A 115,343-nucleotide genomic window follows, 5' to 3' on the forward strand; every position below is an offset into this window, starting at 1 on the left:
GCTCACCGTCACATTCATGGTCTTGCCACGCAGGCGCCGCGTGTCGCGGAACTTCACCCAGCCGATCTTGGGAAGGCGCGCGGCGGACCACTTGCCGTTCAGGCGCTTGACCTCGATCTCCCGCCCCTGAAAGCGGAAGGCGCCGTTCACGCCCTTCTTGCGGGGCGCGAGGGATATCCTGCGCGCCCCGCGAAGAAGTTGGCATACGCCTTATCCAGATCGCGCAGGGCCTGCTGCTGGGGCGTCACATGCACGGCGGCAATCCAGTCGAACGCGGCCCGCAGTGCGGTCAATTCCCGCGCCTGGGCGATGGAGTTCAAGCGGTTCCCGGTCTGCCGCCGGTAATGCCGCCACCAGTCCCTGCGCTGCTCCAGCGCCAGATTATAGACCAGCCGCACAACACCCGCGAACTGCCGCAACAGGACTTCCTGTTCGCCGGTCGGAGCGCGCTTGTAGCGGAAAGCGCGGTGGATCATGTTACGATTCTATCAATTGCTCCAAGGAGCGCAACCGTGGATCGCACCGGCAGGCATGTCGTCTACATGCTCCATGGTCATTTGGTCTTTGTCACGAAATACCGCCATGACGTTCTGTCAGAACCGGCAATCCGAACCTGCGGCGCATCTTCGCCAAGCTGTGTCGCGACTTCGAGGCCGAATTGATCGAATGCGACGGCGAGGACGATCATGTTCACCTGCTGGTGCATTACCCTCCGAAGATCGCCCTGTCGAAGCTGGTCAACAGCCTCAAAGGCGTATCCAGCCGACGTCTGCGCGAGAGCCGCCCGGAAATCACCGGGCGCTACCACAACGGCGTTTTGTGGTCGCCGTCCTCCTTTGCGGCAAGCTGTGGCGGCGCACCGCTCTCGGTGATCGCCGAATATGTCAAATCCCAGCGGGAAGCGGCCCAAGGCCGCTCTCGCGTTCCTCCCCGGCCTGAACGCCGGGGGATCCCGCGAGGTTCACGATGAAATCATCGCTGCCGTTAGGCGTGGGCACCAAGCGTTAGATTCCATCCCTAGCGCCAGTCGTCGAGCACGAAGAGGCCGGCGCGACTGTAACCCGGCTCATTGGGCCTGTGCATCGTGACCCCTTGGATTTCGGTTCGAAAGCCACGCCCGACCAAGTGCCGGTACGCCTCGTGGCGGGCCATGTTCACCCCGGCCAGCAGCTTGGGCATCCCCTCCGCTACGGCAAGCGCCTCGCAGGCATGCAGCAAGCTGTCGAAGGTCTCCCCAGCCGCCGATCCTGGACGCACGGTCCCGAACTTGATGAAGCAAGCACCGTCGCCTGCTTCGCTGCGCGGCCCATGGTGGCACACGGCAAAACCGTCCAAGCCCGCACCCGCCATATCGCCGAGCAGGACCGTCTCCCCAAGCTCCTGCGCCTCTACGGCCTGGATTTCCGGCCCCAGGTCGAGCCCGTCGTAAAGGGCGCCGGTCAGGTCACGGCAGGACTTCAGGCATTCCACTCTCTGCTCCTCTGTCAGATCGGAATACCGCGACCAGCGCACCGGCTCGGTCTGGTTGTGACGGACCGGCGCCGACATGATGGCCGTGAGGAAACGAGCCCAGTAGCCGTACTTCTGGTACAGGCCCACGTGCTTGGCGCTCTGGGCGAAGGTGAACAGGCCTGCATGCCGCGTGCCCCATTCATCGAAGCTCGCCGTGACGGCCTCGACGAGCCGCGCGCCGATGCCCCGGTCCCAAAGGTCGGGGCGGATCGTCAACGGTCCGAAGAAGCCGACGCTGCCCCAGCGGGTTGCGAAGTTGGAGCCCACCAGTTCACCGCCCACCTCCGCGGCGAAGGCGGCGACGTAGGGCGCCTGCCAGCGGCCGCGTACATAGTCGCGGTCGGACCAGAACGTCTCTGGTTCGGGTGCTCCCAAGAAGGTGCCAAAGGCCAGCCGGAAAATTCTTTCGGCTTCCGGCAGATCGGTCTCGGCCAGCGCGCGGATGGCTACGCTCGGTGCAGCCGTTCCCATATAGCCCTCCCTGGTTCGCTAAGGTATGCAGCGCCCGATGCGCTGCCCAAGAGCGCTGCGGTCGGGCTGTAGTCTACTCTTCTCCAGAGGAATGGTCACGTCGCATGGGAGATGTCGGCCACCGGATCGGTCCTCTGGCGTTTGGTACCATCCGTCAGCTTCTGCCACTAGTCTTTCGCGATGAAGCCGGACGAGCTGGTGGAGATGGTTCGACGTTCGAGCAGATGCGCACCATGCGCTATGGCCATACCGGATGCCGACGCCAGACGGGGCGAACGCCGCTCACGCGCGCTGTTGACTTGGTATTGCGTTGCCATGAAAAGGCTGGCTTCGGATGTGAGAACATTTCCCGCATCAATTTTCAGGACTGGGCCTCTATTCGAAGAGACTTGGGAGAGCAGTGCCAATGTCGTCTTTCCTCCGCTCCATTGCGCGCTAATTGCTTCAAAACAACCAGCCGGTAAGAAATGGCAAGCACCGCAGACACCTCAAAACAAACCGGCAGCTCAAATCAGACTGGTGATCGCACCGCCGCCGAATCTGCGCAGCTGCCGCAGAGCGAAAGATTTCCAGCTGAAGGCGCTGAAGGAGAAACCGGGGCTCACGAGGGAGCATCCGGATCTTCATCACCGCTGGAACAATCCAAAGAGGCTGTGAACCCTTCCTCGCCTTTTGCTCAAAGCGCACGAGCCGTTCGTGACCTGATGGCCGCCCTCCGTCATGATCTCCGTGCGGTTTTGCGAAGCAGCCCGTTCTGGATGAGAAAGGGCATCGCAACCATCAAGAAAAGACAACAGACGTCTGGCACTCGAACGCCAAATGAGAAGTTTCGGCGGGTATCTGCTGCTTTTGCATCGCTTTCTTCCAAAGCGCGCTCCCGCACGGCAGCCATTCGAGCCGGACTGACCGGCATAAAGCAGGCCCGTCCACTGAAACTGCGGTCATGGAAAGGGCTCGTCGCGCTCGCTCCTTTGCTCGGCTTGCTGATCGTGGCCGGCGTTCTGACTTGGGCGTTGAAGGATGTGCCGTGGCAAGAGATTGCCGATGGTTCCATGAAGCCCGTCATTGTATTGGAAACGGCGGACGGCGAACCTCTTGTCCGGCAGGGGCCCTATCAGGGACCCTATGCAGGGTACGAACAATTCCCCCCTCACCTCGTGGATGCAGTGCTTTCAATCGAGGACCGCCGGTTTATGGATCACCACGGCATCGACCTGAAAGGCATTGCGCGCGCGCTAGTACGGAACTTTGAGGCAGGCTCGGTCGTCCAGGGGGGAAGCACGATCACGCAGCAGTTGATCAAACTGCAGTATCTCGAAAGCGACCGAACGCTGAAGCGAAAGATCCAGGAACTGGTGATCGCGTTCTGGCTGGAATGGAAGCTCGGCAAGCAGGAGATCCTGACGCGGTACCTGAATTCGGTCTACCTCGGTTCCGGCGCTACGGGAATGCCGGCAGCGGCACGGATCTATTTCAACAAGGATATCGGTGCGCTCGATATTCCAGAATCGGCGATGCTGGCAGGTCTGCTGAAGGCTCCGAGCCAGTTGAACCCGATCGACAATTTCGAGGGTGCACGCCAACGCACGGCAACAGTGCTCGACGCGATGGCCGCCAACGGCAAGCTTACCCCGCAAGAAGCCGACGCCGCCAAGAATGAATTCGCCGAACTGCACCCGACGACACCGACGCCGCGCTCCGGCAGCTGGTTCGCCGATTGGGTTTCGCCACAAGCGAGCGAGATCGCGGGTTCCTCTCCCGGCTCGACGACAGTGCGCACGACGTTGGTACCGCGCCTGCAGGAAATCGCCGAACGGGTGGTGAGACAGGCACTCGATGAAGAGGGAAAGGCTCGCGGCGCATCGCAGGCGGCGCTGGTCGCCATGACGCCCGATGGCGCGGTTGTCGCAATGGTCGGCGGACACGACTACAAGACCAGCCAGTTCAACCGTGCCGTCACGGCGATGCGTCAGCCAGGCTCCACATTCAAGTTGTTCGTGTACTATGCTGCGTTGAAAAAGGGGCTTTCTCTATCGGATCAGGTCCTCGACGGCCCTATCGAGATAAACGGATGGTCGCCCCAAAATTCCGGGGGTGGTTACCGCGGTTGGGTTACGCTGGCGGAGGCTTTTGCTCGCTCGTTGAATGCCGCCACCGCAGCCCTTGCCCAGGAGGTGGGACTGGACAGTGTCGCCGCGGCAGCCAAGGAGCTCGGCATAAACGCGGCCCTGACGACGGCGCCTGCCTTGTCGCTTGGTGCTTCGGAGGTGAGTTTGCTCGATTTGACCGGCGCCTACGCATCGGTTCGCCTTGGAAAGGCGCCCGTCGAGCCGTGGGGTATTATCGAATTTCAGGCATCTGGCCAACCCAGAGGCTTCCGCGTGGGTGCGCAAGTGCCTGCGGCTATTGATCTCTCTCCGTATCAGCCGGACCTTCTTGCGTTACTGCAGTTGGTCGTTGAGCGTGGGACTGGCCGCGACGCCGATCCCGGCATGTTTGCGGCCGGCAAGACAGGTACCAGTCAGGACAACCGTGACGCCTGGTTCGTCGGCTTCACGGACGCCTTGGTCGCCGGAGTCTGGGTCGGGAACGACGATGACGCGCCGATGAAGGGTGTCACCGGAGGCGCACTTCCGGCTCGCATCTGGCGGGAATTCATGCACGCGGCGATGGCTGAGCCTGCTCCGCAGATCGATCCGGATACAGGAATGATGACAAGCGAAGAGAACGCCGCACCGTCCTGCAACATCACGGCCTGCTCCCGCAGTTATCGTTCGTTCCGCGCTTCCGACTGTACCTACCAACCCTATTATGGCGCTCGGCGTCTTTGCGAGAAATAGCCCAACCCGCTTGTTGCTCGCCGCGACGAAGATGGGAAACCGCAGAGACCCGGCAGCGCGAAGCACAAATGCAGGAACGAGGGATCTGGCAACAATATTTCCCGCCTTCGAGGCTTTCCTCTTTGCCACCGCATCGCGCCTTCAAGCGGCGGTTACGGGCACTGGCGGGCGGCCACCGCCCGAAGGGTCATCTCGGCGATCTTGGTGCTTGGTCTATTCGCATGCCTCGTTCGACCGGCGGCGGCGCGCATGATCGCCCTTGCCGTCCAGGTCTTCGCGCTTTTCGGAGCATTTGGAGCCTTCACCATCGCCATCGGATTTCGACCACAAACAACTGGCAACTAGGTGTTTCACCTGATCTTGCTGGTGGCGGGGCGTGTTGTCGCTTTCAGATCGAACAGGCCGTGACGAACAATGGCTGGGCTTCATCGCGAAGGCCGTCGCTGCTGCTGGCTGGCCAAATGCCTCCGCTCGCACCGATCTCAAGGATCGGCGATCTTGCCATCCATGAGATGAATGCGCCGCCCCATACGGGCCGCCATATCGAGATCATGGGTGACGGCGATAACCGTCTTGCCGCGTTCGCGCACGAGCCCTTCGAGGATCAAAAAGACCTGCTCGGAATTTTGACTGTCGAGGCTTCCCGTCGGCTCGTCCGCAAGCAGGATGGGTGGATCATTCGCAAGCGAACGTGCGACAGCGACCCGCTGGCGTTGACCGCCGGAAAGCTGATCTGGCCTCTTATCGATATGGCCGGCAAGGCCGAGCGATGCCAAGAGTTCTTCAGCCCGCGCCTGCATGGCCGACCGGCTCAAACGACCAAGCTTACGCATCGGGATCTCGACGTTCTGCCGCGCCGTGAATTCTGGCAGGAGAAAATGGAACTGGAAGACGAAGCCCAGCATAGAGAGGCGGGTTTCGGCGCGTTCCCTTTGGTCCATCGGATCGGTATCTCTGCCGCCAATCGAAAGCCTGCCGCTCGTCGGCTCGTCGAGCAGCCCCAACAGATAGAGCAGCGAAGACTTGCCGGAACCGGAAGGTCCAGTGATTGCAACGAATTCCCGCTCACCGATCGTCAAAGACACATCCTCGACCAGCGTTACGGGGACGGTTTCCCTCAGGATGCGTGTGAGGTTCTTCGCTTCAATCAAGGCGCTCATGTCGCACCCCTTATGATATCCACGGGATTAAGGCGTGCAGCACGCCTAGCCGGGAGATAGCCGGCAAAAGCCGCCGAACTGAGCGCGAAACCAGAGGCGATCACGTAATGCAGAATGCTCCAGGCAATCGGCAGGCGTGTCATTTCCTGCCCCGTCGCGGCAAGCTCGAAGCGCACCAGGGACAAGGCATAGACGAGCGCGAAGCCAAGCAGCCAACCGAGCGCCGATCCGCCGGCCCCGATGGCGACACCTTCGAGCAGAAACAGGCGCCGCATGTCCGCCTCGGCAAAACCGAGCGACTTCATGATGGCGATATCGCGCGCCTTTTCGTGAGTAATCGTCGAGATAATATTATAGATGCCAAAACCAGCGACCAGCATGATTGCTGCGACAACGGTGTACATGATGACATTGCGGATCACGAGCGCTTCGAGGAGCGATTCATTGGCCTCCTGCCAAGCCTCGGCCCTGTAGCCGAGTTCGGCCTCGATCCGGCGCGCCACCACTGGTGCGTCATCGGGATTGGCAAGCTTGATGCGGATCTCATTGATGGCGTTGGTGCGCGCGCTCAAGATCTGCGCGTTCTTCAGCAGTACATAAGCTTCGCCCTCATCCCGGGCGGTCGTGCCGGTATGAAAGAGGCCGACGATCTTGAAATTGCGCGTGAGTCCCTCGGACGAAACCGCGGCAACTGTATCGTTCAGTCCGGCGCCGAGGCGTTTTGCCATCGTATCGCCGATGACGATATTGTTCCCGCCTGCCGCAAGGGCTCCGAAACTTCCCTCCACGAAATCGCCGATGATAGGTGAAACGCTGCGCTCGGCGACCGGTTCGATGCCGATCACCGATGCTCCGACCTCGCGGCTGGAGTAACGAATGACACCTCGCAACTTCAGGTCTGGTGCGAGCCGGCCGGGTATCCATGCCTCGAGCCAGGAGCGCGCGGCAGTCGGATTGATGATGCCGCGGCGGTCCTCCCGCGGCCTCAGTCCGAAGATCTCCGTCGTACGGAATACGGTTTCGGCAGGCTGCCGTCGCGCCGTTCGCTGCTCGTCGGTGATCTCGACATGCGGCATGGTATTGATCAACTGTTCCACAAAATCGTCCTGGCCGCCCTGCATGAGTGCCGCCATGGCGATGGAAAAGCCGACACCGACGGCAACGCCGAACACGGCAACAAGTGTCTGCCGGCCGCGGCCGGCAATATGGGTGACGGCGATCTCGAAAATCAGCCGCATCGTAACCTCACTTCGCAGCACCGGTTATCTTGACCCGGGCCCCATCCTTCAGATCTTGCGGAAACGGTGAAATCACCCGCGCCTTTTCATCCAGACCGGACCTAATCTCGATGCCACTCGGGCCGCGGATACCGGTTTTGATCTCACGTAGCCGGGCAGAGTTTCCTTCGACGGTGAAGACCTTCTCAGTCTGCATCGCAACGGTGGGGACGAGCAGTGCGTTTTCCGAGACGCGGACGATGACGTTCACATCGCTCGACATACCGATCATCAGCGGCGTGTCGTGGGGAAGACGCAGCTTCACGCGATAAGTCTTCGTCACCGGATCGCCCTTCGGCGTTATGCTGCTGACGGTTGCATCGAGGGTCTGATCCTTGAAGGCATCCGATTTGAGCAGGGCCTTCTGCCCCAGCCGGAGCCGCGGAATATCCTCCTCGTTGACATCGGCGACCACGAGCAGCGGTTTTTGTTCCCCGACCCAGAAGAGCGCCGTTCCGAGATCGGCGACCTCGCCCACCTCGCCGTCCTGGCGAAGCACGACACCATCGATCGGAGCGCGAATGATATAGCTGTCAAGGCGCGCCCTTTGGCCGGCGGCCAGCGCCTTGAGCTGCTCCACCTCACTGCTTGCCCGGTCGACTGACTGCTGGGCTGCGGTGTTTTTCTCCAGCATCAAATTGTAGCGCCGAAATTCCTGCTCCGCCAGCGCGAGCCGCGCCTCGAGTTCGGCAAGGGCCGCCCTCGCCTCGCTATCATCGAGGCGAGCAAGTATGTCGCCCTTTTTTACGGCTGCACCTTCGCAGTTGCATTGCTCGACGATCCGTTCGCGCACCAGCGGCGTGACTTTTGCCCAAGTGAGAGGTTCGACAACGCCACTGGCATAGACGATTTCGGCAGCACTACCACGCGCGGGGACGACGACCGATACGGGGATGGGGCGCCAGACGTACCAAGCAGCCAAACCGCCTGCCACGGAGAGGGCGACGACAACGGAAAGCAAGCGGAACGGTTTCACGCCATCTGCCTTGAACTGCTGCTGTTGCCGACCCTATAGCATAGACCGACCGTCGGTCTATGAATACAGCTGAAGAATTCGGCCGCAGCATCGAATTCCGCTCCGCTAGTCAGGGGAACATACGAAAGAAACGAGCGCCGCTATGCGTGTCAAAAAACACCCAGAAATCCGCTCGGGCGAATTGTTGGATTGCGCTCAGCGGCTCTTCTTCGCTCATGGCTACAATCATACCACGATTAACGACATCATTCGCGAAGCAGGCGTGTCGAAGGGTGCCTTCTATCACTATTTTCCTTCCAAGGAGGCGCTGCTTGAAGCATTCGCTGCCCGCCTTGCCCGCGAAAGCCTTGAAGAGATTCGACCGCTCCTCGACGATCCTACGCTCGACGCCGTGGGACGGCTGAACACCTTGTTCGCCGGATCGCGGCGCCTCAAGGTCGAGCTTGCCCCGCAACTGCGAACAGTATTCGATGTCATTTTCCGCCCGGAAAACATCGTGCTGTTCCACCGCATCGATCAGGCTGTGACCCGCATCGTGGTCCCGCTTTTGGCCGATGTTCTCCGAGAGGGAACAGAGGAGGGTCTCTTCGATGCGCCAGACCCCGAAGCGTTCGCAGAGATGCTTCTTCTCTTTCGGCTTTCCCTCAGCAGCGTGATGCACGAGGCCCTGATAAGGAGCCGCGAGGGCAATATCGAGCAGGCCGTGAAGATGCTCGACGATCGCCTCAGGCTCTATGGTACTGCCATCGATCGCATCCTGAAGTTGCCCGAGGGAACGATCGAAGTAACTGAAACGAGCTTTGTCCGAGCTTTGCTTGATGACTCTCAATAAAATAGGAAGCGTTGCGCAAAACTCTGCCGGATGAGATTTAAGCGACCGACCGGATGGTTGGAATATCCGCAGCGCGATTCTGTTCTCCTGTCGAAGGAGGATGCGGACCCATTACCGATATAAGGAAGGCCAGGCCGTCGCCGGTTCGATCGTCATTAAGTTCTATCGCTCCGGCGATCAAATCCGAGGGTCCATCAGAAAAGTTGCGGAGCCGGGCTAGCATGACACCGTATTTTCAAGCGGAGAACTACAGGTCAATGATGCGTCTTTGATTGCGCAGAACAAGCATCGGGAAGCTCCTGGCACACCCATCTTCGTTGAACTCTCAGAAGGCGTCCGCTGGAATCCGGCTTGGGGCCGGCTGAACTAGCAAACGGCATGTGACCGATCCCCAGCGAATAGCGTTCCATTCGCATTCGAACGGTGTTTCGAAGCCGGATTTGGCGCGCTGCGAAACGTCGCTTGCAATGTTTTCCCGCCGAGTCATAATAATTTTGCACACGTGCTCAATTTTGTCACGCGGTCGTTACGCAGATCCCCTAGAGCGGAAACCGTTCGCGCTTTTCATGGGATCTCCGGGCCGGCCGTCAGCAATGGTGATGGCCCGCCAAGAGGCTCGCACCAATCTCTGGGGAGATGAAGAGATGACTATTCTGCCGACACTGAAGTGCATGACCGTCGCGGCCGCCATCCTAGCCTCGACGACCGCCCTGTCCTTTGCCAAGGATCTGACCGTTACGGTCTGGGCCGGCGGCACAGGCCCAAACGACGTCTATCGCCTCGACGCAATCGATATTGCAGCCGAGCAGCTTCAGCGGGAAGCCGCTATCAAGGGCGAAGACCTCAAGATCAAGGTCGAGAAAAAGGCCTATAGCGGCTGGGAGGACTTCAAGCAGGCGATGACGCTTGCCGCCGAGGCGAAAACCGCTCCGAACATCGTCGTCACCGGCCACGAGGACATTGGCCCCTGGGCACAGTCCGGCTTGATCGTGCCGATTGAGGACTATGTCGACCTCGATTCCTGGCCGCTTAACAACATCTATGAAAACCTAATGGATATTGCCTCCTTCAGCGGCACGGTCTACGGCATCCCGCAGGACGCCGAGTCCCGCCCGATGTTCTTCTGGAAGCCTCACATGAAGGCGATCGGCTATAACGATGCTGATCTCGACGCTCTGCCGCAGAAGGTCCAGGACGGCAGCTACACGATGAAGAACCTGCTGGAAGACGCCAAGAAGATGCAGGACAAGGGCCTCGTGCAGCCAGGCTATGGCTTCTACCCGCGCTACACCAACGGTCCGGATTTCTGGCAGTTTTACACGAGCTTCGGCGGGACGATGGAAGAAGACGGCAAGCTAGTCTTCGACAAAGCTGCGATGCAGCGCGCGTACCAATTCTTCGCCGACGCTGTAAAAGACGGCGTCACCAAGAAGAACCATATCGGGATGCCGGCCGACCAGTGGTGGAAGGAAGTGGCTTCCGGCAAGGCCGGGATCTGGCACGGCGGCACCTGGCATTATGCCCGCTACGTCAACCAGGAAGGCTTGAAGGACTTTTTCGGCAACGTCATCTTCACGCTGATCCCGGCCGGCGAAGGCGGCAAAGCCAACACGCTGACGCATCCGCTCGTCTATCTTCTGACCTCGGGCCACGACAAGGACGACACCGAGATTGCCGCCCAGTTGATCAAGATCGCCTCCGAGCCGCGCATCAATGTGCTGCATGCGGTCAAGTCCGCTCATCTCGGCATTTCGAAGTCGGAAACCGAGATCGAGCTCTACTCCTCCGACCGCTGGACGCGCGAAGCCACCGAGCGGCTTCTGCCCTACGCCAACGCGATGCCCAACAATGCCGATTTCGGCACCTACTGGAACATCATGTGGAAGGGCCTCGAGGCCTCCTGGACAGGCGCCAAGAGCGTCGATGCTGCCGTCAACGACGTAGAAGGCGAGCTGAAAAACACGCTCGGCGACAAAATCATCATCCGCTAAGCGCAGGCAAGCCTCCGGGCGGCCTCATCCGCCCGGACATTTTGCGGAGGCTTTCATGAGATCGTCCAGAACGCTCGGGCTCATAATGATCGCGCCGGCCGCGATCATGATTGTGCTGTTCTTCTTGATGCCGGTAGTGCTAACCGCCGTCTTTTCCTTCACGAACATGACGACCGCCACGGGCATTTCGGGCGGCGCCTACCAGATCGCCCCAAATTCGCTCATCGCGCTCAAGGACGAGATGCCGGAGGTCGTGCAGCAGCTTACCGAGCCGCGCTACGCGATCGACGAGGAGGGTATCAAAGGCGTCGAGGGCCTTGCGCTTGGGCCTGGCATCGCCACGGAGCTGCGCGAAAAACATCTCGGTGAGGTCTTCTCCTCGCGCCGCGAAGCCGAGCGCATGATTAAGGATCTTAACGACCGGCCGTCGACCCGGGACGTCAAGCAAATCTCAGAGCAGTTCAACCGCTCCGTTGCCAATCTGCGTTTCTCGAGCAAGGAGGACCTTTTCGCCTCGCTCGACAAGTTCGGCTTCAAGATGACGTCGGAACAGAAGGAAGGCCTCGCCAGCGCGACCTATACCGGCTGGAGCTGGACGACGGAGAACTTCTCGCGCATCGCCTCGTCACCGGACATGGCGCAGATCCTTTTCAACACATTGCTCTACGTCGCCCTTGTGCTCGTGCTCTTCAACACGAGCTACGCCATGCTCCTGGCGATCTGGACTCACTACATGCCGAGTGCGCAGGCAACGATTTTTCGCTCCGTCTGGCTCCTGCCGCGCATCACGCCCGTCGTTATCTATGTCCTGATGTGGAAATGGCTCGCCTGGGATACCGGCTTCATCTCCACCTTCATGGGCAAGTTCGGCTACTCGCCGAAGAACTATCTTCTCGACAACGCTTATAACGCTTGGCTCTTCGTGGTGCTGATCAACGGCTTCATCGGCGCCTCGATGGGCATGCTGGTCTTTTCCTCGGCGCTGAAGGCGATCCCGAAGAGCCAGTTCTTCGCAAGCGAGGTGGATGGCGCCAGCCGCTGGCAGCAGATCCGCTACATCATCCTGCCGCAGATGCGCTGGCCGATCCTGTTCGTCACCTGCTACCAGACGCTGTCGCTGCTTGCCTCCTTCAACGAAATCCTCCTTTCGACCCGCGGCGGGCCGGGCAAGGCGACCGAAGTCTGGTCGCTTGCCGCCTATCACACGGCGCTCAATAACTATGCCGGCAATCTGGAATATGGCCTTGGCGCCGCTATGGCGCTCGTCCTCGTGATTATCGGCATCATCCTGTCGCTCGCCTATCTGCGCGTCTTCAATTACGCCACGCTGGTTGCGCGGCCGCTCATCGAGGATTGATCATGGCGGAGAAATCGCAGCCCTCGGCGAACTACCGCACCTGGCCGGTCGTTCTGGCGCTCGCCATCGTCAGCCTGCCGCTGGTGCTGATGTATGCCTATCTCTTCATCGATACGATCACTGACAAGCAACCGGCGGCGCTGATGCCGGATACGCTTACCCTGCGGCACTGGACATTCCTTTGGCAGACGCCGCCTGGAAGGCCGAACATCTGGCTGGTGACGCTGAACACGCTGATCTTCACGGCGAGTACGACGGCCGTCGTACTCCTTGTCTCTTCCATGGCGGGCTATGTGCTGTCGCGGTTGAACGTGCCTGCCCGCGGCTTCTTCCTTGCCGGCGTCATGGTGCTGCACGCCTTCCCGTCGGTGACACTCATCATCGCGATCTTCATCGTACTGCAGATGGTCGGCCTCTATAATTCACTGATCGGCGTCATCCTTGTGAAGGCCGCGATCGACCTGCCACTCGGCATATGGCTGATGAAAGGCTTCTACGACAGCGTGCCCTGGGAGATAGAAATGGCCGGTGTCGTCGACGGCGCCTCGCGCTTCCGGGTCTGGCGCAGTCTCGTGCTGCCGCAGGTGCGTCCGGCGATCATGGCGCTGGCGCTCTTCTCCTTCCTTTCGGGCTGGGGAGAATTCATCCTGCCGCAGGTATTGGCCCCAGGCGGTCAGGTACAGGTGCTCTCGGTCTACCTTTCGGGGCTGATCGCCGATGACAACAATTTCGACTTCGGCACCTTCAAGGCGGTAGGCGTGTTCTACGTGATCCCGGTGCTGCTGCTTTACGGATTCTTCCACAAATATCTCATGAATATCTATGGCGGCGGGAGCAAAGGCTGATGCGTATCCTCCTCGACAATTTCTCGAAGAGCTTCGGCGCCACCAAGGTCATCGAGAACATGAACCTGGAAGTGGCTCACGGCGAGATGCTAGCCCTGCTCGGTCCGTCAGGCTGCGGCAAGTCGACGACGCTCTTTGCCGTCTGCGGCATCCATCGCCCGACCGGGGGCCGCATCCTCTTCGGCGACCGCGATGTTACCGATCTTCCGAGCCAGGTGCGCAATGTCGGCGTCGTGTTTCAGTCCTACGCGCTCTATCCGCACATGACGGTTGCCGAAAACATCGGCTTTCCGCTGAGGGTCAAGGCAATGCCCTCAGCCGACATCCGCAAGGAGGTCGACCGCATCGCCGCTCTCGTGCAGATCGGCAACCTGATGGGCCGCCGCCCCTCTGAGCTTTCCGGCGGGCAGCAGCAGCGCGTGGCGCTCGCCCGCGCGCTGATCCGCAAACCGGACGTCCTGCTTCTCGACGAGCCGCTCGCCAATCTCGACGCAAAGCTCCGGCTGGAGATGCGCTCGGAAATCCGTCGCATCCAGCGCGAGACGGGCATCACCGCGATCCTGGTCACCCACGACCAGGTGGAAGCCATGAGCATGTGCGACCGCATCGCCATCATGAAGGAAGGTGAGATCATACAGATCGCAACACCGGCAGAGATGTATAACGACCCGCGCACCGCCTTCGTTGCCGGCTTCCTGGGAAACCCGCCGATCACCTTCCTGCACGGCGTGGCGGCAAAGGGTGTCTTCTCCATTCCAGGCAGCGAGATCAAAGTTCCACTCCCCGCTTGCGTGGACGCCTCGGATGGCGCCAAGCTGATACTCGGCGTGCGGCCGGAGCACTTCAATCCAACCGGCGACGTGCCGGTCACAGGCGTCGTGAACTTCGCCGAAACGCAGGGCCGTGAAAATCTTTATGACGTGCGGCTTGCCGGGGGACCACTGCTGCGCTCCATCCAGCCGGTCCGCCACGACATCAAGATCGGCGACGAGGTCACCTGGGCAATCGACAGCCGCAACGTGTTCATTTTCGACGAAGACGGACGGAGGCTCTGATGCAACGCGATTTCTCAGCCTTCTTCGAGCGCTATGGCTGGCCCGCCGGCAAGGGCCGGCTGCCTCTCTGCATCGGCCATCGTGGCGCAAGCGGGCATGCCCGCGAAAATACGCTCGCCGCCTTCCGTCTGGCGGCGGACCTCGGGGCAGAAATGTGGGAGCTCGACACGCAGTTGACCAGGGACGGCGTCGTCGTCGTTTCCCATGACGACCATCTCGAGCGCGTCTTCGGCGTGGACAAGCGTATTTCGGAGATGATCGCAACCGAGCTTGCCGCGCTGGACGGCGTCGACGTCCCGACCTTCGAGGCGGTCGCCGCCCTTGGCCGCGAGACCGGAACCGGGCTCTATATTGAGCTGAAAGCACCGGGAAGCGGCCTCCGCTGCTGGCAGCAACTGCTCGAAAAGGGCCAGCGCTTCGCCTGCCTCGGCTCCTTCGACATCGCACAGGTCCGCGAGCTTCGCGAGGCCGGTTGCGACTATCCGCTGTCTGTGCTTGTGCGCGTCGGCGATAATCCGCACGTGATCGGCGACGAGGCGGATGCCGATATCTTGCATCTTTGCTGGGAGCGCGCCGGCGAGCGGCCGCAGGATCTGGTCACCCCGGCACTGATGGAGCGCGCCTTCGCAACAGGCCGCGAGATCGTTTTGTGGCATGAGGAAAGACGGCCGATCCTCGATGAGATCATGAAGCTGCCGGTGCTGGGTATCTGCACGGATCTGCCGGATATGATGCGCACCGTGCCGGGTGGGGAAAGAACGTTTGGCAGACAAGGATAAAGGACCGCGCAGAGTAACGTCCTTCGACGTGGCGCGTGTTGCGGGCGTCTCGCGCGCGGCCGTATCGCGCGCATTCACGCCGGATGCGAGCGTTTCGGCGAAGACCCGCGAAAAGGTCTATCAAGCGGCCAAGGAGCTCGGCTACCGCGTCAACTACCTCGCGCGGAGCCTGACGAACAAGCGCTCCGATCTCGTCGGCGTCGTCGCCGCCGGGCTTGACAACCCATTCCGCACGCTTCAGATCGAGCATCTGGCGCGCACGCTCATTTTCCGCAATTTCCGTCCGATTCTGTTGCCGACCTCCAAGGAGGCGGATACCTCGACCGTCATCGGCCAGCTTCTGCATTATGCCGTCTCCGGCGTAATCGTGACATCGGACGCGCCGCCGACGGAAATCTGCGAGCAGTGCGCCGCCGAGGGCGTGCCGATCGTGCTGATCAACAAGGGCGACGAGATTCCCTTTGTCGACCGCATCATTTCCGATGACCACACCGCCGGAAATCTGGCCGCCGATCACCTGGTCGATAAAGGCGCCAGGCGTCTCGCCGCAATTGCCGCGTCCTCCGTCTCCTACACGGCACGCCGCCGCAGCGAGGCCTTCCTTGCCCGCTGCCGCCAGCGCGGCCTCGAGGCGCAGCTCTTCACCGTCGCCCTAAACGACTATCGAAGCGGCTTCGACGCGGCATCCGGGCTCATCTCCTTGGGAATCGACGGCGCCTTCTGCGCCAACGACTACATGGCCTGCGGCGTGATCGACCGTCTGATGTCGGGCCGCAGCCGCCAAGACGTACCCGCCATGCGCGTGATCGGCCATGACGATATTCCCCAGGCAAGCTGGTCTGCCTATGAGCTCACAACCATCCGCCAGCCGTGCGACCTTCAGGCCGACCAGGCGATCGGCCTGCTGATGAGCCGGATGGCTAAGCCGGATATGACGGCGCGCGTAGAATTCACGCCCGTTTCGTTGATCAAGAGAAGGACTGCCTGATGAGTTCCGCATTCGATCTCTCCGCCCTTGAGGCCCGCGCTGCGGCTGCGATAGAGATCGCACGTCATGTCGGCCGCGAGGCGGCCCGCTTCCGCGCGGAAATGGGTTCGGGATTGAAGGTCGAAAACAAGGGCCTGCAGGATTTCGTGACCGTCGCCGACCGCAATGCCGAGCGGGCCATTCGCGACGGGCTGCTTGGGCTGTTCCCGCAAGACACCTTTGTGGGTGAGGAAACCGGCGGCGGAGCCGGCCGCGCTGGAACCTGGGTAGTCGATCCGATCGACGGTACAACGAACTACATTAGAGGCTTCCGCCACTGGGGCGTATCGATCGCATTTTGCGCCGAAGGCCGCCTGGAGATCGGCGTCGTTTACGATGCCGCCAAGGATTCTGTCGTCTCGGCAATCCGTGGCAGCGGCGCGTTTCGCGAGGGGACACCCATTCGTGCTGCAGCGACGAGCGATCCGGCCAATGCCATCTGCATCCTCGGCCATTCGCGCAAAACGAGCTTCGACGAGCACCTTGCCATCTCCCGGCGCCTACATGAGCGCGGCATGGACTACCGCCGCATGGGCGCGGCCGCGATCGACCTCCTACGTGTCGCCGAGGGTGCGGCCGATCTCTATTACGAGCGGCATCTGAACGCATGGGATATGCTCGCAGGCGCACTGATCGCTTGCGAAGCGGGCGCGAAAGTCGCCATGCCCGCGTTACCGGCTCTTCTGTTCGAAGGCGGCCCGGTCGTCGCCTATTCGCCGGGGCTTGCCCGGGAATTCGAATTCATCATGGAGATCGAGGGTTTGGCGCCGATGACGGACTAACCAGACTGCCATGCGCAACGCCCAGGCGGGGCGGGCTGCGCTTGTCGTCACGAGCAACCGCGTAAGAGGAGATTGCCAATGAAAACCGTCTTTGTTCTCTTCGATTCCCTCAATCGCCACATGCTCGGCTGCTACGGCGGATCTCGAATACCAACGCCGAACTTTGACCGCCTTGCCGGGCGCTCGATGGTCTATGACAAGCATTATGTGGGCTCGCTGCCCTGCATGCCGGCACGACGGGATCTCCTGACAGGACGTCTGACTTTTCTGCATCGAAGTTGGGGCCCCCTCGAACCATTTGACAATGCCTTTCCAGAGCTTCTCAAGCAGAAGGGCGTGCATAGCCACCTGATCACCGATCACTACCATTATTGGGAAGACGGCGGCGCGACCTATCACAATCGGTATTCGACCTTCGAGTTCGTGCGAGGTCAGGAGTCGGATCCGTGGAAGGCAATGGTGCAGCCTCATTGGGAGCGTCTTCGGGAAAAATATCACCAAGCACAGACCGGCAGCGGCCCGATCAGCAAGTACGGGCCATACATGATCAATCGAGAATTCATCAGGCAAGAAAAGGACTTTCCCTCTGTGCAGTGCTTTGCGCATGGTTTGGAGTTTCTCGATCTCAATCGTGAGGCTGATGACTGGCTACTGCAGATCGAAACATTCGATCCGCACGAACCCTTCTTCGCGCCGGAGCGCTTCAAGGAACCTTTCAAAACCGGATGGAACGGGCCTATCCGTGATTGGCCCCGCTATGGACGGGTTGAGGAACTGCCGGAAGAAGCTGATGAACTCAGAGCGAACTATTACGCGATCGTGTCGCTATGCGATTTTTTGCTCGGCCAGTTGCTCGATTACTTCGATGCGCACGATATGTGGAAAGACACCGCGCTCATCGTCACAACCGATCACGGGTTCCTTCTCGGGGAACACGATTTTTGGGCCAAGAACCGTATGAACATGTACGAGGAGATCGTACACATCCCCTTGTTCATCCATGATCCGCGCTGGCCTGCTGCGGGAAGGATTGACCGGCTGACCCAGTCCATCGACGTGGGGCCGACATTTCTCGATATATTCGAAGTAGATGCCCCGCCTGAGACAGAAGGGCAGTCGCTTCTGAAGCCGAATTCCAAGGATGCAGTTATCTTTGGCTATTTCGGCGGCGCAGTCAACGTAACCGATGGCCGCTATACCTACCACAGGTTTCCAGCCGATCTCCTGAAGCAGGATATCTATCAGTATACGGTTATGCCTACGCACATAACGCGGCCATTCACGCCGGAAGAGCTATCAGGAGCGACGTTAGCCAAGCCGTTTTCGTGGACCAAGGATGTTCCTCTGCTGCGGGTGCCGGTGACCGAAAGATCGCCGATGTTCGACAATTATGGACCTGGAGCATTGCTTGAGAAACAAACGCGTCTCTATGATCTGGCGACCGATCCCGGGCAGGAGACGCCCCTTCAGGATCCCGCTCGGGAACGGTGGATGTTTGAGTTGATGAAGGCCCTCATGCGATCAAACGATGCGCCTACGGAAGCCTTCAAGCGCCTCGAACTATAAGTGACGTCATCGCCCGGACGTCGCCGGTGAGTATCTCGCGGCGTGCTTTTTTCGCTGGCGTTCATCTGCTTTCCGAAAGCTCTGCATTCACGCCCGCGCGGCGCCGCAAGCGTTCTGCCGCGAAATCCACGAAGGCACGCACCCGGGCGGAAACCATGCGCCCTTGCGCGTGAACGATGTGAACTGGGACCGGCTCGCGCTCGTACTCTGCAAGCATCACCTTGAGACGGCCGGCCTGTATCTCTGGCGCCACTTGGTAGGACTGGAAGCGGGAAAGCCCCCAGCCCGCCACAGCGGCCGCGATCGCTGCGTCATTCGTGTTGCAGATGAGCCTGGCGCTGATGGGCACGCGAATGCTGCTGTCCTTTCCGAACAGCCACTCTGAATGGCCAAAAAGGCCGTCGCGTCCGATCATTCTGTGACCCGCAAGATCCTCCGGCTTTTTTGGCTCGCCCTGACGGGCGAAATAGTCTGGCGAACCGCAAAGCACCTGCCGGATAGACCCAATCCGACGTGCGACGAGGCCGGAGGCGGGAAGTGCTGCGATACGCACGGCAACGTCCAGACCTTCCTCAACCAGGTTGGTGACGCGATCGACGAATACGGTTTTGACCTGCATGGCAGGATAAAGATCGAGAAAATCGAGTATCACGGGAAGCACGTGGATGCGCCCGAAAAGCGCAGGCGCCGTCACGGTAAGCAATCCCGCCGGATGCGTGAAGCTGCCCGCCGCATTGGCCTCCGCCTCGGCAATTTCCGCGAGTATCCGTCGACAGTCGGTCATATAGCCTTCGCCAGCTGCCGTCAGCTTTAGCGAACGGGTCGTGCGGACGAGGAGTCGTGTACCGATCAAGCTTTCCAGTTTGGATACCGCTCGCGTTACCGATGGAGGGCTCATATGCAGGACTTTAGCCGCTGGCGCGAAACCGCCGCTGTCCACCACCTGTACGAATACCCGCATCGCCTGCCACCGGTCCATCAACCTCTCCTTTGGCCGATTCTATTATTTCAACTTGTGAAATGGTTTAGTGCCTTCTTTCACTCTTACCATCATTGATCTTAATAATCATCATGCAGCCGACCTTATGACTCAGGAGGCTGACATGAAGCTCTACTATCATCCGCTGTCGGGCCACGCCCATCGTGCGCGACTCTTTCTCTCCCTGCTTGGCATCGGCCACGAGCTTGTGCTCGTCGATCTGGCGAAACTGGAGCACAAGCAGGCTGAATTCCTCAAGCTGAACCCGTTCGGCCAGGTCCCGGTACTCGACGACCACGGCACCATTATTTGCGATTCCAATGCCATTCTTGTCTATCTTGCGAAGAAGGCAGGACGGAACGACTGGCTTCCCGAGCACCCCAAAGGCGCCGCCGCCGTCCAGCGATGGCTATCAGTGGCGGCCGGTCAGATCGCGCATGGTCCGGCGCAGGCGCGGCTTATCAACGTTTTCAAGGCACCCTATAGCCCGGAAGAAGTCATCCCGCGCGCTCATGCCATACTGGTGCTCATAGAGGCTGAGCTGGAAGGCCGGGACTGGATCGCTGCCGACCGAGCGACGATTGCCGATGTCGCCCTTTACAGCTACGTGGCCCGCGCCCCGGAGGGCGACGTGGATCTCAAGAACTATTCAAACATCCGCGCCTGGCTAAGCCGTGTCGAGGCACTGCCCGGCTTTGTCGACTTCCAGAAGACCCCAGTCGGCCTTGCGGCTTGAGGAGTATCGCTGTGGAAGGCCCGACTTTTTTTGCGTCGCCATGGCATCATGGCGAAATCGCTCTCCAGACGCGGCTCGGCGTCGAAGCGCGAATGGATGAGGTCGGGCGCCGCGTCGTGCGCGATCATCTGATCGACCAGCACAGGGATTTTTATCCGCTGCTACCGATGATGGTCTTGGGGGCCGTGGACCGAGAAGGCGACGTCTGGGCCACTCTTCGTTCCGGTCGGCCGGGCTTTCTCCATGCGCGGGATTCCCGCAGGCTCTGCGTCGAGCTGGAAAGGGAGTTTGCCGATCCCGCCGAAACCGGCATGGACCACGGCTCCCCTCTCGCCCTTCTTGGCATCGATCTCGGCACGCGCCGCCGCAACCGCTTGAACGGCACATTGCAGAGGCATGCGGGCGGCTTCGATGTTTTGGTCGATCAGAGCTTCGGCAACTGCCCGAAATACATCCAGCTTCGGCAGGTCCGGTTCGTTCGCGATCCGGCGCGACTCTCTTCCGTGCCACCGCGTGAAAGTTCTTGGCTTGACGATGCGGCCCGCGCACTGGTGGAGCAGGCGGATACCTTTTTCGTCGCTACCTATGTAGACGTTTCCGGAGCACGACAGGTCGATGTGTCGCATCGCGGCGGTCGTTCGGGCTTTGTCCATATCGGCGAAGACGGGTGGCTGACGATTCCCGATTACACTGGCAACCGCTTTTTCAACACACTTGGCAATATCATGCTCAATCCGTATGCCGGGCTTGCGTTTTTTGACTTTTCGACCGGCGATCTCCTGCAACTGACCGGCGAGGCCGAGCTGTTATTCGATCACCCTTGCGTCAAGCCCCTAGAAGGGGCCGAACGCTACTGGCGTTTTCGTCCACGCCGTGTTGTGTGGCGCGCTGACGCACTGCCGATCCGCTACGACTTTGCCGAATAGTCACCATTCGCACTCGCCACCGGCACTTGGTAGCAGTCGCCGAGAGGAAGAGCGTCGCACCCGGCAAATTGCCGTCTCATCTTCGGCGGCACCCTCGTATAAAAGCAGAAACTAATTTAGATAGTCGATTTCCTCGACGTGCTGTAGAATCGAATGTCGGGCGCCCAAACTGGGAGATTATCGGACTCTGGGTTAGAGCTCTCGCGAAAAAATGTCATTCTTGTTTGTTGGCAAATGAAATGGAACAGAGATTAGCCGCGATCCTGGCGGCCGACATGGCAGGCTACAGCCGGCTGATGGAGATGGATGAAGCAGGCACGCTCGCCCGCTTGAAAACTCACCGAATCGAACTGATGGACCCCGCGATCGCGAAGAACAAGGGTCACATCATTAAGACCACGGGTGACGGCATGCTTGTCGAATTCCAAAGCGTTTCTGATGCGGTAAAGTGCGCCGTGGAGATCCAGCAGCGTATGAAGCGGCGTAATTCGGACGTGCCGCAAGATCGGCGGATCGAATTCAGGATCGGGATCAACCTCGGCGACATCATTTTTGACGAGCAGGATATTTTTGGTGACGGTGTGAATATTGCTTCTCGGATCGAGCAATTGGCCGACGTCGGCGGCGTCTGCATCACCGCGGCCGTAGCGACACAAATTGTCGACCGGCTCGAAGTCGCCATCGAGGATTTGGGAGAAAAGACGCTCAAGAATATAAGCCGTCCGGTTCATCTCTTTCGTGTCGGGCTCGAAGCGTCCGCCCTGCCCGGTCAATTGGATGACCTGGATGCGAAACGATCCGTTGCGAAACCTTCTATCGTTGTGCTGCCATTCATCAACATGAGCGGCGACCCCGATCAGGAATTTTTCGCCGACGGCCTTACAGAGGACATCATTACCGAACTATCCCGCCGTCACGAGCTGTTCGTCATTTCGCGCAATTCGAGCTTTGTCTATAAAAACCGCGCCGTGAACGTACGCGAAGTCGCGCAAAAGCTTGGGGCTCAGTACTTGGTGGAGGGAAGTGTTCGCAAGATAGGCGACAGGGTGCGTGTGACCGTCCAGCTCATCGATGCAGTCAGCGATGCTCATATTTGGGCGGACAAATACGATCGGAAGCTTGACGACATATTCGCGATACAGGACGAGGTAACGGGCGCGATAGTGGCCACTTTGCCCGGTCGCGTCGAAGCAGCCCAACGCGACCAGCTTGCACGAACAAAACCAGCGAATATGGCCGCATACGAGTGCGCGCTTGCCGCCAAGGTACTGCATCACAAGGGCACTGTGTCGGACAATCAGCAGGCGCAATTGCTTATAGACAGGGCCGTCGCGCTCGACGCAGGTTATGCCCATGCCCATGCGTGGCGGGCGTGCATTCTGGGCCAAGCCTGGGTCAACGGCTGGTGCGAAGACAAGGATGCAGTGTGGGATGAGATCGTTGCCGCGTTGGATCGGGCGCTGGCGCTGGATGACAACGACGCCGACGTTCACCGAATTTTGGCAGCGGTGAACGTGAACAATAATGCCTTGACCACAGCGCGGTATCACCAGGAGCGCGCGCTTTCCCTCAATCCAAATTATGACCTGGTGGTGGTTCAGCAAGGCGAGCTGCTGACGTGGCTCGGGCGGCCCGAAGAGGGGATAGAATGGATCCGTAAAGCAATGCGGCTCAATCCTCATCACCCCGAGCGGTTTTGGAGCCACCTCGGAAAATCACATTTTGCTGCGCATCAGTACGGCGAGGCGATCGAAGCATTTATGCATCTGTCAGTTATGGATCACGTCCAGCACGCCTTCGTCGCTGCATGCTACGGCTGGCTCGGTGATGAAATCGCCGCTACAGGTCATCTGGAGAAAGTAAGAGCGCTTGCCCCGCAATTTGACATACCGTCATTTCTTGCATCGATGCACTACGCTCAGGAATCCGATGTTCAACACCTTCGCGAAGGCCTCGTCAAAGCGGAAAACAACCGCGACGACACATCACCAAAGGCAGTTTAAATTGCCTGCCAGATCCAACACTCACGTCGGGCTTGCTGGGGCGGCTCGCCGCAGCCTGATGGGCCTGCCGAACATGATGACGTTGCCGCCAAGCGCGAAGATGAGGCCGAGCACGGCTTCGGCGGTCCAGACGTAGCCTTCGAAGAGTGTCGAGACCGTCAAGGCGACGAGCGGAAACAGCACTGTCGCATAGGAAGCGCGCGCCGGACCCCATCGGCCAACGAGCGCCAGATAGGCGAGGAAGCCGACGACGCTTCCCGGGATCGCAAGGTAGAGCAGCGCGCCCGTGTAGACCGGCGATGGATCGAAAGTAAGAGGCAGGCCGCGGACAAGTACAATGGCGCCCAGCGCCGCCACGCCGCAGACCATCGCATAGGCCGTCGTCGACGAAAGATCGAGCCCCAGCCTTTGATGGCGAGCTGAGAGGAAATTGCCGAGCGAGAAGCAATAGGTGCCGGCAAGTGCCAGCAAAAGGCCAAGTCCGCCCTGAGGCGTGGTGTCGAGCGCGCGCATCTCATCTGCAAAAAGAAGCATCAGGCCGACGAGGCCAACGGCGCCTGCCAACATCACACGGGCGCTCGGGCGATTTCCTTGAAGGAGCCAGCCGTTCGCCGCGTTAAATAGGGTTGCCATTGCAAAAACGACCGAGACGATGCCGCTCGGCAGCATGCCGGCGGCATAATAGAAGCAGAGGAAATTGCAACAGAACAGGCAAAGGCCCTGAGCGCCGACTGTCAGCCAATGATTCAATGGCGGTGGCGGCAGGCGCCGGCGCAGGGCCAGCAATCCAAGCAGCAGAATGGCTGCGAGCGCGAAACGGTAGAGGATCGAAACCTCCGCGGGCACGATGCCGACCTGCAGCTTGATCGCAAACCACGTGGTGCCCCATATAAGGACGGTGAGAACGAAGAGAAGCGGCGCCATTAGCTGTCTTTCCTGTCGGAGGCATCGAACGGCGTCTTCTATGGCACTGCACCACCCGCCGCTATCATAGACTTGCGCGACTATCGAAATCTTGCGGTCTTCGGCAGCACCCAGTTGCAGGAGATACCGCCGCGGCCTTATGAGAAAGCATGCAAACGGGATCGATTTCATCCGCTTTGGAAGGTGTAGGCGCCAAGCTGCTGCGGCAGGTTGATCTCGGCGGCGGCCTGACGATTGCGCAATGGCGAAACTTCGCCAACAGCCGCCTTGCCTATCGCGATCCCGGGCACCACACCGTTAGCCTTTATCTCGATGGTACCGTGCGCCGCATGGACAGCGGTCAGACGGGGATAGGCTCGTCGGGAGCGCTCTGTCTGCTGCCGGCAGATGGTGACAGCGCCTGGCATGTACTCCGAGACGTCTATTTCTGTCACATCTACATCTCTCAGGGCCGGTTTCAGAGGCTGGCCGGCGAGGTTTTCGATCGCGACAGCCGGACGTTGACGCTTCCCGACCTGAGTTTCTTTTCCGACGGCTTCATTGCGGACATCATCAACAGGGCGATCCTGCCCAACGACTGGTCGGAAAGCGCCAATCGCCTTTTACTTGCCCAGGCGGCTGATCTCATCTTGCTCGAAGTGCTGCGCAAGAACGGTCCAGTCCGGTCCAGCAGCCTTGTCCTCCAGGGCGGGCTTTCACCCCACGTTTTGAAACGCATTATACAATTGATCGATGCCGATCTCGCCGGCGACCTCAGCCTCGACCGGCTTGCCGCGGAGGCAGGCCTCAGCTCCTATCATTTCGCCCGTATGTTCAAACTGACCACGGGCCAGACGCCACACCGTTTCGTGCATGAGCGGCGGCTTGCGGTGGCTTATGAGTTCATACGCGCTGGCAAAGCCAGCATCACGGAAATCGCAGCCGCCTGCGGATTCTCGACACCGGCGCATTTCGCCGCAAGCTTCAAGGCGAAATTCGGCACGAGCCCATCCGCTATCCGCGTCTGACGGCACGCAAGAACGTGCCCAACGCGTTCACCGGATGAAGCACTTGCTACCGGTTATCGGTAGCCTCCGGAATCGGCCCGACGGCGGCGGAAGAGAGCGGGAGTCGAACCCACAAAAGACCGTCTTTCGGACCCTCGGCCCACGGATCCCCAGACCTCGGGACTGCTTGCGTCATGCATGGCTCAGACGAAAGAATTTGCTCGGAAAAATCGTTGCGATGGGCTATTGCGCAGCAATAATCATCGGTTAAGTGGCGGACGGCGAGGCCGTATTGCGCGTCGCTGCTTAGTCCTCCTCTGCCATACGGTGGATACGGCGGTCAGTCTCACGTGCCGCTTGCCCCCCGTCGATGGCGCGAATACACAAAACTGGCCAAACGTGCCTTGCCTAAGCTGTTAATCTCTTGGAAGCTGCAGCTTGAGGAGATGCCGGTGCGTTAACGCGTCCGGCAATGCAGATTCGAAAGATTTACTTGTGGTTGTTTCATCCCCCCGCACCTTTTTGACATCCCTGTTTCACGCAGCTGTCGGTGCCGCCGATCCCCTGTCGGGTATCAAGGCGCATCTGCCTGCGAAGCCAAAAGGCCGAACGGTGGTGATCGGCGCGGGCAAGGGAGCAGCGCAAATGGCTCGCGCGCTTGAAAGCGTCTGGGACGCGGCGCTCGATGGCGTGGTCGTGACGCGCTACGGCTACGGCTGCGAAACACAGAAGATCGACATCATCGAAGCTGCCCATCCGGTGCCGGATGCCGCTGGTCTTTCCGCATCGAAGCGGTTGGTCGAAGCGCTAAAAGATCTGACGGCGGACGATTTGGTGATTGCACTGATCTGCGGCGGTGGCTCGGCGCTTCTGCCGGCGCCGCCCGAAGGCCTGACGCTTGAAGGTGAGATCGCGCTCAATGAAATGCTGCTGGCTTCCGGAGCGCCGATCTCGGCCATGAACGTCGTGCGCAAGCATCTATCCACCATCAAGGGCGGGCGGCTCGCGGCGGCCACAAAAGCGCGCGTCGTCAGCCTGATCGTCTCGGATATCCCGGGAGACAATCCCGCGCATGTCGCCTCAGGTCCCACCGTTCCCGATCGCTCCACCCGGTATGAGGCTATCGAGATCGTCCGGCAATATGGCCTGCAGCTTCCGAAGGCAGCGCTCGATCACCTGGGCTCCCCGGCTGCAGACGCTCCCTTTCCGGACGATCCGATCTTTGCCGGACACGAACATCACATCATCGCTTCGGCCGGTGTGTCGCTCGAGGCCGCCGCTCAACTGGCGAAGTCCAATGGCATCACCCCCGTGATCCTGTCGGATTCAATCGAGGGCGAATCCCGTGACGCTGCACTGGTGCACGCGGCAATCGCCCGTGAGGTTCTTGGCCGCAACCGACCGTTCGAAAAGCCAGTGGTCATTCTCTCGGGCGGAGAGACAACCGTGACACTGCGCGCCAAAGGCGGCAGAGGCGGGCGCAACGGGGAATTTGCGCTTGCCGCCGCACTCGCAATCGATGGACACGACATCCATCTCCTGGCAGCAGACACCGACGGCATCGACGGCTCGCAAGATAACGCCGGCGCATTTGCCGATGGCACCACCGTCAGGCGCCTGCGCGAAGGCGGCCTCGATCCCCGCCGCCTGCTTGATGGCAATGACAGCTATTCGGCCTTCCAGGCTATCGGCGACCTCTTCGAGACTGGCCCGACAGGCACCAACGTCAACGATTTCAGGGCATTCTTGATTCGTTGATGGCGGAGCCAGGCGCCGGCGTCTACATTGTCGGCACCGCTTGCCTGCTTTCCCGGCGGAAAGCATCTGGGCTCGTCGACATCCATTTGCGGAAGGCCCGGAAAAATGCGCTGGGTTCGGAATAGCCGAGTTGTGTGGCGATGTCGCCGATCGTCTTTGGCGTATTGAGCAGCAAGTCGACGGCCATATCTCGGCGGATATCATCTTTGATGCCGGCATAGCTCTGCCCTTCGTCACTCAGGCGATGACGCAGGGTGGAAACCGGCATGCGCATGTCGGCCGCAAGGTCCACGAAATTCGACCATGCAGCCGGCGGCAGCCTGCTCAGCCTCCGGCGGACACTGGAAGCGAGCCCGGCATCGTAGCGATAGCGCACGAGGATGTTCGCCGGTGCGCCACGCAGGAACTGTTTTAGTGCCTGCTCGGTCCGCGAAACCGGCAGGTCCAGCATGGCGCTGTCGAAACCCAGCCGGCTGACGGGTTGAGAGAATCCGACGGGGGCACCGAAGAAGAGCCGGTAATCGGCTCCCTGTTTTGGCTCATCACAGCGGAAATCGACGAGCCGGATGGGGATCCGGCGGCCCACCAGCCAGCACGTGATACCATGCAAAATGATCCAGTAGGTGCGATAGGCGAAAGCCGAGCGAGGCCCGCCGGCGTCCGCAAGCTCGATCTCAGCCAGGCCGTCGCGGACGACGAGTTCGCCGCGCGGATCCTCCAGGACGACATTGAGGAAGCGCAGTGCCCGGCGTAACGCCTGGCCGAGGCTTCGTGCGTGCAGCACGCAGTGACAGAGCAGCGTGAAGCTTCCGCTGCGCATCGGCCTTCCGCCCATTCCGAAGAATTCGTCATCGAGCTCGGCCGCAATCGCGAGCCACAGTGCACCATAGCGCTCGGCCGATATCGGCTGGTCGACACGCTGAGGCAGTCCGAGCGCAGCAATGAGCGGGGCTGTCGGTTTTCCTATCCGGCGCAGGCTTTCGAGTGCCTCTTCGACGAATCCCGGTGCGATCATGCGCCTTTCGAGTTCAGTCATCCCCTTCCCTCTCCGTGTGGTAAAATTGTCCAAAAATATGAAGCAGTTCTGTCATCGCTTGCAATAGTGGGACGACATAAAGTCCGTGCTATTCTGGCTGGGCGCTACATGAGAGGAGCATCGTAGGGCCGTGGGAGATGATCCATGCTGATTCGTGGAGGAACCTTCATCGTCACAGGCGGCGGGTCCGGTCTCGGCGCAGCAACCGTGCGGATGCTGGTCGAAGACGGGGCGCGCGTCGTCATTGCGGATCTTAATGAAGAGGCAGGTGAGATGGTCGCCGCAGAGCTCGGCGCGCAGGTTTCATACCTGTGTGCCGACGTGACGAGCGAGGAAGATGGTGTGCGCGTTGTCGCCGCTGCGCTCGATACCTTCGGTGGCCTGCGTGGGCTCGTCAACTGCGCCGGCGTTGCCCCGGCCGAAAAGGTCATTGGACGCGATGGGCCGCATCGGCTCGAAAGCTTTTCGCACGCGATCGGCATCAATCTGATCGGCACGTTCAACATGACGCGCCTCGCCGCGTCAGCCATTCAGCAACAGGAGCCGGATGGCGAAGGCGAGCGTGGCGTCATCATCAATACGGCCTCGGTTGCCGCCTTCGACGGCCAGATCGGCCAGGCGGCCTACTCCGCCTCCAAGGGTGGTGTGGCCGCCATGACGCTGCCGATTGCCCGCGAGCTTGCCCGCCACGGTATTCGCGTCCTCTCAATCGCTCCCGGCATCTTCGAAACACCGATGATGGCAGGCATGCCGTCTGAGGTTCGCGAATCACTCGGCAGGAGCGTGCCCTTCCCGCCGCGGCTCGGCCGGCCTGCTGAATTCGCCGCCCTGGTGCGCCATATATGTGAGAACAGCATGCTGAACGGCGAGGTCATTCGCCTCGACGGCGCATTGCGGATGGGCGCGCGTTAGGCGCTACCAGGGAGGAGTAAAATGCCATTGCAGGATCCTGTCGTGATTGTCGGCTCGGCACGCACCCCGATCGGCGGATTTCAGGGCGAGCTCAAGGATGCTACGGCGCCCGCGCTCGGAGCTTGCGCAATACGGGCCGCACTTGAACGCAGCCGCGTCGAGGCCGGGGCCGTTGATGAAGTGGTGTTCGGCTGCGTGCTGCCGGCCGGCCAGGGCCAGGCGCCGGCGAGGCAGGCGGCCATCGGCGCTGGCCTTGCCTTTTCGACCGGCGCCAGCACCATTAACAAGATGTGCGGCTCCGGCATGAAAGCCACGATGATTGCTCATGACCTCATTGCCGCAGGAAGTGCCTCGGTCACCATCGCCGGCGGCATGGAAAGCATGTCGAATGCGCCCTATCTCCTCGATCGGGCACGTAGCGGCTACCGGCTCGGCCACGGGCGCGTTGTCGATCATATGTTCCTCGACGGGCTTGAAGATGCTTATGACAAGGGACGTTTGATGGGCACTTTCGCGGAAGACTGCGCCGAGGCCTATCAATTCACACGCGCCGCACAGGATAGCTATGCGATCGCCTCGCTGACGCGGGCGCAAAAGGCGATCGAGGCCGGCTATTTCGACGAAGAGATCACACCGGTGACCATCAAGACCGGCAAAAGCGAACTGACGGTTGCGCGCGACGAACAGCCGGGCAAGGCAAAACTTGAAAAGATTCCGGCCCTGAAGCCTGCCTTCCGCGACGGCGGAACCGTGACCGCTGCCAATTCAAGCTCGATTTCCGATGGTGCGGCAGCCCTGGTCCTCATGCGCCGCTCGCAGGCCGAACGCCGCGGATTGCAGCCGCTTGCCACGATCACTGCCCAGGCCACCCATTCGCAGGCGCCCAATCTCTTTGCAACGGCGCCGGTCGGTGCTCTTGAGAAGCTTTCCGATCGCGCCGGCTGGTCGTTTGATACAGTCGATCTTTTCGAAATCAACGAGGCTTTCGCCGTCGTCGCCATGGCTGCGATGCGCGATCTCCATCTGCCGCACGACAAGGTCAACGTGCACGGCGGCGCCTGTGCGCTTGGCCATCCGATCGGTGCGTCGGGAGCACGTATCATTGTCACGCTGCTTGCGGCTCTTGAGCGATACGACCTGAAGCGCGGCATGGCCGCACTTTGCATCGGCGGCGGCGAGGCAACTGCAGTCGCCCTCGAACGGCACTAAGGGAGGAACGCAGATGATCCTTTCCGACCTGCAGCAGCAAATTCGCGATCTCGCGCGCGATTTCGCCCGCGAGCGCCTGGCGCCGGGCGCGGCCGCCCGCGACCGCGATCACGCCTTCCCCCGCGAGGAACTGAAGGAGATGGGCGAGCTCGGCCTGCTCGGCATGCTCGTTCCGGAAGCCTTTGGAGGCTCCGACACCGGCACTGTCGCCTATGCTGCCGCGCTCGAAGAGATCGCCGCCGGCGACGGGCCGTGCTCGACCATCATGAGCGTCCATAGCTCGGTTGCCTGCGTGCCGATCCTGAAATTCGGCAATGAAGAACAAAAGCAGCACTTCTTGCCAAGGCTTGCGAGCGGCGAATGGATCGGCGGTTTCGCACTGACCGAGGCGCAGGCGGGCTCCGATGCCTCAAACCTGCGTAGCCGCGCGCGCCGCAACGGCGATCATTATGTGCTCGACGGGGCCAAGCAGTTCATCACCTCGGGCAAGAATGGCCAGATGATCATCGTCTTCGCGGTCACCGATCCCGAAGCCGGCAAGAAGGGTATCACCGCCTTCATCGTGCCGACCGATACACCCGGTTACGAAGTCATCCGTGTCGAAGAAAAGCTTGGCCTCCATTCGACCGATACCTGCCAGATCGCCTTCAACGGCATGCTCATCCCCGCCGAACTCAGGCTCGGCGCGGAAGGGGAAGGATACCGCATCGCGCTGGCCAATCTCGAAGGCGGGCGGATCGGCATTGCCGCGCAGGCGATTGGCATGGCACGCGCGGCCTATGAGGCGGCGCGCGACTATGCGCGCGAGCGTGTCGCTTTTGGCAAACCGATCATCGAGCACCAGGCCGTCGCCTTCCGTCTTGCCGACATGGCGACGCAGATCGAGGCCGCGCGCCAGCTCGTCCTCCATGCAGCGGCATTGCGCGAAAGCGGCCTGCCTTGTCTTTCTGAAGCGTCGATGGCGAAGCTCTTTGCCTCCGAAATGGCAGAGCGGGTCTGCTCCGACGCGATCCAGATCCATGGCGGCTACGGCTATATGGCCGATTATCCGGTCGAGCGGATCTACCGGGATGTCCGCATCTGTCAGATTTATGAAGGAACGAGCGATGTGCAGCGCATGGTGATTGCGCGCAATCTGTAAACCAAGGATGCCGTCCCCTCCTGGAGGAGAGGAGCGGACGGCAAAGGGAGGAATGAGACCATATGGCGGAATTCGCTCAACTGAGCTTGCATGTCCCCGAACCCGCCGTCCGTCCGGGCGGCCAGCCTGATTTTTCCAACGTCAAGATCGCCAAGGCAGGCGCGGTGCCGCGCCCTGAGGTGGATGTCGCGTCTGAGGACATCCGCGAGCTCGCCTATTCGATCATCCGTGTACTTAATCGCGACGGTGAAGCCGTCGGCCCGTGGTCGGGCATGCTTTCTGACGGCGAACTGCTCACCGGCCTTCGCCACATGATGAAGCTCAGGGCCTTCGACGCCCGCATGCTGATGGCGCAGCGCCAGGGAAAGACATCCTTCTACATGCAGCATCTCGGGGAGGAAGCCGTCAGCTGCGCCTTCCGCAAGGCGTTGCGCAAGGGCGACATGAACTTTCCGACCTATCGCCAGGCGGGACTGTTGATCGCCGACGACTATCCGATGGTCGAGATGATGAACCAGATCTACTCGAATGAGAGCGACCCGCTGCACGGCCGGCAGCTGCCGATCATGTATTCCTCGAAGGACCACGGTTTCTTCACGATCTCCGGAAATCTCGCGACGCAATATGTTCAGGCAGTCGGCTGGGCGATGGCGTCGGCCATCAAGAACGACAGCAAAATCGCCGCCGGCTGGATCGGCGATGGCTCGACAGCCGAATCCGACTTTCACTCCGCGTTGGTTTTCGCCTCCACGTACAAGGCTCCGGTGATCCTCAATATCGTCAACAATCAATGGGCGATCTCGACGTTCCAGGGCATCGCCCGCGGTGGCTCCGGTACTTTCGCTGCCCGCGGTCTCGGCTTCGGCATCCCGGCGCTGCGTGTCGACGGCAACGACTATCTCGCCGTTTATGCCGTTGCCTGCTGGGCAGCCGAGCGCGCCAGACGGAATCTCGGCCCGACGCTGATCGAATATGTGACCTATCGCGTCGGCGCCCATTCGACGTCGGACGATCCGAGCGCTTATCGTCCGAAGACGGAGTCTGAGGCCTGGCCGCTTGGCGATCCGGTTCTTCGCCTGAAAAAGCATCTGATCGTCAGGGGCGTCTGGTCCGAAGAACGTCATCTTCAGGCGGAGGCCGAGATCATCGACGAGGTGATCGAGGCGCAGAGAAAGGCAGAGCAGCACGGCACACTGCATGCCGGGGGCAGGCCTTCCGTGCGCGACATCTTCGAGGGCGTCTATGCCGAGATGCCGCCGCATATTCGCCGCCAGCGGCAGAAAGCGGGATACTGAGATGGCCAGAATGACGATGATTGAGGCCGTGCGCAGTGCCATGGACGTATCGATGGCCCGCGACGACAGCGTCGTGGTGTTCGGCGAGGACGTCGGTTACTTCGGCGGTGTTTTCCGCTGCACGCAAGGGCTTCAGGCAAAATACGGCAAGACCCGCTGCTTCGATACGCCGATCAGCGAATCCGGCATCGTCGGAACGGCGATCGGCATGGCGGCTTACGGGTTAAAACCCTGCGTCGAAATCCAATTTGCCGATTACATGTATCCTGCCTACGACCAGATCACTCAGGAGGCCGCCCGTATCCGTTACCGCTCGAACGGCGATTTCACCTGCCCGATCGTGCTGCGTATGCCAACCGGCGGCGGTATCTTCGGCGGTCAGACGCACAGTCAGAGCCCGGAGGCGCTCTTTACTCATGTCTGCGGCCTGAAGGTTGTCGTGCCTTCCAATCCTTTTGATGCCAAAGGCCTGCTCATCTCGTCCATCGAGGATCCGGATCCGGTGATGTTCCTGGAGCCGAAGCGGCTCTACAACGGTCCCTTCGACGGTCATCACGAGCGCCCTGTCACCCCCTGGTCGAAACATGACCTCGGCGAAGTACCTGAGGGACATTATACCGTCCCGATCGGCAGGGCCGAGATCAGGCGGTTGGGATCGGCCGTGACGGTCATTGCCTATGGTACCATGGTGCATGTGGCGCTTGCAGCTGCGGAGGATGCCGGCATCGATGCCGAAGTCATCGATTTACGAAGCCTTCTGCCACTCGATCTCGATACCATCGTACAGTCGGTCACGAAGACCGGCCGCTGCGTCGTCGTCCATGAGGCAACGCTTACGTCTGGCTTTGGTGCCGAAGTGGTGTCGCTCGTGCAGGAGCATTGTTTCTACCATCTGGAAGCGCCGGTCATGCGTGTCGCCGGTTGGGACACGCCCTATCCGCACGCACAGGAATGGGACTATTTCCCCGGGCCTGCGCGTGTCGGGCGGGCACTTGCAGAAGTCATGGAGGCGTAAGCCATGGGCGAGTTTACGATCAAGATGCCCGATGTCGGCGAAGGCGTGGCCGAGGCTGAGCTTGTCGAATGGCACGTGAAGGCCGGTGACCCCGTGCGAGAGGACATGGTGATCGCCGCCGTCATGACGGATAAGGCGACGGTCGAAATCCCTTCTCCCGTTACCGGCACCGTCGTCTGGCTCGGTGCAGAGATCGGCGACCGGGTCGCCGTGAAGGCGCCGTTGGTGCGCATCGAGACGGCCGGTGAAGGCGGCGAGATTCGAACCGAAATCCCTGCGGCTGTAACGCCCGCGAAAGCTCCTGAGCCACCGTTGCCTGCTTTAGATCTCACAAAGGGAACGGTACCGAAACCCGCTACCGCGCCTGGTGCAGTTGCTGCGGTGCCCGCCGAAAAGCCGCTCGCCTCCCCTGCCGTCCGGCTCCTTGCCCGGGAGAACGGCATCGATCTCAGGCAGGTGACGGGAAGCGGTCCTGCCGGCCGTATCCTGCGCGAGGATATCGACCAGTTTCTCGCACACGGCGCGGCCCCCTTCCCGGCGCAAGTGGTTCCAGGAAGAAAGACTGCGACGGAAGAGATCAAACTTACCGGCCTTCGCCGGCGCATTGCCGAGAAGATGTCGCTGTCGGCCTCCCGCATTCCCCACATTACATATGTCGAGGAGATCGACATGACGGCGCTGGAGGAACTGAGAGCCACCATGAACCGCGACCGCAAGCCGGAACAGCCGAAGCTTACCGTCCTGCCTTTCCTGATGCGGGCACTCGTCAAGGCGGTTGCTGAACAGCCAAACCTCAACGCTACCTTCGACGATCACACAGGCGTACTCACCCGTCATGCGGCCGTCCACATCGGCATTGCAGCGCAGACGCCCGCCGGGCTGGTGGTGCCTGTCGTGCGACATGCGGAGGCGCGCGGCATCTGGGATTGCGCCAGCGAGATGAACCGGCTTGCGGAGGCCGCGCGCACGGGTTCAGCGACCCGTGATGAGCTCGGCGGCTCGACGATCACCATCAGTTCGCTCGGCGCGCTCGGCGGCATCGTCTCGACGCCTGTGATCAATCATCCCGAAGTCGCCATCATCGGCGTCAACAAGATCGCCGTCCGTCCGGTCTGGGACGGCACGCAGTTCGTGCCGCGGAAGATGATGAACCTCTCCTCAAGCTTCGACCATCGCATCGTAGACGGATGGGATGCTGCCACCTTCGTCCAGCGCGTCCGGGTTCTTCTCGAAACGCCGGCACTCATTTTCATCGAAAGCTGAGTTTTATGAAAGAGATCGTCTGCAAGCTCCTCGTCATCGGCGCCGGTCCTGGAGGCTATGTCTGCGCCATCCGGGCGGGCCAGCTCGGCATCGACACCGTCATCGTGGAGGAGAGCAAACCGGGCGGAACCTGCCTGAATGTCGGCTGCATCCCGTCCAAGGCGCTAATTCATGCGGCAGAAGAGTTCGCCGTAGTCCGCCGTATGGCTGCCGGAAGGAGCCCGATCGGCATCCGTGTGGGGGACGCTGCCATCGACCTGGCGAAAACCATCGGTTGGAAGGATGGTATCGTTGGCCGGCTCACCAGCGGTGTCTCAACGCTGCTTCATAAGGCGAATGTCAAGATCGTCCACGGACGCGCGGCTTTTCGCGACGGCAAGACCGTGGAGGTGGAGACGGAAACGGGCGCGCAGATCATTCGCGCCGACACCGTGGTCATCGCCACCGGCTCGGAGCCGGTCGACCTTGCAAGTCTTCCCTTCGGTGGTCGCGTCATATCCTCAACCGGGGCCTTGTCGCTTAAGGATCTGCCGGAGAAGCTTGTGGTTGTCGGCGGCGGCTATATCGGCCTCGAGCTCGGTACCGCCTTTGCCAAGATGGGCTCCGAGGTGACCGTTGTCGAAGCGATGCCGCAGATCCTCCCGCAATATGATGCCGATCTCGTGCGCCCTGTGCTACGCAAGCTCGGAGAACTTGGCATTCGCGTGCTGACCGGTGCAAAAGCGAAGGGGCTCTCTGGCGACGGAAATGCACTCTTTGTCGAGGCGGCGGATAGTCAGGAACAGCAGCTGCCGGCCGACCGCATCCTGGTCACCGTCGGACGCAAACCGAAAACCGCAGGATCGGGGCTGGAAGAGCTCGATCTAGATCGTTCAGGGCCTTACCTGCGCATCGACGAGCGCTGCCGCACGTCGATGCGCGGCATATATGCGATCGGCGACGTAACCGGCGAGCCGATGCTTGCCCACCGCGCCATGGCGCAGGGCGAAATGGTGGCCGAGATTGTGGCCGGCCGGAAGCGTGCCTGGGACAAGCGCTGCATTCCGGCGGTTTGCTTCACGGACCCGGAGATCGTGACGGCGGGTCTTTCCCCCGGCGAGGCTCGTGCTCAGGGCTATGAGATCCGCGTCGGCCAGTTTCCCTTCAGCGCCAACGGCCGCGCCATGACGATGCATTCGGACGAAGGCTTCGTGCGCGTCGTGGCACGGGCCGACAGCAATCTTGTCCTCGGCCTTCAGGCCGTCGGCGCCGGGGTTTCGGAGCTTTCGGCCACCTTCGCACATGCCATGGAGATGGGCGCGCGCCTGGAGGATATCGCCGGGACGATCCATGCCCATCCGACACGCAGCGAAGCAATCCAGGAAGCAGCCCTTAAGGCACTCGGCCATGCATTGCACACATGACGCGTAGTTGACGGTCGGTAGATTGCGATGGTGGGATTAGCGCGCCGATGTCAGAGCCTAGTTCTTGCATCTTCCATTTCCGCGCGAGCCGGGAATCGCGTCTTGTGAGCACGGCAACAGTGCTTTTCGGTCTGGCAGCCGTCATGTGAGTTTCTCGCGGCTTTTGGTAAAATCCTCCCCGAGAGGGGAGACGATCCAAAGACGGGAAGCACCCCGCCTGGATACGCCGGTCGGTCACGATACGGCCGATCATTGCATGGTCGGCAACTGCCTCAAGGGATTGGCGAGCGGCACACCGAGCGGCTCGAAATGGCGCTCATTGGCCGTCAGAACGGTGAGACCGTGCGCGGCGGCAGTGGCGGCAATTGCGATGTCCTCGAAGCCGGGATCATGGGCACGCGCCCGGTCGAGAATCAGGCCGGCATGGCGAGCCTCCTCGATGCCGAACGGCAGGATGCGGCCCGCATAGAAATGTTCCACCGCCGATAGCCAGCGGCCCAAGTTCTCCGCCTTCGTCGTCGCCGCGATCCTGACGGCGCGGGCAATGCCTGCCTCGATCTCGGCAATGGTGATCGTCGAAAGATAAAGCCGGTCACCATGGGCGCGCATCCATGCCTCGACGCCAACCTGGCGCTTGGTCGGCGCGTCAGCCGACAGGAGTGGCCCGCCCATTGCGAGCAAATTTATGAGCTTCTCCATCTGGCGGTGGCCTTTAGCCACTGACTGGTTCTTGCCTCTGGATCGCTGTTCAGCGTGATGTCGGTCACAACGGCCGCGCTGTCTGCGCCATGGGCAAAGACGCCGTCGATGCGATCGACATTCAGCCCGCCGATGGCGACAAGCGGCAGGCCGGCGATGCGTGTTTTCCATTGGCTGAGCCGTTCCAGCCCTTGCGGCGCCCATTTCATCTGCTTCAGGATCGTCGCATAGATTGGGCCGAGCGCGACATAGTCCGGCTTTGCGGCGAGCGCTGTCTCCAGCTCGGCTCCGTCATGGGTCGAGAGCCCGAGCTTCAGTCCGGCCTCACGGATCGCTTGAACATCAGCTCCGGCCAGATCCTCCTGTCCCAGATGGAGGAAATCGCATCCCTCCTCAATCGCCAGTTGCCAGTAGTCGTTGATGATCAGCTGGCATCCATTTGCGGAGCAGATCGTCTTTGCGTTGCGGATATCAGCACGGATTTCTGCCTCCGTCCGGTCCTTGATGCGGAGTTGAACCAGCTTGACGCCGAGCGGGACCAAGCGGGCGATCCACTCTGCACTGTCGACAATCAGGTAGAATGGATCGAGCCTCATGCAAAGACCGCCCTACCGATCACCGGTGTCGAGGGCACGGCCATCTCGCGCGGCTCCAGCATACCGGCACCGAATGCCTGATGGCCGGCCTCGATCGCCCTGGCGAAAGCCTCGGCCATGGAGACAGGATCGCCGGCGCCCGCCACAGCGGTGTTGAGAAGAACCGCATCAAAGCCGAGTTCCATGACGGTTGCTGCATGCGAGGGCCTGCCGATGCCGGCGTCGACAATCAGCGGCACCTCGGGAAAATGCCCGCGTATGGCCCGAAGGGCAGAAAGATTGAGCGGCCCGGCGGCACTGCCGATCGGCGCGCACCAGGGCATCAAGACCTTGCACCCCGCTTCCAGCAAGCGTTCCGCCACGACAAGATCATCGGTCGTGTAAGGGAAGACTTCGAAGCCCTCACCCGAGAGGATACGCGCGGCTTCGACCAGCCCAAAGACATCGGGCTGCAGCGTATCGTGATTGCCGATCACCTCCAGCTTGATCCAGTTGGTCTGAAACACCTCGCGCGCCATCTTCGCCGTCAGCACCGCTTCGGAGACGCCATGGCAGCCGGCCGTATTGGGCAGCACACGTACGCCGAGCGCCCGGATCATGTCGAAGAACGCACCACCGTTCCGGCCGCCGGCGGTTTCACGGCGCAAGGAGACGGTGACGATTGCGGTCTGCGATCGCTGGACGGCTTCAGTCAAGATTGCCGGTGAGGGATAGCGAGCCGTTCCGAGAAGAAGGCGGGACGCAATTTCGGCTCCATAAAGGTTCAGCATGGCTCAACCTCCCTGCATCGGCGTCAGGATTTCTATCCGGTCATTCGCGTCAAGCGCATGGTCAGCCCGATCCTCCCGGTGGACGAGCTCGCCGTTGACGGCGGTCGCGAGCCACTCGCCTTCGTAGTCCATCAGCCTCAGCAGCTCGGAAAGCGTCTTGGCACAGATATTCTGAGCTTCGCCATTGATGATCAGTCTCATGAAAACATACCTTCTTGTTGGCTTACTTGTTGGAGTTTGCCGAATACAAGCTCCGCAGCTTCCGCCGCCATTGCCGGTGCCAGCAAAAAACCGTGACGATACAAGCCGTTGACGAATACTGTGTTCGCGTCGCGGGCGGCGCGTGGAAAGTTGTCGGCGAAGGCGGGGCGGATTCCGGCCCCGGTCTCGACGACGGTTGCGTCCGCAAAGGCCGGATGAAGCGCGTAGGCGGCATTCAGCAGTTCCAGCAACGAGCGTGCCGAAATCGGCCCGTCGAAATCGGTTTCGATCATCGTGGCACCGATCATGAAAAGCCCGTCGCCGCGGGGAACGATGTAGAGCGGGATGCGCGGATGCAGCAGGCGAACCGGGCGGGCAAGGTCCACCTCCCAGGTCTTGAGATAGAGCATTTCGCCGCGAACGCCGCGCAGCCCGCCGGCCTTGCCAATCTGCGCCGCACCCGTGCAGTCGACACAGTCGTCGAAGCTGCCCTCGTCGGCATCTCGAACGAACGACACGCCCTGCGTTGCAAGCCTCTCCCTCAACCTTGCGAGCGTCCGGCGGGGATCAAGATGGGCTTCGCGAGGAAAGAACAGGCCTTGCCGGAAGCGCCCGGCAAGGGCGGGTTCCAGCCCAGCAATGGCCTTCCCATCGAGCCATTCGCAACCGGTCGTACGGCTGGCGAAGCGTTGCAGTTCACCAAGATCGCGGGCCGGCGCGACCACGAGCGTACCATTGCGTCGCACTTCTCCCGGCACCATTACCTCCCACCGGTCGGCGGCATCGAGGCCCTGTAGAAGCACAGCCTCGCCAGCACTTTCCCGCTCGCACCAAGGCGCCAGCATCCCGCCGGCAAACCAGGATGCGGCACCCCTGAAACCCTCATTCGGATCCACGACCGTCACATCAGCACCGCCGGCGTGAAGCGCATGGGCAACCGAGAGGCCGGCAACGCCGGCCCCTTTGACAAGCACGCGCATCTCAGTCGCCCGAATGCTGAAGCGCTTCGACCGGAACGTAGAGATCGCCGCCCTCGCGGAATTTTGCCGCCATCGCATCCAAGCCCTCCTTCTGCGCCTCGGCGCGAATGTCGTGCGAAATTCGCATGGAGCAGAATTTCGGGCCGCACATCGAGCAGAAATGCGCGACCTTGTGCGCCTCTTTCGGCAGCGTTTCGTCATGGAAGCTGCGGGCTGTTTCCGGGTCCAGGGAGAGATTGAACTGATCCTCCCAGCGGAACTCGAAGCGGGCGCGTGACAGTGCATCGTCGCGAAGACGCGCGGCCGGATGTCCCTTGGCGAGGTCGGCGGCATGCGCTGCGATTTTGTAGGTGATGACCCCGATCTTCACATCATTCCGATCGGGCAACCCCAGATGCTCCTTTGGCGTGACATAGCAAAGCATGGCCGTCCCGAACCAACCGATCATCGCAGCCCCTATGCCTGAGGTAATATGGTCGTAGCCGGGTGCGATATCCGTCGTCAGAGGGCCGAGCGTGTAGAAGGGCGCCTCGCCGCAGACGGCAAGCTGCTTGTCCATGTTTTCCTTGATCTTGTGCATCGGAACATGGCCTGGCCCTTCGATCATCACCTGGCAGTCCTTCGCCCAGGCAATCTTCGTCAGTTCGCCAAGGGTTTCGAGCTCGGCGAACTGCGCTGCGTCATTGGCATCGGCAATCGAGCCCGGCCGCAGGCCGTCGCCGAGCGAGAAGGAGACGTCATAGGCGCGGCAGATATCGCAGATCTCCTCGAAATGCTCGTAAAGAAAGCTCTCACGGTGGTGATGCAGACACCACTTCGCCATGATCGAGCCGCCGCGCGAGACGATTCCGGTCACCCGGTTGACGGTCAGCGGGATATAGTGGAGCCGCACGCCGGCATGAATGGTGAAATAGTCGACACCCTGTTCCGCCTGTTCGATCAGCGTGTCACGATAAACCTCCCATGTCAGGTTCTCGGCAATGCCTTCGACCTTTTCCAGCGCCTGGTAGAGCGGCACGGTACCGATCGGCAATGGCGAATTGCGGATGATCCATTCGCGGATATTGTGGATGTTGCGGCCGGTCGAAAGGTCCATGACCGTATCGGCACCCCAGCGCGCCGCCCAAACCATCTTTTCGACCTCTTCGGCCATCGACGAGGTGACGGCGGAATTGCCGATATTGGCGTTGATCTTCACCAGGAAGTTGCGGCCGATGATCATCGGTTCGGCCTCTGGATGATTAATGTTGGCGGGGATGATCGCGCGGCCTGAGGCCACTTCCTGCCGGACGAATTCAGGTGTGACATAGTCGGGGATATGGGCACCGAAGCTTTCGCCGTCGCGAACCATGGCCTCGCCGTGTGCCTTTCGGCCGAGATTTTCGCGGATGGCGATGAATTCCATTTCCGGCGTGATGATGCCGGCACGCGCATAGGCAAGCTGGGTGACGGCCCTGCCGTTCTTGGCCCGCAGCGGCTGGCGCTGGCCGGGAAATTCGGGCGTCAGCCGCTCACCGCTGGCAAAACCATTGTCTTCCGGGCGCACGTGGCGACCCTGATAGGCCTCGACGTCGCCGCGGGCCAGCACCCAGTCGCGCCGAAGCTGAGGCAAGCCCTCTTCGATGCGAATATCGGCCCCCTCGACCGTATAGGGGCCAGACGAATCATAGACCGCGACTGGCGGCTCGCCTGCGGTCGGATGAACGCTGATCTCGCGCATAGGCACGCGAATGCCGGGATGGATATCTCCCGCAACGTAAACTTTGCGGGATGCCGGCAAAGGGCCGGTGGTAACGGTCGGGGTAATGGTCTTTGCGGCAATATTCATGGTTTGAGGCTCCAAGTTGTGATTGGAGACCCAGTCCTCAGCCGGAATGATGGAAAGACGCCGGCATGGATTCCACGCGTGAATTCCAAGCTTTCGAGCGCTCGCACCGTCCCTACGCCAGTATGAACTGGATCAGGTTCAACGGGTCACTGCGCGCGACAGCAGTATCTCAGCCCCTTGCCGGGACCCCCCTGGTGAATGTTCAAAGGTTAAGGTCGGGTGTCGCCGGTGTCAAGACGAGCGGCTCAAGTCACCCTCCTTTGCAGTCAGCGAGCCAGCCACCCGCCGTCGACCGGCAGGACGGTGCCGTGGACGTAGTCGGACGCCGATGAGGCGAGAAACACCGCCGCACCGCCCAGTTCGGCGGGCACTCCCCACCGCCCTGCCGGGATGCGTGCCAGAATGGCGGTACTGCGGTCCGGATCTTCGCGGAGCGCCGTCGTGTTGTTGGTGACAAAGTAGCCGGGCGCGATGGCGTTGACGTTGACGCCTTTGCCTGCCCATTCGCAGGCAAGCAGCCTCGTGACGCCGGCAAGGCCGCTCTTCGAGGCCGTGTAGGACGGAATCCGGATGCCGCCTTGGAAGGACAGCAGCGAGGCGATGTTGATAATCTTGCCCCTGCCCTTTTCGATCATGTGGCGGCCAGCGGCCTGAGATAGGAAGAAGGCCGTTTTGAGATTGGTGTCGATGACGGAGTCCCAGTCTTCCTCGGTGAAGTCGATCGCATCGGCGCGGCGAATGATACCGGCATTGTTGACGAGGATGTCGAGTGCACCGAAGGCCGAGAGCGTTTCGGCGACGATACGCTTTACCGGCGCGATCGTGCCAAGATCGGCCTTGATGGCATGGAAGCGTGCCCCAGCCTCCGTGACCATCGCCTCGGTTTCATCCATAGACGAGCGGCCGACGGCGGCAATCGAGGCACCTGCTTCCGCAAGCGCCATCGCAATGCCCTGCCCTATGCCAGTATTGGCGCCCGTGACAATGGCCACGCGGCCGGAAAGATCAAATGGATTTGCCATTGGACTTACCTTAAATCTGCGATCGCGATCTGATCCATGTCGGTGAAGCTCTTGTTGTCACCGGCCATCGCCCAGATGAAGCTGTAATTCTTGGTGCCAGCACCCGAATGGATCGACCATGGAGGCGAGATGATCGCCTGCTCGTTTGCGACCAGCATGTGCCGGGTCTCCTGCGGTTCGCCCATGAAATGGAAGACGCGCTGATCGGTATCGAGATCGAAGTATAGGTAGGCTTCCATGCGCCGGTCATGGATGTGGCTCGGCATGGTGTTCCAGATGCTGCCCGGCTCCAGCATCGTCAGTCCCATGGTGAGCTGGCAGGACTGGCAGACCTCGGGATGGATGAACTGGAAGATTGATCGCTTGTTGGCAGTTGCCGCTTCGCCAAACGTTAGATGCCGAGCCTGTTCGCGCGTCAAGAGCACCGTGGGATGCGGTTGATGTGCCGGCGTCGAAACGAGGTAGAACTTGGCGGGATTACCGGCATCAGCACTTTCAAAGCGGATGTCCACCGCGCCCTTGCCGATATATAGGCAATCGTATTTCGCGATATCGTACGCCTTGCCGTCGATCAGGACGCGGCCTGCTGCCCCGATGTTCAGCGCACCGAGCTCGCGTTCGGCAAGGAAGGTTTCCTGGCCGATTGCTTTTGGCGCCGTCAACGTGAGTGCGGCGCCGAGCGGCATAGCGCCACCGATCACCATGCGGTCGTAATGCGAATAGGTAAGCCTGATTTCGCCACCTTCGAAGACGGTATCGACAAGAAAGTGGCGTCGCAGTGTGTCGGTGTCGTAGGCACGAACGGCCTCGGGATGGGAAGCGTGTCTTACGTCGACGTTCATTGAAAATGTCCTTTCTTTTCAGTGCATACCATAGGTTTTTTCGCATCCTCGATAAAGTAATTCGGGTCCCAGATTTCGGCCCTTTCGACCTCGTGCAGAAGACTGCCGAGATGGAGGTCCATGGCCTCGACGGCACCCTTCTTGTCGCCCTTGCGCATGCAGCCGACGACGGTCGAATGCTCCTCGATGACGCGGGCGAGACGGCCATCCTGCGGCAACGTCAGGAGGCGGTAACGGTCGCTGTGCACCTTGACCTGCTCGATGATTGCCCAGATGCCGGAAAAGCCGGCGATATCGCTGATCAGTTTGTGGAAGTCGATATCAAGCCGGTGGAATGCCGTCACCTCGCCATTGCGAAGGCAGGCGCCAAGATCGTCGAGATTGCGATCGAGCAGACGGATGCCGGCGGGCGTCATCTTGTCCACGGCATGGCCGACGGTGGTTATCTCGAGGGCTTTGCGCACAAGGATGGCTTCATAGAGCGCGCGGCGCGGAATGCGCGAGACGAACGTGCCGGATTGGGGAAAGATATCAACGAGGCCATCGTCGCAAAGACGTAAGATCGCCTCGCGGATCGGCGTTCGGCTGACGCCGAAGTGCGCCTCCAACTCCTTCTCGCTCAACAAGTCCATGGGCTTGCGCCGAAGCGAGAGGATGTCGTCGCGCAAAACATCGTAGACCAGGGTTGCGGCGCGAGGAGCTGTGGCACGCTGGTGGGAAAGTTGGGTTACGCCCGCCAAGGAACGCTTCTTGCGCGCTTCGCTCATTGGCCACGCATTTTGTCAAATCGCAGTTTGAAATACCGACTGACTTGCACCGATTGCCCTCCCGCAGGCCTTCGGCGGAAGTAGTATATTAGTATCTGACTCCGGGCAAACGGAAAATCGCACAATGGAAAAGCGAATAGAGAAGGGCCGCCTGAAAGCGGCAAATGTGCGCAACCAGGAGGCTGGCTTCTTAGGTGACACTGAGTCGGTAGCGCGCCGAAAAGTCGCCTTCCCACCACATGGGGAAGTTCGTACCCCATTTATTGTTGTGCAGGTTGAAGCGCACGCCGTCGGCAAAGTCAGGTAACGCTTTGCAAAAAGTCATAAAATCCCAGTTTTGCGGTGCGACGAGCGGCGTGTCGAATGGTTGGATGGACAGCACAGTCCCATTCATGTCGCCACGAACGCCGCTAACAGCCTGGAGTTGAGCGCCGCCGCCTCGAGCAATATCGCCGCTTTTGTGCCAGAGCCCCATCTTGTGCAAGCTCCATTCGGCCTTTGCTTGCGGTGTGAAGGAAAGAAAGCTTGCCTCCGGCATGCGGTTCGCCGCTTTTGAATGCATCGTCAGCCGAAACTCAAGGACATCGCCGTGCGCTAAAAATTGCAGCATAACATACTCCGGCGCGCCGTATCGGCTGACCGCTTCATCGGGCATAGCAAGCAGCACCCCTGCTCGACCAGCTGCCTTCAAGGCAGGCATGTAGGTTCTCGACAGCGCAGCACCGGACCTGGCAAGCCCCGGCTTGTCGTGATCGAGGATCGCCCATTCCTGACGATGCGTAAGATATGTATCCATATGCCGGCCGACATCGCTGGCGTCATAGCTCTCGTATCGATAGGCAATCAGCGATCCGCTGCGACCGGCAATCGTCCTGCCGGTAGGCACCGTAAGAGCGGAAATGTCGCCGGTTACAGGATCGAGATCAATGGCCCAACCGCCGGCCGAAAGGCGCTGCTGGCGCTCGCCCACCGAGATCATGACGGGCGCGGAAACCTCGGCTAGAGCGGCCTTTGCGGCCCTGGCATCGGCGCCATCCAGCTGCCGTACGGCTTCATCAAGATAGGAGCGCTGCTCATTCCAGGAGGCTTCGGCATAGGCAAACCGGTAGTCGCTCGCCCGGGCTGTTTCGAAATCCTCGCGGGACCAGGCCTGGTCGTCTCGGAGATAGGATTTGATGTCGACGCCACAGGTATGTTCCGCAACCAGAGTAAGCTTGCGGCCGAATGCGAGCCGGGCGGAATTCAGGCCCTCAGCTGCAAAGCCGTCATAGAGCCGCTGCAACGCGAGAAACTGCGCGGTTTTCTGCGGATCGCTGGCAATGCCGTGAATCCAGCTGTCACCGAGCTCGAGCTCCATACGGGGAAAGCGTTCGCGTTTTTCCCAAAGAAGCGCCCCGTAGTCCTCAAGCGTCGCTGCACGGATAATCGCATCGGGATCACGCTGGTGCATCTGCCGGTAGACATCGGCTGTCTGCGCCACGCTTTGCGGGCCAATATTATCGCTCGTGTGCGCAAAGCCCAAACCCTCGGAAACACCGTCCGGGAAGTATGTTTCGCCATAGGAACGCTGATACATCACAACGATCTCTTCGCCGCCGGGCGCGCGCCAGCGAAAGATATCAGGCACCTGCGGCGGCGGCGAAGCAGTGTTGACGCCGAGATGCAGGAAACGAATGCCGGCTTCGGCAAGCAGCGGCACCATGCCGAGTGTGTGTCCCGGCACGTCCGTCATCTTCGCTGCAATCGTCTTCTTGCCGAAACGCCGATCCAATTCCTGCGAGTAGGAAAGACCGGCCCGGAAAAGATCGGGCGACATCAACTCCGTATGTGTGGTGAATGGCAGGCCGTGCCAACGGACGAGACCGCGTTCGATTGCCCGCTCCAGTTTCGCCACCTCTTCCGGCCGGCACGAATTCAGATAGTCCCAAATCAACCAGGCACCGGTGGTCCAGATGAACTTCGGATCGCCTGGATCTTCCGCGTAAAAATGGTCGCCCGTCTCGATCGCCTGCGGAATGAAGCGCTCGTGATACTGGCGGCGGACCTTTTCCGCATGGTCGGTGAAACCGATGTCGAGATGGGTCTTGAAGACCAGATGCACACGCTTTTGAGTCATGAACGTTCCATTCAGCCAACCGTGCCGCGCACGACGAGACGGGTGCTCAGCGTCTCGATCAAGGGTCCGGCGTCGGGTGTCTTGAGCCGCTTGAGGATCAGCCGGACAAGCGCCCGGACCCGATCTGTCAGATCGATCCGGACGGTGGTGAGGTTGTAGCTCTTCCAATGCGATTGCGGGATGTCGTCGAAGCCGACGATCTTGACGTCGCCCGGCACCGACAAGGAAAGCTCGTGACGCAACGCATCGATTGCGCCGAACGCGCCGACGTCGTTGGAGGCAAAGATGGCATCGGCTCCATCGCCGACACGGAAGAGGTCCACCGTCGCGCAATAGGCGGTATCGTAGGTGTAGTCGCCAGGCACGACGATCGGCGGCGCCATGCCGCGCCCTACAAGAACCTGCGTGATGATGCGTTCACGCTCGGTATTGGCCAGCGATTGCGGCTTTCCGCCAAGATAGGCAACGCGGCGGGCGCCATAACCCTGCAACAACGCAACGGCCTGCTCGATGCCCTCTTTCTGCCGCACGACCAACCGGTCGTAGAGGCTGGCAGACGGCTTTTTGCCAAATTCTTCTGCATCATCATAAATGATGTAGATCGGCACTGCGCGATCGAGAAATCCGCAAAGCACGTCCGGCTCCACGTTCTCCGTAAAGGCAATGACCGAATCCGGATTGAAACCGCGCATATAGGTGAGCAAGGTCTGGTCCATGCTCAAATCGGCCTTCGCCTTGAACAGCAAAGTGGCAAAACCCTCCGCTTGCAAGGCCGTCGTCAGTGCATCGATTTCCTGGCTTTCCCAGGGACTGCACACGTCGGGCACGATCATACCGACAAGATGCGATCGTCTCGTGACGAGCGAGCGCGCCGCCATATCCGGCGTATAGTTCAACTCCCGAGCAATCTGCAGAATGCGGTCGCGCTTTTCCGGCTTCAAAGATGCATTGGGGTTGAACGCGCGCGAAACGGCAACCCGCGAAACATTGGCTTCACGCGCTACTAGATCAGCGGTCGCACGTGCCATTTTTTTGTCGCTGCGTTCATTCATGAAGATAACTGGCGTTGGAATTGAAAACGTGTTCATTCATCGTGCACTTGAGAGCGGCAAATCGTCAAGCGCGACGATGCAGTTTTCACGGGAATGCGCAGCTCTGCTGCCTTCTCCGTCTTTCGTCCATCGAATATTCCAGCGTGCGCAACCGCAGTGTTGACAAAAATGAAAGCGTGTTCATTCTGATGGCTGGATGAGGTGGGGCGTGGCTTGGAGGAGGATCCGGTCCGTTCCGATGCACCGAACCGAAAAGCGTCTGGTCGACAACCGGGCCAAATCCTAGGGAGGAATTACAATGCGCAAGGGCATACAGTCTTTATTGCTTGGCGTTTCGGCGGCAGTGGCCCTGTCGGGCTCTGCCATAGCCACCGATCTCGACATCACCTGCCGCTGCGTCGTCGGCGGCGTGAACAGCGGTACGGCCGAATGGATCCAAAAGAAAATCATCCCGGCCTTCACCGAAAAGATGAAGACGCAAGGCAAGGACGTTACTGTCAAGCTGACCCAATTCGGCGGCGAAGATGAACAGTTGACGCAGCAACTGGCGCTCGACTTCTCGACCGGCGCCGGTCCGGACATTTCAGCTTTCGACGGCTTCCTCATTCCGAGTTTCGTTCAGGGCGGGCTATTAAAGCCGCTTGAAGAAATAGCAGGTCCGGACGTAGCCAGTTGGGATGGCTGGAGCCATATCGCCGATGGCACCAAGGCTCTGATGAGCTACCAGGGCAAGCCTTACGGAATTGCGCTCGGCACCGATGCACGCATGATCTTTGTGCGCAGGGATCTCTTCCAGAAAGCCGGTCTTGATGCAGATAGCTGGCAGCCGAAATCCTGGGGCGAACTGCTTGACGCTGCGCGCAAGATCAAGGCCGCCGATCCAGATTCCTTTCCACTGCAGCTGAATGCCGGCGTTTCCATGGGCGAAGCAACGACCATGCAAGGTTATTGGATGGCGCTTCTTGGCACCGGCGAGCAGGTCACCGACGAAAATGGAAAGTACATCGTCGCCAGCCAAGGCATTCTCGATACGCTGAGGCTTTACAAGACCATCTATGTTGACGACAAACTTGGCGATCAGCGCGCCCAGCTCTTGGCAGACGGCCGCAACCGTACCTTTGCAAATTTCCGCGACGGCAAGACGGCGATGCTCGTCGAAGGAGACTGGTTCTACCGCTCCGTGACGGCACCGGGGGCCGAATTTGCCGTCGCCGACCGCGACAAGGTCATGACCTGGAAGAAGATGCCGGCCGCACAGCCGGGCAAGGGCCTGCGCGGCCAGGATTTCGTCACCATCTCCGGCGGAACGGGCTTCGTCATCAACCCGCATACGGATGCGCCGAAGGAGTCCTGGGAACTGCTCTCCTTCATGAACAGTCAGGAGCAGTTGACAGCGTTCCAAGAGATCCAGCCGGCGATCCGTATCCGTGACGACGTCGCAATCCCGAACTCGCCGTTCCTGACGGAAACGGCAAAAACGCTGCTGCCGATCACGACGGCGCGTCCCAACGACGCCAATTACAATAAGGTGTCCACGGAGATCCAGCGCATGACGGAAAGCGTCGTCTCCGGCGAAATGTCGCCTGAAGACGCGATGGCCCAGTACAAGGCCGCCATTGTCGCCATCGTCGGCGAAGAAAACACCGTCAGCCGTCTCTGACGGGTCGGAACTGGACCCGGCCGGATTTACGGCCGGGTCCAATCAAGCGGACGCCGCAAACCGTCATCGAGTTTTCAAGCATGAAGAAGTTCTCCCTGCTTTCCACGCGCGCGGGCGCAGTTTTTTTGGCACCCGCCGCCGCACTGGTCGGCGTCTTCGTCATCATCCCCTTCTTCTGGGTAATCTTCGTTTCCTTCACGAACCGGACGCTGCTCGGACGAACGGCGCTCGATCCGGATTTCGTCGGTTTGCAGAACTACGTCGCGCTTTTCAATCCGGCGACCTTCTTCACACGCGGCCAGTTCGGCTTTTCATTGGTCCTGACGATTCAGTTCGTGTTGCTGTCGGCACTCGTCGGCCAGGCGCTGCTCGGCCTCGTGCTTGCCTGGCTCAGCCAGTCCGTCTCACCGTCCGTCAAAGCCTTTCTGCAGACGACCGTGATCGCGGCCTGGATCCTTCCGGAAGTGGTGATCGGTTTTGCCTGGTTTGCCTTCCTCGACTATGACAACGGCACGCTGAACATGATCATGCGCAGTCTCGGCCTGCCGCCGGGAGACTGGCTGCTGCAGCAGCCATTCTGGGTGATCGTTTTCTTCAACACATGGCGCGGCGCCGCCTTCTCGATGATGCTTTTCAACTCGGCTTTCCAATCGATCCCGCCAAGCTATTTCCAGGCCGCCGATGTCGCCGGCGCAACCTCCTGGCAGAAGCTGCGCGATATCGCCCTGCCGCTGATCCGCGGCCATGTTGTTACCGACCTCATCCTGATTACCATGTGGACCTTCAACGTCTTCACGCCCTTCCTGCTGACAAACGGGGGGCCATCCTACCGCACCGAAATTCTTTCCATCTATACCTACCGGATCGCCTTCAAGGATTTCGAATTCGGCAAGGGTGCCGCCGTAGGCGTCGTCATCATGCTCATCAATCTGGTATTCGCACTCGCTTATCTGCGTATCGCCCGCAAGAAGACGGCGGAGGCTGAGTGATGCAGATATCGCGCGCAGTCTATGTGCGGCGCTTGGGCTTTTCGGCTGTTGCCGCGCTGCTCGGGGCCATTTTCGCGCTACCGCTCGTCTGGTTCGCCTTTGCGCCGTTCAACGCGCGCGCCGAGCTCGGCCTTGCCATCCCCAAGCCGTTCACGCTGGCGAATTTCGCAACCGTCTTCCAAAACAGCTTCGCCATGCAGGCGCTGTTCAACAGTCTCGTCCAGGCCTTCGGCGGCGTCGTCTTCGTCGGCACTGCCGCGACGCTCGCAGCCTATGCGCTCTCCCGCTCCTCAGTCCCGGGCAAGGGCGCGGTCACATATATCCTGCTACTCTTTTCTTCCGTGGTGTCAGGTTCAGCGGCAATGGTGCCGATCTTCCTGATCATATCGGCGGCGGGTCTCATCGACACGCATCTTGCTGTCATCCTTGTCTTTGCGGGCGGGCTGCTGCCGACAGCGATGTTCATCCTGCGTGATTTCATCGACGCAATCCCTCGCTCTTACGAAGAGAGCGCCATGGTCGCCGGCGCATCGCCGCTTCAGGCCTTCTTCGACGTGGCGTTGCCCGTCATCCGGCCCGGGATTGTCGTGGTCGTCGTCTGGGCCTTCGTGAATATCTGGGGCAGCTTTCTCATCCCCTTCATCCTGCTGCGGAGCGACAGTCTGATGCCCGCCTCCGTGGCGATCTACTCGTTTTATTCCGAAGCCGGCACGCCGATTGTCACATTGCTTGCCGCCTATTCTCTTCTCTATTCGCTGCCGGTCATCGTGCTCTACCTCTTCGTAAACTGGAAGTTCGGCTTCCGGTTCTTCGGTGGCATCAAGTCGTAATCGGAAGATCAGTCTCATGGCCTCTGTCGAATTCCAGAACGTCTCCAAGAGCTTCGGCGCCTTCAACGCCGTGCCCGACATCAGCTTTTCGATCGCCGACGGCGAATTCGTCTGCCTGCTCGGGCCTTCAGGCTGCGGCAAGACCACCAGCTTGCGCATGATCGCCGGCCTGGAAACGCCGACCTCCGGCAAGGTGCTGATCGGCGGCAAGGACGTCACCTTTCTCCACCCAAAGGACCGGAAGATTTCGATGGTCTTCCAGGACTATGCCCTTTATCCGCACATGAACCTTGCCGACAACATCGCCTATCCCTTGAAGGTCCGCGGCGAGGCGGAAGACAAGCGTCATGCGCGGGCCAAGGAAGTCGCCGACGTGCTTAAGATCGGCGATCTCCTCAAGCGCTTGCCGAGCCAGATTTCCGGTGGGCAACAGCAGCGCACCTCGCTTGCCCGCGCTCTTGTCTATCCAAGCCAGGTCTATCTTTTCGACGAGCCGCTCTCGAACCTCGACGCCAAGCTCCGCCTCGAGGCCCGCGGCTTCCTCAATCATCTGCAGCGCGACATGGGTATGACGGCCGTCTACGTCACCCACGATCAGGCCGAGGCCATGGCGCTTGCGACCCGCATCGCGGTCATGGACAAGGGGCGTATCGTGCAATTTGCCCCGCCGATCGAAATCTACCGCCGCCCGGCAACCACATTTGTCGCGAATTTCGTCGGCAATCCGCCAATGAACCTCGTTCCAGTCGAAGCCATGGTCGCAGAAGACAGGCTGCAGCTTCGTGCCGAAGGGCTGACGCTTGAACGCCTTGCGGTCTCCGCGGCCATCGCACGTGCGGCAGACGCAAAAACGATGACACTGGGCATCCGCCCCGAGCATCTGCGCATCGCACGCCCGGGTGATGCGAATGTCATTTCCGGCATGCTCTTTGCGAATGAAAACATGGGGCCGGAAAGCCTGGTGACGATGGAGCGACAGGACTCAGGACGCGTGACGGCTCGCATCTTCACCGACGACGAAATCAAGGTCGACAACCGCGTGGCGCTTTCCTTCGATGCAGCGCATGTGACACTTTTCGACGCCACCGGTGCACGCATTCCCGTCAATGGCGAGTAGGCAGGCATCGAATGCGCGAAATCGCCGTCCATGTCTCCCGCGCCGATCAGGTTGACAACCCCTATTTCTACGTAGCCTTCGACGTTCCCGTAGGGACGACGCGGATCGACGTGGCAATGCGCTATGCCAAGGCCGAGAATTGCATTGTCGACCTCGGCCTGCTTGATCCGCGCGCCACCGACTATCCATCCACCGCCGGCTTCAGAGGCTGGAGCGGCGGAGCGCGCGATCGCTTCTTCGTTGCGACGGACGATGCCACGCCCGGCTATCTCCATGGCGAGATGCCAGCGGGTCGCTGGCAGGTGATGCTCGGCCTTTACAAGGTTCCGGCGGAAGGTGCCGATGTCTTCCTCACGATCGATTACGACAGGGCGAAGCGCAAACTGGAACCGCCTCCATCCCGTACGTTCCCGGTGCGCAAGGGCGCCGGCTGGCATCGTGGCGATCTTCATTGCCATACCTACCATTCCGATGCCGCCGGCTCCCCGGACCTACTGCATGAAGCAGCAAAACAGGCCGATCTCGATTTCCTTGCGATCGCCGACCACAACACGATCGCCCAGCGGCGCTATTTTCATCCGAACTCCTCAGCCGACCTCGTCTTCGTTCGCGCCATGGAAGTGACGACCGGCGCCGGCCACGCCAATGTCTTCGGCGTCGACGACTGGATCGATTTCCGCATGACGAAGCCAGGGGACGCCCATACACTTGCGCGTCTGGTGCATGAGCGCGGAGGCCTTCTGTCCATCAACCATGACAAGCCGACGATCCCTTGGGACTACGAGCTTCCGGAGACCGACTGCATGGAGGTCTGGCAATCCAACTGGATGGCTTGGAACTGGATATCGCTCGAACGCTATCAGCAGCGCCTTTCTTCCGGCCTGAAGATTTCTGCCATCGGCGGCAGCGATTTCCACCAGCCCGCACGCCTGATGCCGGAGGGTCCGCTTGCACTTGCACGCCCGACGACCGTCCTTTGGCTTGAAGAACTCTCCGAAGAGGCAATACTTGCCGCCATGAAGGCCGGCCGCGGCTACGTTACCGAGAGTCCATCCGGCCCTCACCTGGCTCTTACCGTCAACGGTAAGCCGATGGGCGAAACAGTGTCCGGTCCGGTTTTTGCTGAAGCCGAAGTGGGTGGTGCAAAAGGCGATCGCCTCGTGTTTCTGGACGCCACCGGCGTGCTTGTCGATCAACCGATTGAGGACGATGCGTGGACGGGCCGCTTTTCCGGTAAGCCGAAGACCTTTCTGCGCGCCGAAGTCATCGCCGAGGCGAGCCGCGCGCGGCTTTTATCGGAATTCACAGCGGCGATATCTGGCAGGAGCCTGCCATGGCAGCTTCGCGGTTCCGATATCCACAGCCAGCCGATCCGCCGCGCGCTCAGCAATCCCGTCTATATAGAAGCCTGATTTGGCGCCATATGCCAGCGCAGGACCACCAAATAGCGTGCGCCGCGCACCAAATCGCTCAAACTTTGTGCATTGCAGAATCTGCCCAAAAATTCGCTTGACGCGTCGGCCAATTTGGTCTGGATTGAACCAATAATCAATTGGTACGGACCATTTGCCAATGGACGAAGCCGCCGGGAACTCAAACCTTGCACTGGACAAGCTCCGGACGCTGCTGCGTTCCGACGGACTGGATGCGGACGGCAAGCTGCCGACGGAGCGCGCGCTTTCGCAAACCTTTGGCGTTAGCCGCCGCGCTGTGCGCCGTGCACTGGAGGTCCTGGAAGCCGAGGGGCTAATCTGGCGGCGTCAGGGTTCGGGCACCTTTGCCGGGCGACGTCCCGATGGCTGGAGCGAGCATGTCGGTTCGATCGTCGCCGGGACCGACCTGATGGAAGTCATGGAAGTGCGTTTGCGCGTTGAGCCGCAGCTGGCCCAGCTTGCCGCCATGCGCGCCAAGGCCGCCGATATCGAGCGCATGTATGAGCTCGTCAAGAAGATCTACGAAAGCACCGATGCCGACGGCCGCGAACTCTGGGACGGCGCACTGCACCGGCAGATCGCCCAGTGCGCCGGCAACCAACTTTTCCTGGCGATCTTTGATGTCATCAACAGGGTGCGTCAGGACGAGGCCTGGCAGACGATCCGCGAGCGCGCCCGAAGCGCCAGCAAGACGCGCACGGTCACTTACGGCCAGCATACCGCAATCATCGAGGCGATTGCTGCCCGCGACCCTGCCACGGCGGGCGAAGCCATGCGCCAACATCTCTTCACGCTCCAGGAAAGCCTGATCCGCATTACCTCGCTAGACCACCACGAACCGAAGACAAAACAAGAACTCGCCTAAGCGAGCCGGACGCTGAGAGGCAGACACTGCCCCTCAAGAAGCAAAGAACGACAGAGGAGAATGGCATGACGATCGCCAGATTCGTGACGACCCTTCTTTCGGGCGCGCTGATTGCGCTGCCCGCTTTCGCTGCCGAACTAAAAATCGGTCTGCAGGATGATGCCGACGTGCTTGACCCCGCACAGTCACGCACCTTCGTGGGCCGCATCGTCTACACGGCAATGTGCGACAAGCTGGTCGATGTTACACCCGACCTGAAAATCGTGCCGCAACTTGCGACCGAGTGGAAGTGGTCTGGCGACGGTAAGCTGCTGACCATGAAGCTGCGCGAAGGTGTAAAATTCCATGACGACACGCCGCTTGATGCCGAAGCCGTCGTCGCCACGATTGAGCGCAACATGACGTTGCCTGAATCGCGCCGCAAGAGCGAGCTCGCCTCTGTTGAAAAAGTCGAAGCAGTCACACCCTATGAAGTGAAATTCACGCTGAAGAGCCCGGACGTCACCTTGCTTGCCCAGCTTTCAGACAGAGCCGGCATGATTGTCTCGCCAAAGGCGGCAAAGGAACTCGGCGCGAATTTCGGCAGTCAGCCGGTCTGTGCCGGACCCTTCAAGTTCGTCGAACGCGTGCAGCAGGACCGCATCGTGCTCGAGAAGTTCAAGGATTACTGGAACAAGGACAATGTCTTCATCGACAAGGTCACCTACCTGCCGATCCCTGATACGACCGTACGCCTTGCCAACCTTCGTTCTGGCGACCTCGACATGATCGAGCGACTGGCCGCCACCGACGCAGCTTCGGTCAAGGAGGATGCGAGCCTGACCTACGCGGACGTGGTCAATATCGGCTACATGGCGCTTTATGCGAACATCGCCAACGGCCCGCGCGCCGACAATCCGTTCGGCAAGGACAAGCGACTGCGGCAGGCCTTTTCGCTTGCGATCGACCGCGAGGCGCTGAACCAGATCGTCTACGAAGGCACTGCCGTGGGTGGCAATCAGCCGTTCCCACCCAATAGCCCGTGGTTCGACAAGGACATTCCAGTGCCTGTCCGCGATCTCGACAAGGCGAAAGCGCTCGTGAAGGAAGCCGGCTTCGATCGCGTGCCCGTAGAAATGCAGATCCCAAACAATCCGGTCGCAGCGCAGATGATGCAGATCGTCCAGTCGATGGTCGCCGAGGCAGGGTTCGACGTCAGTCTGAAATCGACGGAGTTTGCGACCCTTCTGTCCGAGCAGACGGCAGGCAACTACCAGCTCAGCCGCTCCGACTGGTCCGGCCGCGTCGATCCCGACGGTAACATCCATCAGTTCATCACCTGCAAGGGCGGAATCAACGATACCAAATATTGCAACCCTGAAGTCGACAAGCTGCTGAATGAGGCCCGCGCCTCGACCGACGATGCCGTGCGCAAGCAGAAGTATGACGCCGCCGCAGCAATTCTCAACGAGGACCTGCCGATCATCTATCTCGGCCACCAGTCCTGGATCTGGGCGCTGCATAAAAACATTACCGGCTTCGTCCCCTCGCCGGACGGCATGATCCGCCTCGCCGGCGTGAAGAAAGCCGGCTGATCCAAACAGACCCGCATGGCGGACCAGTATCCGCCATGCTCCCGTGCCGTGTCAGGACCTGCTCATGTACACCTACATTACCAAGCGGCTTCTGGTCGCCATTCCGACGCTGCTGATCATCTCGATCTTCGTCTTCTCGCTGCAGAAGCTTTTGCCGGGCGACCCCATTCTCGCCATGGCAGGCGAGGAGCGCGATCCGCAGGTGATCGAATACCTGCGCGAAAAATATCGGCTGAACGACCCGGTACCCTATCAGTACGTCTCGTGGCTCGGCTCGGTTCTGAAGGGCGATCTTGGCATATCGCTGCGTACCAACCAGCCGGTTGTTGAACTTGTGGCGGAAAAGCTGCCGGTCACCATCCAGCTCGCGATCATGTCGATGATTTTCGCTTTCGCCATCGGCGTGCCGATGGGGATTTTAGCCGCGATCAAGAAGAATACGGCCTTCGACTACCTCGCAAATCTCATCGCACTTTCAGGTCTCTCGATCCCGAATTTCTGGCTCGGCATCATGCTGATCCTGCTGGTCTCGGTGAAGCTCGGCTGGCTTCCCGCCTCCGGTTACGAACCCTTCTTCAGCAACCCGCTACGCTCGATTGAAACGATGTTGATGCCATCCTTTGTACTTGGCAACGCACTCGCCGCCACGCTGATGCGTCACACCCGCTCTGCGATGTTGAGCGTACTCAGCGCCGATTACGTCCGCACCGCCCGGGCGAAGGGGCTTTCCGAGCGCTCCGTCGTGCTTGAACACAGCTTTCGCAACGCCGTCCTGCCGATCGTCACGCTGAGTGCACTGCTCTTCGGCGAATTGCTTGCAGGTGCGGTATTGACCGAACAGATCTTCACCATTCCAGGCTTTGGCAAACTCATCGTCGATGCCGTCTTCAACCGAGACTACGCGGTCGTCCAGGGCGTCGTGCTTTGCACGGCAATCGGCTTCATTCTGATGAACCTGTTAGCTGACATCGTCTATGTCCTTCTCAACCCGCGAATGAGGGCAGCCCTATGACCGCTCTCGACCAGGTCACCATTGCAACTGATCAGCGCCCGCCAAGCCGAGCCTGGCGCAAGCTGAAGGCGAACAAAGGAGCGATCGCAGGCCTCGGGATCATCGCCTTCTTCGCCATTCTCGCAACAGCAGCGCCGCTATTGCCGATCCCGGACCCTAACGCGACGAGCTGGTCTGCAATCCGCAAGGCGCCGTCAGCAGCCCACTGGCTCGGAACCGATGACATTGGCCGTGATATTCTCTCCCGCATGGTCTGGGGCGCACAGGCCTCACTGATGGCGGGTGTCTTTTCGGTGGCGATTGCGGTTGTGATCGGCGTGCCGTTCGGCCTCATCTCCGGCTATTTTGGCGGGTGGACGGACCAGATCATCTCCCGCGTCACCGAAGCCTTCCTCGCCATGCCGTTTCTGATCACCGCGATCGCACTTGCGGCGTTCCTCGGCCCAAGCCTGACGAATGCGATGATCGCCATTGGTCTTTCGGCCATGCCTATTTTCGTCCGGCTGACCCGAGGCCAGGTGCTCGCCGTCAAGACGGAGGAATATGTTGAGGGCGCACGTTCCATCGGGCTTAGACACTTTAGCATCATCAGCCGCTATATCCTGCCGAATGTGTTTGCGCCGATTCTCGTGCAGGCGACGCTGACGATTGCGACAGCGATCATCGCCGAAGCGAGCCTTTCCTTTTTGGGCCTCGGTCAGCAGCCGCCTGCCCCCAGCTGGGGCTCGATGCTCAACGTTGCCAAGAATTTCCTCTCCCAAGCGCCCTGGATGGCGATGTGGCCGGGTGCGGCAATCTTCCTCGTCGTGATTGGCTTTAACCTTCTCGGCGACGGCCTGCGCGATGCGCTCGACCCGCGCGAAGCATGAAAGGATTTTGAAATGACCGCGTTCACCACCCGTCCTGAGATTTTGGGCACCTTCGGCGTCGTCACATCAACCCATTGGATCGCCTCCGCCGTTGGAATGAGCATACTCGAAAAAGGCGGAAACGCGTTTGATGCAGCTGTCGCCGCCGGCTTCGTCCTGCAGGTCCTCGAGCCGCATCTTTGCGGACCGGGCGGCGACATGCCTGCGATCTTCTATTCGAAGAAGAAAGATAAGGTCGAAGTCATCTGTGCGCAGGGGCCGGCTCCGGCCGGCGCCACAATCGAGCACTATATGTCTGAAGGTCTGAGCCTCATCCCAGGCAACGGCCTGCTTGCCACCGTCATTCCCGGCTCTTTCGATGGGTGGATGCTGATGCTTCGAGACTATGGGCGCCTGACCGTCCGCGACATCCTTGAACCGGCAATTCATTATGCCGAGCACGGTCACCCTGTCCTTGAGCGCGTGTCTGCGACAATCTCCGGCCTTGCATCTTTTTTCGAAAAAGAGTGGCCGACCTCGCATGAGACCTGGCTGCCCCGCGGCTCGGTCCCGGCGCCGCATTCGAACTTCAAGAACCCGGTGCTTGCCGAAACCTGGAAGCGCGTCATCGCAGAGGCCGAAGCAAAAAAAGACCGCGAGGCGCAAGTCGAAGCTGCACGCGATGCGTTCTACCGCGGTTTCGTTGCCGAGGCGATTGACAGATATGCCGGCTCGACGGAGGTGATGGATGCAAGCGGCAGTCGGCACAAGGGCGTCATCAGCGCGAACGACATGGCAAAATGGTCGGCTGCGATCGAAGAGCCGCTGATCTATCAGTATCACGACTGGACGGTCGCAAAGATCGGCCCATGGGGCCAAGGCCCGGTGTTTTTGCAGACGCTCTCGCTTCTGAAGGAGATCGACATCGCCGGAATGGACCCGGCGGGCGCCGAATTCGTCCATACGCTCACCGAGGCGATGAAACTCGCCTTTGCCGACCGTGAAATCTATTATGGCGACCCGAAATTCGCGGATATCCCGATCGAGCATCTGCTCTCGGATGCTTATGCGAACGCGCGCCGGAAGCTGATAACCTCCGAGGCATCGCTTGAATTGCGCCCCGGGCGCATTCCCGGCTTCGAAGCTCAATACGAACTCACCATGGACATGCTCAACGTCACCTCGAAGACAGGCGCCGTCTACGAGCCGACCATGGCGCATCTTTCCGAAAAGCGCGGCGACACCGTCCACATCGACGTGATCGACCGCGAGGGCAACATGGTTTCCGTCACGCCGTCAGGCGGTTGGCTGCAGTCCTCACCGATCGTACCAGGTCTCGGCTTTTGCCTGAATTCGCGTGCGCAGATGTTCTGGCTGAAGCCCGGCCTGCCGACGTCGCTTGCGCCAGGCAAGCGTCCACGCACGACGCTGACGCCATCCTTAGCTCTCTACGAAGGCCGGCCCACGCTCGCCTTCGGCACGCCCGGCGGCGACCAGCAAGAGCAATGGCAGCTCTCCTTCTTCATGCGCTATGTGCATCACAAGATGAACCTGCAGGCCGCAATCGATCAGCCTCTCTTCCACACGTCGCATTTCCCGGGCTCCTTTTATCCACGTACCCGCGAGCCGGGCAGCCTGATGGCGGAGGCTAATTTCGGCACCGAGGTTCTCGATGCGCTGCGCAGGAAGGGCCACAATCTGACGGTCGCCGACCCATGGACCATCGGCCGCCTCACCGCTGCGCGCCGCGACGCCGATGGCCTGATGCGGGCAGCCGCAACGCCGCGCCTGATGCAGGCCTATGCTGTCGGGAGGTAAGCCATGACCTGGTCGATCGTTGCCCGCGACCCTGAAGCCGGCCACTTGGGCATCGCCGTTGCCAGCCGCTTCTTCGCCGTTGGCGGCCTCGTCCCGCATATTCGCGGCCGCATCGGCGCGGTTGCGACGCAGGCTTTCGTCAGCCCGCTTTACGGCATCGACGGGCTTGCCGCGCTTGCGTCAGGACAGGCTCCGGCGGATATCCTGCGTGGACTGACCGCCCGCGACGAAGGCCGCGATCAGCGGCAGTTCCACTTGATCGACGCCAGGGGCCGGAATGCAGCTTTTACGGGCGCACGATGTATCGACTGGGCAGGCCATCTTATTGGGGACGACATATCCGTCGCCGGAAATATGCTGGGCGGACCGCAGGTGCTCGAAAAGACGCTCGCCGTCTATCGCAAGACGTCCCGGCTGCCGCTTGCCGAGCGGTTGCTCGAAGCCATGCAGGCTGGCGAAGATGCAGGCGGAGACAAGCGCGGCCGGCAATCGGCGGCCCTGCTCGTTTATCGCGATCAGGATTACGCCTGGCTCAATATCCGCGTCGATGACCATGCCGATCCGCTTGGCGAACTTCGCCGCCTCTATGCCGTCGCCCAGGAGCGCTATCTGCATGTCGCCGAGACGATGGCGACGCGCCAAAACCCGAGCGGATTGATCGACCGCCGCGTGATCGACGAAAAGATAGCCACCCTTGAAGCCGCACGTATCGCCGAAGGCCGCCCTTCGGCCTCCTTTGCAACGCCGCTCAAGCTTTGAAACGCAAACGATAAAGCAGGGAAACGAAATGGGTGAAGCCGCAAAATCCGTGCTCTCGGTCAAAGACCTGACGACGTCGTTCCTCGTCGATGGCCAGTGGAAGCCGGTGGTCCGCAACATCGGCTTCGATGTGATGCCAGGTGAAACGGTGGCCATCGTGGGCGAAAGCGGCTCCGGCAAGAGCGTCACCTCGCTCTCGATCATGCGACTGCTGGCCAGGAACCAGAGCCGCATCGACGGCAAGATCGTCCTGAACGGCAAGGATATCCTTGCACTTTCCGACAAGGAGATGCGGCGCGTGCGCGGCAATGACGCCGCAATGATCTTTCAGGAGCCGATGACGAGCCTCAATCCGATTTTCACGATCGGCCGGCAGATCTCCGAAGCGCTCACGTGTCACGGCGACATGACCCGGTCCGAGGCGCGGGGTGAAACGATCCGTCTTCTGGAAAAGGTCCGTATCCCGAATGCTTCCTCGCGCTTCGACGAATATCCACACCAGTTTTCCGGCGGCATGCGCCAGCGGGTGATGATCGCCATGGCGCTTGCCTCCAGGCCGAAACTTTTGATTGCCGACGAGCCGACGACGGCGCTCGACGTAACGATCCAAGGCCAGATTCTCGACCTCATAAAATTGCTGCAGGAGGAGGAAGGCATGTCCGTTCTCTTCATTACCCATGACATGGGCGTCGTCGCCGAAGTTTCGGACCGGACGATCGTGATGTATCGCGGCGAGGCCGTCGAGACGGGCCCGACCAGTCATATCTTCCTCCGCGGCAAGCACCCTTATACGCGCGCGCTGCTTTCCGCCGTGCCGCGACTCGGTTCAATGGCCGGACAAAAATGGCCGCTCCGGTTTCCTGTTGTCGATACCGCGACTGGCGAGCGGAGCGAGCCGGTAGCAGTGGCAGATACGGTCGTCAGCAAGACGCCGGTCCTCGAGGTCAAGAACCTCACCACCCGCTTTGCTGTTCGCGGCGGGCTTTTCGGCGCAAAGACCGGCGCCATCCATGCGGTCGAGAATGTCTCCTTCGATCTCTTTCAGGGCGAGACCCTGTCGCTTGTCGGCGAATCCGGTTGCGGGAAATCGACCACAGGCCGCTCCATCACCCGCCTCGTCGAACCGAACGCGGGAAGGGTCATCCTTGACGGCTATAATGTGACAGCCCTTGATCCATCGAGCCTGCGCCGCATGCGGCGCAGCATCCAGATGATTTTTCAAGATCCGTTTGCAAGCCTCAATCCGCGGATGACTGTGGGGGCAGCGGTCGCAGAACCGATCATCGAGCACGGCCTCGCCAGCCGCGTCGAGGCGCGCAACAAGGCCGCCGACCTATTGGAACGTGTCGGTCTGAGCGCGGATATGATGGCGCGCTTTCCGCACGAGTTCTCCGGCGGTCAGCGTCAGCGCATCTGCATTGCCCGGGCGCTGGCGCTCGATCCGAAGGTGATCGTCGCCGATGAAAGCGTCTCGGCCCTCGACGTCTCGATCAAGGCGCAGGTCATCAATCTGATGCTGGACCTGCAGCAAAGCCTCAACCTCGCCTTCCTGTTCATCTCGCATGACATGGCCGTCGTCGAACGCGTCAGCCATCGTGTTGCGGTCATGTATCTCGGTGAGATCGTCGAGATCGGCCCGCGCGCTGCCATCTTCGGCAACCCGCAGCACCCTTATACGAAGATGCTGATGGCGGCCGTTCCCGTGCCCGATCCGGATCGCCGGCGCGTGAGACGCGGACTATCGACAGAGGAGCTGAAAAGTCCGGTCCGACCGCTAGATTATGTTGGACCAACGCCCAGTTACCGCGAGATCGGCGCTGGCCATCTCGTCCGGCTGGAAACTGCTGCGTGAGCGCCGAGCCGCAAGCCCTGCCCCATGGCACCTCGGTGTTCCCAGCAGTTGTTCTGCCCGTTTTGTGACATCTGCATCACCCGTGATGCGACGTTATTGAAATGTCGACCGTCACGACAATCAATCGTAGAGCTCGCCATGGCCAATCTGCTCTTTTGCAGCGCCACTTATCGAGGAATTGCCAGCCGGGTCAGGGTCCCTGCGATGAGCATCCTTGAGGAAATTTGCCGCCTCCGCAAATGCGACGGTGATTTCTTCAGTGCCCCATCCTGCTTCATTGGCGCTTGCAATCAGCTGTTCCAGGGCCTGGCGCGCGGCATCACTTGCTTCTTTGAAGCGTTGAGAAGGGACTTCGGTCATCGGCGATGGGAAGGTCATTTGATACATCCTTCAATCGATCATGGATCTCGGAGATCAACGCGGCCGCATCGAAATGGATGCAGCAGTGCGTATCTTTTCTTAGCCATCGCCATTGTGCGGCTTGATGCAACATCGTTGCGTACCTTTCGAAAAGACGTCCTTCGGCAGTATCGCCATCGAAGAATTGGGAGCATATCCGGCCTATCTGGGAATTACCGGCACGATTGGCAATCCGATGCGGCAGGCGCAGCGCATGGTCAAAACCGGCGGATAGCGAACCTAGTCTGGATATCGGAAGTCTTAAGGAAGAATATCAACCGCAGTTCACAACCCGTTAAAACATCAGATCTTTTGGACAACCGTCGATTGACGGGCTGGTTTATCTCTTATCACGTCGGCTTTGTCATGGCCAACCTCGACAAGCCGGTCGTGTTTAGCCCATTCATGCCCCTTAGGGATCTTTCAACGCGGATTGACGAACGTTCCGTCACTGGCAGACCTGCATGACCTCTACCAACGACTTTATCGCCGAAATCATCCGCGCCGCCAACAGGGTCGAAAGGCTGGGCAATCCCGAAAAGCGCCGACTGCTGCGTCGCGCGGTCGTGACGATCAGCAACCTACGCGAGCGTACCGGGATACCGAGCAGCAATACGAACCACGATGCGGTTTTCGACTTGCAAGCGATCGAAGTGTCCGTCGAGCGACGGAAGCCCGGTGAAATCAAGAAAGCACTTCTTATGGCCGCCGACATGATCCGGACGCTGCATATCGTGCTGGATTCGGGAACTCAGATTACGACCAAGGTGCCGGAGTAAGCCGCCTCGAATCGCGTCCGCGGGCGCGGCTTGGAGGCAGAACAGCAGACTGCACCGCTTCACATCGAAGGCGAAAATCAGATTGCTTGATCAAACAGGATGACGGCCGGCGCCGGGCTCATTCCCCGCGCGCAGGTACAGGGAGCCCCATCAGTGTGCGCGATCTCATTGCGTCAGGCCGCAGCAACGGTCCGACTCCAAGGCGATCCGGCAGAGAGCAACATAGGTTCCTTGGCCTCATGGCACGATCAATAGGCTCTTCGGCAACAATCGTCCAAACGCTCCAAGCGCATTCCCGGCCGAGCGCGAACTGTCGTCCATAATTTTGCGACTAGCAGGCATTCCAAGACGACAACCTTAAGCGAGCGTCAGGATGGGTTTGCCGATGGAGGCCTGCGCGCCATCCATGGATTGGTACGGCAGCGCGAGGACTTTTGCAGCAAGCCGCGAATAGTCCTTCGAGGGTGCCGGCAACGCCCGCCGAGAGTGACCCGCGAGCTTTGAAGCATGGTTGAGCCGCCTAGGCGTTCCCAATATCGCGGTCGTTGCTCGATCCGACGAAACTGGGCATATCCTCACTTTCGATCAGCATCCCTGCCCTCTTGACGAAGCGTTGGAAATTCTGACGCGCTGCACTCAAAGGAAATCTTCCGCAAGCAGCCTCCCGGCACGCCCTCTGCAATGTCTCATAGGGAATATCGCGCTTGTATTCTGGCCATTCGTCAAGAAAATCAAAAGCTTCATGGAGGTTCGTAATCTCTTCGATGAAGTGCTTGCGCTGAACATAAACAGGAAGGTCAAACTGAAAACTTGCCATTTTTACCTCCTTGTCTTTGGCGTGTTGACGTCCAAAATTTAGGAGGTGATTTTGACGCGTTCAAGACCGCCAGTACGGCTGCCGCGGACCAACCCGAGGCCGTGCCTCCCATACCTCATTCGTCTTCAGGCATGCCCAGGCCCATCGCGTCGGCAGGCTCAAAATCTGCGACGATCGTCGAACGAGGCCATATCGCCACCTTTTGGTCAATCTGCAGAAGAGACGTTCGCAATTATCGCAAGTCCGCGCTCGTATTTTAACGTTTCGCTTCCGGTTTGCCGCGCTTGGTCAAGATTGTCCTCGAGATCCGCCTGCTTCACGGGCCGTGCCAGCCGGTTGGCGATCGCCCGCCGCACAAAGACCTCGTCCTCCTCGCCTTGCCTTTTCGTCAACGCATCGACCGCGGCGAGGACGGCCTGGGAAAAGCCCTCTTCCTTCAATCGGTCGAGCGTCCATCCCCAGGCCTTTTCAGGCACATCGTGAAGGTAGGCGACCACTTTCTCTTCGTCGCCAGATACTGCGTCCGCGACCCTTCGGCAGTGGTCAAAGTAAGGGTTTCCAAGCTTGTCCTGCTGGCCGTCGTGGGCTTCGGTTGCGACTTGAATGGCATGCTGGAGATGCTGTTCAGATTGCATCTAATTTCTCCTATCGGCGCGAATTCGCCTCGAGGCGAGCGACGATTAAGGGGATCGCGACTGCCGCAATTGCACTCACAGGAAGGCGTCTCAGCACCCGCGCGCCGATAGCGGTCGCGGCCATGGCGCCTGCAAGCTTCGCCCATGGGTATGTTCCGAGTTGGTCATGAGCGCTGGCGTCGGCCCATTCGAGGTTGGATCTGGCGACGATCACCGCCCGCTGCTTGACGAGTGACAGCCTTGAGCGAAGGGTTTCGATCTCGTCCCGCACATGATCAAGGTCGTCTCTAACCCGCTGGAAAGGACGAGCTTCCGGCGGGCCGCTGTCGGGCGCTGAATAGGTTTCGGCCTCAAGCGCGGCGAGATGAGCCTGCAGTTCGACGTCGGTGTCGAGGCCTTCCGAGAGGGTTGTGTCGCGCTTAGGCATGTTGCTTCTCCAATTCGATTTTGCTGTTACAGCACAGCGCGCCTTGGCACTGCGAACACACGCCGGGCGCCCCTTACGTGCCTCGCCCTTGATCGGATTGTCCGGTGATCGCTCGTGCGCTCAACTCCTGCCGGAAAGGATGGTTCCTGAGCTGATTGTCGTTTTGACAGCGATGCGCCTCGACACTCTTGACGGAGTGGCTCAAGGCTCGCGGTTCAGGAGGCGCAATCGCGCCACGAGGATGCAAATGGCCCGCCGCGAGCGCTTTTGATCAATGGATCGTCGCGCAGCGAACACATCTGTCCCTGCGAACTATCGAAGAGTTACAGGATGGTTCAACTGGCCAAGCAGATTTTCCAGGAAAGATCCGATTTCAAAGTCGAAGTCCTCGACCTCAGCCGAATTGCGTCCGAATATGAACGGCAGATCCATCCCTGCAAGTCGTGCTTCTCCACAGCGGCGCCGCTGTGTCACTGGCCGTGCTCCTGCTATCCGGACTACTCTCGACGGCCCCAAACGCTGCAAGGACACTGCGCGAAGCCGTCGTTGCGAAGCGTCGCGGGATTTGATCGAAACTGGGAAAGACGTGGAGCATGCTCGCCCAAAATAGGATCAATCGCAGATGCTAGGTCGCGCCATGCCACCGCCATCGGTTCGAAGGTTCACAACCAAGCCGCTCAGATTTTGGTCGCGTGTGGCTTTCTGGTGATTGCTCATTGCCCGGCGGCCGCTATCGTCATCAAAAAACGGTGTAACCATGGCAAAGACGGACTGGCCGAAGGAACCGCTGACAAGCGAAACCATGAAGATGCTCGATCGCATTCTTCGCGAATGGTGCGCCGAGCAAGATTGCGAACCATCGAGTGATGCCGCCATCGTGCAGGCGAAAGCCCTCATTGACTGGTTTGAATTCGGCGTGCGGGATGAGGCGGAGCTTTCGAGACTGCTTCGCGACGAGCTTACGACGAAGCAATCGTAGGAACTCTGAGCGTCTTTGGAAGTTGTGTTGAGACACAGCCAAGAAGACATGAAACACATTCCTGTCGCCTGCATCGCCACGACAACCACTTAGGCCCTACAAAACGGCAGGACAATCGTGACCCGAACGCTTGGCCGCACGCCTGTCCAGCTTTCGAGCATTATCTCCAAATGGCTCAAAGACCTTAACACGCAACCCGTGGGAGATTGCCATGCCAAACTATCCAGCCCCGCCCTTCGACACCCCCAAGCAGCCAATGCCCGGTTCGACGAACGCCATGTCGCCGTTGCCTGATCATGGCGAACATACTTACCGTGGCTCCGGTCGCCTCAAGGATAAGAAGGCGATCATCACCGGCGGCGACAGCGGTATCGGCCGCGCTGTCGCCATCGCTTACGCCCGAGAGGGTGCCGATGTTCTCATCGCCTATCTGGACGAGGATGATGACGCCAATGAAACGAAAAGTTGGGTCGAAAAGGCCGGTCGCAAGGCCATCCTCTTGCGAGGCGACATCCAAAATCCCGAGCATTGCCGCCACATCATCGACACGGCAAGGGCAGAACTCGGCGGCATCGATATTCTCGTCAACAACGCCGCTCATCAGGCAAGCTTTAGCGACATTGGAGACATAAGTGACCAGGAATGGGAGCTGACATTCAAGGTCAATATCCACGCGATGTTCTACCTTTCCAAAGCGGCTGTTGCGCATATGAAACCAGGCAGCGCGATTATCAACACCGCCTCGATCAACGCTGACAGTCCAAGCCCGCACCTGCTTGCCTATGCCACAACAAAAGGCGCCATCCAGAACTTCACCGCTGGTCTTGCCCAAATGCTTGCCGACAAAGGTATTCGGGCAAATGCGGTGGCACCCGGGCCAATCTGGACGCCACTGATCCCATCTACCCTGCCGGAGGACGCAGTCAGGAACTTCGGAAAACAGGTTCCAATGCAGCGCCCTGGGCAGCCGGCCGAACTGGCGACGACCTATGTAATGCTCGCCGATCCCCTGTCGAGCTATGTCTCAGGCGCTACAATTGCCGTTACAGGTGGCAAACCGATCATCTGATCGCAAGCGCCGGGACCATGCGGACCGGTAAAGCAAGTTGAAGCGCGCCAGCGAGCTTTTTGCCGGCCGCTTCTGGCGTGACGCTCAATTTCCCATTGCTGCGACTTCGGAACCTTGGACTTGGTCAAGGGTTAGACCGTCAGGAATGATCTATGGCGATGGCAGCCAGCAAGCCTGCCTCAACCCCGCATAGACAGACGGAGGACTAAGATGGGCATGAATTCACCGAAGAATGGCCCACCAGGAACCACCGATCAGTCGCCACGTTGGGAAGGCCCTAAGGGCAATACTCCGAGGGGCTATCTTCCGCCGAAAGACGATCCGGACAACGATCGGGACGCGCTTGGTGAAAACAACCGTGATCCAGAGAGAAAAAAACTTTCCGATGCCTTCAAGACAAAAGGAGGAAGCTGACATGGGTGGAAGCCCCAAGAAAGATGCCGCCGGCCAATTCGCGAAGTCTCGTGCAGACAGAAAGGCTTCCGGCGTCCACAGCGCCAGGCCCACCGTCATAACGGGGTCGGAGGACGCCACGGTTCATAAAAACCCTCCAGGCAAGCAAAAGCCAGAAAAAGACTGGGATCTGAACTACGATCCGGCTGAGATGAATGAGGGTCAATCGCACTAAGTGTTGTCGGGCGGCGGCGCAGAAGCTGCCTCATGCGTTCTATTCCGATATCCGCTGGTCATTTCGACGATGCCTGTCGGCACGTTCGTCCTGAAGGCATGGATCAGCATGTCCGCATTTTGGCCGATCAGGCAGATATCGCATGGTTGGGTGATGAAGCGCGGATGGGTATTCTTGCACAATGTCGGGCGCAACAAGCCGAGTTCATCGATGTCTTTGCCAAAGAAGTCTTAGCAGCGTTCAAAACTTAAGGCGCGAAGCGCCGCCTGCTTGTCGCACGGTTGACCGTCCACACCTTTCCAGTCGCCGGATCTTCAAGAGTGAGTGTCCCAAATGGACCGTTTCATGATGCAGCACCTGCCGCAGCATAAACGGTCTGCAATTCACCACGCCTCCCGGTCACCCTACGCTTCCCGCGGCACTGGTTAACAGAGCGTTTTCTCTCGTATGCATCTGCCTGACGACAGGATCCAAGTGAAGCTGTGGCGGCGTCCGACGGACATGATCTTTCACGACCGGTCGCGGCGGCCTATTCGAGGAAGCGCAGCCATGGGTGACGATGTCGTGTCGTCGTTAAGATGCAGTCGCCCATGAACTGCAACACGTTTTCAACTGGGTTCAGTTCCGGCGAGTGCGGCGGCAGCAACGTCAAGATGATGTGGTCCGGCATCTTCAGTCTCAGCGTTTATCCGGTGACATTATTTCTTGCAACCGATTAAGTCTTAAGAGTTGACATTACGCAAGGGCGGAAGGTAGCATGATGGAACAAATAATATCGAATTTATCGATGCTGACAAGTATTGATATGGAGTATCATACCACGTTTAATACACTATTCCTGCCTGAATCTCTTGCTTTCACGCAAAATATAGGTTGACATTCGTTTAAATTATCCCATTGCAGCGACATTTATATTTGTACGAGGCGCGCTTTGTTGATTTTTGAACTTTGAAATTCATTGTTAATGTAACACTAAGTTCTGGAGCAGCGTGAAGAGCATATGATTAAAATCAATCTTTGCGGGCCCTTGAACGGCGCTCAGAGCGTCATTGCTCTACGGTCGGGGCTGCATCGCAGCTGACCGCTAAACAGAGGGATACGAGGCCAGTGGCATGAAATTTCACGGAACGCCTTTGGATGGTGCATATGTCATCGAGCCGGAACCGCGCGGGGACGAACGTGGATGGTTTCAGCGCGTCTTCTGCGAGCGAGAAATGGCCGACGCCGGCATCGAAGGCCGCTTCGTACAAGTCAATAACTCGTTCAACGCCGAAGCGGGCACCCTGCGTGGGCTGCACTATCAACTCCCACCATCGCCAGAAGTTAAGATCGTCCGGTGCCTCTCCGGAGCACTGTGGGACTGTATCGTCGATCTACGACCCGATTCCCCGACGTACCTTGGTTGGCACGCGGTTGAGTTAACGGGTGAGAACCGGCTGGCATTCTATGTGCCGCGCGGCTTTGCCCACGGGTTTGTGACACTAAGGCCCAACACCGAGACATTGTATTTTGCCAGCGAGTTCTATGATCCAAAGTCGGAGCGCGGTGTGCGTTGGAATGATCCGAAGTTCGGCATCGCCTGGCCGGTTGAAGGGGTCGTAATTTCGGAGAAAGACGCGAAATGGCCAGACTTCGATGAGGATTTTCATGGCGTGGAAAGCCTACGCGGCATCTAGGAGCAGGAGGTTCTGATGGTGATTGACACGCTCCTGAAGAAACGGGAACAGGATGGCCGTCCCATTAGGGTCGGGATGTATGGCGCGGGCTTTATGGCGAAGGGCATCGTCAACCAGATCGCCAACTCCGTGCCGGGAATGATCCTTTGCGTGATCTGCAACCGAAACGTGGAGAAGGCTATGTTAGCCTACCGCGCTGCTGGCCTTGAGGCATCCTACGCCTGCGACAGCAGCAAGCTCTCCGACTTGATTGCCGAAGGCACGCCGGCTGTCACTGACAATCCAGCATTGCTGTATGAGTCGGGTGATCTGGATTGCTTGATTGATGCGACGGGTGCGATCGAATATGGCGCCAACATCACCTTAGGCGCAATCGCGCACGGTCGCGACATGGTGACCGTGAATGCCGAACTGGACGGTACGGTTGGTCCGCTTCTCAAGAAAAAAGCCGATGCGGCAGGGGTTATCTTCACGGCCTGCGATGGAGACCAGCCCGGAGTACAGATGAACTTGTGGCGCTTCGTCAAATCCATCGGCCTTACGCCGCTGGTGTGCGGCAATATCAAGGGCCTACAGGATCCCTATCGAACACCGGCAACGCAGGCCGAATTCGCGGCAAAAAGGGGGGCAGGACCCGCATATGGTCACCAGCTTCGCTGATGGCACGAAGATTAGCTTTGAGCAAGCTATTGTCGCTAACGGCACTGGCATGTCCATTTTGAAGCGCGGCATGACAGGTGTCGAGCATCGTGGCCATGTCGATGAACTCGTCAATGCGTATGACATTGAGGCGCTGAAAGCCGTGGGTGGAGCCGTCGACTATGTTGTGGGAGCAACACCAGGTCCGGGTGTCTTTATTCTCGCCTACCACGACGATCCGAAGCAGCAGCATTACCTGAACCTTTACAAGCTCGGAACCGGCCCTCTTTATAGCTTTTACACACCTTACCATCTTTGCCATTTCGAAGTGCCTCTCTCAGTGGCTCGGGTTGTACTTTTACGCGATCCGGTGCTTCAACTGGAGGGGCCAAGGGTGGAGGTTGTGGCGACTGCAAAGCGCGACCTTAATGCTGGCGAAACGATCGACGGTTTGGGCGGCTACATGAGTTATGGCCAGTGCGAGCGCGTCGATGTCGCCGGAGCTCAGGATTTGTTGCCCATGGGGGTTGCAGAGGGATGCGTCTTGAAACAGGCCGTGGCGAAGGATCAAGCCCTTACCCATGCCGATGTGGTGCTGCCGGCGGGCCGCACCATCGATCTGCTGCGCCGCGAACAGACGGCGATGTTTGCTGCGTAGTGCCGGAGACGGGACTTCAGTGGGGACCCTCGCATCAATTGTGTGGCTGATAATTTAAATCGACGCCCGCGGGTAAATCGAGCCAGCCCCGGGGCGAAAATGCGTTATTCAATCGGCGCACCAGGGCCTGCTCAACCGTCATTTTTAAAGCTCTGCTGCAGCCTTCCGATTCGCTGCAAATAAGCCGGATCCCTACGCCAGCAGGAGAAAGCCGAAAGTTGCTTTACAATGCACATAGGCGACGACTGGCTCTCCAACCGTATCGTCAAGGATAGCGGCGACATCGCCACCCATGGCTGCTCAAGGAAGATCATGTCCATCGGAAGCCGCCAATCGGCGCATCGGGCATGATCGCCGCTCGTTCGTATCAGACCTGCCGAAACGCCAGCGAATGGAATTTTCGACGCCACTTCCGCAGACAACCTTTCTCTTCGGCTGCTTAAGCGGCTCGGCATGGATTTTGCATTGGCAATAGCTACCGGGGCTAAACAGTGAGCAAGGTGCCATGAAACAAAACAATTTGGCCTTTCGGCCCATCGGTCTGACGACGATGCATTGCATCGCAGAGTGCCGAGTTGTTAATTCTGTCAGGCGCGCCGCCGAAACGCTTCTACAGAGTTGGTCGATCGATGACGGTGAGGAATTTCCGAGGCAGTCATGTGCCTGGAGGGTTTTGCGTGCCTCTCGAAGATGTTCGCGCAGCATTCATCAAACCCGCTCATGAAGCGATTGACGCTGACTTATCGCGTGGCGCGCGGCAGTAAGAAAGGATCTTGACCCGCGCCAGGATCCATCACGGAGCTGCAAAAAGTCACCATCAAGACAAGAGAGAATATTCTCCTGAGCGGCATTCAGGTGGTCAAATACCGATGTTATCCTTCAACCCAACGTCTGAATAGCATTTACCCGAGATTTTTACTGCATTGACCAGGTGTCATTACAATGAATACTCTGGTTTGCATTCTGCGCTTTCTTGCACATGTGAGGCGTACCGTGGAGCAGATCTATACTGTTCAATATCTGCGAGGGATCGCAGCAGTCGCAGTTCTCGTTTTCCATGTCAGCGAACGACATAATCTTGGCTTTTCAGTCGGAGCCGCGGGTGTCGACCTGTTTTTCGTTATCAGCGGCTTTATCATGTGGATCACGACTGACGGAACCACCATGACGCCGGGACACTTTATTCAAAAACGCGTCAAAAGAGTTGTGCCACTTTACTGGGTTGTAACGTTTGCGACATTTGCTGCCTTGCTCGTCAAACCGGCCTTTTTCTTCGATCACGATGGATCGTTGCAAAATCTCATTGGCTCCTTGTTTTTTCTTCCACGCCTGCAGGACAGCCTTCATCCGGTCGTCGTCCAAGGGTGGACACTCACCTACGAAATGGTCTTCTATCTCATCTTTTCCCTCACGCTATTCTTCAGGGAACACACTACCAGACTGATCTTGGCAATCGGCTCGCTCTGCATCATGTGCCTTGCGTCGTTCCTGTTGGATTGGCCTTACCTGCGGGCTTTGACAAGCCCCGTCATCTTGGAATTCGCCGCCGGTCTCTTGATTGGCCGTGCATTCGTCCGTGGACCAGATTGTCCGCCTTGGCTGTGTATAGGACTTGCTGCCGTCGCTCTGATCTGCTTGGCAGCGGCCACGGCCTTTGATGCAGACCTGCCGCGCGCCATAAGATGGGGTGTTCCCTCGGCGCTTCTCGTCCTTGCCGCCGTGATGTGGGAGCGGCGAAGGAATGTCCAGCCATCCAGCATGCTGCTCTTCCTTGGCAACGCATCGTACTCGATCTATCTTTGGCATGTGTTATTCGGCGTGGCGATCGTCGCGCTTCTTCTGCGAAGCGGGATCCCGCAGTGGGCTTTCCCTCCGATCGAAGTCGCGGCTGCGCTCGGCCTGTCGCTGATTGCCTATGTTTACGTCGAAAAACCGTTGGGCAGGTTGATCAATCGGCGATTTCAGTCCAGACGTCGCGCCCCCCTGGCGACAAATCACCTGACGAAAAAGGGCGCCCCAGACATAGCCGAGAAGACTACAGCCGCATCTGGAAAAAGCGGAGCGGGCAAGGGATTTGCGGCGGCACGACCGCAAATCGACCGACGCAGACTTCAATTGACGCGGGATACGAGCGGGAAATAGCGTTCGACAACGCGAGCGCTGCCAAAATTCGACAAGTGGCCGGAATCGAAATAAAGCATCCTGCCATCGTCAATGTAAGGGCACTCGCCGGCTGCGCAATCCATCGCAATCGGATCCACGAAATCGGCGCCGCCCGCAGCAGTGCGCAGCCGCTGGTTAAAATCGTGATCGATCACGGTTGACCAAGAGGCCGCTTTTTGGCCAGCGGCTGCCTTCTTAAAAGCAATGACGTCGACATTGGTTACAAACATTGGCGATTGCCCGATCACTATTACCCGGACACCCTGTGCCTGAAGGTGTCTGACAGTGTCTTTGAGCATATCCAGGCCCCGGCGTTGCAAATCAACCCATCGGCCCGAGAGCACGACCGTCTTAACGTCAAGCGACCGGATGATATCTAGAGCTTTCTGATTGAACGCCTGGCAGTTCGGTCTGGCGTAGGAGTAATAGGCAAGGACCGGAGGGCATCCGGCAAATGTATACTCATAGACGCGGCCATGAATGGACGCGGCGTTCGCGACGATCCCGGGGGCGTAGTGGGCGGCATAGGAATCCCCCCACAGAAGCGCAACATCACCGGTGTTTGTCGTCAAAGCGCAATCTTCGGGGCGCCATTTTTTAAAGCCGTCGTCGTCTTCGAAAAAGCAGGTGCCGTTCCGCCACGTCTGGCCGGCCTGCACTGTCGTATCCGCGCTCGCTACAACTGCAGAAACGTCAAGCATGCGCGCTTCGACCTTGGTTGCATAGCCGGGAAAACGCTGAGGGAAGCCATGAGCGGCGATGCCCCCGTAACCGAACAGCGAGACGATCGACATGCTGGCAAGCGCCGCGCCGATGAGCGCGCGCCGGGGCCAACTCACGGTCTGCAGACGGAACGGCGTTTCGACAAAGCGCCAGGAGAAAATGGCAAGCAGAAAGCTGGCGGCGACAATGCCCATGGCATGGAGCCCGTTTGGCTCCTCAAGGGTCACGTATCGGACGAAGACAGTAATTGGCCAGTGCGCCAGATAGAGCGAATAGGAAATCTTGCCGATGAACACGAACGGCGCGCTCGCAAGGATTTTGCCGACCACGGAACGGGTCGGGCCGCCTGTATAGATGATGAGAGCTGCGCCCGCGCATGGCAAAACGGCTGCGAGCCCCGGGAATGGTGTCGCATCAGTATAGGCAAATACCGAATAGAGGATCAAGATCGCAGCACCGATCGCAACGGCGCTGTTTGTCCGGTAGGACAGCGTGCTTTGTCCTCCCCAAAGCCCCAGCAAGCTTCCAATCAAGAGCTCCCAGCTTCGTGTCGGCAAGAGGAAGAAGTTCGCTGTCGGAGCGACGTCGATTGCATAGATGCTAAGTGCCAGGGACAGAGTTAAGGCGAGTGCGAATGCCGCCAACCGCACGCGGAAGGTCACTTTGTAGAGCAGCCACATGGCGATCGGCATGAAGATGTAGAACTGCTCTTCGACCGCAAGCGACCAGGTATGCAGCAGCGGGCGTAAAAGCGCGCTGTTTTCGAAATAACCTGAGAACTTCCAGAAATAGATATTTGAGGTGAATGTCCCGACGGCCACCAGGCTTCGGGCGAAGTCTTCGAAGAATGGTGGTAGGAAAAGCATGTAGGCGGCGATCGCCGTCAGTAAAATATAGAAAACCAGTGCTGGAATGATCCTGCGAAAACGCCGCTCGTAGAATGTCAGTATGGAAAAGCGATCATTCTTGAGATCATCGTCCAGAATTCTTGTTATGAGGAAGCCAGAAATAACGAAAAAAATGTCGACGCCGACGAAGCCGCCAGAAAATCCAGTGACGCCGGCGTGGAAAAACAGCACTGGCAATACTGCTATCGTCCGTAATCCGTCAATCTCCGGCCGATATTTCATGAAGATCCTAGTTTGTGAAAGGATTTTCAGGTTTGTTAGTCATGGGTAATCAGCTTAGAAGGCGGAGTCAATAGAACAGTTAAACCGGAGAAACTTCCTCATCTGTCTTGAGTAACATGGTTTCTTTTTTGTTCATCGGCTTCCTGGATAGCTGTTTGTGTTTTACATCGATGGCTTACTTCACCAGCCGGAGCGGCTAGAGAGCTGGGTTTGATTTACTCAGAGTCATTCCTACAGCCTCGAGCTGGTTTCGGCATTCGCTTGAACAGCCGGCGCAAGGGTAGTCGGCGATAACCGGCCAGAATTTGTTGGCGATCCGCGCTACAGCTTTCCTGAAGGGCTGAAGAGTGAAGAATGGCTGTCGGTCATCCGTCGTCGCAGACGATGGAATGTGTTGCATGCACTGGTCAAGGCGGCGCTGTGCCATTGAATTTGACGGCAATGCGCCGACGGCGCCTCCCTTAACGTCAGCTGCGCAAATCGGGACGCCAGCGCGCCGGCCAGCGCCACCTAAAGGGCCGGGTCTGGTGTCAGATGAAATTAAAGCTTGCCTCGGCGATCTTCAGCACCGTCAGGTGGCCAGTGGCCGTTGCCGCCGTGTCGATGGCAACCCGCTGCGGTCCGAAGGTCGGCTGCAGGACAGGTGTATGCCCGTGAATCACGAAGAGCGGCCGACGCGGGCCTTCGCTTAAGAATGGCTCGCGGATCCACATGAGGTCCATATCCGTTTGTTTTGACATATCGACGCCAGGCTTTATGCCGGCGTGCACGAAGAGTAATTTGCCGATCTGAAGCGAGACCGGCATCATTTCGATCATGGCGATGTGCTCTTCTGGGACGAGTTCCGCGAGGAGACCTTGAAGACCGCGAACCCCTTTCGTCTTGATGACATGCGCAACGTCGATACCGTAGGAAGCCAGCGTCTCGGTCCCGGCGAAGTCGAGCCAATCAGCAATGATGGAAGGTTTGCGGAACATGCGGGCAAATTCGTCGTCGTGATTGCCTGAAAGCGCGACCTGCATGAAGCCAACAGGCGGCTCTGCTGCAAGCATGTCGAGAACCTTGCTGCTGGCGGGACCACGATCAACATAGTCGCCGAGAAAAACGAGGAGCTTGGGGCCAAGATAGGCCCTAGCGTCATCGACTATGCGTCGTTGTGCTTCTGCCAGTTCATCAGCGCAACCGTGTATATCGCTGATTGCATAGATCGCATCGAAGTCGTTATCAGACCACAAGAGCCTTTGCCTGCCGATCGACTGCGGGTTCATATTGCGGCGCCAACGCATCGGGAAGTGAAACATTGATCCACCGAAAATGACAACGACTCAATTCTCCCTACACGAAATGTCTTAACTGAAGTTCAAAGAGGAAGGCTCTCGAATCCCGTTGTGGTTCATCTCGATGGAATCTGGTTACAATTGCGCACTCATCCAGCGCAACGCCCCGGCTCGCCAAGTAGCAAATGCCACAAAAATACATCAGATCGAATTCGATTTTAACACATCATTAATTCTCATTTACATGATGTTTCTTTAATGATAACTTTTGAACAGTAGCAGTGGAGTATAGTGTACTTGCGTGTTTCTAATGCGTACCTGACAAACTTGGAATCCGGCAATCGCTGCACGATTTGGATTTGGCGCCCGTTGCAATATATGCGGCTGGCTCAACAGTTTTTCAGAAAAGACTTAGGCCATTTTGATCTCACAAGGTATGGTCTTCCGCGCTTGGGACATCCCACGGACACCCCTCCCCGCTTAGCCACTTCAAAATGTCGTTAAACACGTCCGTCGACGCCCCTTGCAACGGCATACGACGTGTTTTCGGAGAGGGAAAGAACGGTGACCAACCTCATTAGCAACTTTGAGAACTCGAAAGAGTTGCGTCAGCGAGCCAGAAGGTTGATTCCGGGAGGAGCGCATACTTATGCAAAGGGCGACGATCAGTATCCGGTCTTATCACCGGGCTTCATCGCCCGGGGGCACGGCGCCTATGTCTATGATGTCGACGGCAACAAATATATCGAGTTTGGCATGGGAAACCGCGCAGTCTCCCTTGGCCATGCCTATCCGAAGGTCTTGCGCGCTGTCGAGCGGGAGTTGAAAAATGGTGCGAACTTCACCCGGCCGGCAGTCATCGAGTTAGATTGCGCATCGATCTTTCTTGAGACGATCCAAGGCGCCGAAATGGTCAAATTCTGCAAGGATGGCTCACATGCAACCTCTGGCGCCATCCGTTTGGCAAGAGCCGTCACCGGCCGTGACCTTGTTGCCCGATGCGCCGATCACCCGTTCTTTTCGACCGACGATTGGTTCATCGGCACAACGCCCATGAACGCCGGCATCCCGAAAGCCGTACGGGATATGACGCTATCGTTTTACTATAATGAGATTGACAGTGCTAAAGCCCTGTTTGAGCAACATCCGGGTAAGATCGCGGCCGTCATCCTTGAGCCATCAAAAGGCGAAGCGCCGAAGGATAATTTCCTGCATCGTCTTCGTGATCTTTGTCATGCCAATGGAGCACTTTTCATCCTTGACGAGATGATAACCGGTTTCCGGTGGCACCTGAACGGAGCGCAGGCTCTTTACGATATCCGGCCAGATCTATCCTGTTTCGGCAAAGCGATGGGCAATGGCTTTGCGATCTCCGCGCTTGCGGGAAAGCGCGAATTCATGGAGCTTGGCGGTATCGATCAGCGCGAGAAGCCACGCGTTTTCCTGCTGTCGACTACCCATGGCGCTGAAACGCACGCTATGGCGGCGGCAATCGCAACGATGAAGATTTATCGTCAAGAGCCGGTAATCCAGCATCTTTTTGAAAAAGGCGAGGCGCTTCGAAAAGGTATTTCGCAGATCGCGGCTAGCCACGGGATTAGCAATCATTTCAGCGTCTTCGGGCTGGCAAGTAACCTCCTTTACGCAACGATTGATGAGGACGGCCGTCCCTCCCAAGCGTTCCGCACGCTGTTCCTGCAGGAATTGATCAAGCGCGGCGTTCTCGCTCCCTCCTTCGTTGTCAGTTACACGCACGGCGACCCCGAGATTGCCAAGACGCTCGATGCTGTTGACGGTGCGCTTTGCGTTTATCGCAAGGCCCTTGAGAACGGTGTGTCCAATTATCTGGTCGGCCGACCATCGGACGTGGTGTTCCGCGCCACGAACCGCATGACACCCCCTGACACTGTTCCCGCTCTGGTGCCTGAATTAAATCGTCGCGTTAAACGGCGCCAGACGAGCCTTGCCACTGCCGGCCGATAGGGAGGTCTAACGGTGCTTCACCACGTAGCATTTTCGAAGAGCCTAAAACTCACAGTCATGTTTTGCTGCTAGTTGTTCCGCCGCGAACAGATCAGCAAAGGTAAACGTGTAATAAAGCTGCTATATGTTTCAGACCACGTACTCTTCACCGCATTCGTTTCGTCTAGGAGGACGAAGATCATGTCTTCATTCAACTGCCGGTTCTGCAACACCACACTCACTCAGACGGTCGTCGACCTTGGCGCGTCACCGCTTGCAAACTCCTATATCCCCATCGACAAAACGCAGGATGCCGAACCGTTCTTTTCACTACATGCTTTCGTCTGCGACGAGTGCTTCTTGGTCCAAGTGCCTCCCATGGCGCCTCGGGAAGACATTTTCGACAGCGAATATGCCTATTTCTCCTCCTACTCGGCCTCGGTACTGAAACATGCCCGCGAATATGTTGACCATATGGTTGAGCGGTTTCAATTCGACACTGGCCATCAGGTGATCGAAATTGCCAGCAACGACGGCTACCTTTTAAAAAACTTCAAGGAACGCGGCGTTCCGGTGCTCGGCATAGAGCCATGTGCCAATGTCGCGGCCGTCGCGGTAGAGGCCGGCATCCCGAGCAGGGTGCAGTTTTTCGGTGTCGAGACGGCACGGCAGTTGGTTGGCGATGGCCTCACAGCTGACCTTCTGATTGGCAACAACGTGCTGGCGCATGTCCCCAACATCAACGATTTCGTTGCCGGCATCAAAATCGTGTTGTCGACAACCGGCATCGTAACGATCGAATTTCCGCATCTCATGAAGATGCTGGAGCTCAATTACTACGATACGATCTATCATGAGCACTATTCGTACCTGTCGCTCTATAGTGTCGAGAAAATCTTTGCCCATCACGGCTTGACGATCTTCGATGTCGATGAGATCCGTCCACAAGGGGGATCGTTGCGCATTTATGCTCGCCACGCCGAAGATCAAAGCCAGCCAGTCTCGGTGCGTGTCGGCGAACTGCGTGCGCGCGAAATTGAAGGCGGCGTCAATTCCGTCCAACGCTACAGCAAATTTACCGAGCAGGTTCACCGCACCAAGCGCGATCTGCTGCGCTTTCTGATCGATGCAAAAGAAAGCAAAAAGACCGTTGTCGCCTATGGCGCTCCGGCAAAGGGCAACACGCTTTTGAATTTCTGCGGCATTGGTACGGATCTCATCGAATATACTGTCGATGTCAGCCCTCATAAGCAGAACCACTTGCTTCCGGGGACCCGCATCCCGATCTACGCACCACAAAAGATTGCGGAGACCAAGCCCGATTACGTCCTGATCCTTCCCTGGAACATCAAGGATGAGATCATCAGCCAAATGTCGGAGGTCAAAGGCTTGGGCAGCCAGTTTGTCGTTCCGCTTCCCAATGTCGAGGTCGTTGCTTGAGCGCCGTCAGCGCGCCCGACAAGGAGCATGCCGGCGCGCGGATGTATGCCCTCATTGAGCGACTTTATCCGATCTGTCGCAGCATCACCGGTCCGGGCGTCGTCGAGACACTGGAGATTATCAGGCAGGAAATTCCGGTTAAGGTTCATCGCATAGCAAGCGGCACAGAGATCTTCGACTGGACGGTCCCGAAGGAATGGAGCATCCGCGATGCGTATGTGAAGGACGAGAGGGGCAATCGCGTCATCGACTTCAAGGCAAGCAATCTGCACGTCGTCAACTATTCACGACCGATCCGCGCGACATTGCCGCTTAAGGCGCTGAGGCCCCATCTGCACACCGACCCCGCCCATCCCGCTTGGATACCCTACCGGACAAGCTACTACAAGGAGGACTGGGGCTTCTGCCTCTCCCAGAACGCCCTTGAGGCGATGAGCGAAGGATCCTACGAGGTCCTGATAGACTCAACACTTTCAGACGGCGAACTCCTGTGGGGCGAGTGTTTCATCCCCGGCACCACAACCGACGAAATCGTTATCTCGACGCATATCTGCCATCCGTCGCTTGCCAACGACAACCTGTCCGGCATCGCCGTCTGTGTCGAGCTTGCTAAGCTTTTGATGGCGGCAAAGCGGCGCTATTCCGTGCGGATGCTCTTCATTCCGGGCACCATCGGTTCGATTGCCTGGCTTTCGATGAACCGCGAGCGGCTGTCGCGCATCAGACATGGTCTCGTCGCCGTCAACCTCGGCGACCCTGGCATGCTGCATTATAAGAAAAGTCGTCACGAGACGGCCGAGATCGATCGGGTTGTGGAGCATGTGCTGAAGGCAGCTGGGCAAGCCCATTCGATTATGGCGTTTTCTCCCTATGGCTATGACGAAAGGCAGTTCAGCTCGCCTGGCATCAACCTTCCCTTCGGCTGTCTGTCGCGCACACCCTACGGGCGGTTTGCTGAGTACCATACGTCGGCCGACAATCTTGACTTCGTAAAGCCGGAAGCGCTTGCCCACTCACTCAAAACCTACGCCTCCGTACTTGAGACACTGGACCGCAATCGAGCTCTACTGAACCTTTCGCCGATGTGCGAGCCGCAACTTGGAAAACGGGGGCTCTACGATGCCGTCGGCGGCAAATCCGACACGAAGACGCGTCAGATGGCCTTGCTCTGGGTTCTAAACTACTCGGACGGCAAACATGATCTCCTCGATATCGCCATAAAATCGGGTCTTGCATTTGATTTGATTGCCGATGCCGCCGATCTTCTGCTTGGCCATGATCTACTTGCACCGGCGCAGAGGGACTAGGGATCATGGAAAAATCTCTTAAGGGGCGCGTGGCAGTGGTGACCGGGGCAGCGGGCGGTATCGGCCAGGCGATCGTTTCAGCCTTTGGTGTAGCCGGCGTGACCGTTCATGCTCTTACCCGCGGCGGCGTCCCGCCGTCGTCCCTTAGCAACGGAGGATCGATCAGCTGGCATCACGTCGATCTTGCCGATGACCGGGCGATCGCCGAATTCGTCGCCCGTTTGCGGGTGACCGATCGCGGCATCGATTACCTAGTGCACAGTGCTGGCGTCTTTCGTTCGGGTGCGGTTGCGCAAAGCCCGGTGGAAGAACTCGATCACGTCTGGCGCGTCAATCTGCGCGCGCCTTATGTTCTGACACAGCTTCTGCTCCCGGCACTGGCCAGACAGAAGGGTTATATCGCGTTCATCAACTCAAGCGTGTGGCTGAATCCGAGAATGGAGCTCGCGGGTTACACGATGAGTAAATATGCCTTGAAGGCCTTTGCCGACGTGCTGAGAGCCGAGATCAACAATCAGGACGTGCGTGTCCTCAGCATCTTTCCCGGGAAGACCGCAACGCCGATGCAGGAAACTATCCATGATTCGCGAGCGCTTTCCTATCAGGCAGACGAGTTACTGCAGCCGGAATCGGTGGCAGCGAACCTGATCACAGCCTTGTCGATGCCGTCCACCTGTGAAGTCACCGAGATTTTCATGCGTCCAGCACGACCGACGCCGCCGACCTTCAACGACTAGACATTCTTGGTGCCTCCATCCGCAGCGCCAGCGTGATAGAGCAAATACGCTCATGACGGACAGACGTCCCTGCCCTCTCCGGCATTCGGAATGGCTACCTGTACCATTATGAAACGGCAGCAGCTGAACTTTGTTCAAAAACTAATCTACGGCGTAAAATCAAGCTTTTAGCTATCAGATTCGTTAATTTTTTGTTGCCTATTTCAGATTTCTGAAATAACGTCGTCGCAAATACTGCTACGCCGTTCTAAGGATGCCGGTATAAACGATCGCACCTAGTTGAACGCGGTCGATATTGGCAACATCGGCGCTGAAATTCTGGCAGGATAACTATGCGGTGATTCCACCGCGCGTTTATTCTGCCTGTAATAAAAGAACCAGAAAGTATAGCCTGGAATTTTTAGTGCCGACGTCCCCGCGCTATTTGTTTCTCGTACTCGCTTCGGGTTGCTACTATGAATTTCGATCAACCTTCACATGCTGACCGCTCAGTTATGGGTCAGGAATTCAGTTGCATTTTCCGGCAGATCTTTTCATTGATCTTGCTAACGTGTGCGCTTGTCCCCAACGTTCAAGCCGCGGACGGCCGCCCTGCAGCGTCCTTCTTCGAGAGCTTTGACCGGCTCGATGCCAACTTCTGGTATATTTCAGACGGCTGGACGAACGGTGATCATCAAAACTGCATCTGGTCGGCAGAAATGATCAAGATTGCCGACGGCTTTGCGTCGCTGATGCTCGCAAAGGACACTGTCGATCAGAAGGCCCTTCTGTGCGCAGAAATCCAGACGAAGCAACGCTACGGCTTTGGTACCTATGAGGCACGGATAAAGGCGGCGACCGGGTCAGGCCTTAACTCGGCGTTCTTCTCCTATATTGGCCCCGCCGACCAGGAGGAGCACGACGAGATCGATTTCGAGGTGCTGGGGAAGAACAGTGCGGCTGTCCAGGTCAACCAATATGTGAAAGCGAAAGGCGGCAACGAAAAGCTCGTTTCGCTCGCCGGTCCGGCAGACGTGGGTTTCAACCATTTCGCCTTTACCTGGGAGCCCTCAAGACTGCGGTTCTTCGTCAACGGCTTACTCGTCAACGAAGTTACCGATACGCTCCGCATTCCGACGGCAAGGCAGAAAATCTTCTTTAGCCTGTGGGGAACCGATACGCTGACAGGCTGGATGGGCCCCTTTGCCTACAAAGGACCGGCGATCATGCAGGTCGACTGGGTGAGCTATACGGCTATAGGCGAAAGATGTCTGTTTGCAGCCTCTCTGACCTGCGACGGGGCCATCGCCGTCAGCGCCCCTGCAAAGCCGCAGGAGAACCTTTGATGGCGCACGTGCTTTACCTAGTCCATGATCTGTCCGATCCGGCAGTTCGCCGGCGCCTGATCATGCTGACGCGCGGCGGCGCGACGGTTGACCTTCTAGGTTTTTCGCGAGCAAAGATCCCAGGCGATATCGAAGGCATCAAGCCGGTCAACCTCGGCAAGACGGCCGATGGTCGCTTTGTCCAGCGCACCTGGGCCGTTCTCAAGGCAATGGCAAGGCTGCGTTCCGTCCTTGCAGGCCTCAGCAAGCCGGACGTGATCGTCGCCCGCAATCTCGAAATGCTTGCATTGGCAAACCGCGCCAACGGTTATTTCGGCGGGTCCGTACCAATCGTTTACGAGTGTCTCGATATTCACAGGCTGCTCGTCGGCATGGGTCCCGTCGCGCGCTCGATGCGATTTGCCGAACGTTGGTTTGGCCGAAACGTCAGTGCGATCGTCACCAGTTCGCCAGCCTTCAAGAGCAACTATTTCGAAGTGCTGTCTTTTCTGAAAGCCCCGGTCATGCTCGTCGAGAACAAAGTCGTCGCGGTCATAGATGACGGCCTTCTTCCTGCCCCGCAAAAACGCGAAGACCGGCCATGGCGCATCGGCTGGTTTGGCGCGCTGCGTTGCAGGAAATCATTGAAGCTGCTCGCGCACTTCTCAAGGATGGCGAATGGCAGGTTCGAGATCATTCTGCGCGGCCGGCCGGCTTATTCGGAATTTGACGATTTCGACGCCTTCGTGGCGAACGAACCCTTCATGCGTTTTTGTGGGCCCTACCGAAACCCGGAGGATCTGGGTGCAATTTACGGCGAGGTCGACTTTGCCTGGACGGCCGATTGTTTCGAAGAGGGTCTCAATTCCAAGTGGCTGTTACCGAACCGGCTTTACGAAGGATGCCTGCACGGGGCGGTACCGATTGCCGTTCAAGGCACCGAGACGGCTGAGGCACTTCGGCGCAATAATATCGGCCTGATCTTGTCGGATGCCACGTCCTTTGCGCTAAGCATGGCGATGGAGGGGCTGGACGTTCGCCGCTTTAGGTACCTGAAGTCCGCCGTTGCCGCGTGCGATCGGCGCAACTGGGCGATCGATGAGGCAGACTGCAAGAACTTGGTCGCCTGGCTCGCCGGCTTGGCGCCATCCGAGCCTCGCAAAACTTCAGATTTTCCGATCAGTTCGTCATTTGCCATATAGGATTGAACGCGATGAATAAGCACGTAAGTCCAGAAGATTGCTGCTTGATCGTCATTCCATGCCTTAACGAGCGAAACTACATTGGTGCGCTTCTGAACGGTCTGAGCATGGAACTTCAAGCTCCGGGCTGGCGCATTGTCGTGGCCGATGGCGGCAGCAAGGACGGCTCGCAGGATATCATTAAGGCCGCCTGCGCCATCGATCCGCGCATCATCTTCCTTGACAATCCGAAGCGCCTGCAAAGTGCGGCGATCAATCTTGCAGTGGCACGCTACGGCCGTGATTTTGAATATTTCGTGCGCATGGACGCGCATGGACAATATCCGAAGAGTTATTGCCAACAGCTAATTGCTGATGCCGAGATGACCGCGGCTGCCTCCGTCGTCGTCGCCTTGGAGACGACCGGTTTCAATACGATCCAGAAAGCAGCCGCGATTGCCCAGAACTCCAAGATCGGCAATGGCGGTTCTGCGCATCGCAATCTGTCGACGGGTGGTTACGTCGATCACGGACACCACGCCTTGATGCGCGTGAGCGCCTTTCTCGCCGTCGGCGGCTACGACGAAACCTTTTCCCATAATGAAGATGCCGAGCTCGACTTCCGCCTGAGGAAGGCTGGCTACAGGATCTGGATCAGCGGCAGGACAAGCATGGTCTATCATCCGCGCGCAAGCGTTGGCGCACTGTTTTGTCAATACCTCAATTACGGCCGCGGACGGGCGCGCAATATCCGCAAACACAAGACAATGCCAGCTTTGCGCCAAATGCTGCCGCTTACAGTCGCGCCCGCCGTTGCCGGCACCGTGCTCGCGCTGTTTTACTGGGCGGCGATCGTTCCAGCTTTCGCCTGGGCGTTTACCTGTATCGGCTATGGCTTTTATCTTCGCGTGCGCCAGCAGATGCCCCACGGACCATTGGCCGGACTGCTTGCTATGGTCATGCATGTAGCCTGGTCAACCGGTTTCTGGCTCGAGATGCTGTCGCTTGGTCCAAGAAGGAACGTCTCATGAGCCGGCCACTTCTCATCGAAATTGCCGTCTGCACATACCGGAGGAGCTCGCTCAGCGACACGCTGGCGTCGATTGCGGCGGTTGCGGTACCTGAGCAGGTTAGGCGGGTGTCGCAATGAACGAGTTCATAGGCATAGGCAAGGCAAAGAAGATGCAGGAAGCAATACGCCCCTATCTCGGTCAGCCGGGCACGGCCAAGCAGCCTGAGGCCGGCGATGAAAGGTTCATAGACGTCGACCGCCTGATACAGATCGCCAGGCGTCAAGCAAAGCTCGTGGTCCTTTTTGCCGCCATTGGCCTGCTGCTCGGCGTTACCCGGCTGGTGTTTGCAACCTATTATTACACGGCAGGCACTAGCGTCCTCATCGATGACAATCTGAGCCGGTTTGCTGGAGACGTTTCACCGGCGCCTGCAAACATGGAATCTGACAAGAAGATCATGAGCCAGGTGGCGATCTTGAGGTCGAGCTCGCTTGCGGCAAAGGTGGTGGATAGGCAGCAGCTTTACGAAAAGCACGAATTCCTCAACCCTCCACTCTCGGTCACCCAGCAGATCAAGGGCCTTGCCAAGATGGCGATGGACGTGTTTGCCGGCAAAGGCACGGAGATGGCAGATGCCGATAGCCTCGACGCGCGCAAGGGCGCTGCCGTGGCAGTTCTCATGGAAAATCTGAGGGTCGAGCAGCAACCGCAGAGCTTCGTGATCGATCTCTACTACACGTCGACAGACCCCACCTTGTCGGCGCAGATCGCTAACGCCTATGCCGAGGCCTACCTGTCAGACAAGCTCGATGCCAATTTCGACGCGTCGCAAAGGGCGACGGTCTGGTTGCGCGCTCGGCTGACCGATCTGAAGGACCAGTCGCAGGAAGCGGCCCTGAAGGTCGAACGCTACCGCACCGAAAACGGCCTCACCTCAGCAAAAGGTGCCCTCTTGTCGGAAGAACAGCTCTCCGACATCAGTGGCCAGTACATTTTGGCCCAGGCGGACAGCGCCAAGGCGCATGCGCTTTACAACCAGTACAAAGCGATCGTCGCCGCCGGCCAGCAAACTGCGGTCGACAATGCCGCAACCGTCTCCGAGCAGCAAGGCTCGACGGTCATTGCCACGCTCAGAGCCCGCTATCTGGCGGTCACCAAACGGGCCCAGGAGATCGAAGGCCGTTTCGGTCCCGAACATCCGCAGGCAATCACGCTGCGCAGGGAGCAGGACGACATTGGGCGGCAGATATTTCTAGAACTCAAGCAGATGACCGAAAGCTACCGCAATCAGTATGAGGTTGCGGTCTCGCGCGAGGCATCGCTGAAGGAGGGACTGTCGAGGATCACCGGACAAACCTCGGCGGCGAATGAATCGCTCGTGCAATTGAAGGACTTGGAACGCAACGCCGAAGCCATTAGCGACCTCTACAAGACCTATCTGACGAAATATCAGGAAACGGCCCAGAACCAGTCGTTCCCGATATCAGAAGCGCGCGTCATCTCGCCTGCCTCGCCGCCGACCGAGGCATCCAGCCCCAAACGCACCCTGACGCTTGGTGGCTCGCTGATGCTCGGCGCGATCTTCGGTATCGGACTTGGCCTGTGGCGCGAGATTAGGGAAGGCACGTTCCGCCTTGGTGATGAGTTTACGACGCTCGGCCTGAAGTTCTTGGGTTACCTGCCGCCGATCCCTGGGGCCACGCGTCCCTCCCCCGATGACGAAAGGAAGCTGATCGCCAATCCCGATGTCGAAACCATGCGGTTTGCGGTCAAGTCGGGCGGCACCAAATTTACCGAGACCTTACGGCATGCAAAGATCGTGACCGACACGATGCTTGGCAGCCAGAACTGCAAGGTCATCGGCGTCGTCTCAGTATTGCCAGGCGAAGGCAAGACGACGATCGCGGCAAATTTCGCGACGCTCGTGGCATCCAGCCCAGCCAAGGTGCTGATGATCGATGCTGATCTTAGACGCGGATCGTTAACGCAGGGTCTTGGCATCCGCTTTGAAACCGGCTGGACAGAGGCGTTGGCTGGAACAACGAGATGGCAAGACACTCTGGTTGTCGATCCGCAGACGGGTGCGAGCCTTCTCGCGACACCGCGCCAGGTAAAGGTCTTCAACACAAGCGAGTTGATCTCAGGTCCTTCCATGGCAACTCTGTTAGAAGAAGCCCGCTCCATGTTCGACTATATAATCGTTGATCTTCCACCAATCGGGCCGGTCTTTGATGCCAAGGCTTTTGAGCCGTTGGCCGATGGTTTCCTGCTCGTGTCTGAATGGGGAGCCACACCGCGGGCCCTTTTGAAGTCAACACTTGAACAAGAACCGGCGATCGCAGCGAAATTGCTGGGCGTTGTGCTCAACAAGACCGATCAGGAGAAACTTTCTACCTATGGTGGGCTTGGCAGTTCCGAAAAGCTCTATTCCCGGTATGCGAGCTACTACCTCGAGCATGGAGAGCCGATCATGAAGGCGCGAGGCCGCAGACGGCGAAAGGCGCGCGTGCAGTTATCGAAGGAGCTCTAACGAGACGCGCAAGATGCATTGATCCGATGCAACGTTGGTGTGAAGCAACCCCTGGTTTGCGCCATGCCCAGTTCAATGACAGTCACCAGTTCCGGAGCGTTTGAAGTGAAGATCTTAATCACAGGAAATATGGGCTATGTCGGGCCTGCTGTCGTCTCTCACCTGCGCCGTGAGATGCCTGATTGCTTGCTTGTTGGCGTCGATACTGGCCTTTTCGCGCATTGCCTCACCCAAGCAAACCTGCCCGAGCGTTTGCTGAATAGTCAGGTCTTTGCCGATGTCCGCGACCTGCCCGCCGAGCTATTCGAGGGCGTCGATACGGTCGTGCATCTGGCAGCCGTTTCCAACGACCCGATGGGCGGCCGTTTTGAGGCGGTGACCGACGAGATTAACCACCGTGCTACACTGAGAACAGCCGAGCTCGCCGTCAGGATGGGCGTAAGAAGCTTCGTTTTTGCCTCCAGCTGCTCCATGTACGGATTTGCTGAGGGCGGCGCGCGCACCGAAGCAGATGAGCTTAATCCTCTGACCGCCTATTCGCGTTCGAAGGTTGCGGCCGAGACCGGGCTTGGCGAGATCGCCCGCAACAGCCAAATGACGGTCAGCGCGCTGCGCTTCGCGACTGCCTGCGGCTTTTCCGGGCGCACGCGGCTCGATCTCGTCCTTAACGATTTTGTGGCCTCGGCGCTGAAGACCGGACGGGTTTCAGTCCTCTCTGATGGCACGCCCTGGCGGCCGCTCATTCATGTCAACGACATGGCAAGGGCAATCGAATGGGCGCTGCTCAGGCAGGATGGCGGAAATTTTCTGGCCGTCAACGTCGGTTCCGAGGACTGGAATTATCAGGTCCGCGAGCTCGCGGAGGCCGTCGCCGCCTCGGTTCCGGGGGCGGTGGTCGAAATCAACAAGGACGCTCCACCGGACCGGCGTTCTTATCGGGTTAATTTCGATCTCTACCGGAGCCTGGCACCGGCCCATCAGCCAGAAGTAACGCTTGCAGGCGCTATAGCGGATCTGAAAACCGGCCTTGATGCGGCGGGTTTGAAGGGTTCCGATTACCGCTCTGCGCAACTCGTGCGGTTGAACGTGCTTACACAGGCGATCGACGGCGGCAGCCTTGGTACCGATCTGCGCTACACGGCCAATCCGTCCGATCGTACTTTCATTCCTGGTTTCAAGGACCCCGCTCATCGGACGCGCGAAGCCATGCCTGGCTGAACCGGATCATGTGACACAGTGACTTTAAAGCCGCGTACGGCGGGGCAACGCTTCAAATGACGAGGGGACGCAATGAAAGTTGTCATTTTTGCAGGAGGCTACGGGAGCCGTCTTTCGGAGGAAACTACACTTCGGCCAAAGCCAATGGTCGAGATCGGCGGGCGGCCGATCATCTGGCATATTATGAAGATCTATTCGCACTACGGCTTCAACGACTTCGTTGTGCTTGCCGGTTATAAAGCGGATTACATCAAGGACTACTTCATCAACTATGCGATGATAAACAGCGACTTCACAGTCGACCTAGCGACAGGCGAGTTCAAGTGGCTCCGCCGCGCGTTGGAGCCGTGGAAGATCACCGTGCTCGATACCGGACTGAGCACGATGACTGGCGGACGATTGAGGCGCGCGCGCGACGTCATTGGCGACAGGCGGTTCCTTCTGACCTATGGCGACGGTGTCTCCGATACCGATATCGCCGCGACCATTGAGCTTCATGAGCGGGACGGAAACTGGATTACACTCACCGCCGTCAGCCAGCCGGGCCGCTATGGCGCGCTTGGCCTGTCGGACGACGGAACTCGTGTCCATGCCTTCCGCGAAAAACGCATTGGCGATGGCGGTCTGATCAACGGTGGCTTCTTTGTCTGCGAGCCTGAAGTCTTCGACCTCATCGAAGGTGATGACACCGTCTGGGAAGAGGGGCCGATGGAAAGAGCGCTTCACATGGGCAAGGTTGGCTCGCATTGGCACCAGGGCTTCTGGCAAAGCATGGATTCGCTGCGAGACAAGATGGTGCTCGAAAAGGCCTGGGAGAGCGGCAATGCGCCATGGAAGCTCTGGGACCCGACACCCGGGTGAACCGAACCGCTGACTAGTGACACGTCGCCTCTGCGGTTTGGCCCGCCCGACCGAAATTGAATAATACCGTATGTTCAATGGAATATTGCCTGCGAACTGCGCTACCAATCTGTATCACAATGTTACACTAAGTATATTTCGATTATAACGGATCTTTTTCTATTGCCTTTTCGAACGCTTTAGTTACTAATTTCTTAACATTCTGCTTTCGGGGAGCTTCATGATGAAGCATGATGTCGAATTAGCCGATGCCTCTATTTTCTCGCACTACACCCAGTGGCGGCCAATGAGGCCACTAGGCGGGTTGCGCAAGAGGGTGTTTGACGTCGTCGGCGCCCTCATTCTGCTCGTCCTGTTTTCCCCACTCTTCTTGCTGATCGCGATCGCCGTAAAGCTTGATGACCGCGGCCCCGTTCTTTTCGGTCATCAGCGCGTTGGCCACAACGGAAAGTCATTCCGTTGCCTGAAATTCCGAACCATGGTTACCGAGAGCGATGCGCGGCTTGCTGCCTATCTCGCCGAAAATCCCGTCGCCCTTGCTGAATGGGCAACGACCCGCAAGCTGCGTCACGACATCAGGGTAACCGCCACCGGAAAGGTGCTGCGAAAACTCAGTCTCGACGAGTTACCACAACTGCTCAATGTCTTGCGCGGCGATATGAGCCTTGTTGGCCCGCGTCCAATCATGGGCGAAGAAATGGCCCGTTACGGTGATAGCGGAAGTCACTACCTCCGCTCGCGCCCAGGTCTTACCGGCAAGTGGCAGGTGAGTGGGCGAAGCAACACGACCTACGAGGAGCGCGTTCAGCTCGATAGCCAGTATGTTGAGCACTGGTCCTTCGTGGGCGACGTCTGGATCATTCTGAAAACCGTGCCGGTTGTCCTGTTCGCGCGGGGTGCCCGCTAGCACGACGACGCCTTTGCCCGGCAAAGATAGGGAAGAACCATGAGGTTAGTTCGTCAGCTTTCTCCTGCCGCGCGTAACGCCATTTACGCGCTACCGCGGCTGTGCCTTGCAACGCTTGCCGCAGTCGTCTGTCTTGTTCAACCGGTGTTGCTCTCGGCTGCGCGGGCCGATCCCTATAAGCTTGGAATCATGGACAAGCTGTCCGTCCGCGTGGTCGAATGGCAGACTGCCGAGGGGCAGTTTCGCGAGTGGCCGGGTATTACAGGCGAATACATCGTCGGTCCGAACGGCGATCTGGCTCTGCCGTTTGCGGGTGAGCTGAAAGCTGTCGGCCGGTCGACCTCGGAGGTGGCGCGCGAGATCGCACGCAGTCTCCAGGAGCGTTTCGGGCTTCCCGATCCGCCGGAAGCTTCGGTTGAAATTCTTGAATTCCGGCCGATTTTCGTAGCTGGCGAAGTCCACACGCCCGGCAAATATCCCTACGATCCGGAGATGACGGTCCTGAAGGCGATTAGTCTTGCCGGCGGCATGCGTCGCGGACTGCACGAAGGTCAGCGCTTCGAACGCGACTTCATTAACGCCAGGGGCAGTTACGAGGTGCTTGTTGCCGAGCGCGCCCGTCTGATGGCGAAGAAGGCGCGACTTGCCTCCGAGGAGGCCGGCAAGGAGAAGATTGCTATCCCCCAAGACCTTGCCGCCATCCCGCAATCGCGAACGCTGATCGAGGATGAAATAGCAATCATGGAAACGAACCGCAACGCGTTCGACCTTCGCCTCAAAGGGCTTGATGAGCTGCAAACCCTCTACAGCAACGAAATCACCTCACTCAACAAGAAGGTCGACAACCAGACACGGCAAGTGGACCTTTACAAGAGAGAGCTTGAAAAGACTGCCAAGCTCGTCGATCAGGGTCTGGCAGTCAGCTCCCGGGCGCTAGGCCTCGAGACGACGCTTGCCGATACCCAGAGCAACCTGCTTGACCTCGATGCTGCCTCGCTGCGCGCCAAGCAGGAAATGAACAAGGCCGCACTCGACACGATCGACTTGAAGAATGAGCGTAAATCGAAGATTGCGCTCGATATGCAGGAAACCAAGTCGCAGCTGGACGAAAATGCGCTGCAGCTTCAGATGTACCGGCAACTGATGGCTGAGGCGCTGGTGAATGCGCCAATGGCCTCGCAATTGACCGGAAGCGACGCTGCCAGGCTCATCGGCTATTCGATCGTGCGAACGGTCGCAAGCAAGATCCAGGAAATTCCAGCGACCGAAACGACGCCCGTGCAGCCGGGAGACTTGGTCAAGGTCAGTGTCATCAACGAAAAATCATAGGACTTGGGGTCGGCAGATCGGCATGCGTATCAGTATCAACGCTTTCTTATCGCCTGAACAGAACGCCCCCTTTGCGATCTCTGCTATGGCCGCGACGATGTTTTTCATCGCCTATGCGCAGCTGTTTGGCTCTGTCTTCATTTTGTTGTTCTATCTGGTGTGGCTGCCTCTTCTTGCCATGGACCCGCGCGCAGTCATCGGCGATCCACGGCCTCTCTTTTGGATTTTTGCCTTTTCCATCTTTGCATGTCTGTCCTTTCTCTGGTCTGCGGTTCCGGGGCTCAGCCTGCGCGGCGGGCTGCAATATCTTTCAACGATTGTCTGCGCATTGGTTGCCGCACGGGTCGTGCCTGTAAAGGCGATGATTTTGGGCATGAGCCTCGGCGCATCGCTGGTACTGCTCTACTCACTGATATTTGGACACTTCAGCTACGACCCTCTTGATGGCGTCTACAGCTTCATCGGCGCCTTCGGGTCGAAGAACCAACTCGGCATGTTTGCCGCGCTCGGCGTCTTTGCCTCCTTCTCGCTGGTCTTCATTCTGCGCGTGCAGATGATGTGGCGCATCCTGGCCCTGATGTCAGGCGTCTTCGGCGCCTTTTCGCTGCACACCGCCCAGTCGGCGACCTCCACCATCACGATCGCCGCAACGATTTCCGTAACGGTCGCTGCGGTCTTTCTGAAGCGGTTCTCACCGCTGCACCGGACGGTCCTCTTCCTGTCTATCGTTCCGGCAGCAGCCGTCGGACTACTGATTGCATTGAGTACCGGGCTGTTCAGCGCGATCCTCGGCGTCTTCGGCAAGGATGCGACGTTGACAGGGCGGACGTATCTTTGGCAGCGCGGTATCGAAATCGCCCACGAACAACCTATCTTCGGCCTCGGTTTTCAGGGTTTCTGGGTCCAGGGCTTTTCTCAACCGGAGGTCTTGTGGCAGCAGTTCTATATTGCATCGCGTGCAGGCTTTCACTTTCATAATACCTACATCGAGGCCGCGGTCGAACTTGGCTATATTGGGCTGATCTTGCTCAGCGCCGTTATTCTTGGCCTCCTCGCTGGATACCTCAGACGCCTCCTGTCGTCAGGCGCGCGAAACGAGGATGTGGTCCTCTTCGGTCTCGTCATACTGTTCATCGGTCGCTCCTTTTTCGAAGTCGATTTTCTGAACCAATACACGATCGGATCCTTCCTCATCTACTACTGCGCCGGTGCTCTCGCGAAACCGGTCGCGGGAACGGCAGGCAATGCCTCGGTGCGGTTCTATCCTCAATTCGCTGGCAGCGAAGGTTTCCATGTGCCTCGCCGTGGCGGTCACGGGTGATCGATTATGACCGCTGACAAAAACCGTAAGGCGACAGATGGAAGGCGTTGATCACAGTCGATTTATGCGCTTCGCGATTGCAGCTAAGACCGAATTCGCCGGGCGCAGGCGCCTGACAGGTGAGGTCGCCAAAGAGGCCTCCTAAGGCATTTATGTCATGCATACTCCCGTTCTCAATCTCTGGTGATCTGGGTGACGCGGTCGAAGTGGAGCGGCCATGGCTCTCGCCTTCGTTGCACCGAGTACTCTGGCGGCACTGCTTCTGTCGATTGTGTTCAGCTGATGTACGACCGTCCGCTACGGAAAACGTTGACGCGGCATTTTTTAGGTTCTGCCCCGCCGGCCCAAGGTCGGCAAGTGCTGATGCCGAACCCTCGTCAGAAAAGCCTCAAGTGGCGTTTGCACAGGAATGCAGCCAAGATCTTTGATAATCAGCTATGCAGCGGATCTACAGTATCGTAATAATAAATTGGATTATACGCCAAGCCATTATTGACTCGCATCGCCTGAACTATAACATAGCCTTAGTTCTTATTTGGGTTTCTTTTTGCGTGGTGGAATGTACAATGTCTTTGCCACTTGTCGCTGTTGTGACCCCGACGTATAATGGCGGACGGTTCTTGGCTGAAACGATGGAATCCGTTCAGCAGCAAGATTGGCCAAACCTTGTTCACGTCGTGCTCGACAACAATAGCAGCGACAATACCGAAGAAATCGTCTCCGCCTATTTGAACAAGCGCATCCCTGTCCTTCGCTTCCGCAATGAAAAGACGCTGGATCAGCGTGAAAACTGGACGAAAGCTTATCGCCTGGTACCACGGGACGCTGTCTATGTGCGCTATCTCTGCGACGATGACACGATTAGCCCGACGTCGATCTCCAAGATGGCGGCACTCGGCGAAACCTTTTCCAATGTCGGGGTCATTGGCAGCCTTCATGACTGCGCGGGTGCTGTTCAAGATTTCTTCTGGCCACCCGGCAAGCCGGTTTTCCCCGGCAAGGACGCCATGCGGATGGCGCTGCTGCGTCAGGGCATTTTAATGCCGGTCCAGATGATGTGGCGCCGGCGCGTGACTGACTCGCTCGAACCTCTTTTTGCCAGCCCCATGGACGGCAGCTGGGACCTCGATACGGTTTTCCGGATGCTGGCGATCAGCGATTTCGGTTTCGTGCATGAGGCACTCGGCTTTACCCGTGTACACGAGAATACGGTCACTGCCTTGCATTATGCCGGCAAAACTCGCGCCTGGACGCGCGATGGCCTTGATCTGATCATGCGCCACGGCCCAGTCGCCTTCGGGACCGACTACCGCCACCAGCTTCTCGCGTTTCGCCGCTATTATGTGCGCCGCATTCTGACCTGGTGGCGCGAAGATCGCGGTCGCGAGCATCTGCAACCCCATTTTGATGCACTGGCAAGGGCCGGCTTTGGTGTCAACGGCATGCTTGTCGTCGATGCCGTGCTGGACTGGATTTACGTCAAGCTTGGCATGCGCCGCGCCTGGACCGGATATCCGGGCTGGCAATAGGCGGCAAACGTTTCGACGACATGAGACTGGAGCATGAGGCTCCCGCTTGGAGGGGTAATGAGTGATCCCGCATTTGAAGGAAATCTGGCATCTTCTGCCATGGGCGCCTTGCCGATGAAGACTGCCAGTTTCCGGTCAATCGCCGAAGGCCTGAACGGTCGCCCCCTTGCCGAACCTCTACTTGAGGCAGCAATGCAGCGATACAGCCGCCCGCAACCGCCAGCTTCGGAGGTGACAATCGCCTTCGGACTCGATACCGCTTACCTGCCGCATGCAGCTGTTGTGCTGGCATCTCTTATCGCTAACGCGCCGGGCGCAAAACTCCGTTTTCTGATCGTCCATGATGGCATTCCCCCCCAAGCCCGTTCGACATTCGAACGCTGTGCTGAAGGACACCGGTTTGATTGGCTCGAGATTAAAGGCTCAAGTGTCCTTGCAATGCCTGGCAAACGCCATATCAGCCGCGCCGGCTACTATCGTCTGATGCTTGCCGAGCTGGCCCCGCCAGATATCGATCGAGTCCTTTATCTCGATGCCGACCTCGTCGTCATGGGTGATATTCGGGAACTCTATGCCTCCGATCTGGGCGAGCATGCAATCGGCGCGGTCTGCGACGTCGGCATGGAGGGCGAGGTGTTCGCCAAGCGTTTTCAGCTGCAGCCCAAGCGTCTTGGCTACTTCAATTCCGGTGTACTGTTGATGGATCTCACCAAGCTGCGCGCCAGTGATGATCTTTCCAAAGTCATCACTGTTTTGGAAACGCGCATCGACGATATGGAGTATGGCGATCAGTGCGCTCTAAACGTTGTCTTCTGGAGCCGATGGAAACAGCTTGACATATTGTGGAACGTCCAACGCCGAATGCTGATGCCGCAGGAAGGCAAGCCCTGCTATGCAACTGCAGCCGAAATGAAAAAAGGGCGCCGGCCAAAAATCATCCACTTCACGGAGCACAACAAACCGTGGTCGACGGACGGATGGCATCCGTTGATCTGGACCTATTACCGCTATTTGAAAAAGACCCCGTATCGCGCGCAGGTCCTGAAGCTTGGCGAGGTCCATTTCGTCAAGGATCTGCGTCGGAAAATCAAGACCATCGTCAACTGGTACCGGTTGCAGGCGTGAGGCGGGCCTGGTTTTCCAGGCGCACATGCTTGATTATGACGCGCGGCGGTGCAACGGCGCCGGTTACACTTTGCACAGATGGGATGGTCCATGTCTGAAACGTCGCTAGCAACGGCACTTCGTAATGGCATTGCCTGGAATACCATCAACGCGATCTTTTCGCAGAGCGCCGGTTTTGTCATCTTCCTGGTTCTTGCGCGCATGCTGGAACCGGCGGTCTTCGGGGCAGTCGCGCTCTCTGCTGTTATTGCCGACTTCATCGCCAATGACGGCCGCTATGCCGGCATGGATGCGATCCTGCAGCGTGGTGATTTCGACAAGAAGAGCTTAAACGCGGCTTTCATTTCCCTGTCTTTGGTCGCCTCACCCTTCGCGCTCTTTCTGGTCATGGCTGGGCCTTTGATCGCTGGCTTTGAGAACGCGCCACTGGTCGGTTACTATATGCCGATTTTTGGCCTTCTTTTGCTCTTTACGCCGTGGCTGTCGGTGATGGATGCCCTCATAATGCGCGAACTGGGCTTCAAGACGTTTGCCAAGCGCAATATGATTTCGACGCTTGCGGGCGGTATCGCCGGCATCACGCTGGCGTTCTCACCGCTGGCGATTTGGGCGCTGCCTGCTCAGCGCATTGTCTCGACAATGGCCGTTGTTGTCTTTGAGTTCCGTCATACCGGTTGGCTTCCCGGGCGTCATACCAAAAAAGGCGCGTGTCGCGAGATTCTTCGCCGCTTCCTGCCTCTATGGATGGTCGCCGCCATTAACATATCCATGCAGCGCGCTGCCGTGCTGTTCTTCGGCATCCGCTTCGATGGCGCGACCGTCGGTCTGTTCCGGGCTGCCGATAGGATCAGCGAATCGCTGCAAAATCCCCTGGTCAGCCCGCTCTTTGCGCTTTGGTTTCCGTTGATGAGCAAGGTGCGCGGCAACCTTGCGGCGGAACGCGAAGTGTTTACCGCCATCATCCGCACCGCTGCCTTCGTGACACTGCCGGCCTTCACCGGACTGATTGTCGTCGCCGATGATGCGGTGGCGTTGCTGTTGCCCTCGTCCTATGCCGGGGTCGCGCCCATTCTTCGCGCTGTGGCGATCACCTCGCTGATGATCCCGATCGTCTGGTTTAATCCCATTGCAATGAACGCGCTCGGCTTGAACCGCATGTCGCTGCAATACTCCATCATCGTTGCCTTGACTTGTATCGGTGCGCTCGTCGTCATACCGACAAGCACGCCGGGCGCGGCGATTTTGGTGATGTCGTCGCCGGCGCTCGTCTATGGGGTGATCGGCAATGTCTTGTTACTGCGCCGGCTGAACCTGCAGGCGAAGGTGCATTACATGGGGCTCGCGCCGGCCGCGGCGGCGGCCCTCGCCATGGGCGTCGTCGTATATTATGTGCAAGCAACAGCAATGGTTGGGATGCAATCTTCCTTCCGCCTCGCTATCTCGGCGAGCCTTGGCATGGTCATCTATTTCGGCTGGCTCACCTGCTTCAGCCGAAGCTGGATGATCGAACGTATCCAGCTCCTGCGTGGGCAAGACAGATGACGCACAGCGTCACAGACAGGCGTTAGTCCCGACGCAAGCTTCACCGCCTATCATTCTCTCATGCGAAAGCGGGAGAGCGACATGAAGAAAGCGACGTTGCTGAATGCCACCGGGCTTTCCGTGCTCCTCTGGCTTCTTATCCTGCTCGCGGTCGTCTGTCTGCTGCGCTAATTTAGTCTAGCGCAATCAGAAAGGATCGGCGCGCCAAAAGCTGCTCCGGCTCGCCTTTTTAATCACACGATAGAAATCTGCAGATCATCTGTGAGAATAATCTTGAGGCATTTATGTCTCATTATCCAGAGAGCGTAACATCCACAGCCGAAAACCGAGGTTTTTATCTGGTCTTTAGTAGGATATGTCTTCATATTGTTAGCGCCTCCACAGGTGGTATAGTGATGTTACTCAATGATGCCGTATTTCCTGCCGTTCAGGCAGCATCAGTCTGCGTTCTGGACAGGCTTTTGGTCTGCGAGAGCGCTGAGCTATCATTTTTGTACTTTCACTATGAGGCTCGCTTCGTCCTTATCATGCGCGCAGCGGGTGCGCCGGCAAGGTGCGAAATCATTGAAGATTTCGAGGAAAAAACCGGGGCGGCCGCCGACAATTACTTCCGCGACTTTGCAGCGGCTGTGCTCGAAGTCAGATCCAGCGAGCTCGGACTTTATCTGACATCCGCAATTTCTCCGGCAGAGGGCTTGGCAAATGGTGCGGTCGGGATCGCAAGGCGTGCTGGGCGACAGAGCGACGCGCTTGTCCTGGAAAAGCTGACCGCCGCAAGCTTCCTGATTGGCCAGTTACTCAAAACGTTCACCGAGATCGCAAGCGATGTGCCGCAACACGACGCTCTGCCCGGACTTGTCTTACATCGAGCCCTTGACGCGCTGACCATCCTTTTTGATCTGCGGGTATCTTCGCTACGCAGTTTCGACGGCATTGAAGCTTATCGGGAACGACTGCTGATCCTGATCATCGCGCTGTCGACGATGGCAGCGAGCGCACAAGAAGCAGAGGCCGTCAGTGTCGAGATCGCAGGCGGGGCAGCAGAAAGGTCGGTGACTTTCATCCAGAAGAACGCCACACTAATGTTTCCATTCATGAGCGGTCGGGACGCCGCGATCCTAAGGCGCGCCGTCAATGGCCTTGGCGCGCGGCTATCGGTCCAGCGTGATAACCAGACCAATATTACCCGCGTCCAACTCGTGATTCGCTAGTGAGGGCTGCAACGGCTGCCTACTCGCACAAGCACGGTCCTGAACCGCGCCGCCGTCAGCGGTCTTCTCAATGATCGAACTGAAACCTTTCAGCCTGGTACAGACCACCAATCGCGCGGACCAGAATTTTCAAATCACCCAAAAAACTCCACTGCGCGGCGTAGGAAGCAGCCGCCATTTCCCAGTTCCTGACACCGTCAGCCGTGGCGCGGCAATCGCTGATCATGCCTGGTCTACAGAATTGTGCCGACACGTTGCCCCTTTTTACACAACCGCGATCAACAGGCAGCGATGGCGGACCAACGAAGCTCATGTCACCGAAGAGCACGTTGAGAAGTTGCGGCAGATCATCAAGCCCTGTTCGATGAAGAACTCGTCCAACCGGCGTTAGCAAAATATCGTCCTTCAACGTTTCCGTCATGATCCAGCTTGCAAGCTCGTCTGGATGGCGCGACAGATGCTGGCCAAGCCGGAGGCGCCAGTTGAGCGGCAATTTCCGGAAGCTGTAGCAGTCAAACGCCTCTCCCCCGAGTGATCGCCGTCTTTCCAGGTGAAGGATCGGCCCGCCATCGGCCAAACGAACAAGTAACGCGATCGCAATCATCAGCGGTAGAAGGCAAATGATAGCCATACCCGCCAGAACGACGTCAAAAATCCGTTTTTGTGCACCGCCCGCAGGCTGCGGGATGTGTCGATCGCCGTGATCACGCGAGGGATTGGCAAATTCGGCATCGTATTTCATTTTGAGGCCTCCACAGCGTTGGCCATTTAAATCGTAATGATCAGTATTTTCAAGCAGAATCTTATGTATACCTCGAAAGCATGAACTACGTCCTGGAATACCCTACGTTACTGTAGGTAGCGTTACGTCACGATCGATTTGCACGAGCACATTCATCTGGCGCATAGACTTCTGATTTTTGCTGATGATTCACTATCTTATATTTTATAAGCTTCTATCTTTCCGGTTACTGACAGCTTTTCGCCATTTATCGCAAAGGTCGTCATGAAAAATCGTGTTTAATGACTTTTTAACGATGACATCTTTTTGACATCTTGTCTGTTGAAGGTTTCCAGCGACGCATTAAGCATGGAAACACTGCAACAAAGAACTCAGTAATCTCTGATTATGCGAAGTATTGCGGGCCGATAGAAGAAGGTCCCAGATCAGAGTGTGCGTCGTGAGGCCGGAGGGGAGTTCATGGACGCACCCAGGGTATTTGTTTCGATGGCCGCCGTGCTCATCGCTTTCTTTTGCGCAATATTATGGATGCAAGGGTCCGTCCTCAGTGCGTTTGCCGATAGTCTTTTATGCGCTGTCCTGATCCAGAGCGGGTATTTTCTCGGTGTCCTGTTTCTGGTCTGGCACGAGGACGTGTCCAGGCCTGCTCGCGCCCCTGACATTTCGAGCCAGGCGGTCGGTCCCCGGTCCCGATGAGGTCCCGATCCTTCCGAGCAGCCCCAAGTATGACCGTTCAGATCAGCCGTGAGGTTCGCTCTCGCGTGATGAAAATCTGCGCCGCTTTGCACGCTGCAGAATTGACTTCGCTGCTCAGAGGTCAGATGAAGGAGCGTTAGTTCATGCGTGGCGGCGGTTGGTGAGATGAAAGCGGATGAGCAGATTGTTTGTCGACGCCATTGTCATTGGCGCAGGCGTCATCGGCCTGGCGGTTGCCCGCAAGCTCGCGCTTTGCGGTCTTGAAACCATCATTATCGAGCGCGCCAACGCAATCGGCACAGAAACCTCATCCAGGAACTCGGAAGTAATCCACGCCGGTCTTTATTACCCGCAGGGTTCGCTGAAAGCGACGGTCTGCGTCGAGGGCCGGGCAGCGCTTTACAACTATTGTACCCGCCGCGGCGTGGAAGCGCGACGGGTAGGCAAGATCCTGCTTGCCGCAAGCCCCGAGGAATTACCCAAGCTTGAAGCGATCGCTGCGGGAGCCAAACGCAACGCCGTTTTCGATGTCGTTCCGCTCACACCGAGCGACGTCGCCGACCTCGAACCGGAGCTACACTGCGCCGGCGCGCTGCTTTCGCCATCGACGGGCATCATCGACAGTCACGGCTACATGCAGGCACTGCGCGAGGATTTCGAGGCCGCCGGCGGCATGCTCGCCTTCCACACGCCGGCTATGGCAATCAAATGCGGTGGTGCGCGGATCGGCCTGACCACGGGCGGAGCGGAACCCACCGAAATTGAGGCCAGCTTCGTAGTCAATGCCGCCGGCCACGGCGCCCCCGGCCTTGCGGCAAGAACAGCGGGGCTTTCCCCCAAGATGGTGCCGCCACAGTGGTACGCCAAGGGCAACTACTTCGCGCTTTCCGGACGCCAACCCTTTTCGCACCTCATCTATCCAATGCCCGACCATGCCGGCCTTGGAGTGCACGCAACACTCGACCTCAACGGGCGCTGCCGTTTCGGGCCTGATGTCGAATGGGTCGATGAGAATCATTCGCTCGATGTTGCTGCCTCCCGCGCGGAACAGTTTTATGACGCGATCCGCCGCTATTGGCCAGGTTTGCGTGACGGCGCCTTGCAACCTGATTATGCCGGGATACGGCCAAAGCTTCACGACGCAACCATGCCGATGCCGGACTTCCGCATCGACGGGCCGCAGCTGCACGGCGTCAAAGGTTTGGTCAATCTGTTCGGGATCGAGAGCCCCGGTCTGACAGGATCGCTTGCGATTGCGGATATGGTTGTGGTCGCACTTGGAGTTGCAAGCGACAAAGAAGCACCCTACTCTGATCGATAAGCGGTTCTCGTGCTCTATCCGCCTGAAAAAGCTACACGCGGCCGTGTTTAGTGCGCGGAGGGAGCGGGATCTCCTCCACCCGAACTGGCGTGCGGGCCTAGAGGGTAAGGCGAGCAACCACGAAAGCCATCACATGGGCAAGGTAGTGCGCCAAGGTCGCGTATCCGAGCTTTCCTTGCAGCCGGCATAATCCGCAATCGACGTCTTCTCGCACAGTGCCACTGCACGTGCCTTGGCAATAAATGCTGGAATTAATCAAGATCGGAATCCGACCCTTCCGAGGTATCGTATCGAGTTAAAGTTTTTGACTGTCGTCAATATTATAAATTTATGCTAGTAAGTCACTTTTGTTACACGCAATGATCGCAGAGAATATTGATTAAATGTCCCATTTCGAGCACATCACAAATGACACATTTTGCCTTATACATAACGTGATTGAACACTATTTCTAACTTATGATAGTAAATAAATACTGCAAGAACTTCAAAACCATGCTGCCGCATCTTTCGTGGGAGTCATTGGGATTTTTAATCCGAAATCTTCTTGAACCCCACGCCCGCATGCTCTTTTTCATCGAATGCATTGCAACATATCGCATCATAGCTAACATTGTGACGGGGCCGCAATGATTTCAGGGCGTATTGATGACATGCCAGGTGACATCGATGTCCTCATCGTCGGATCCGGACCCGTCGGCCTCACCCTTGCCAAAGAGCTTCGGCAGGCCGACAAGCGCGTGCTCGTTGTTGAGTCGGGCGGGTTAGACCCATCTGCGGCTTCGAACGAACTCGCCGGCGCCTTGATCCTGGAGCCTGCCACCCACGACGACGTGCGCATCTGCGTCTCGCGCCAATTCGGCGGAACAAGCAACCTTTGGACCGGGCGATGCCTTCCCTTTGATCCGATCGACTTTGAAGATCGATTTCCCGATGGGCGGTGGCCTATTTCCTATGACGAGATACGACCGTTCTACGACCGTGCCGTTGAATACGCCAACTGCGGCCAGGGGTTCGTCGATAAGGCGCCGCTTGCGTCGGTAGACGCCCGTTTCGAACTAACGCACCTTGAACGTTACAGTCGTGATCCGAAACTGTTTCGCGCAAGCCTTCAGCAATTCAGCGAGGATAGGGGACTGACAATCCTGCTGAACACCACCGTCGTGGATTTGGTCCTGACGGAAAATAGCAGCGTCAGCCATGTCGTGGCCCGTCACAAAAACGGGCTTGCCTATCGCATTTCATGCAAACGCGTGGTTCTTGCCTCAGGTGGGCTGGAAGCGGCGAGATTTCTGCTCAACATCCAGCGGCGTCACCCGCTGATGTTTGGCGGCCCCCATGGAGCGCTCGGCCGTTATTACATGGGCCATCTTTTCGGGCATGTTGCTGCGCTCAGATTTTCGAACAGGCCGGCCGAGGCACTTTTCGACTTCCGCCGGGACGAAACAGGCGCCTATGTGCGCAGACGCATCGTGCCGAGCGATACGCTAATCAACCAGCATCATTTGCCGAATGTGGCGTTCTGGCCCGACGTGCCGGCCCTTTCAGATCCGCAGCATGAAAGTGCCTTTTTGTCCGCCGCTTACCTTGCCTTGAGCTTTCGTCCACTCGGACGGTTCCTCACGCCTGAAGTCATCCGCCGGCATCATGCAAGCCGTCTTGACGCAGTCGCCGGCCATCTCAAGAACCTCGCCGCTAACCCGACCGAGATTGTCAGGCAGCTACCAGGCTATCTGCGCAATCGCTACGGGCGAAGCGCCAGGAAGCCTGGCTTCTTCGTCAATAACAGCCGTCGGACGTACAGGCTTGCTTTCCATGCCGAACATTTCCCAGACAGGCAAAGCCACGTGCGTTTGTCTGACAGTGTCGATGCTTTCTTCGTGCCGCGGCTGACGATCGACATGCGCGTGCCTGACGAAAATATCCGTGCACTCGTTCGCACCCATCGTCTCCTGAATGACTGGCTTGAAAAAAATTGCTTGGGTGAACTCGATCTGAATCGTAATGACGATACGCTTGCAAGTGCCATCGCTACGCGTATCCGCCATGGCACGCATCAGATTGGGCTGACACGGATGGGAACGAACCGCAACGACGCCGTCGTCGACGGGAACTTGAAGGTCTTCGATCTTTCTAACGCATATATTGCGAGTTCTTCTGTCTTTCCGACGTCGAGCCAAGCCAACCCAACATTGACAGCAATGGCCCTTGCCATTCGCCTCGCGCAGCACATCATCCAGCCGGCACCCTAGCGTTTCTCTTCTGGTGCATACCTCCGAGGACCTAAAGGGTTTCATTTGCGAGCTTCGAGGTTGTCGATTGCCGAGATGACTTTCAACTAGTCTCGGTGGCTGCAGCTGCAGGTTCTGATTGATCTCTATAAATCTTATAGATTAATTTACTGCGACGGCGCCAAACATCGGCTAGGCCGAGCCTCAAAGATACGTCAAGCTCCTCCCAAATCTCGAACCCAGTTGGATCAGCAGCGGTGACGAAAAACGAAACGGACAGCGTCAAAAGACCCGCCATTGCCATCGTTGGCGGTGGCGTTTCCGGTGCGGGTGTAGCCTTTCATCTCGCAAGGACAATGCACGAGCTGCCACGCGTCATCGTCTTTGAGCCGCGCCGCGAATTGGGCCGCGGGCTTGCCTATGATACGAACGACCCTTCCCACCGCATCAATGTTCCGGCAGCCCGTATGAGCCTGCTTCCCGATGAACCGGAGGATTTTCTTGATTGGATTGCCGACAGCGATGGCGTCGCGGACGATCCGGAAGCGTTATGGCCGAATGGCAATCTCTTCCCGCAACGCCGGCTCTTCGGCGCCTATGTCGCTGCGAGACTGCGCCCATATCTTGAAAACGGTGAGGTCGAGCATAAGAGGACGCTCGTAAGAAGGGTGTTACCCGGCCCAAAGGAATGGTTGATCACCGACAGCAACGGCGATGAGACACGCGCGGATTTCCTCGTGATCGCCACCAGCCATCCAGCGCCCTCAGCACCGCGCAGCCTCTCCGCCGCATTGGCCGGCCACCCGCGCTTTGTTGCCGATCCGATGCGCCCCGGCTCGCTCGATGCCATTCGTCCGGACGATCGGGTCCTCATTGTCGGCAACGGCTTGACATCCGCCGATATCGTCGCGTCGCTGACACGCAGCGGGCATCATGGACCGATCACCTCGATTTCCCGCCGCGGGCTTCGTTCGCGCGGCCACCCACCCTGCCCGCAGGAGCCCTTCGGCGACTTCCTTTCCGAGCCGGCTACAAGCGCTGCAGCACTCCTCCGGAACGTTCGAAAGACGATCGCGGGGGCGGCCGAAATCGGCGAAAGCTGGCATGCAGTCATCGATCAGGTCCGCAGCAACGGCCATGAAATCTGGCGCAATCTGCCTGTTGCCGAGCGGCGGCGCATTGTCCGCCATTTGCGGCCTTATTGGGACGTCCATCGCTTCCGCATCGCACCGCAGGTCGAAGAGGTGCTGGACCGGGCGATCGTTGAAGGACGCCTCGAGGTCCTTGCCGCTTCCGTTGCCGGTGCCAAAACCGACGGAGCGGCGATCAACGTACTTCTGTTCAGGCGAAGCGGCGAGCGCGTGGAGAAACGCTTCGATGCTGTGGTCGTGACCACCGGTCCTGCCCATGGCAGCATTCTCCAAAGCCAGATATGGCTGCATGAGCTCAACCAGGGCGGTCATCTGAAGCTCGATCCGACCGGCCTCGGCATCGCCTGCAACGAGAGCTCAGAAGCGGTCGCAACGGATGGTCTGGCGAATTCGTCATTGCTGATCTCGGGTCCGCTGGCGCGCGGCACCTTCGGTGAACTGATGGGACTGCCGCAGGTAACCGAACATGCTGTCTTCATCGCAGCCGAACTTGCAAAAAAACTGAAAGCGGTCCGATAGCGTCGTGTGATTACCGACGAAGATCGGCCGCTTCGCCCCCCGATGTCCGCATGAGGTGCACGAACATTAACCATCTGTAATTCTTACATTTTTGCAATGAAACCGTAATGAACATTTAATTTGTAAATGCGGCTTGACCAGAGCATATCTCTCCAAGACGCCATTTCTTGAAACCGGCAGCATTCGCTACAGTTTCGATGATTGTCCTCTGGAGGCCAAAGGATTGGCGCCACGTTCACCCGACGCCCGCGTTCCCCGGCATGGAACCAAGACGCCGCCATGCAGTATTTTCGCAAGGGACCTGTCACCATGTTACCGATCCTCTCCAAGCATCGCACCGCAGCGCTGATCGGCGCAGCATTTATCGCCGGCACTGCCGTCGTGCCGTTTGCCATCAACGCATCCAATGCCGCCGCCGCTCCGGCGAAAACCAACGGCGCGCTTTCCTCCAGCGGCTCTTTCGCCTCGGTCGTCGATGCCGACAAGCCTGCCGTCGTCACTATCACCACAACGATGAAGGCCGACGCCAGCGCCGACGACGACCAATCGCCGATGGACGAGCAATTCCGGCAGTTCTTCGAACAGCAAGGCATACCATTTCCGAAGCAGGTGCCGCAGCATCAGCACGGTGAGCGCGCCATGGCGCTCGGATCCGGCTTCATCATCAGCTCCGATGGCGTCATCGTCACCAACAATCATGTGATCGACAATGCTTTGGGCATCAAGGTGACTCTTGATGACGGAACGGAAATCCCGGCCAAGCTGATCGGTGCCGATCCGAAGTCTGATATCGCCGTCTTGAAGATTGAAGCTCCGAAGCCACTTGCAACGATCGCCTGGGGCGATTCTGACACGCTGAAGCTTGGTGATCAGATCCTGGCCATCGGCAATCCCTTCGGCATCGGCACGACAGTCACAGCCGGTATCGTGTCGGCCCGCGGCCGCGATCTGCACAGTGGTCCCTACGACGACTTCATCCAGATCGACGCGCCGATCAATCACGGCAATTCCGGCGGTCCGCTCGTCGATCACGGCGGCAATGTCGTCGGCATCAACACGGCGATCTATTCACCAAACGGTGGCAGTGTCGGCGTCGGTTTTGCCATTCCGTCCGATGAGGCCAAGGCGATCGTCGCCAAGCTTCAGAAGGACGGTTCGATCGAGCATGGCTATCTCGGCGTGCAGATCCAGGCAGTTACCAAGGATGTTGCAGATGCCGTTGGGCTCAATGCCTCGCAGGGTGCGCTCGTTGCAGCCGTCACCGGGGGAACCCCTGCCGCGCGCGCCGGTGTCAAGACGGGCGATATCATCACCGCCTTAGGCAACGAGACCGTAAAGACGCCGAAAGACCTCTCGCGTCTCGTCGCCGACATGTCGCCGGGCGCCAGAGAAACGCTCACCGTCTGGCGCGGCGGCCAGAGCACCGATCTCACCGTCACCATCGGCGGCAACGGCACCGGCGAGAAGCAGGCAGCAGCCGAAGAAAGCAGCGGCAGGACACAGGCCGGTCCGGGCATCGGAATTGCTCTTGCCGATCTGACGCCGGATACCCGGGAGGAACTTAACCTGGCCAGAGGCGTCACGGGCGCGGTCGTCGCCAGTGTCAATCCGGACAAGCCGGCCGCCGAAGCAGGCGTTCAGACGGGCGATGTCATCGTCTCGGTCAACGACAAGACCGTACATAATGCAGGCGATGTGAAGAACGCCGTCGCCAATGCTGCAAGATCCGGCCGCAAGTCGGTGCTGCTGCTTGTCGAACGTGGTGGCAATAGGATCTTCGTAGCGGTACCTTTCGCAGCGGCTTGACGCCGAATATCATGCGCTCTGCATTCAACCGGATGCGGAGCGCTATTGCTCCAAGCCTTGCGCCGCCTCCACTTCGCTGAGCGCCAGGAAGTGAATACTCCGGTGGACGCCAGCCAGCATTGGCAGCGTCCAGATCAGTGATGGCAGTAGGGGTTCCCGCATCCTCCCCGTTTCTAGCTTCGCGAGCCAGACATCTGCTACTTCGAACGACAGATGCGCCGACACCAGCTTTAAGCAACCGTTCATTGCTCTCGAAGAGCGCTCATAAACTTCCGGAATGCTATAATTGGACAATTCCATCGCGATGTTCTCGACGCGTCCGTAATCTACAACCAGGAGGCCGGTGATTTGGGCAGTCGACCATCTGGATCGATTGCGCGAAGCTCCGGTGCACCCGGCATATTCCATTCCCACAGCGCGACGCATGTGCCGCCGAGCGACATGAAAGATGGATAGATCGCGCCATGATATCGCGATGCAATCAGACGTTCGCGCAGGTGGTGGGTTGCCGGCACCTTGCTTTCATCCATCAGCATCCGCCATTCGCAACGATAGATATCCGCAGTAACGTCAAACTTTCGAAGAAGCATCTGGTCGGTCGTGTCCGCGAGGCGCGCCCCTTTGAGTTCCAATTGCACGATCATCGCCGGGTGCTGAACAAAGCCCTGGTTATATTCGGCCCAGGCCGTGGACAGCTCGCAGGCCGCATAGATGGTCGGGGCACCCACCCGATTCCACCGGCCACCAAAACGGCTGGCGCCCTCGCCAGAAAGCGGCGCATGGGCCCATCGTGGAACGAAGGCGCGCCATAGATGCACGACGGTCTCAGGCATAGACGCCGGAGCGGACGGCCTCGAGATAGGCGAGAACCCGGTCGGACTTGCCTTCGCCGACAAGGTCAAACGCCGTCTTGCCGCCCCAACCGGGGATCGGCTGATGCTTGAACCATATGACCGCACGGTTTTCGTCGCCGGCCATTTCGCTTGCCATCGCAAGGATGCGGACGACGTTGCTCAGCGCATTATCCACTTTGCGGGCGCCCGATTTCGCCGCCAGCGTATTGCGCGCAACCCCGATCAGCCGGGCTAGCTCGGAGAGCGTTACGCCCAGTTGCTCGGCGACGCGCCGGGCCGATAGAAACGACGAATGTTCATCGCCGAAGCGAGCAGCGACATTGCTGAGGCCTGTGGCTGCCATGATGGGTATCCTCGCATATTTTGATCAATCCTCAATCAAAATATGCTCAAAGTACGCTCAATTCAAGCATCACTTCGCCAGGATGGCTCCCGCCGCTCGAAAAAGGCGGCAATGCCTTCGCGCGCCTCTTCCATTTCCCAGGTGTCGGCTAATTGCTCGATGACGCTTTCGATGACCGCGTCCGTGATCGGCATTCCGAGCGAGCGCGCAAGTGTCTTGCCTCTTGCCACTGCATCGGGCGACGCCTTCAGGAAATGCCCGATTTCGGCCTCGACTGCCGCATCGAGATCCTCAGCGGGTACAACGTGCCCGGCCAGCCCGGCAGCCTTTGCCTCCGATGCGTTGATCAGTTTACCGGACATGATGAGCGGCCGGGCAGCTCCTTCGCCGATCCGCGCGACGACGAAAGGACTGATCGTTGCCGGGATGATGCCGAGGCGAACTTCGGTCAGGCCGAAACGGGCGGTTTCAGCGGCGATCACCAGATCGCAAACGCTGAGAAGGCCGACACCGCCCCCAAAGGCATTGCCCTGAACACGGGCAATCACCGGCTTCGGAAGGTCATTCAATGCACGGAACATGGTGGCAAGCCGCCTTGCCTCGGAAATCCGCTCATCCCGCCCCGCCTCAAACTGCGCGCGCATCCAATCGAGATCGCCGCCCGCGCAGAAGCTTGCCCCCTCTGCGGCAAGCACGATAACCCGAACGCTGCGATCAGCACCGAGAGCCTTTGATGCGGCGGTCAGTTCATCCATCATCTGGGGCGAGATCGCGTTGTGCTTTTCCGGCCGCGCAAGCGTCAGCCGCGCAAGGCCGCGGGCGTCGATATCGATGTGAAGCGTTTCAGGCATCACGACTTACTCCTCAGCTCACGGGCAAAGGCGGCTGTCTGCCGCAGCTTGTCTTCCGCAAGCCCTGTCGAAAAACCTCTTGCCGCGAGATGCTGCGCGACGGCCATGGTGTCGACATTGCCCTTTGCACCCGGTGCGTAAGGACAGCCTCCGAGCCCGCCGATCGAGGCATCGAAGACGCGAAGCCCATGGTCGAGCGCAACGTCGACATTTTCGAGCGCACGGCCTGAGGTGTCGTGGAAATGGCCGGCAAGCATTGTGGCAGGCGCTTCGTCAAGCACGGCGGCGAGCATCCTCGCCACGGCTTCCGGTGTTCCGCGGCCGATCGTATCGCCAAGGCTGACCTCATAGCATCCAAGTTCCCTCAGCAATGCTACGACCTTCGCGGCATTGGCGGGCCGTACGGCACCTTCATAAGGGCATTCGACGACACAGCTGACATAGCCGCGTAGTGGAATACCGTGCGCGCTGCTTGCCAGCGCGACGGGGCGGAAACGGTCGATGCTCTCGGCAATCGAACAATTGATATTATGCTGGGAGAAGCTTTCGGAAGCTGCGGCAAAGATCGCGACCTCGTCCGCCCGTGCCGAAAGTGCCGCCTCAAAGCCCTTCATGTTGGGGGTGAGGACGGCATAACGCACGCCAGGCACGCGGCGAATTCGGGCCATCACTTCGGCGGCGTCGACAAGCTGCGGCACCCATTTCGGACTCACGAAACTCGTCACCTCGATGCGCTCGTAGCCGCAATCGGACAGCATATCGACAAGAGCAATCTTGTCTGCCGTCCCGATGAAGTGTTCCTCATTTTGCAGACCGTCACGCGGTGCCATCTCGACGATCGAAACATGTTCCTGGTGTGCAGCCGTCATCATGCCTCTCTAGCCTTCAGGGTGACGAGGACGGCGCCCTCGGAAACCTGCTGACCCTCACTCGCGTGAACGCTTTCCACGATGGCGTCTCGCGCGGCGGTCAGCGTCAGCTCCATTTTCATGGCCTCCATGACGATCAGCGGCGCGCCTTTCGAGACGGCGGCACCTTCGCTTGTCCGCACGATCTTGACGAAGCCTGGCATCGGCGCGATCAGGCGATCGCCGACCTCCGCTTCTGAGGCAGTACCATCCAGCGGATCGGGCAGCGCAAAGAGGTGCGAATTGCCGTCGAGCCTCAGGCACAACCGATGTGTCCCGCGCTCCACCTCGACAGAAACCTGTCTGCCATCGGTCTCCACTTGCAAACGGTCGGCATGGCGGCTGACAATCCTAATGGGAATCACCCGGCGGCCGTCATGGACGGCGAACATGCCGAAGCCTCGAGCGACGACACACAGACTTGCAGGACTGCCTGCATGTTCCAACGTCACTTTACGCTGCATCTCGCCCCAGAGCTGCCAATGGCCGAGCGTGTCCCACGGATCGCGGCCGTGGCTCTTTCCCTCCAGCGACAGCACCGCCGCAAGCGCAATCACCGTGTCTTCGGCAGCTGGAATTGCGGTCAGGGTCTCAAGATTGCGCTCGATCAGACCAGTGTCCGGATGGCCAGAGACAAACTCCTCCTGACGGCTCAGTTTGGTGAGAAAGCCGATATTGCTCACCGTCCCGGCGATGTGCGATGCCTGCAGTGCCCGCGTCAACACCCCAAGCGCATCGGAGCGATTCGCGCCATGCACGATCATCTTGGCGATCAGCGGGTCGTAATGGGCAGAAATCCGATCGCCTGTCCTGACGCCCGCATCGATCCGCACGCCGTCCTTTGGGAAGCGCATCTCGTCGATCACGCCCGTGGCGGGTAAAAAACCCCTTGCCGCGTCCTCCGCGTAAATGCGCGCCTCGAAGGCCCAGCCGTCGATCTTCAGCTCGGATTGTTTTTTCGGAAGCGGTTCACCGGCTGCCACCCGCAATTGCCATTCGACGAGATCAACGCCCGTAATCGCCTCCGTTACCGGATGCTCGACCTGCAGGCGCGTGTTCATTTCCATGAAGAAGAAGCGGTCCGGCCACAACCCCTTCGAGACATCGGCGATGAACTCCACGGTCCCGGCGCCGCGATAATCGATCGCCCGCGCAGCACGCACGGCCGCATCGCCCATGGCGCGACGCACCTCGGCGGTCATGCCCGGAGCCGGCGCCTCCTCGATGACCTTCTGGTGGCGCCGCTGGAGCGAACAATCGCGCTCGAAAAGGTGCACGACATTGCCGTGCCGGTCTCCGAAAACCTGTACCTCGATATGACGCGGTCGAAGCAGGTATTTTTCGATAAGCACGGCATCATCGCCGAATGCCGCCTTCGCCTCGCGCTTTGCCGCCTCCAGGGCAGATGGAAGCTCTTCGGCCCGGTCGACACGGCGCATGCCCTTACCGCCGCCGCCCGCGCGCGCCTTGATGAGAACGGGAAAGCCGATCTCGGATGCCTTGACCGCCAGAAGGTCCGGATCCTGGTCGTCGCCGTGATAGCCGGGCACGATCGGAACGCCGGCGCTTTCCATCAGGGCCTTGGCGGCATCCTTGCGGCCCATTGCCCGGATCGCCATTGGCTGCGGACCAATGAAAACTATTCCCGCCGCCTCAACAGCCTCGGCGAAGTCGGCGTTCTCCGAAAGAAAGCCATAGCCCGGATGGATCGCATCGGCGCCAGCCCGCTTGGCCGATTCTATAACACGCTCGATCGAGAGATAACTTTCATGGGCCGCCGAACCGCCGATGCGGATCGCTTCGTCGGCAAGCTCGGCGTGCAGCGCGCCGCTGTCGGCATCGGAATAGACCGTGGCTGTGCGCACGCCCAGGCGGCGGGCGGTACGAATGATACGGCAGGCGATTTCACCACGGTTCGCAATCAGGATCTTTCCAAACATCGCAGCCTCACATCCTAAACAGGCCGAAGTGCGTGTTCTCGATCGGCGCATTCAGCGCTGCTGACAGCGACAGGCCGAGAACATCGCGGCTCTTTGCAGGATCGATGATGCCGTCGTCCCAAAGGCGGGCGGAGGCATAGAGCGGATGGCTCTGGCTTTCGAAGAGATCGAGAACCGGCTTTTTGAAAGCCGCCTCGTCTTCAGCATTCCAAGGCGTTCCGGCGCGGATCAGCGCTTCGCTGCGAACGGTCGCAAGCACGCCTGCCGCCTGCTCGCCGCCCATTACGGAAATCCTGCTGTTCGGCCAGGTCCAGAGGAAGCGCGGCGAAAAGGCGCGGCCCGCCATGCCGTAATTTCCGGCGCCGAAGGAACCCCCGATCAGCATGGTGATCTTCGGTACCTTGGTGGTTGCCACAGCCGTGACCAGTTTGGCGCCATGCTTGGCGATACCTTCCGTCTCGTATTTGCGCCCGACCATGAAGCCGGTGATGTTCTGCAAAAAGACCAGCGGGATTTTCCGTTGCGAGCAGAGCTCGATAAAATGTGCGCCCTTGACCGCAGATTCGGAAAACAGGACGCCGTTGTTGGCAAGGATCCCGACAGGGACGCCATGGATATGCGCAAAGCCGCAGACGAGCGTGGCGCCGTAGCGTGCCTTGAACTCGTCAAAACGCGAACCGTCGACGATGCGGGCGATCACCTCGCGGACCTCGTAGGGCGTGCGAAGGTCGGCGGGCACGATACCGGCGATTTCCGCGGGATCGTAGTGCGGCGGCTCTGCCTCGCGAAGTTCGACCGTATGTGCTTTTTGCCGGTTCAGCGAGGCAACGGCGCGGCGTGTCAGCGCCAGGGCATGGGCATCGTCGCGCGCCAGATAGTCGGCAACGCCAGAAAGGCGCGTGTGCACGTCGCCGCCGCCGAGCTCCTCGGCAGAGACCACCTCACCCGTCGCCGCTTTGACGAGCGGCGGCCCAGCGAGGAAGATCGTTCCCTGCCCTTCCACGATGATGGCTTCGTCAGACATGGCAGGGACATAGGCGCCACCTGCCGTGCAAGAGCCCATCACCACGGCAATCTGCGAGATTCCGGCCGCCGACATATTAGCCTGGTTGAAGAAGATCCGGCCGAAGTGATCACGATCGGGAAAGACCTCGTCCTGGTTGGGCAGATTGGCGCCGCCGGAATCAACCAGATAAATGCAGGGCAGGTTGTTCGCCGCTGCGATCTCCTGCGCCCTTAGGTGTTTCTTCACCGTCATCGGATAGTAAGTGCCGCCTTTGACCGTCGCATCGTTGCAGACGATCATGCATTCGCGACCTGCGACGCGGCCGATTCCCGTGATCAGCCCGGCTGCCGGCGCCTCATCGCCGTACATGCCGTAAGCAGCTGTCGCGGCAATTTCCAAAAACGGTGTTGCCGGGTCGATTAGTCCCATGACCCTGTCGCGCGGTAGCATCTTGCCGCGACCCACATGCCGCTCGCGTGCCGCCGTCCCGCCGCCGTTCTGGGCCGATCGCGCGACGTCCTCAATAAGCCTGACAGCCTCCTGCATGGCCGCCTGATTGGCCCTGAAGGTTTCAGAATTGATCGCGATCTGGGATTTGAGTACGGTCATGCCGTCTCCGCAAAGAGCTCGCGTCCGATCAGCATTCGCCGGATTTCGGAGGTTCCGGCGCCGATCTCGTAGAGCTTAGCGTCCCTCAAGAGCCGCCCTGCGGCATAATCATTGGTATAGCCATTGCCGCCAAGCGCCTGGATCGCTTCGAGCGCCATGCCAGTTGCCTTTTCCGCTGCATAAAGAATGCAACCTGCAGCGTCCTTGCGGGTCGTCTCGCCGCGGTCGCAGGCCGCCGCCACGGCATAGACATAGGCGCGCGCCGTATTCAGCGTCACATACATGTCGGCGAGCTTGGCCTGCATCAACTGGAATTCGCCGATCGCCCGGCCGAACTGCTTGCGTTCATGCAGATAGGGCAGAACAAGATCCACGCAAGCCGCCATGATGCCGAGGGGACCGGCCGAAAGCACCACGCGTTCGTAATCCAGGCCTGACATCAGTATCTTCACGCCGTCGCCGATTGCGCCCAACACGTTCTCCTCGGGCACTTCGCAATCTCGAAAGATCAGCTCGCAAGTGTTCGAACCCCGCATTCCAAGCTTGTCGAGTTTCTGGCCTGTGGCAAACCCCTGGAAGGTCTTCTCGACAAGGAACGCCGTGATGCCGCGCGGTCCGGCCTCAGGGTCGGTCTTGGCATAGACCACGAGCAGATCGGCATCCGGACCGTTGGTGATCCACATCTTGTTGCCGTTCAGGAGATATCGATCGCCGCGCTTTTCGGCCTTGAGCTTCATCGAAACGACATCCGAACCGGCATCCGGCTCCGACATGGCGAGTGCGCCGATATGTTCGCCCGAGATAAGCTTGGGCAGATAGCGGCTCTTTTGCGCGTCATTGCCGTTGCGGTTGATCTGATTGACGCAGAGGTTGGAATGCGCCCCATAGCTCAAGCCGACCGAGGCCGAGGCGCGGCTGATCTCCTCCATGGCGACGCAATGGGCAAGATAACCGAGACCCGCGCCGCCATAAGCGTCGTCCGCCGTGATGCCGAGCAGGCCCATATCTCCCATCTCCCGCCAGAGCGGTGCTGGAAAATTGTTACTGCGATCGGTCTCTGCCGCTAGCGGCGCAATGCGTCCACTCGCAAACCGCCTGACACTTTCGCGCAAGGCTTCGATCTCGTCGCCGAGTGCGAAATTCAATCCACCTGAATACATCCGGCCTCTCCCCTTAGCCGTCGATCACGCCGCATCGTCACCGGCATCTGCTCTCCTTCGAGGTCGCAGTGTTGATCCATGATACTGGAAGCAATGCTCCTCCGCTTCATCAGTCCATGTCAGAACGATAGCACCCGATCCGCAGAATTTCCCCACCAAAAATGCTGCCGCGGCGCATCAATCGAAAAGCGAATGCCCAGGCTCGCGATATTTTCATAAAGGAGCTGGGATCGACGGTTGTTGAACCATCTGCCGCCGCGATTGTGCGGCAAACAGCCGGCCGGCGCTATTGGCACGCGGCACCGCGCATACCTGATCAATTGATCTTCACGCCCTTCGAGCGCATGCGCGAAACGGTCTCACGCTCGGCCCGCTTACACCGCATGGGCGGCAAACCGCGGTCCATCAGGTCCATGTCCTCCAACACCATGTCGCCCATCTTCTTGAAGGCACCGTCGAGTGCACCGGCACGATGGGCGGAGCGGATGAACCCCTTCAAACTGCGCACCGGATGGTCAAGCGGCAACGGCTCTTCGGGATACACGTCGCTTGCCGCAACGATATGGCCCGATGCGACGGCCGCCATCAGCGCATCGAAATTGACGACATCGGCCCGACTGAGCAGGATGAACGCCGAGCCGGGCCGCATGCTGGCAAACGCCTCAGCGTTAAGGAATTGCTTGTTCTCACTGGTCACAGCCGCAACGACAAAAACGAAATCGCTCTCGGTTAGCACCTCTCTTAGGCTCGCCGCTTCGACGCCGTGCTCCTCCAGGATGGAGCGCGGCAGCCAGGGATCGAAGACCCGGATCGTCGCCCGGAAACCGCAAAGCACCCGCCGGAGCGCCTTGCCGAGATCGCCGAAGCCGATGATGCCGATCTCGGAGCCTGAAATCAGCCGGGAACTTGCATTGCCCTCTCCGCCCCAAAGCTCTCTGCCTTTACGAAAAGCCAAGTCCTGGTCGACGATGCCGCGCGCGAGCGAAAGTGCAAAACCCAGACCGA

At 58.9% G+C, this 115,343-nt stretch carries 103 protein-coding genes, 3 pseudogenes and 1 riboswitch (2 of these 107 only partly in view); of the genes and pseudogenes, 68 read left to right on the forward strand and 38 right to left on the reverse strand.

What is annotated here, in order from left to right; genetic code table 11:
- On the reverse strand, positions 1 to 150 hold the 5' end (the start) of the coding sequence (locus QA644_RS27220) for a transposase (protein ID WP_283072467.1). 774 nt of this gene lie to the left of the window's left edge; 150 of the gene's 924 nt are visible here — the first part of the coding sequence; the start codon lies at positions 148 to 150; its stop codon lies off the left edge, out of view.
- Positions 147 to 476, reverse strand: coding sequence for a helix-turn-helix domain-containing protein (locus QA644_RS27225; protein ID WP_283072468.1), 330 nt, complete (start codon positions 474 to 476; stop codon positions 147 to 149). The genes QA644_RS27220 and QA644_RS27225 overlap by 4 nt, the downstream gene beginning before the upstream one ends.
- A 66-nt stretch (positions 477 to 542) precedes the next feature.
- On the opposite strand from QA644_RS27225, the pseudogene tnpA reads away from it, so the two are divergent.
- Positions 543 to 970: pseudogene (gene tnpA, locus QA644_RS27230) on the forward strand (IS200/IS605 family transposase).
- Between the two features lie 47 nt (positions 971 to 1,017).
- Here tnpA and QA644_RS27235 read toward each other — a convergent pair.
- Both QA644_RS27235 and QA644_RS27240 read right to left on the reverse strand, forming a co-directional pair.
- Positions 1,018 to 1,983, reverse strand: coding sequence for a GNAT family N-acetyltransferase (locus QA644_RS27235; protein ID WP_283072469.1), 966 nt, complete (start codon positions 1,981 to 1,983; stop codon positions 1,018 to 1,020).
- A gap of 167 nt (positions 1,984 to 2,150) precedes the next feature.
- Positions 2,151 to 2,390 carry a hypothetical protein gene (locus tag QA644_RS27240; protein ID WP_074071937.1) on the reverse strand — a complete coding sequence of 80 codons (240 nt, stop codon included), beginning with the start codon at positions 2,388 to 2,390 and terminating at the stop codon, positions 2,151 to 2,153.
- Between the two features lie 297 nt (positions 2,391 to 2,687).
- On the opposite strand from QA644_RS27240, the gene QA644_RS27245 reads away from it, so the two are divergent.
- Entirely contained in the window at positions 2,688 to 4,823 is a 2,136-nt protein-coding gene (locus QA644_RS27245; protein WP_283072470.1) for a PBP1A family penicillin-binding protein, read from the forward strand.
- 482 nt (positions 4,824 to 5,305) lie between these two features.
- Here QA644_RS27245 and QA644_RS27250 read toward each other — a convergent pair whose 3' ends face one another.
- Genes QA644_RS27250 through QA644_RS27260 form a run of 3 tightly spaced genes read right to left on the reverse strand, consistent with a single transcriptional unit; the run spans position 5,306 to position 8,236 of the window.
- Positions 5,306 to 5,983, reverse strand: a complete 678-nt coding sequence (locus tag QA644_RS27250) for an ABC transporter ATP-binding protein (RefSeq protein WP_283072471.1) — start codon at positions 5,981 to 5,983, stop codon at positions 5,306 to 5,308.
- Positions 5,980 to 7,221 (reverse strand): ABC transporter permease, encoded by a 1,242-nt coding sequence (locus QA644_RS27255; RefSeq protein WP_283072472.1) that lies wholly within the window; start codon positions 7,219 to 7,221, stop codon positions 5,980 to 5,982. The genes QA644_RS27250 and QA644_RS27255 overlap by 4 nt, the downstream gene beginning before the upstream one ends.
- Positions 7,222 to 7,228: 7 nt before the next feature.
- Positions 7,229 to 8,236, reverse strand: coding sequence for an efflux RND transporter periplasmic adaptor subunit (locus QA644_RS27260; protein WP_283072473.1), 1,008 nt, complete (start codon positions 8,234 to 8,236; stop codon positions 7,229 to 7,231).
- A gap of 142 nt (positions 8,237 to 8,378) precedes the next feature.
- Between QA644_RS27260 and QA644_RS27265 the strand changes: the two genes are divergently transcribed.
- The 9 genes from QA644_RS27265 (at position 8,379) to QA644_RS27305 (ending at position 18,470) form a co-directional block, all read left to right on the forward strand.
- A complete protein-coding gene (locus tag QA644_RS27265; RefSeq protein WP_194731123.1) occupies positions 8,379 to 9,068 on the forward strand; it encodes a TetR/AcrR family transcriptional regulator in 690 nt (229 codons plus the stop codon).
- A gap of 644 nt (positions 9,069 to 9,712) precedes the next feature.
- Complete coding sequence (locus tag QA644_RS27270) at positions 9,713 to 11,059, forward strand: extracellular solute-binding protein (protein ID WP_194731122.1); 1,347 nt, start codon at positions 9,713 to 9,715, stop codon at positions 11,057 to 11,059.
- 55 nt (positions 11,060 to 11,114) lie between these two features.
- The gene (locus tag QA644_RS27275; RefSeq protein WP_283072474.1) at positions 11,115 to 12,416 is read left to right on the forward strand and encodes a sugar ABC transporter permease; all 1,302 of its coding nucleotides are present in this window, start codon (positions 11,115 to 11,117) and stop codon (positions 12,414 to 12,416) included.
- A 2-nt stretch (positions 12,417 to 12,418) separates the two neighbouring features.
- The gene (locus QA644_RS27280) at positions 12,419 to 13,261 is read left to right on the forward strand and encodes a carbohydrate ABC transporter permease (protein ID WP_074071946.1); all 843 of its coding nucleotides are present in this window, start codon (positions 12,419 to 12,421) and stop codon (positions 13,259 to 13,261) included.
- Positions 13,261 to 14,316 (forward strand): ABC transporter ATP-binding protein, encoded by a 1,056-nt coding sequence (locus QA644_RS27285; RefSeq protein ID WP_283072475.1) that lies wholly within the window; start codon positions 13,261 to 13,263, stop codon positions 14,314 to 14,316. The genes QA644_RS27280 and QA644_RS27285 overlap by 1 nt, the downstream gene beginning before the upstream one ends.
- A complete protein-coding gene (locus tag QA644_RS27290) occupies positions 14,316 to 15,095 on the forward strand; it encodes a glycerophosphodiester phosphodiesterase (RefSeq protein ID WP_283072476.1) in 780 nt (259 codons plus the stop codon). Before QA644_RS27285 ends, QA644_RS27290 begins: the two co-directional genes overlap by 1 nt.
- Entirely contained in the window at positions 15,079 to 16,083 is a 1,005-nt protein-coding gene (locus QA644_RS27295) for a LacI family DNA-binding transcriptional regulator (protein ID WP_283072477.1), read from the forward strand. Before QA644_RS27290 ends, QA644_RS27295 begins: the two co-directional genes overlap by 17 nt.
- Positions 16,083 to 16,904 carry an inositol monophosphatase family protein gene (locus QA644_RS27300; protein ID WP_283072478.1) on the forward strand — a complete coding sequence of 274 codons (822 nt, stop codon included), beginning with the start codon at positions 16,083 to 16,085 and terminating at the stop codon, positions 16,902 to 16,904. The genes QA644_RS27295 and QA644_RS27300 overlap by 1 nt, the downstream gene beginning before the upstream one ends.
- Positions 16,905 to 16,982: 78 nt before the next feature.
- A complete protein-coding gene (locus tag QA644_RS27305) occupies positions 16,983 to 18,470 on the forward strand; it encodes a sulfatase (protein ID WP_283072479.1) in 1,488 nt (495 codons plus the stop codon).
- 61 nt (positions 18,471 to 18,531) lie between these two features.
- On the opposite strand, the gene QA644_RS27310 is transcribed toward QA644_RS27305, so the two are convergent.
- Complete coding sequence (locus tag QA644_RS27310) at positions 18,532 to 19,449, reverse strand: LysR family transcriptional regulator (RefSeq protein WP_283072480.1); 918 nt, start codon at positions 19,447 to 19,449, stop codon at positions 18,532 to 18,534.
- 124 nt (positions 19,450 to 19,573) lie between these two features.
- Here QA644_RS27310 and QA644_RS27315 point away from each other — a divergent pair, with 124 nt between their 5' ends.
- From QA644_RS27315 to QA644_RS27325, 3 genes are all read left to right on the forward strand, one after another.
- Entirely contained in the window at positions 19,574 to 20,185 is a 612-nt protein-coding gene (locus tag QA644_RS27315) for a glutathione S-transferase (RefSeq protein ID WP_283072481.1), read from the forward strand.
- 11 nt (positions 20,186 to 20,196) lie between these two features.
- The gene (locus tag QA644_RS27320) at positions 20,197 to 21,111 is read left to right on the forward strand and encodes a pyridoxamine 5'-phosphate oxidase family protein (RefSeq protein ID WP_283072482.1); all 915 of its coding nucleotides are present in this window, start codon (positions 20,197 to 20,199) and stop codon (positions 21,109 to 21,111) included.
- A 239-nt stretch (positions 21,112 to 21,350) separates the two neighbouring features.
- The gene (locus tag QA644_RS27325) at positions 21,351 to 23,114 is read left to right on the forward strand and encodes an adenylate/guanylate cyclase domain-containing protein (protein WP_283072483.1); all 1,764 of its coding nucleotides are present in this window, start codon (positions 21,351 to 21,353) and stop codon (positions 23,112 to 23,114) included.
- 21 nt (positions 23,115 to 23,135) lie between these two features.
- Here the strand turns inward: QA644_RS27325 and QA644_RS27330 are convergent, their stop codons facing one another.
- Entirely contained in the window at positions 23,136 to 24,038 is a 903-nt protein-coding gene (locus QA644_RS27330) for an EamA family transporter (RefSeq protein WP_074071958.1), read from the reverse strand.
- A gap of 149 nt (positions 24,039 to 24,187) precedes the next feature.
- Here QA644_RS27330 and QA644_RS27335 point away from each other — a divergent pair, with 149 nt between their 5' ends.
- Positions 24,188 to 25,045: an AraC family transcriptional regulator gene (locus tag QA644_RS27335; RefSeq protein WP_194731111.1), complete on the forward strand. Its 858-nt coding sequence runs from the start codon at positions 24,188 to 24,190 to the stop codon at positions 25,043 to 25,045.
- Between the two features lie 474 nt (positions 25,046 to 25,519).
- On the forward strand, positions 25,520 to 26,782 hold the full coding sequence (locus tag QA644_RS27340; RefSeq protein WP_239600625.1) for a glycerate kinase: 1,263 nt from the start codon (positions 25,520 to 25,522) through the stop codon (positions 26,780 to 26,782).
- Between the two features lie 22 nt (positions 26,783 to 26,804).
- On the opposite strand, the gene QA644_RS27345 is transcribed toward QA644_RS27340, so the two are convergent.
- Positions 26,805 to 27,818, reverse strand: a complete 1,014-nt coding sequence (locus QA644_RS27345) for an AraC family transcriptional regulator (protein ID WP_194731109.1) — start codon at positions 27,816 to 27,818, stop codon at positions 26,805 to 26,807.
- Positions 27,819 to 27,962: 144 nt separating this feature from the next.
- Here QA644_RS27345 and QA644_RS27350 point away from each other — a divergent pair, with 144 nt between their 5' ends.
- The 7 genes from QA644_RS27350 to lpdA all read left to right on the forward strand — a co-directional run bounded on the left by QA644_RS27350 (position 27,963) and on the right by lpdA (position 36,056).
- Positions 27,963 to 28,730, forward strand: coding sequence for a 3-hydroxyacyl-CoA dehydrogenase (locus QA644_RS27350; RefSeq protein ID WP_194731108.1), 768 nt, complete (start codon positions 27,963 to 27,965; stop codon positions 28,728 to 28,730).
- 21 nt (positions 28,731 to 28,751) lie between these two features.
- Entirely contained in the window at positions 28,752 to 29,939 is a 1,188-nt protein-coding gene (locus tag QA644_RS27355) for an acetyl-CoA C-acyltransferase (protein ID WP_283072484.1), read from the forward strand.
- A 13-nt stretch (positions 29,940 to 29,952) separates the two neighbouring features.
- Positions 29,953 to 31,080, forward strand: coding sequence for an acyl-CoA dehydrogenase family protein (locus QA644_RS27360; RefSeq protein WP_283072485.1), 1,128 nt, complete (start codon positions 29,953 to 29,955; stop codon positions 31,078 to 31,080).
- Positions 31,081 to 31,142: 62 nt separating this feature from the next.
- On the forward strand, positions 31,143 to 32,375 hold the full coding sequence (locus QA644_RS27365) for a 3-methyl-2-oxobutanoate dehydrogenase (2-methylpropanoyl-transferring) subunit alpha (RefSeq protein WP_074071966.1): 1,233 nt from the start codon (positions 31,143 to 31,145) through the stop codon (positions 32,373 to 32,375).
- Between the two features lies 1 nt (position 32,376).
- Positions 32,377 to 33,390, forward strand: a complete 1,014-nt coding sequence (locus QA644_RS27370) for an alpha-ketoacid dehydrogenase subunit beta (RefSeq protein WP_022717608.1) — start codon at positions 32,377 to 32,379, stop codon at positions 33,388 to 33,390.
- A 3-nt stretch (positions 33,391 to 33,393) separates the two neighbouring features.
- Positions 33,394 to 34,653: a dihydrolipoamide acetyltransferase family protein gene (locus tag QA644_RS27375; RefSeq protein ID WP_283072486.1), complete on the forward strand. Its 1,260-nt coding sequence runs from the start codon at positions 33,394 to 33,396 to the stop codon at positions 34,651 to 34,653.
- 5 nt (positions 34,654 to 34,658) lie between these two features.
- Positions 34,659 to 36,056 carry a dihydrolipoyl dehydrogenase gene (lpdA, locus tag QA644_RS27380; RefSeq protein WP_283072487.1) on the forward strand — a complete coding sequence of 466 codons (1,398 nt, stop codon included), beginning with the start codon at positions 34,659 to 34,661 and terminating at the stop codon, positions 36,054 to 36,056.
- A gap of 249 nt (positions 36,057 to 36,305) precedes the next feature.
- On the opposite strand, the gene QA644_RS27385 is transcribed toward lpdA, so the two are convergent.
- From QA644_RS27385 to QA644_RS27435, 11 genes are all read right to left on the reverse strand, one after another.
- Positions 36,306 to 36,755 (reverse strand): PIN domain-containing protein, encoded by a 450-nt coding sequence (locus QA644_RS27385; protein WP_283072488.1) that lies wholly within the window; start codon positions 36,753 to 36,755, stop codon positions 36,306 to 36,308.
- Positions 36,740 to 37,351, reverse strand: a complete 612-nt coding sequence (locus QA644_RS27390) for a thiamine phosphate synthase (protein ID WP_283072489.1) — start codon at positions 37,349 to 37,351, stop codon at positions 36,740 to 36,742. The genes QA644_RS27385 and QA644_RS27390 overlap by 16 nt, the downstream gene beginning before the upstream one ends.
- Positions 37,348 to 38,121, reverse strand: coding sequence for a thiazole synthase (locus QA644_RS27395; RefSeq protein ID WP_239600609.1), 774 nt, complete (start codon positions 38,119 to 38,121; stop codon positions 37,348 to 37,350). Before QA644_RS27395 ends, QA644_RS27390 begins: the two co-directional genes overlap by 4 nt.
- Positions 38,122 to 38,124: 3 nt before the next feature.
- Positions 38,125 to 38,322 carry a sulfur carrier protein ThiS gene (thiS, locus tag QA644_RS27400; protein WP_283072490.1) on the reverse strand — a complete coding sequence of 66 codons (198 nt, stop codon included), beginning with the start codon at positions 38,320 to 38,322 and terminating at the stop codon, positions 38,125 to 38,127.
- Positions 38,319 to 39,302: a glycine oxidase ThiO gene (thiO, locus tag QA644_RS27405; protein ID WP_283072491.1), complete on the reverse strand. Its 984-nt coding sequence runs from the start codon at positions 39,300 to 39,302 to the stop codon at positions 38,319 to 38,321. The genes thiS and thiO overlap by 4 nt, the downstream gene beginning before the upstream one ends.
- Before the next feature lies 1 nt (position 39,303).
- The gene (thiC, locus tag QA644_RS27410; RefSeq protein ID WP_283072492.1) at positions 39,304 to 41,130 is read right to left on the reverse strand and encodes a phosphomethylpyrimidine synthase ThiC; all 1,827 of its coding nucleotides are present in this window, start codon (positions 41,128 to 41,130) and stop codon (positions 39,304 to 39,306) included.
- A 91-nt stretch (positions 41,131 to 41,221) separates the two neighbouring features.
- Positions 41,222 to 41,333: riboswitch (TPP riboswitch) on the reverse strand.
- Between the two features lie 63 nt (positions 41,334 to 41,396).
- Complete coding sequence (gene kduD / locus QA644_RS27415; protein ID WP_283072493.1) at positions 41,397 to 42,152, reverse strand: 2-dehydro-3-deoxy-D-gluconate 5-dehydrogenase KduD; 756 nt, start codon at positions 42,150 to 42,152, stop codon at positions 41,397 to 41,399.
- A 5-nt stretch (positions 42,153 to 42,157) separates the two neighbouring features.
- On the reverse strand, positions 42,158 to 42,994 hold the full coding sequence (kduI, locus tag QA644_RS27420) for a 5-dehydro-4-deoxy-D-glucuronate isomerase (protein WP_283072494.1): 837 nt from the start codon (positions 42,992 to 42,994) through the stop codon (positions 42,158 to 42,160).
- Positions 42,991 to 43,761: a GntR family transcriptional regulator gene (locus tag QA644_RS27425; RefSeq protein ID WP_283072495.1), complete on the reverse strand. Its 771-nt coding sequence runs from the start codon at positions 43,759 to 43,761 to the stop codon at positions 42,991 to 42,993. Before QA644_RS27425 ends, kduI begins: the two co-directional genes overlap by 4 nt.
- A gap of 190 nt (positions 43,762 to 43,951) precedes the next feature.
- Positions 43,952 to 45,877: a DUF5054 domain-containing protein gene (locus QA644_RS27430; protein WP_283072496.1), complete on the reverse strand. Its 1,926-nt coding sequence runs from the start codon at positions 45,875 to 45,877 to the stop codon at positions 43,952 to 43,954.
- A gap of 11 nt (positions 45,878 to 45,888) precedes the next feature.
- Positions 45,889 to 46,929, reverse strand: a complete 1,041-nt coding sequence (locus tag QA644_RS27435; protein ID WP_283074035.1) for a LacI family DNA-binding transcriptional regulator — start codon at positions 46,927 to 46,929, stop codon at positions 45,889 to 45,891.
- A gap of 298 nt (positions 46,930 to 47,227) precedes the next feature.
- Between QA644_RS27435 and QA644_RS27440 the strand changes: the two genes are divergently transcribed.
- The 12 genes from QA644_RS27440 to QA644_RS27495 all read left to right on the forward strand — a co-directional run bounded on the left by QA644_RS27440 (position 47,228) and on the right by QA644_RS27495 (position 61,686).
- Positions 47,228 to 48,589, forward strand: coding sequence for an extracellular solute-binding protein (locus QA644_RS27440; RefSeq protein ID WP_283072497.1), 1,362 nt, complete (start codon positions 47,228 to 47,230; stop codon positions 48,587 to 48,589).
- 80 nt (positions 48,590 to 48,669) lie between these two features.
- Positions 48,670 to 49,578, forward strand: a complete 909-nt coding sequence (locus QA644_RS27445) for a sugar ABC transporter permease (RefSeq protein WP_074071984.1) — start codon at positions 48,670 to 48,672, stop codon at positions 49,576 to 49,578.
- Positions 49,578 to 50,408, forward strand: coding sequence for a carbohydrate ABC transporter permease (locus tag QA644_RS27450; RefSeq protein ID WP_074071985.1), 831 nt, complete (start codon positions 49,578 to 49,580; stop codon positions 50,406 to 50,408). The genes QA644_RS27445 and QA644_RS27450 overlap by 1 nt, the downstream gene beginning before the upstream one ends.
- Positions 50,409 to 50,424: 16 nt before the next feature.
- A complete protein-coding gene (locus QA644_RS27455; RefSeq protein WP_283072498.1) occupies positions 50,425 to 51,525 on the forward strand; it encodes an ABC transporter ATP-binding protein in 1,101 nt (366 codons plus the stop codon).
- Positions 51,526 to 51,536: 11 nt separating this feature from the next.
- Positions 51,537 to 52,937: a CehA/McbA family metallohydrolase gene (locus QA644_RS27460; RefSeq protein ID WP_239600593.1), complete on the forward strand. Its 1,401-nt coding sequence runs from the start codon at positions 51,537 to 51,539 to the stop codon at positions 52,935 to 52,937.
- A 154-nt stretch (positions 52,938 to 53,091) separates the two neighbouring features.
- Complete coding sequence (locus tag QA644_RS27465; protein WP_283072499.1) at positions 53,092 to 53,823, forward strand: FadR/GntR family transcriptional regulator; 732 nt, start codon at positions 53,092 to 53,094, stop codon at positions 53,821 to 53,823.
- A 65-nt stretch (positions 53,824 to 53,888) separates the two neighbouring features.
- Positions 53,889 to 55,397 (forward strand): ABC transporter substrate-binding protein, encoded by a 1,509-nt coding sequence (locus QA644_RS27470; RefSeq protein ID WP_194731093.1) that lies wholly within the window; start codon positions 53,889 to 53,891, stop codon positions 55,395 to 55,397.
- 64 nt (positions 55,398 to 55,461) lie between these two features.
- The gene (locus QA644_RS27475; RefSeq protein WP_283072500.1) at positions 55,462 to 56,409 is read left to right on the forward strand and encodes an ABC transporter permease; all 948 of its coding nucleotides are present in this window, start codon (positions 55,462 to 55,464) and stop codon (positions 56,407 to 56,409) included.
- Positions 56,406 to 57,278 carry an ABC transporter permease gene (locus tag QA644_RS27480; RefSeq protein ID WP_283072501.1) on the forward strand — a complete coding sequence of 291 codons (873 nt, stop codon included), beginning with the start codon at positions 56,406 to 56,408 and terminating at the stop codon, positions 57,276 to 57,278. The genes QA644_RS27475 and QA644_RS27480 overlap by 4 nt, the downstream gene beginning before the upstream one ends.
- A 12-nt stretch (positions 57,279 to 57,290) precedes the next feature.
- The gene (locus QA644_RS27485; RefSeq protein ID WP_283072502.1) at positions 57,291 to 59,075 is read left to right on the forward strand and encodes a gamma-glutamyltransferase family protein; all 1,785 of its coding nucleotides are present in this window, start codon (positions 57,291 to 57,293) and stop codon (positions 59,073 to 59,075) included.
- A 3-nt stretch (positions 59,076 to 59,078) separates the two neighbouring features.
- The gene (locus tag QA644_RS27490; RefSeq protein ID WP_194731090.1) at positions 59,079 to 59,834 is read left to right on the forward strand and encodes a DUF1028 domain-containing protein; all 756 of its coding nucleotides are present in this window, start codon (positions 59,079 to 59,081) and stop codon (positions 59,832 to 59,834) included.
- A 28-nt stretch (positions 59,835 to 59,862) separates the two neighbouring features.
- Positions 59,863 to 61,686, forward strand: coding sequence for an ABC transporter ATP-binding protein (locus QA644_RS27495; protein ID WP_194731089.1), 1,824 nt, complete (start codon positions 59,863 to 59,865; stop codon positions 61,684 to 61,686).
- Between the two features lie 120 nt (positions 61,687 to 61,806).
- On the opposite strand, the gene QA644_RS27500 is transcribed toward QA644_RS27495, so the two are convergent.
- Positions 61,807 to 62,064 carry a hypothetical protein gene (locus tag QA644_RS27500; RefSeq protein ID WP_040116588.1) on the reverse strand — a complete coding sequence of 86 codons (258 nt, stop codon included), beginning with the start codon at positions 62,062 to 62,064 and terminating at the stop codon, positions 61,807 to 61,809.
- Positions 62,065 to 62,170: 106 nt separating this feature from the next.
- On the opposite strand from QA644_RS27500, the gene QA644_RS27505 reads away from it, so the two are divergent.
- Complete coding sequence (locus QA644_RS27505; protein WP_283072503.1) at positions 62,171 to 62,320, forward strand: hypothetical protein; 150 nt, start codon at positions 62,171 to 62,173, stop codon at positions 62,318 to 62,320.
- 229 nt (positions 62,321 to 62,549) lie between these two features.
- Positions 62,550 to 62,864: a hypothetical protein gene (locus tag QA644_RS27510; RefSeq protein WP_194731087.1), complete on the forward strand. Its 315-nt coding sequence runs from the start codon at positions 62,550 to 62,552 to the stop codon at positions 62,862 to 62,864.
- A 520-nt stretch (positions 62,865 to 63,384) separates the two neighbouring features.
- Here QA644_RS27510 and QA644_RS27515 read toward each other — a convergent pair.
- The 3 genes from QA644_RS27515 to QA644_RS27525 all read right to left on the reverse strand — a co-directional run bounded on the left by QA644_RS27515 (position 63,385) and on the right by QA644_RS27525 (position 64,743).
- Positions 63,385 to 63,681 carry a DUF982 domain-containing protein gene (locus QA644_RS27515; protein ID WP_283072504.1) on the reverse strand — a complete coding sequence of 99 codons (297 nt, stop codon included), beginning with the start codon at positions 63,679 to 63,681 and terminating at the stop codon, positions 63,385 to 63,387.
- A gap of 206 nt (positions 63,682 to 63,887) precedes the next feature.
- Positions 63,888 to 64,316, reverse strand: coding sequence for an HD domain-containing protein (locus tag QA644_RS27520; protein WP_074071998.1), 429 nt, complete (start codon positions 64,314 to 64,316; stop codon positions 63,888 to 63,890).
- 10 nt (positions 64,317 to 64,326) lie between these two features.
- Positions 64,327 to 64,743, reverse strand: coding sequence for a hypothetical protein (locus QA644_RS27525; protein ID WP_283072505.1), 417 nt, complete (start codon positions 64,741 to 64,743; stop codon positions 64,327 to 64,329).
- Positions 64,744 to 64,944: 201 nt separating this feature from the next.
- Between QA644_RS27525 and QA644_RS27530 the strand changes: the two are divergent.
- The 6 genes and pseudogenes from QA644_RS27530 to QA644_RS27555 all read left to right on the forward strand — a co-directional run.
- Positions 64,945 to 65,247: pseudogene (locus tag QA644_RS27530) on the forward strand (NADPH-dependent FMN reductase); the annotation flags it as partial.
- A gap of 253 nt (positions 65,248 to 65,500) precedes the next feature.
- On the forward strand, positions 65,501 to 65,722 hold the full coding sequence (locus QA644_RS27535) for a hypothetical protein (RefSeq protein WP_074072000.1): 222 nt from the start codon (positions 65,501 to 65,503) through the stop codon (positions 65,720 to 65,722).
- A 211-nt stretch (positions 65,723 to 65,933) separates the two neighbouring features.
- Entirely contained in the window at positions 65,934 to 66,791 is an 858-nt protein-coding gene (locus QA644_RS27540) for an SDR family oxidoreductase (protein WP_074072001.1), read from the forward strand.
- A gap of 210 nt (positions 66,792 to 67,001) precedes the next feature.
- A complete protein-coding gene (locus tag QA644_RS27545) occupies positions 67,002 to 67,205 on the forward strand; it encodes a hypothetical protein (RefSeq protein ID WP_074072002.1) in 204 nt (67 codons plus the stop codon).
- A gap of 1 nt (position 67,206) precedes the next feature.
- The gene (locus QA644_RS27550; protein WP_283072506.1) at positions 67,207 to 67,419 is read left to right on the forward strand and encodes a hypothetical protein; all 213 of its coding nucleotides are present in this window, start codon (positions 67,207 to 67,209) and stop codon (positions 67,417 to 67,419) included.
- 32 nt (positions 67,420 to 67,451) lie between these two features.
- On the forward strand, positions 67,452 to 67,670 hold the full coding sequence (locus QA644_RS27555) for a hypothetical protein (protein ID WP_283072507.1): 219 nt from the start codon (positions 67,452 to 67,454) through the stop codon (positions 67,668 to 67,670).
- Positions 67,671 to 67,948: 278 nt separating this feature from the next.
- Here QA644_RS27555 and QA644_RS27560 read toward each other — a convergent pair whose 3' ends face one another.
- Positions 67,949 to 68,089, reverse strand: a complete 141-nt coding sequence (locus tag QA644_RS27560) for a hypothetical protein (protein WP_283072508.1) — start codon at positions 68,087 to 68,089, stop codon at positions 67,949 to 67,951.
- Between the two features lie 442 nt (positions 68,090 to 68,531).
- Here QA644_RS27560 and rfbC point away from each other — a divergent pair, with 442 nt between their 5' ends.
- From rfbC to QA644_RS27575, 4 genes and pseudogenes are all read left to right on the forward strand, one after another.
- Complete coding sequence (gene rfbC, locus QA644_RS27565) at positions 68,532 to 69,095, forward strand: dTDP-4-dehydrorhamnose 3,5-epimerase (protein ID WP_283072509.1); 564 nt, start codon at positions 68,532 to 68,534, stop codon at positions 69,093 to 69,095.
- 15 nt (positions 69,096 to 69,110) lie between these two features.
- Positions 69,111 to 70,392, forward strand: a pseudogene (locus QA644_RS27570) (SAF domain-containing protein).
- A gap of 550 nt (positions 70,393 to 70,942) precedes the next feature.
- Positions 70,943 to 71,116, forward strand: coding sequence for a DUF982 domain-containing protein (locus QA644_RS35225; protein WP_349254145.1), 174 nt, complete (start codon positions 70,943 to 70,945; stop codon positions 71,114 to 71,116).
- 218 nt (positions 71,117 to 71,334) lie between these two features.
- Positions 71,335 to 72,534 (forward strand): acyltransferase, encoded by a 1,200-nt coding sequence (locus tag QA644_RS27575; RefSeq protein ID WP_283072510.1) that lies wholly within the window; start codon positions 71,335 to 71,337, stop codon positions 72,532 to 72,534.
- Here QA644_RS27575 and QA644_RS27580 read toward each other — a convergent pair.
- Positions 72,504 to 74,357, reverse strand: coding sequence for an acyltransferase family protein (locus tag QA644_RS27580; protein WP_283072511.1), 1,854 nt, complete (start codon positions 74,355 to 74,357; stop codon positions 72,504 to 72,506). The genes QA644_RS27575 and QA644_RS27580 overlap by 31 nt on opposite strands.
- A gap of 581 nt (positions 74,358 to 74,938) precedes the next feature.
- Entirely contained in the window at positions 74,939 to 75,709 is a 771-nt protein-coding gene (locus QA644_RS27585) for a metallophosphoesterase family protein (protein ID WP_283072512.1), read from the reverse strand.
- Positions 75,710 to 76,249: 540 nt separating this feature from the next.
- Between QA644_RS27585 and QA644_RS27590 the strand changes: the two genes are divergently transcribed.
- The 17 genes from QA644_RS27590 (at position 76,250) to QA644_RS27670 (ending at position 98,202) form a co-directional block, all read left to right on the forward strand.
- Positions 76,250 to 77,668, forward strand: coding sequence for a glutamate-1-semialdehyde 2,1-aminomutase (locus QA644_RS27590; RefSeq protein WP_283072513.1), 1,419 nt, complete (start codon positions 76,250 to 76,252; stop codon positions 77,666 to 77,668).
- 180 nt (positions 77,669 to 77,848) lie between these two features.
- On the forward strand, positions 77,849 to 79,087 hold the full coding sequence (locus QA644_RS27595; protein WP_283072514.1) for a class I SAM-dependent methyltransferase: 1,239 nt from the start codon (positions 77,849 to 77,851) through the stop codon (positions 79,085 to 79,087).
- A gap of 41 nt (positions 79,088 to 79,128) precedes the next feature.
- Complete coding sequence (locus tag QA644_RS27600; RefSeq protein WP_283074036.1) at positions 79,129 to 80,394, forward strand: DUF4910 domain-containing protein; 1,266 nt, start codon at positions 79,129 to 79,131, stop codon at positions 80,392 to 80,394.
- Positions 80,395 to 80,399: 5 nt separating this feature from the next.
- Complete coding sequence (locus QA644_RS27605) at positions 80,400 to 81,131, forward strand: SDR family NAD(P)-dependent oxidoreductase (RefSeq protein WP_283072515.1); 732 nt, start codon at positions 80,400 to 80,402, stop codon at positions 81,129 to 81,131.
- A 536-nt stretch (positions 81,132 to 81,667) separates the two neighbouring features.
- Complete coding sequence (locus tag QA644_RS27610) at positions 81,668 to 82,456, forward strand: family 16 glycosylhydrolase (RefSeq protein WP_283072516.1); 789 nt, start codon at positions 81,668 to 81,670, stop codon at positions 82,454 to 82,456.
- Positions 82,456 to 83,637, forward strand: coding sequence for a glycosyltransferase (locus tag QA644_RS27615; RefSeq protein ID WP_283072517.1), 1,182 nt, complete (start codon positions 82,456 to 82,458; stop codon positions 83,635 to 83,637). The genes QA644_RS27610 and QA644_RS27615 overlap by 1 nt, the downstream gene beginning before the upstream one ends.
- Positions 83,638 to 83,648: 11 nt before the next feature.
- Positions 83,649 to 84,647 (forward strand): glycosyltransferase family 2 protein, encoded by a 999-nt coding sequence (locus QA644_RS27620; RefSeq protein ID WP_283072518.1) that lies wholly within the window; start codon positions 83,649 to 83,651, stop codon positions 84,645 to 84,647.
- 115 nt (positions 84,648 to 84,762) lie between these two features.
- Positions 84,763 to 87,159, forward strand: a complete 2,397-nt coding sequence (locus QA644_RS27625) for a polysaccharide biosynthesis tyrosine autokinase (RefSeq protein ID WP_283072519.1) — start codon at positions 84,763 to 84,765, stop codon at positions 87,157 to 87,159.
- Between the two features lie 105 nt (positions 87,160 to 87,264).
- Entirely contained in the window at positions 87,265 to 88,377 is a 1,113-nt protein-coding gene (locus QA644_RS27630) for an NAD(P)-dependent oxidoreductase (RefSeq protein ID WP_283072520.1), read from the forward strand.
- Between the two features lie 72 nt (positions 88,378 to 88,449).
- Entirely contained in the window at positions 88,450 to 89,238 is a 789-nt protein-coding gene (rfbF, locus tag QA644_RS27635; protein WP_283072521.1) for a glucose-1-phosphate cytidylyltransferase, read from the forward strand.
- Positions 89,239 to 89,458: 220 nt separating this feature from the next.
- Positions 89,459 to 90,145 carry a sugar transferase gene (locus tag QA644_RS27640; protein WP_283072522.1) on the forward strand — a complete coding sequence of 229 codons (687 nt, stop codon included), beginning with the start codon at positions 89,459 to 89,461 and terminating at the stop codon, positions 90,143 to 90,145.
- Between the two features lie 39 nt (positions 90,146 to 90,184).
- The gene (locus QA644_RS27645) at positions 90,185 to 91,474 is read left to right on the forward strand and encodes a polysaccharide biosynthesis/export family protein (RefSeq protein ID WP_283072523.1); all 1,290 of its coding nucleotides are present in this window, start codon (positions 90,185 to 90,187) and stop codon (positions 91,472 to 91,474) included.
- A 22-nt stretch (positions 91,475 to 91,496) separates the two neighbouring features.
- Entirely contained in the window at positions 91,497 to 92,795 is a 1,299-nt protein-coding gene (locus tag QA644_RS27650; protein ID WP_283072524.1) for an O-antigen ligase, read from the forward strand.
- Positions 92,796 to 93,232: 437 nt separating this feature from the next.
- A complete protein-coding gene (locus QA644_RS27655; protein WP_283072525.1) occupies positions 93,233 to 94,324 on the forward strand; it encodes a glycosyltransferase family 2 protein in 1,092 nt (363 codons plus the stop codon).
- 57 nt (positions 94,325 to 94,381) lie between these two features.
- Positions 94,382 to 95,449, forward strand: coding sequence for a glycosyltransferase family 8 protein (locus QA644_RS27660; RefSeq protein WP_283072526.1), 1,068 nt, complete (start codon positions 94,382 to 94,384; stop codon positions 95,447 to 95,449).
- Between the two features lie 90 nt (positions 95,450 to 95,539).
- The gene (locus QA644_RS27665) at positions 95,540 to 96,991 is read left to right on the forward strand and encodes an oligosaccharide flippase family protein (protein ID WP_283072527.1); all 1,452 of its coding nucleotides are present in this window, start codon (positions 95,540 to 95,542) and stop codon (positions 96,989 to 96,991) included.
- A 284-nt stretch (positions 96,992 to 97,275) separates the two neighbouring features.
- Positions 97,276 to 98,202 (forward strand): hypothetical protein, encoded by a 927-nt coding sequence (locus tag QA644_RS27670; RefSeq protein WP_283072528.1) that lies wholly within the window; start codon positions 97,276 to 97,278, stop codon positions 98,200 to 98,202.
- Positions 98,203 to 98,269: 67 nt separating this feature from the next.
- On the opposite strand, the gene QA644_RS27675 is transcribed toward QA644_RS27670, so the two are convergent.
- Complete coding sequence (locus QA644_RS27675; RefSeq protein ID WP_283072529.1) at positions 98,270 to 98,944, reverse strand: sugar transferase; 675 nt, start codon at positions 98,942 to 98,944, stop codon at positions 98,270 to 98,272.
- An 871-nt stretch (positions 98,945 to 99,815) separates the two neighbouring features.
- On the opposite strand from QA644_RS27675, the gene QA644_RS27680 reads away from it, so the two are divergent.
- The 4 genes from QA644_RS27680 (at position 99,816) to QA644_RS27695 (ending at position 106,667) form a co-directional block, all read left to right on the forward strand.
- The gene (locus QA644_RS27680) at positions 99,816 to 100,961 is read left to right on the forward strand and encodes an NAD(P)/FAD-dependent oxidoreductase (RefSeq protein ID WP_283072530.1); all 1,146 of its coding nucleotides are present in this window, start codon (positions 99,816 to 99,818) and stop codon (positions 100,959 to 100,961) included.
- 652 nt (positions 100,962 to 101,613) lie between these two features.
- Positions 101,614 to 103,212, forward strand: coding sequence for an FAD-dependent oxidoreductase (locus QA644_RS27685; protein ID WP_283072531.1), 1,599 nt, complete (start codon positions 101,614 to 101,616; stop codon positions 103,210 to 103,212).
- 236 nt (positions 103,213 to 103,448) lie between these two features.
- Positions 103,449 to 104,861, forward strand: a complete 1,413-nt coding sequence (locus QA644_RS27690) for an FAD/NAD(P)-binding protein (RefSeq protein ID WP_283072532.1) — start codon at positions 103,449 to 103,451, stop codon at positions 104,859 to 104,861.
- A 309-nt stretch (positions 104,862 to 105,170) separates the two neighbouring features.
- Positions 105,171 to 106,667 (forward strand): DegQ family serine endoprotease, encoded by a 1,497-nt coding sequence (locus tag QA644_RS27695; protein WP_283074037.1) that lies wholly within the window; start codon positions 105,171 to 105,173, stop codon positions 106,665 to 106,667.
- 42 nt (positions 106,668 to 106,709) lie between these two features.
- Here QA644_RS27695 and QA644_RS27700 read toward each other — a convergent pair whose 3' ends face one another.
- From QA644_RS27700 to QA644_RS27740, 9 genes are all read right to left on the reverse strand, one after another.
- Positions 106,710 to 106,967 (reverse strand): hypothetical protein, encoded by a 258-nt coding sequence (locus tag QA644_RS27700; protein WP_283072533.1) that lies wholly within the window; start codon positions 106,965 to 106,967, stop codon positions 106,710 to 106,712.
- A gap of 26 nt (positions 106,968 to 106,993) precedes the next feature.
- Positions 106,994 to 107,500 (reverse strand): RES domain-containing protein, encoded by a 507-nt coding sequence (locus QA644_RS27705; RefSeq protein ID WP_283072534.1) that lies wholly within the window; start codon positions 107,498 to 107,500, stop codon positions 106,994 to 106,996.
- Positions 107,493 to 107,864 carry a DUF2384 domain-containing protein gene (locus QA644_RS27710; protein WP_074072035.1) on the reverse strand — a complete coding sequence of 124 codons (372 nt, stop codon included), beginning with the start codon at positions 107,862 to 107,864 and terminating at the stop codon, positions 107,493 to 107,495. Before QA644_RS27710 ends, QA644_RS27705 begins: the two co-directional genes overlap by 8 nt.
- A 62-nt stretch (positions 107,865 to 107,926) precedes the next feature.
- Positions 107,927 to 108,718: a crotonase/enoyl-CoA hydratase family protein gene (locus QA644_RS27715; protein WP_239600559.1), complete on the reverse strand. Its 792-nt coding sequence runs from the start codon at positions 108,716 to 108,718 to the stop codon at positions 107,927 to 107,929.
- The gene (locus QA644_RS27720) at positions 108,715 to 109,584 is read right to left on the reverse strand and encodes a hydroxymethylglutaryl-CoA lyase (RefSeq protein WP_194731926.1); all 870 of its coding nucleotides are present in this window, start codon (positions 109,582 to 109,584) and stop codon (positions 108,715 to 108,717) included. The genes QA644_RS27715 and QA644_RS27720 overlap by 4 nt, the downstream gene beginning before the upstream one ends.
- On the reverse strand, positions 109,584 to 111,563 hold the full coding sequence (locus tag QA644_RS27725; RefSeq protein WP_283072535.1) for an acetyl/propionyl/methylcrotonyl-CoA carboxylase subunit alpha: 1,980 nt from the start codon (positions 111,561 to 111,563) through the stop codon (positions 109,584 to 109,586). The genes QA644_RS27720 and QA644_RS27725 overlap by 1 nt, the downstream gene beginning before the upstream one ends.
- A 7-nt stretch (positions 111,564 to 111,570) precedes the next feature.
- On the reverse strand, positions 111,571 to 113,178 hold the full coding sequence (locus QA644_RS27730) for a carboxyl transferase domain-containing protein (protein ID WP_194731063.1): 1,608 nt from the start codon (positions 113,176 to 113,178) through the stop codon (positions 111,571 to 111,573).
- On the reverse strand, positions 113,175 to 114,338 hold the full coding sequence (locus QA644_RS27735; RefSeq protein WP_283072536.1) for an isovaleryl-CoA dehydrogenase: 1,164 nt from the start codon (positions 114,336 to 114,338) through the stop codon (positions 113,175 to 113,177). Before QA644_RS27735 ends, QA644_RS27730 begins: the two co-directional genes overlap by 4 nt.
- 316 nt (positions 114,339 to 114,654) lie before the next feature.
- A protein-coding gene (locus tag QA644_RS27740; protein WP_283072537.1) for a hydroxyacid dehydrogenase crosses the window boundary here: on the reverse strand, positions 114,655 to 115,343 show its 3' portion. It continues 343 nt past the right edge of the window; the window shows 689 of its 1,032 coding nt (coding positions 344-1,032); its start codon lies beyond the right edge, outside the window — the gene reads right to left on this strand; its stop codon occupies positions 114,655 to 114,657.

It is taken from the genome of Rhizobium sp. CC1099, from assembly GCF_029714385.1.
GTDB lineage: Bacteria > Pseudomonadota > Alphaproteobacteria > Rhizobiales > Rhizobiaceae > Rhizobium.

Excerpts from the sequence above, each read along its gene's own strand:
- QA644_RS27455 (WP_283072498.1), top strand. The coding sequence starts at position 50,425 with ATGGCCTCTGTCGAATTCCAGAACGTCTCCAAGAGCTTCGGCGCCTTC.
- QA644_RS27235 (WP_283072469.1), bottom strand. The coding sequence starts at position 1,983 with ATGGGAACGGCTGCACCGAGCGTAGCCATCCGCGCGCTGGCCGAGACC.
- QA644_RS27705 (WP_283072534.1), bottom strand. The coding sequence starts at position 107,500 with ATGCCTGAGACCGTCGTGCATCTATGGCGCGCCTTCGTTCCACGATGG.
- QA644_RS27535 (WP_074072000.1), top strand. The coding sequence starts at position 65,501 with ATGGCAAAGACGGACTGGCCGAAGGAACCGCTGACAAGCGAAACCATG.
- QA644_RS27395 (WP_239600609.1), bottom strand. The coding sequence starts at position 38,121 with ATGCTGAACCTTTATGGAGCCGAAATTGCGTCCCGCCTTCTTCTCGGA.
- QA644_RS27500 (WP_040116588.1), bottom strand. The coding sequence starts at position 62,064 with ATGACCTTCCCATCGCCGATGACCGAAGTCCCTTCTCAACGCTTCAAA.
- rfbC (WP_283072509.1), top strand. The coding sequence starts at position 68,532 with ATGAAATTTCACGGAACGCCTTTGGATGGTGCATATGTCATCGAGCCG.
- QA644_RS27640 (WP_283072522.1), top strand. The coding sequence starts at position 89,459 with ATGATGAAGCATGATGTCGAATTAGCCGATGCCTCTATTTTCTCGCAC.
- QA644_RS27585 (WP_283072512.1), bottom strand. The coding sequence starts at position 75,709 with ATGTTTCACTTCCCGATGCGTTGGCGCCGCAATATGAACCCGCAGTCG.
- QA644_RS27700 (WP_283072533.1), bottom strand. The coding sequence starts at position 106,967 with ATGGAATTGTCCAATTATAGCATTCCGGAAGTTTATGAGCGCTCTTCG.
- QA644_RS27615 (WP_283072517.1), top strand. The coding sequence starts at position 82,456 with ATGGCGCACGTGCTTTACCTAGTCCATGATCTGTCCGATCCGGCAGTT.
- QA644_RS27685 (WP_283072531.1), top strand. The coding sequence starts at position 101,614 with ATGCCAGGTGACATCGATGTCCTCATCGTCGGATCCGGACCCGTCGGC.
- QA644_RS27620 (WP_283072518.1), top strand. The coding sequence starts at position 83,649 with ATGAATAAGCACGTAAGTCCAGAAGATTGCTGCTTGATCGTCATTCCA.
- QA644_RS27225 (WP_283072468.1), bottom strand. The coding sequence starts at position 476 with ATGATCCACCGCGCTTTCCGCTACAAGCGCGCTCCGACCGGCGAACAG.
- QA644_RS27505 (WP_283072503.1), top strand. The coding sequence starts at position 62,171 with ATGCAACATCGTTGCGTACCTTTCGAAAAGACGTCCTTCGGCAGTATC.
- QA644_RS27250 (WP_283072471.1), bottom strand. The coding sequence starts at position 5,983 with ATGAGCGCCTTGATTGAAGCGAAGAACCTCACACGCATCCTGAGGGAA.
- QA644_RS27275 (WP_283072474.1), top strand. The coding sequence starts at position 11,115 with ATGAGATCGTCCAGAACGCTCGGGCTCATAATGATCGCGCCGGCCGCG.
- QA644_RS27265 (WP_194731123.1), top strand. The coding sequence starts at position 8,379 with ATGCGTGTCAAAAAACACCCAGAAATCCGCTCGGGCGAATTGTTGGAT.
- QA644_RS27720 (WP_194731926.1), bottom strand. The coding sequence starts at position 109,584 with ATGACGGCTGCACACCAGGAACATGTTTCGATCGTCGAGATGGCACCG.
- QA644_RS27355 (WP_283072484.1), top strand. The coding sequence starts at position 28,752 with ATGCCATTGCAGGATCCTGTCGTGATTGTCGGCTCGGCACGCACCCCG.
- QA644_RS27645 (WP_283072523.1), top strand. The coding sequence starts at position 90,185 with ATGAGGTTAGTTCGTCAGCTTTCTCCTGCCGCGCGTAACGCCATTTAC.
- QA644_RS27350 (WP_194731108.1), top strand. The coding sequence starts at position 27,963 with ATGCTGATTCGTGGAGGAACCTTCATCGTCACAGGCGGCGGGTCCGGT.
- QA644_RS27370 (WP_022717608.1), top strand. The coding sequence starts at position 32,377 with ATGGCCAGAATGACGATGATTGAGGCCGTGCGCAGTGCCATGGACGTA.
- QA644_RS27475 (WP_283072500.1), top strand. The coding sequence starts at position 55,462 with ATGTACACCTACATTACCAAGCGGCTTCTGGTCGCCATTCCGACGCTG.
- QA644_RS27325 (WP_283072483.1), top strand. The coding sequence starts at position 21,351 with ATGGAACAGAGATTAGCCGCGATCCTGGCGGCCGACATGGCAGGCTAC.
- thiC (WP_283072492.1), bottom strand. The coding sequence starts at position 41,130 with ATGAATATTGCCGCAAAGACCATTACCCCGACCGTTACCACCGGCCCT.
- QA644_RS35225 (WP_349254145.1), top strand. The coding sequence starts at position 70,943 with ATGCATTGCATCGCAGAGTGCCGAGTTGTTAATTCTGTCAGGCGCGCC.
- QA644_RS27670 (WP_283072528.1), top strand. The coding sequence starts at position 97,276 with ATGTCTCATTATCCAGAGAGCGTAACATCCACAGCCGAAAACCGAGGT.
- QA644_RS27480 (WP_283072501.1), top strand. The coding sequence starts at position 56,406 with ATGACCGCTCTCGACCAGGTCACCATTGCAACTGATCAGCGCCCGCCA.
- QA644_RS27470 (WP_194731093.1), top strand. The coding sequence starts at position 53,889 with ATGACGATCGCCAGATTCGTGACGACCCTTCTTTCGGGCGCGCTGATT.
- QA644_RS27390 (WP_283072489.1), bottom strand. The coding sequence starts at position 37,351 with ATGAGGCTCGATCCATTCTACCTGATTGTCGACAGTGCAGAGTGGATC.
- thiO (WP_283072491.1), bottom strand. The coding sequence starts at position 39,302 with ATGCGCGTGCTTGTCAAAGGGGCCGGCGTTGCCGGCCTCTCGGTTGCC.
- QA644_RS27660 (WP_283072526.1), top strand. The coding sequence starts at position 94,382 with ATGAGTGATCCCGCATTTGAAGGAAATCTGGCATCTTCTGCCATGGGC.
- thiS (WP_283072490.1), bottom strand. The coding sequence starts at position 38,322 with ATGAGACTGATCATCAATGGCGAAGCTCAGAATATCTGTGCCAAGACG.
- QA644_RS27545 (WP_074072002.1), top strand. The coding sequence starts at position 67,002 with ATGGGCATGAATTCACCGAAGAATGGCCCACCAGGAACCACCGATCAG.
- QA644_RS27255 (WP_283072472.1), bottom strand. The coding sequence starts at position 7,221 with ATGCGGCTGATTTTCGAGATCGCCGTCACCCATATTGCCGGCCGCGGC.
- QA644_RS27695 (WP_283074037.1), top strand. The coding sequence starts at position 105,171 with ATGTTACCGATCCTCTCCAAGCATCGCACCGCAGCGCTGATCGGCGCA.
- QA644_RS27305 (WP_283072479.1), top strand. The coding sequence starts at position 16,983 with ATGAAAACCGTCTTTGTTCTCTTCGATTCCCTCAATCGCCACATGCTC.
- QA644_RS27550 (WP_283072506.1), top strand. The coding sequence starts at position 67,207 with ATGGGTGGAAGCCCCAAGAAAGATGCCGCCGGCCAATTCGCGAAGTCT.
- kduI (WP_283072494.1), bottom strand. The coding sequence starts at position 42,994 with ATGAACGTCGACGTAAGACACGCTTCCCATCCCGAGGCCGTTCGTGCC.
- QA644_RS27555 (WP_283072507.1), top strand. The coding sequence starts at position 67,452 with ATGCGTTCTATTCCGATATCCGCTGGTCATTTCGACGATGCCTGTCGG.
- QA644_RS27425 (WP_283072495.1), bottom strand. The coding sequence starts at position 43,761 with ATGAGCGAAGCGCGCAAGAAGCGTTCCTTGGCGGGCGTAACCCAACTT.
- rfbF (WP_283072521.1), top strand. The coding sequence starts at position 88,450 with ATGAAAGTTGTCATTTTTGCAGGAGGCTACGGGAGCCGTCTTTCGGAG.
- QA644_RS27300 (WP_283072478.1), top strand. The coding sequence starts at position 16,083 with ATGAGTTCCGCATTCGATCTCTCCGCCCTTGAGGCCCGCGCTGCGGCT.
- QA644_RS27490 (WP_194731090.1), top strand. The coding sequence starts at position 59,079 with ATGACCTGGTCGATCGTTGCCCGCGACCCTGAAGCCGGCCACTTGGGC.
- QA644_RS27385 (WP_283072488.1), bottom strand. The coding sequence starts at position 36,755 with ATGGAGAAGCTCATAAATTTGCTCGCAATGGGCGGGCCACTCCTGTCG.
- QA644_RS27365 (WP_074071966.1), top strand. The coding sequence starts at position 31,143 with ATGGCGGAATTCGCTCAACTGAGCTTGCATGTCCCCGAACCCGCCGTC.
- QA644_RS27605 (WP_283072515.1), top strand. The coding sequence starts at position 80,400 with ATGGAAAAATCTCTTAAGGGGCGCGTGGCAGTGGTGACCGGGGCAGCG.
- QA644_RS27330 (WP_074071958.1), bottom strand. The coding sequence starts at position 24,038 with ATGGCGCCGCTTCTCTTCGTTCTCACCGTCCTTATATGGGGCACCACG.
- QA644_RS27595 (WP_283072514.1), top strand. The coding sequence starts at position 77,849 with ATGTCTTCATTCAACTGCCGGTTCTGCAACACCACACTCACTCAGACG.
- QA644_RS27345 (WP_194731109.1), bottom strand. The coding sequence starts at position 27,818 with ATGACTGAACTCGAAAGGCGCATGATCGCACCGGGATTCGTCGAAGAG.
- QA644_RS27430 (WP_283072496.1), bottom strand. The coding sequence starts at position 45,877 with ATGACTCAAAAGCGTGTGCATCTGGTCTTCAAGACCCATCTCGACATC.
- QA644_RS27245 (WP_283072470.1), top strand. The coding sequence starts at position 2,688 with ATGGCCGCCCTCCGTCATGATCTCCGTGCGGTTTTGCGAAGCAGCCCG.
- kduD (WP_283072493.1), bottom strand. The coding sequence starts at position 42,152 with ATGGCAAATCCATTTGATCTTTCCGGCCGCGTGGCCATTGTCACGGGC.
- QA644_RS27525 (WP_283072505.1), bottom strand. The coding sequence starts at position 64,743 with ATGCCTAAGCGCGACACAACCCTCTCGGAAGGCCTCGACACCGACGTC.
- QA644_RS27460 (WP_239600593.1), top strand. The coding sequence starts at position 51,537 with ATGCGCGAAATCGCCGTCCATGTCTCCCGCGCCGATCAGGTTGACAAC.
- QA644_RS27450 (WP_074071985.1), top strand. The coding sequence starts at position 49,578 with ATGCAGATATCGCGCGCAGTCTATGTGCGGCGCTTGGGCTTTTCGGCT.
- lpdA (WP_283072487.1), top strand. The coding sequence starts at position 34,659 with ATGAAAGAGATCGTCTGCAAGCTCCTCGTCATCGGCGCCGGTCCTGGA.
- QA644_RS27560 (WP_283072508.1), bottom strand. The coding sequence starts at position 68,089 with ATGCCGGACCACATCATCTTGACGTTGCTGCCGCCGCACTCGCCGGAA.
- QA644_RS27675 (WP_283072529.1), bottom strand. The coding sequence starts at position 98,944 with ATGAAATACGATGCCGAATTTGCCAATCCCTCGCGTGATCACGGCGAT.
- QA644_RS27270 (WP_194731122.1), top strand. The coding sequence starts at position 9,713 with ATGACTATTCTGCCGACACTGAAGTGCATGACCGTCGCGGCCGCCATC.
- QA644_RS27665 (WP_283072527.1), top strand. The coding sequence starts at position 95,540 with ATGTCTGAAACGTCGCTAGCAACGGCACTTCGTAATGGCATTGCCTGG.
- QA644_RS27650 (WP_283072524.1), top strand. The coding sequence starts at position 91,497 with ATGCGTATCAGTATCAACGCTTTCTTATCGCCTGAACAGAACGCCCCC.
- QA644_RS27335 (WP_194731111.1), top strand. The coding sequence starts at position 24,188 with ATGCAAACGGGATCGATTTCATCCGCTTTGGAAGGTGTAGGCGCCAAG.
- QA644_RS27445 (WP_074071984.1), top strand. The coding sequence starts at position 48,670 with ATGAAGAAGTTCTCCCTGCTTTCCACGCGCGCGGGCGCAGTTTTTTTG.
- QA644_RS27510 (WP_194731087.1), top strand. The coding sequence starts at position 62,550 with ATGACCTCTACCAACGACTTTATCGCCGAAATCATCCGCGCCGCCAAC.
- QA644_RS27440 (WP_283072497.1), top strand. The coding sequence starts at position 47,228 with ATGCGCAAGGGCATACAGTCTTTATTGCTTGGCGTTTCGGCGGCAGTG.
- QA644_RS27725 (WP_283072535.1), bottom strand. The coding sequence starts at position 111,563 with ATGTTTGGAAAGATCCTGATTGCGAACCGTGGTGAAATCGCCTGCCGT.
- QA644_RS27625 (WP_283072519.1), top strand. The coding sequence starts at position 84,763 with ATGAACGAGTTCATAGGCATAGGCAAGGCAAAGAAGATGCAGGAAGCA.
- QA644_RS27375 (WP_283072486.1), top strand. The coding sequence starts at position 33,394 with ATGGGCGAGTTTACGATCAAGATGCCCGATGTCGGCGAAGGCGTGGCC.
- QA644_RS27310 (WP_283072480.1), bottom strand. The coding sequence starts at position 19,449 with ATGGACCGGTGGCAGGCGATGCGGGTATTCGTACAGGTGGTGGACAGC.
- QA644_RS27435 (WP_283074035.1), bottom strand. The coding sequence starts at position 46,929 with ATGAATGAACGCAGCGACAAAAAAATGGCACGTGCGACCGCTGATCTA.
- QA644_RS27495 (WP_194731089.1), top strand. The coding sequence starts at position 59,863 with ATGGGTGAAGCCGCAAAATCCGTGCTCTCGGTCAAAGACCTGACGACG.
- QA644_RS27655 (WP_283072525.1), top strand. The coding sequence starts at position 93,233 with ATGCAGCGGATCTACAGTATCGTAATAATAAATTGGATTATACGCCAA.
- QA644_RS27540 (WP_074072001.1), top strand. The coding sequence starts at position 65,934 with ATGCCAAACTATCCAGCCCCGCCCTTCGACACCCCCAAGCAGCCAATG.
- QA644_RS27515 (WP_283072504.1), bottom strand. The coding sequence starts at position 63,681 with ATGGCAAGTTTTCAGTTTGACCTTCCTGTTTATGTTCAGCGCAAGCAC.
- QA644_RS27730 (WP_194731063.1), bottom strand. The coding sequence starts at position 113,178 with ATGACCGTACTCAAATCCCAGATCGCGATCAATTCTGAAACCTTCAGG.
- QA644_RS27360 (WP_283072485.1), top strand. The coding sequence starts at position 29,953 with ATGATCCTTTCCGACCTGCAGCAGCAAATTCGCGATCTCGCGCGCGAT.
- QA644_RS27710 (WP_074072035.1), bottom strand. The coding sequence starts at position 107,864 with ATGGCAGCCACAGGCCTCAGCAATGTCGCTGCTCGCTTCGGCGATGAA.
- QA644_RS27520 (WP_074071998.1), bottom strand. The coding sequence starts at position 64,316 with ATGCAATCTGAACAGCATCTCCAGCATGCCATTCAAGTCGCAACCGAA.
- QA644_RS27735 (WP_283072536.1), bottom strand. The coding sequence starts at position 114,338 with ATGTATTCAGGTGGATTGAATTTCGCACTCGGCGACGAGATCGAAGCC.
- QA644_RS27285 (WP_283072475.1), top strand. The coding sequence starts at position 13,261 with ATGCGTATCCTCCTCGACAATTTCTCGAAGAGCTTCGGCGCCACCAAG.
- QA644_RS27485 (WP_283072502.1), top strand. The coding sequence starts at position 57,291 with ATGACCGCGTTCACCACCCGTCCTGAGATTTTGGGCACCTTCGGCGTC.
- QA644_RS27575 (WP_283072510.1), top strand. The coding sequence starts at position 71,335 with ATGAATACTCTGGTTTGCATTCTGCGCTTTCTTGCACATGTGAGGCGT.
- QA644_RS27680 (WP_283072530.1), top strand. The coding sequence starts at position 99,816 with ATGAGCAGATTGTTTGTCGACGCCATTGTCATTGGCGCAGGCGTCATC.
- QA644_RS27315 (WP_283072481.1), top strand. The coding sequence starts at position 19,574 with ATGAAGCTCTACTATCATCCGCTGTCGGGCCACGCCCATCGTGCGCGA.
- QA644_RS27600 (WP_283074036.1), top strand. The coding sequence starts at position 79,129 with ATGTATGCCCTCATTGAGCGACTTTATCCGATCTGTCGCAGCATCACC.
- QA644_RS27280 (WP_074071946.1), top strand. The coding sequence starts at position 12,419 with ATGGCGGAGAAATCGCAGCCCTCGGCGAACTACCGCACCTGGCCGGTC.
- QA644_RS27290 (WP_283072476.1), top strand. The coding sequence starts at position 14,316 with ATGCAACGCGATTTCTCAGCCTTCTTCGAGCGCTATGGCTGGCCCGCC.